This window comes from Mucilaginibacter segetis (genome assembly GCF_016522075.1).
GTDB lineage: Bacteria > Bacteroidota > Bacteroidia > Sphingobacteriales > Sphingobacteriaceae > Mucilaginibacter > Mucilaginibacter segetis.
This window is the reverse complement of record NZ_JAEHFW010000003.1, coordinates 173,015-288,357: the sequence shown is the minus strand read 5'-3', so window position 1 is coordinate 288,357 and position 115,343 is coordinate 173,015. Positions and strand designations below refer to the sequence as shown.

Here is a 115,343-nt window from a genome sequence, read left to right as displayed (position 1 = left end):
TCCGGAAAATATCATGAAACCATTCTTTCGGCTCGCTGCCATCTGGTATTGGGGTATCCCAGGCATAAATAGTATTGGTTTTACCCATTACAAAGCCCCAGTTAAGCGCTCCCACATTTTCCTTTTTCAGCATAGGCATAATATTGGCAAAACGGCTGTTACGCGGGCGGGCCATGTATTCGGTACATATCATTGGCTTGCCGTTGGTTTTTAACAGTTGTATGGTTTTAAGGTGCGAATTTTCGTCGGTATAATCATGATAGGTCAGCACGTCGGAGTTTGCGGCCTGGTAAGTGTTCAGATTTTCTAAATTCCAGGCCCATAATCCTGCAGATACCGGCTGCGAGGGATTAACCTCTCTTGCCCAGCCAAAGGTTTTACTTAACAAAGCCATTGATGCATCACCTTTACCGGAGTTGCCCGGTTCGTTGTACAGGTCCCATAACAGAATACGCTTATCATCTTTAAAGGTGGTCATTACATCCTTTACGTAAGCTTCCAGATCGGTATAAATACCTGCATCATTTAGCCTGTTACCCGGGTCCTGCAGCCAACCTGAGTTATGTATGCCCGGTTTTGGTGCCGGTTGTTTACCAATTTTCGCATCGGCGTTCCAGCAATCATCAAAAAAAACAAACATGGTTTGTATGTGGTGCTTATTTGCAATGGTAAGGTATTCATCTACCCGTTTTTTGAAACCCGCATTATCTTCTTTCCAGGCCAGGCTGTATAAAAACACGCGCATGGTGTTAAAGCCTATACCCTCGGCGTAACCCAGTTCACGGTCAATAGTAGCCGGATCAAAAGTATCGGCCTGCCACATTTCTAACTGGTTAATGGCAGTGCTGGGGATAAAATCACTACCGCTTATCCATTTATGCTGTGCATACCAGGTATTGGCCTTTGCTTTAGACCAAACCCTGCCATGTGCCTGCTTTTGGGCATAAACATTCAGACTGATAACGGTAGCAATTAGTAAACAACTTAAGGTGGTAAAAGGGTATGCTTTCATAACAGGTATAATTGTTAGGGTAAACTTATCAATTTAACACTAAACTTCTATAAACTGGTAGCATGTTTTTAATACTTTGTCCTTATTTTACCGAAATAGCCGCTTTAAAAGTTGCGAAAATTAAATTTCTGGTAACAGATCAGGAATCCATCATTACGCTGCGTAAACGCGGTTTTGATATTTAAACAATAAAAAAAAATAGATTTTTTTTACTGCTCAAACGCCTTACAGTAGTAATAAATTTTTCGTTTTTACGCCTCAACGAGGTTTTAGCGGTAATAAATTCCGGGGGTTATTTTGCTGATATTTCGCCACATATACCATACTATAAATATACGAAAAATGGGCGGCATTCCAGTGTTTTTATTCACCTTCTTACCGCCCATCCGTGGTATAGTTTATTTATTTTTAAGTGTTATAAAACCTTTTTAAATGTTATCCCGCCATGCATATCCACACTTATAGCATCTATTTTTCCGTCTTTACGTAAAAACTCCACACTTACCTGGGGGCCAACTACAAAAAATTTGTCCTTAGCCTGTGCTGCCAGTTCGGCTGTATCGCCACCGGGCGCCAGCACATACAACTTACCATCCTTTACGGATACCACCATCTTTTGGCCATCGGTTTCAAATGTGCCTGTGTATTGTGCTAATTCATCAGTACTCAGTTTTATCTCCTTTTTATCGGTCTCAAGGCTATAAGGTTCATTAAAAACAATAGCGATAAGTGCCCGCTCAATATGCATATCAACCGGTGGTAATAAATTACACAGAAAAATAATAGTGATATCCTCTTTAGGGTAGTGTACAAAATCGGCCATAAAGCCCTCAATGGAACCTGTATGCCCTATACGCAACCGATCGCTATCGTTATTAACTATCCAGCCTAAACCGTAACCCGGTTGCACAGGCGTAATGGCAGTTTCATAGCTTTTAACAGACAATACCTTATGCTCATCTATTGCTTTTGCCCATTTTAACAGATCGTTTACGGTAGTATATAATGCCCCTGCGCCAGAAGCCGCCGATACATTAGCGGTCTCTATCCGTTCAGTCTGTCCGGTTTCGCGGTTAAGGGTGTAGCCCAAAGCCGCATCGGTACTTTTCCGGCCCGGATAATCGATACCGGTATGTATCATTCCAGCCTTATTAAATACCCGCTGTTTAACCAACTGCGGATAGGATACGCCTGTAATTTTTTGAGCAATATATGCCAGCAGTATATAGTTAAAATTATTGTATTCAAAACGCTCGCCCGGGTTAAATGCAAGGGGTTCGCTTTTAAATGTTTTAACCAGATCTGCCGCATTATCAGCATCGGGGCTGGTTGTGCCCAGTATGCCGGAGGTATGGCTCAGCAGGTTTTTAATAGTTATTTTATCACCATAGGGAAAGCCGGGCACATATTTACTCACCTTATCTGTTAAGGCGATCTTTCTGGCTTCAACCAGTTGCATAATAAGGGTGGAAGTAAACATTTTAGTTAATGAACCCGCCCTGAATTCAGTTTGGAGGTTATTTAACCTGTTGTTTTCCTTATCGGCATACCCGTAAGCTTTTTCAAAAACTATTTCTCCTTTAATGGCTATCAGCACATTGCCGCTAAAGCGGTTTTGCTGAGCATAAGTTGTTAGCAGCCCGTCGGCCTTTTCGGCAATACTCTGAGCCATTGTTACCACCGGCACCGCCAGTAATAACAGTAATGTTAACCGTTTCATTTTTTTTAGATGTTTGTGATATTGATTATGTAATACCGCAGTTTTTGATGATCTGGCTTAACGTTTTTTGCAGTTGCTGTATATCACTATGGCTAATATCCATTAGCGCATGTTTCCTGTTATTTTCAATTACCGGCTGCATGGCCTTTAATACCTGATGTGCACTATCGGTTAAGGTTAAATTAAACCTGCGCCTGTCGTGCTGATGCATGGTACGCTCCAGATATTTCTTTTTTACAAGCAATTCTATTATCCGCGTAAGCGATGCATAATCCTTAAAGGTCATCTCAGCTATCTGGTGTTGTGAATAATCCGGATTTTCGCCTATTGATCTTAACACAAGCCATTGGTCAACCGTTACATCAAACCCGTGCGCGCTGAGTTGCTGATGTGCAAATTGCCGGTAGCTGCGTATAGCTTTATCCAAACTGTAAAACACTATTTCATTCAAATTTTCCAAAACTACATATTTTATTGATGCAAATATAATTGATATATCAATAATTAAAAATATATTTTATATTTTTTTAAAAACCAACACTAAATTGATGCAATTATGTTTCGATAAATATTTAACCTTTACAGGCTGATAAAAACCAATGTTAGACCAAAAAAATAAGCGACCTCCTTTTGATCATACCGCCTATCGTGATTTTTTGGATGATGGTGTTATTGGCGCAGCTGCAATTGATGATAAGGGAATTATAGTTTATGCCAACCAGGCCGAACTGCAATTAACAGGCTATAGCAGCGAAGAGTATATAGGCAAGCCGTTATCGGCCTTTTACAGTTCTGAAAAAGGGAATATCATAAAACTTTTACAGGAGCAGCAGGAAACAAATAACCTGGAGGTATGCGTTATTTGCAAAAACAATATTGACCGATGGGCAATTTTAACTACCCGCCATTTTACAGATGCCGATAACCTTACGTGTACCTATATTTTTAACCGCGACGTTACGCAATATAAAAAAAACGAGGACCTGCTCTGGTACCTTAATACAGCTGTTGAAGAACTGGCACAGGCACGCGATACGCATACCGCGCTGCAAAAAATATCAAAACTTATTGTACCTAAATTTGCCAACTGGTTTACCATCGATGTTTTAAATAACAACGGAACTGATTTACTGATATTGGCCCATGAGGATCCGGAGGCGGTAAATTGGGCACACTCCTACCGTAAAAATAACCCGATAGACCTTAACAGTGACCGCGGAGCGGGCGGGGTAATTAAAACCGGCAAACCATCGTTTGTGCCGGTAATAACGGATGAAATGATAAAATCTGCCATTAGTGATCCGGAGAAGCTAAAGGAGATCGAAAAAATAGGGCTGCAGTCGGTAATAACGGTACCCATGTTCAGTAAAAATGTTATTAAAGGCGTAATTACCTTTATATCCAGTATACCCGGCAAGTATTATGATGAAACCGATCTGCGCTTTGCACAAAACCTCGCCAACCATATAGCGCTGGCGCTTGATAACGCGCGTTTAAATGAAGCCGCCATTGCTGAGATACAAAATCGCAGACAAATTGAGGAAACACTTAAGTTAACTCAGGCCCAGTTACGGTCGGCATTATCATCCGGACTGGTAGGCACCTGGACACTGGATACCCAAAAAAATACACTTTATTTTGATGAGAGCATATCAAAAATGTTTGGTGTGCCCTATTCACCTGAAGGTTGCGACCCTGTACTGTTACGACAATTGGTAAATGTGGATGACATGAATGTGGCCGACCGCCTCAGAAATAAAGCCATAGCAGAACAAGGTGTTTATGAAACGGAATACCGTATTACCGTGAACGGTATTAATAAGTGGTTTTTTGTACGCGGCAAAACGGAATTAAGCAACCAAAACAACGAAAAATTACTGACCGGGGTTGTAGTTGATATAACTGATCGCAAAAGAGCCGAGGAAGCCTTAAAACAAAGCGAAGATGTATTTAAACTGATTGCTGAAACTATACCGCAGAAGCTTTTTGTAACGGACAAAACAGGACAGATAAATTATTACAATCCGCAATGGGAGGAGTTTACCGGTTACAGTATCGATAAAATAAAAGAACTAACATTAACTCATTTTATCCATCCGGATGATTTGCAGAATAATCTTGAAGCATGGTTTGCTGTTGTGGAAAACGGCGATGATTTTCAGTATGAGCACCGTCTCAGGCAAAAGGATGGTGAATACCGCTGGCACCTTACCCGGGCACTATCATTAAAAGATGACCAGGGCAGGGTAGTAAAATGGATAGGCTCTATCACCGATATACACGACCAAAAATTAAAAGAGCAGAAGAAGGATGAATTTATTAGTATTGCCAGCCACGAATTACGCACGCCTTTAACAACGGTTAAGGCATTTTTTCAGCTAGCTAAAAAACTAATTGATACTACCGACCGCTCTTTTATTTTTATTGATAAAGCCGGTAAACAACTGGACCGGTTAGAAAAGTTGATAGCCGACCTGCTTGACGTATCGAAAATTAATGCCGGTAAAATGGTTTACAACACCGAGGCATTTAACTTTGATGAGGCACTTGCAGAAGCTGTAGAGAGTGTGCAACATATAACCGATGATCACAGGATAATTGTACATGCCAATGCCAACGTCAGCTTTAAAGGCGATAAATTACGTGTGGAGCAGGTGATCAATAACTTTTTAACCAATGCCATTAAATATTCACCTGATGCTGATCAAATAATAATCAGATCTTTTGTTCAGGAAAACAACATCATTGTTTCCGTACAGGATTTCGGCATAGGCATAGCAGGCGAAAACCTCAACGATCTGTTTGAGAGGTTTTACCGGGTTGATAATACAGCAATGCGGTTTCAGGGTTTGGGCCTTGGGCTTTTTATTGCTGCTGAAATCATCAAAAGACATAATGGTAGTTTTTGGATAGAGAGCAAACCCGGCGAAGGCTCCACCTTTTACTTTTTGTTGCCTATAAACGGTAAACAGGATTTTTTAGATATAGATACCGACAATAAAACCTATTATAAAGGCAATTTTGTATCGATTAGCTATAATAAACATACTAAATGGCTGGATGTTGACTGGAAAGGTTATCAGAACCTGGAATCGGTTAAAAAAGGTTGCTTAATAATGCTCGATCTGCTGAGAAAAAACCAATGCAAAAAAGTACTTAATGATAATACGCATGTATTGGGTAATTGGTCGGAAGCGGTTGACTGGGGCAGTAGCGTGTGGTTCCCTGAAATGGAAAAGGCCGGGCTTGAATATTTTGCCTGGGTGTATTCGCCCAGTACGTTTAGCCGTATGGCCGCTGAAAAAAGCGTAGATATCAACATGGGTAAAATAACTGCGCAATTTTTTGTGGATACAAAAGAAGCCGCAGTTTGGCTCAAAAACAAGTAGGCGCCTCCCCTTCTTTATTACTTTCCTTAAATTATATAATATGATCCAAATATTATAAATAATATTTATCCTCCTATACATATATATTTATACAGCAATTTCATGTTAAACCTAAAAACCTGTTAATTAAACATTTAAACAAAATTAATTGCTTAATAATTTAAAATTCATGTTATATTCGCGCCGGATTGATAGAAGTTTTAATTTATAAACTATAACATCTATTTAGCTATATTTTTTAAGCAAATGTATTTTTGGCGCACTATTAGCATTAAAGCCTCAAATAATAAATAAATAGTGGACAGGCATTAAAAATGAGTTTTTCTGAGGATAATAAGTTTCCGGGCCTAAGTATAACTCATATTGCACATATTTTTAATAATATGAATGCCGGTATATGGGAGTATAATACCGTTACAGGCAACGCAAAATGGTCTGCCGGGTTTTATCACATGCTGGGTTATCACCCCGATGAGATAGCTTGCTCTTATAAATCCTTTTTTGAGAATTTACTTTACTATCATGATAAGGAAGTTTTTTTAAAAGCCATAAACCGCCCCGGCCAAACCAATGTACCACCCGCTCACATAAGGCTGTTAACCCGTGAAAACGGATATCAATGGTTTGAGAGCACAAGCTACCTGTATACTGTCGACAATGAACCTGTTATATACGGTATACTCAAAAACATCAATAGATATAAGTTAGCAGAGTTTAGGCTGGATCAAAAATATTTTGAGTGTTCAGAAATGGGACGTATTGCTAAAATAGGTTCCTGGGAGATAGATGCCGCTACCACGAAGCTTAAGCTAACCCGCGAAATTTATAATATTTATGAACTGCAAACCCCGGTTGAGCTTAGTGTAGATGAAGTTATAAGTTTTTTTGAGCCTAAGTATCGCCCATTAATAACACAGGCTATTAATGATGCTGTTAAATATTGCAAACCTTTTGACCAGGAAGTGCTGTTAAGAACCGCCCGCAATAATGTGATTTGGGTGCGAACAAAGGGTGTACCTGTTATTAATGATTATGGCCACTGTATTGCAGTGAGGGGAGTTTTTCAGGATATTGACGTCATTAAAAAACGCGGCCTCAGCATGCAGTCGTCTATCAATCTGTTAGATGACCAGAACAAGCGGTTGCAAAACTTCGCGTACATTGTATCGCACAACCTACGCTCGCACGCGGGCAACCTTAAATTCATGGTTAACCTGTTCGAAGAAACAAATGAAGAAGATGATCAGGCAGAGATTTTTGCACATATAAAAACAATAAGCGAAAGCTTTATGGCTACTATGGGTCATTTAGAAGAAATTGTTAAGATACAGTCAGAAATAAGCAAGGGCCGCAAAACAGTAAACTTCGAAGCTATTTTTAATAATGTATTATCGGCGCTTAAAGCTGATATAAAAACAACCGGAGCTACCATACATAATGATTTTAGCAACTGCCCGCAAATAGATTACATACCGGCATATCTGGAGAGCATATTCCAGAATTTTATTACCAATGCCTTAAAATACAAACACGCGGAGAGGCCCCCTGTTATTAACTGCCATACCCAAAAAATTGACGAGCACATTTACCTTTTGTTTGAAGATAACGGCATAGGGATAGACCTGGAAAAATACGGCGACCAGCTTTTTGGCCTATATAAAACATTCCATCAAAACCAGGATGCCAAAGGCATTGGTTTATTTATGACCCGAAACCAGGTAGAAGCCCTCGGCGGATCGATACATGTAGACAGCACCGTAAATGTTGGCACAAAATTTACAATAAGGTTAGTGTAGATTAACCTTAAAAAATGAGCGTAGCCAAAGTTCCTGTAATTGTTTGTGTAATTGATGACGACCACATTTTTACTTACGGCTTAAAAAAACTATTAGAAATTAAGGGATTTTATACGAAAACGATAGATTTCGGTAACGGAAAAGATGCTATTGACTATTTAACGAATCCTGATTATGTTAACAATTTGCCTGATATCATACTTTGTGATATTAATATGCCGGTTATGGATGGATGGGAGTTTATCCAAAATTTTGAGGAAATAAAATCCCAAACGGGCAAAAAAATCGCACTATATGTTATAAGTTCTTCTGCTGATGCGGTTGATATTGAAAGAGCAAAAAATAATCCGCACATAACGGATTATTTGCTGAAACCCCTTGATGAAAATTACCTTACAGAAATATTTAAATTACTTCAGCATACTAAACAGGCACAATCGGCCTGATGATGTTTATCCTGAATTATTCTATAAAGCTTTCGAGGATCTTAAACCCTGAAGTGGTTTTCAGTTCCACCTTATCAATTGTTTTTGGCAGCAAAATACACTCGCCCATCTTTACCTTATAGGCATTGCCATTATGTTCAATCGTATATTCGCCAGCCACACATACCTGTATCACAAAAGAATCTAAACCGGAGTAATCTTTAGTAGTGTTATGGGTAAAATCCATTACATTGGTAGTAAAATACGGGCATTTTACCAGCTTAACAGTTTCATTCTTTTCGGGCTCGTATTGGGTTTTATATTCCGGGTAATGCTTATAATCTATGGCTGCCAATGCTTCCCGGGTATGCAATTCGCGTTTATTGCCCTTATCATCCACACGGTCAAAATCATAAATACGATAGGTAATATCAGATGTTTGCTGTATCTCGGCTATTAATAAGCCTTTACCAATAGTGTGTACCCGGCCTGCCGGTAAAAAGAAAACATCGCCCGCTGCAACATCCTCGCGGTTAAGTATATCCATAATATGGCCGCTGTTTAAAGCGTCAACATATTCCTTTTCGGTCATTTCACGGTTAAAGCCCGCTATCAGGCTCGAACCCGGGTCTGCTTCTATCACATACCACATTTCGGTTTTACCGAATGAGTTATGGCGCTTTTTTGCCAGCTCATCATTTGGATGCACCTGTACCGATAGATCATCATTGGCATCAATAAACTTAACTAACAGAGGGAATATATTCCCGAAGTGGTCATAAACCTTTTTGCCCACCAGTTCCTCTTTATACTGCTCCAGCAATACCGCTAAGGATTGTCCATCCAATTCGCCGCCATCTACTACAGAAACATCCGACTTTACGCCTGATATTTCCCAGGTTTCGCCGCAATTAGGCAGGCCGCCGATATCTTTATGCAGGTAGGTCTCAATTTTGTGGCCACCCCAAATTTTATCTTTATAAATGGTTTTGAACTTTAACGGATATAATGCTGCAGACATGGAAAAATGTTTTTTTGGCTAAGTTATGGATTTTGCAGAAGCCTGAAACAAGGTTTTTGCAAAAAGTATAACAATTACCGCCATTAAGCCCGTATGCAGGTAAACTAAAGCGGGTACTCCTAATAACCAGCGCTGATTTAAAACCCCTGATTTAAGTACGCTGCCCAGCAGCATGAATTCATAAGGCATCATTATAAGCAGCGGCGCTATACAAAATACTATTGTTATTAAAAATCCGCGCTTATTAGCTATCCTTTTATATACCATGTATAACGGCGGAAAAGTAAGGGCAGATACTAACACAAACCCCGATAATTTAATTAACCACAGGGGTTGCTCTGTAAATAGCACTTTTAGCACCGTAGTTTCATCACCCTTACCCATTGATGCCGTAAACAGGCGAGCAAATGCCAGGTTGCCCATAATAAGTACGAAAGCCACCGGCCAGCGTTCTTTGTTTGATGAGCAGAGCATAAAATAACCTGCCCAAATGAGCAGATAGCTAAAAACAGGCCCAAAAACTGTTGGTAACCAGGAGTCAGGCTGCAAGTTGCAACCGTCGCAAAGAGTCCATAAGTTAAAATCCACTTGTGTTCCGGGATGACCACAAACCACATAGGCAGCTATAAGATGCGCCAACTCGTGCAGTTGCCCGGCTACAAAAACAAAGGCCATAAATGCAAGGAAATATTGCCAGCTAAGTTTAATTTTCATGGCGGGTATGACGCCGTCTGTTAAAGCAAGGTTACTAAAAGTCCCAATAACAAAAAAGTCCGCACATAAATTGTGCGGACTTCAATTATAATTAACGAATTAAAATTATTTACCCAGTTTAGCTTTCAGATTTTCGTCAATAGCGGCCAAAAATTCTTCGGTGTATAAGTAATCGGTACCGTGCTCTACTTTGTGTTTAATGGTAAGGGCAAGGTCCTTGGTCATTTTACCGCTTTCCACCGTTTCAATACATACCTGCTCTAACGTTTTGCAAAAATTGATCAGCTCCTGGTTGTTATCCAGCATACCGCGGAACTCTAAACCACGTGTCCACGCGAATATGGAGGCAATGGGGTTAGTTGAAGTTGGGCGACCCGCCTGATGCTCACGATAATGACGGGTTACCGTGCCATGCGCAGCTTCGGCTTCCATAACGGTACCATCGGGGGTAACCAGTGTTGAGGTCATTAACCCTAACGAGCCAAAGCCCTGTGCAACGGTATCGCTTTGTACGTCGCCGTCGTAGTTTTTACAGGCCCATACAAAGTTACCATGCCATTTAAGCGCTGATGCCACCATATCATCAATAAGGCGATGTTCGTAGGTTAACTGGTTGGCTTCAAAATCAAGCTTAAATTCATTATCATATATCTCCTGAAAGATATCTTTAAAACGGCCATCGTATTTTTTAAGAATGGTGTTTTTGGTTGACAGATATAAAGGCCACTTTTTCATGAGGGCCTGGTTAAAGCACGCACGCGCGAAACCCTTTATAGATTCATCAGTGTTGTACATGGCCAACGCTACGCCATCACCTTTAAAATTATACACCTCGAATGATTGCTCTTCGCCGCCATCTTCGGGAGTAAATGTAATGGTTAATTTACCTTTCCCTTTGGTTAAAAAGTCGGTAGCGCGATACTGATCGCCAAAAGCATGGCGGCCAATGCAGATAGGCGCTGTCCAGTTAGGTACCAAACGCGGCACGTTTGCCATAACAATAGGCTCGCGGAAAACCGTGCCATCCAATATATTACGGATGGTTCCGTTAGGAGACCTCCACATTTGTTTCAGTTTAAACTCCTCTACACGTTGCTCATCTGGGGTAATGGTTGCGCATTTAATACCCACACCATATTTTTTTATAGCGTTTGCGGCATCAATAGTTACCTGGTCATCTGTTTCATCGCGATATTCGATACCCAGATCATAATATTTTATATCCAGATCAAGGTATGGAATGATCAGTTTATCCTTTATAAATTTCCAGATAATCCGGGTCATTTCATCACCATCCAGTTCAACTACGGGGTTTTCTACTTTAATTTTTGACATACCTTGTTATAGTTTTTAGATTTTAACGGCTTCAAACTTACATAAAATTTTACTTGAAAAATTTTATAGCCGTCATATTAAATTAAAAAAAGCCGCACATCATTATTAAATATTATTAAAAAATATTGCCTTATTGTACTAAATTTGAGAACGTCCTAATTAAAAAATCAGAAAAAAGCACTTAAATTAACATGGTTAGTGTTGGTTTTTAAAACTTTGGTGCTATTTTTATAAAATTAATCATCTGCTATTATACCTGTAGCATTGCTATTATATTATGATAAAGCTGCTCTTTAAAACAATATTATTTACATTGTTATTAGCCTCAACTACATTAGTTACCAAAGCACAAATAGGATACGACTATGCGCAGTATGGTTTTGCCCTGGGTGTAAATGCTAATAAAGTATATGGCGATGCAGAATCGGTTAAAACAACCCCGTCGGGTTTTGTAAACTTTACCTATAACCAAACTCCCTTTATTAACTATATTGTTGAGGCACAGGCCGGACAGTTAGAAGGTGGCAGTGTTGATTCAAAATCGGGCAGGTACTTTAAAAATAATTATGCCGCAGTAGTTTTCAGAGGGCAATTACAAGCCGGCGAACTTATAGATTATTCGCAAAGCAGGTTTTTTAACGCGTTAAAAAACTTGTATCTGTCGGCAGGTATCGGGTATCTTATTAATGATATACGATCTATCAACCGCACATCATATGTTATTAACGACTATACAACCGGCGGTGAGGATAAAAGCAACGAGCTTTTTATACCTGCACGTGTAGGTTACGAATTAAAATTCTTTAATAAATATAATCAGCCATCATTTAAAGTTGATCTGGGTGTACAGTACAACCTTGACCTGAACGATAATATGGACGGTTTTACAGCGGGTGTAAATAAGGATAAACTATTACAATATTCTATCGGCTTTAAATTTGCCCTGGGCGGGGTTATCTCCTATCGCAAACAGATACATTATTAACCCATTTTATTTTGGCGGCAGGGTATTTTGGCAGGATTTTAGTATATAGTTTAAGTATAAAATTAAAAACCTATGGCAACTGATAAAAAAAATCCTGAATTTAATAATGACGCTGACGACAGGGACAGGACTCTGAAAGACAGTTTAGGCGAAACAGTTGATAACGAAGATCTGAATTATAACGAGGAAGAGAATAGTTACGAATATGACGTAAAAGGAGAGGATGAAGACTATGACCATCCCGACCCTTACGATACCGCAGCCAAAAACGGGGAAGATTACAACTCCACTTATGACGAAGCAAACCACTATGATGTGGAAGGCGAATATGACTCCAAACGCTCAATTGAAACCGATGTGGACAAATTGGGTATGCATATAGACAATGGCAAAGATGTGCGCGTTAAACCTTTAGATGAAAAGCTGGCCCACACCCCTGAAGACGACCGCGACGATCTGGATGAAGAGGGCTATCCCAAGAATGACAAAAAGTAAAATTGAAACAATATCATATAAAAAGGACGGTCTAAACCGTCCTTTTTTTGTTCGTAATACTTGAAATAAAAGTTCACGAAATACACCTCTGAATTAATATTCCTTCCCCGCTAAATGCATTAATATAAAACAACCTGATCAATCAAAATCAAGATTAAAGCGGTTTTTCAGTTCAATTAAACTGGGATTTTTATTAGCCATGTACTGGAACTTTTCCGTAGCGGTATATGGCCGTTTTACTATAGATTGTTCATCAACCCGGGCCTCCACCTCAATACTAAAATTCCTTAAAGTGGTTCTCAGGTAATTGAGCAGATAAGGGCGCTCATCACGAAACGCGGTTTCCTGTACGCGGTTGGCCAGTACAATTTCGTAATGCTCGGGCTGCAGCATTACCGGTGCGTTCACAGTAAAAATGGTAAACAGACTCATGGGTTTGCCCTGACCTTTTATTTTAGCGGCATAGTTACTCCAGCATTGCAGAAACTCGTCGTTGGTAAACGGTTCTTTATCCTCGCCTTTAAGGTAGGGGTCTTCCTCTTCGGCTGCGGCTTCCTCCACCTGCTTACCCAGTTCCTTTAAACTCGGTATTTTTACCGAAGTAGCACTGGTATGTACATTAGGGATAAAAACCTTTGGCTTGGTTGTTTCCACAACCTCTTCGGCAACGACCGGTTTGGTGGCTTGCTGCCCCGGGGCCTTATTATATGCCAGAGGTTCTTCAGTCACCATGGATACCTGCGGCTCTTCAGCTTTTTGCTGCGCCGCTGGTTGGCTTGTTACTGCGGTATCAGGTTTTTTTTTTACCTCTCCTTGCGGAGCGGCGGCGGATGCGGCAGGTAAAGCGACTAAATTAAACACCGCCTTTAAATGACACATTTTGAGCAGTGCCAGTTCTACCTGTAAGCGTTGATTTTTACTCAGCTTGTAGCTGATATCGCACTGGTTGGCAATATTCATAGCCGATAGCAGGAACGATGTTGACGATGCCTTAGACTGCCCCAGATACCGGGCCTTTATGGTTTCGCTAACTTCCAACAGCTTTACGGTTGCTTCGTCTTTGGCTACCAGCAGGTTACGGAAATGATCGGAAAGGCCCGCTATAAAGTGAGCACCGTCAAATCCTTTAGCCAGTATCTCATCAAACAGCAGCAGGGTGCCCGCAGTATCCTCGGCTAACAGCTTATCCGTTATACTGAAATAGTAGTCGTAATCTAAAACGTTAAGGTTATCAATTACTGAGCGATAGGTAACGTTGCCGCCCGAGAAACTGACGATCTGATCGAACATGGAAAGCGCGTCGCGCAAGCCGCCATCCGCTTTTTGGGCGATGATGTGCAGTCCATCGTTCTCGTAGCTTATATTTTCTTTATCAGCGATACCGGCCAGATGGGTGGCCATATCATCAACCTTAATGCGGTTAAAATCAAATATCTGGCACCGCGAAAGTATGGTTGGCAGTATTTTGTGTTTTTCGGTAGTGGCCAGTATAAATATGGCATAATTAGGTGGCTCTTCCAGTGTTTTTAAAAACGCGTTGAACGCCGCCTGCGACAGCATGTGCACCTCATCAATAATATAAACCTTGTAACGTGCCGATTGGGGAGGAATACGCACCTGCTCAATTAAACTGCGTATATCATCAACTGAATTATTGGATGCCGCATCAAGCTCATGTACGTTAAATGAATTTCCGTTTTGAAACGCTTTGCATGATTCGCATTCTCCGCAAGCCTCGCCATTAGGTTGTAAATTGGTACAGTTAATGGTTTTTGCCAGTATGCGCGCACAGGTAGTTTTACCTACGCCACGTGGCCCGCAGAACAAAAATGCCTGCGCCAGCTGATTATTTTTAATGGCATTTTTTAATGTGTTGGTAATATGTTGCTGACCAACAACGGTATCAAAAGTAGCCGGACGATATTTGCGTGCTGAAACAATAAAATTATCCACAGCTACGAAGTTAACAAGAAAATGCTTTACCCGAAAGCATCAAAAAAGATTGTGCATAAATAGGTGATGGTGTAACTCACCCCGACTGCTCTACGCTGGTCTACCTCTCTGCTTACGCAAAGAGGGCGGGAAAACCTGAAAATTTAAACTTACAAAAAAATCTAAATACCTTCTGTCCGCATTTAGAGAGAGGGTGGTCGGGTTATAGCCGCGACAGGGTGAGTCAAATATTGGCTAAAGTGCAATATTCATTGAATTCCCATTTATTGGGAACAAAAAAACGTCTTTAAGATATTAGTTTTTTTATTTAAGCCTTATTGCAGGTCATCATCAGGCAGATGGTCGTCCTCCTCCGGGTTGGGTTCATGCACATCATCACCAACTCTTATCTCATGCAGGTCGTTACGGTCAGCTGCTTCATCATCAAACTCTTCGTCCGCCTCGTCTTCTACATCCCAGTCATTATCGGCTGTTTCTTGTTCATCTTCGTCCCATTCCTGTTCCGCTACATCCTCATTCCTACCCTGGGCCTGAAAAAATAATCTGTCGAACATAAAACTTGCACCGCGCTCGTTTTGTGTATAATCATTTATAAACTCCATAGCTAAGATTTTTAATATAGATATGACAGTTTAGCCCTGTAATATGTTTTAAAATTTTAGCAATTTACTGTGTATCAGCTGCTGTAATTTCTTTTACTTTATAGTAACCTTTTGCCTGTGGAAGATACACTTCCATCTCCTGCCAGGTAATAGTTAACTTTTTACCTGTAAGTGCGGTTGGTGCTATAAACTTTTCGGAACCGGGGAACTGCCGCAGCCATAAGAATGACTTCTCATTACCATTGGAATCTGTTAATACTATATAATTAAAGCCCTTATTGTCTATTCGCTTAAAAGTACCTGTAGTGGTTAGTGCAACCGGCGTATCACCTTTTTTAGCCAGTATGGCGGCTAATTTTAAAAAGGCGCCGCACTTTTGTTTCATCAGTTCCTTACCTATTAATTCACCAACTTTTTCCCCGGCCGCATCATCCGTGAAATTCAATCCTAACTCTTCAGCAACATCAGTAAGCAAATCAGCATAATTCAGGAAACAGGACATAAAAGCATCATTGGCCTGTTCGGGCGTAGTTATCTTCGACAGATCAAGCCGGTTCATGCTGTTACACAGCGAATCTAAAAGTTTTTGCTCGGCCGGGCCGGGTTTATCCTGGGCTTTTAAGTGGGAAATAAATACAAAAGGCAATACCAGCAGTAGTAGAAGTTTCTTCATTTTTAGTGATTGATATGGTTTAGGTTGTTTTAAGCTCTAAAATACAACATAAAATGGTTTTTTAAATTAATTTTTTATCACTACATTTGCAGCCCCGTAATAGCGGGTAATTAATTAAAAATCAAAGTATAATAATGCAACAGTACGAAATCGTGATCGTTCTAACCCCGTTGTTATCAGATGAGGTTGCTAAAGAGGCTAATGCCAAATTCAGCAAAATATTAACTGATAACGGAGCCGAAATTGTCCAGGAGGATAATTGGGGTTTGAGAAAATTAGCGTATCCTATTCAAAAGAAAACAACAGGGTACTATCACTTAACTGAATTTAAGGCTCCGGGTGATGTAATTAACAAATTGGAGGTTGAGTTAAGGCGCGATGAGCGTGTTTTGCGTTTCCTAACCATTGCTTTGGACAAACACGCCATTGCTTACAATGAGAAAAAACGCAGTGGTGCTTTCAACCAAAAGAAACCAGCAAAAGTGGAGGATTCTAAATAATGGCAGATCAGATCAGATACGTTACCGCTCCTAAGGTGGAGGATAACCGTAAAAAATATTGCCGTTTCAAAAAGAACGGCATCAAGTACATTGATTATAAAGACGCGAACTTTTTATTAAAGTTTGTGAACGATCAGGGTAAAGTATTACCACGTCGTTTAACCGGTACTTCATTAAAATTTCAGCGTAAAGTTGCTCAGGCTGTTAAGCGTGCGCGCCACATTGGTTTATTGCCTTACGTTACGGACTCATTAAAATAATCAGGAGGTTTACAAAATGGAAGTTATTTTAAAACAAGATGTAAAAAACCTGGGAGATAAAGACGACGTAGTAAACGTTAAACCAGGTTATGGCCGTAATTTCCTTATTCCTAAGGGTTATGCCATATTAGCCACAGAATCTGCACGTAAAGTATTAGCAGAGAACCTGAAACAGGCTCAATTTAAACAAGATAAGATACGCAAAGATGCTGACGATATTGCTGCACGTTTGGAAGGTGTAAAACTTACCATTGGTGCTAAAGCTGGCGAAAGCGGCAAGATCTTCGGTGCTATCAATACCATCCAGGTTGCTGATGCCCTTAAAAAAGAAGGTTTTGAAGTTGACCGTCGTCGTATCACTTTTGACCAGGAGCCAAAATTTGTTGGCGAATACGTTGCTAACGTAAACCTGCACAAAGAAGTTAAAGTTCAGGTACCTTTTGAAGTAGTAGCTGAGTAATTTATAATTCCGTATTTTTATCGGGATAATAAAATTTAAAAGGTGTTTAGCTTAGCTAAGCACCTTTTTTGGTTAATATAAATGGCAAAGAGATCGACCCCGAAAAAGAAAGGCATTTTCAGAAACAGCATAGTTAAACTTATACTACGCGTACTTAAACTGGCAGCAATTGCTTTTGTAGCCGCCAGCCTGTTTGGGGTTATTTTGTACCGCTTTGTTAATCCACCGTTTACGTGGTTAATGATACAACGTGGTTTTGAACGAAAGGCCGACGGCAAGACATGGAAAATTGATAAGACCTGGGTGGATTTTGATGATATTGCCGACCCCATGAAACGCGCCGCCGTAGCTGCCGAAGACCAAACCTTTTTAGAGAACCATGGCTTTGATTTTAACGCCATTGAAAAGGCCATCAAAAAAAACCAGAAAAGTAAAAAACTGATAGGCGGCAGTACTATAAGCCAGCAAACTGCCAAAAACGTTTTTCTGTGGCCGGGGCGCAACATTATCCGTAAGGGGTTTGAAGCCTACTTTACCATGCTGATAGAGGTTTTTTGGAGCAAAAAGCGCATTATGGAGGTTTACCTTAACGAAATTGAAATGGGCGACGGCATATACGGCATTGAAGCGGCATCACAAGCTTACTTTCATAAACCGGCATCGCAACTTACCAGCAGGCAGGCGGCGGCCATAGCGGTAATATTCCCCAATCCGCGCAAATGGTCGGCAACCAAGCCAACACGTTATTTAAGGCGAAGGCAATCCCTCATCCTTAAAAATATGCGTCGCCTGGGGCCGCTGGAATTTTAATATTTTTTTTTATACCCTTTCCCCGGCGTCAGGTATTTTACTACGCTAATTATGTAGGCAGATTTGTTACTTTAGCATCAGCAAACCATCTCGTTTATGCCTAAAACCAAACTCACAAATCAGGGACAAGTTGGCCAACATATTGAAAAACTGGATGCCACTATACAGGACGCTGTACAATTGTTAAGACAGATCATCCTGAACAGTGATGATAAAATTGGCGAACACATTAAATGGAACAACCCTGCGTTTTACTATACGGGTGAAATGGAAGAGTTTGATGCTAAACAATACAAGCGTGATATTGTGGTAATGAACCTGCATAAAAACCGACTGATGTTGGTTTTTCCTACCGGAGTAAAAGTGAATGATACAACCGGGTTTTTAGAAGGCAATTATCCCGACGGAAGGCGTGTGGTAAGTTTTAAAGATATTAACCATATAAAGGCTAATGCACACCACTTAAGTAACGTAATTAAACAATGGATTTTGCTGGTAAAATAGCTGCAGGGTTTGCATATATTTAATTTGCCATCAGTACAATGAATCAGTTTATTGATATTACCGACAGAGCCGCCTTATTAAATTTACTATCCCGCTTAAAACCCGATACCCTACCGCTTTGGGGTAAAATGACACCACAGCAAATGGTAGAACACATGATAAGGCAGGTACGTTTTACCAATGGTAAGTTAAAATCAACACTTGACGTGCCTTTAGCCGAAGCTGCAAAAAGTAAACAGTTGTGGATATATACCGATGCGCAAATACCTCGCAACGTGGTGTTGGGTACGCTGCCCCCGCAATATGAATACGCGGATATCTGCGATGCCATAAATCAGCTTATGCAGGAACTAGATGCGTTTAACACTTATTTTAAAACGCCGGACGCTACCGCTATACATGGAGGTTTTGGCGCACTTACGCATGATGAGTGGCTGGTATGGCATAACAAACACTTTACCCACCATTTAAAACAGTTCGGCCTTATATGAGCCGGTCATGGTTTACTTATACTTCCAGTGGCGGGTTTTGCCCTCACTCATCCAGCTAATGCCTTCTGCTAAACGTTTATCGCGGGTGGCTTCGGTTTTGGCTTCTTCAAACCAGCTTACATATTCCTTTTTTTGCGAGGGACTGAATTTCTCAAAATGTTCTTTGGCTGCCGGATTATCTGCCAGCAGAGTGGTCAAATAATCGGGGATCACCAATTCCGTCGTTTTTGCGGCAGCCTTTTTGGGCGCGGGTTTAGTTGCTACCGGCATGTTCTTTAACTCCATAGCCTGCCTGATGTACCAGATAAGGATATCATCCTGGGGTAAATCATCCAACGTAGTCAATTTACCAATATTACCCGCATTACCGTCGGCTTGTATCAAACCATGCGGATCGGGCAGGGTATCGGCTTTCCAAAAGCCAAAGCCTGCGTGCTGTTTAAAGGCCATCATAAAGCAAAGTACACCCTTGTATTCAAAAAAAGGCGCGCTCCATTTCATGGTCTCGGTAATCTCCGGCGAGGCAAGGTGTACCAACTCACGCAAATGGGTTAATATAGGTTTGGCAAAATCGGCTGACTTTTCGATATAGGCATCAACCCGGCTATCGTACTGTTCCATAGCACTAATTTAAATACAAAAATCAATTCAGCAAAGCCTTCAGATCAGGGTGATATTGCGAGGTTAAAAACTCCGTGATGGTGAATTCAGCAAGTTTGTGCTGATAGAAAGGATCTTCGGATATGATCTTCTCCATTATTTCTTTGGATTCGGCCCTGCCTATAATTATTCCGCCCGTGCGTGGTACTTTGCGGCCGCTCATTAAAAACACACCGGCCTTGTAATATTTTTTCAAATACTTTACATGCTCGGCCATGTGCGTGTCCAGCTCATCCAGCGGAACGATATAATGCAGGTTAATTATGAACATAATTAGCTAACAACCAAATCGCCAAATAGTTGCATGTGCCAGCTATCTTTAAACGGAATTTCCCAGCGGGTTTGCAGTTCAGTTACATCCTTTACCAAATTATTAAACACAATAGTGTCGGCGGTAATTTGGCCCTGTTTCAGCAGCTCTTCAAACTCGTCGCGGTTTGCCGATAGTATCTCCTCCCCTTCGCGGTAAGCCAGGTTAAACCTGTCGAACAAGTTTATGCCGAATTGCTGCTCCAGTTGTTTCATAAAATTAACCGACTTATCAATAGAGCAACCGCTGGCACCTGCCTGGCTCTCGTCAACTATCAATATCAAAAAACGGTTATATCTTATTTGAGCCGCGGCCTTTAACTGGTTATTATGGGCCGTCCACCCGGTGGTGAAGTTATCCAGCAAAACCTGTATCTGCATCGCTTCGGCATCCGATAATTCATGATCAGCCTGATATATCCAAACTCTTGAGTGTGACGAAAATTCCATACCGCAAATTTAACCATTTTAGGTTGATAATTACCGGCTGATAACCCGCAGAAAATTATTTTACGCTGATACGACGGGAAGATGCTTCAGCGCCAAGATGTCCCGCATACGGCATCATCAGTAATAACGGTATACATTACCGTAATTGGTGTAACATCAGGATAAAAAACAAGCCCCACCTTTGTAGTGTTATATTTGATAACCTGTAAAACAGCATAACATGAAAAAAAGAACATTAGGTAACGGCGGATTAGAAGTATCCGCATTGGGATTAGGATGCATGGGATTGAGTCATGGTTACGGACCGGCTACTGCTACTAAGGACGCAATAAAACTATTACATGCTGCTATAGAGCGCGGTGTAACATTTTTTGATTCGGCAGAGGCTTACGGTCCTTTTAAGAACGAGGAACTACTGGGTGAAGCGCTTGCCCCTTACCGCGATAAGGTGGTAATAGCTACCAAATTCGGCTTTAAGGATGGAATGCCCTCAAATGGTGTGGACAGCCGCCCCGAACGTATACGCCGTGTTGCCGAGGAATCATTAAAGAGATTAAAAACAGACCGCATAGATCTATTTTATCAGCACCGTGTTGACCCCAACATACCTATAGAGGAGGTAGCCGGAACAGTTAAAGATCTGATAAAGGAAGGAAAGGTAAAACACTTCGGCATGTCTGAAGCGGGAGCAGAAAGCATCCGAAAGGCACACGCTGTACAGCCCTTAGCTGCCTTGCAAAGCGAATATTCGTTGTGGTGGCGCGAGCCGGAACAAGATATCATCCCGACACTGGAAGAACTGGGTATAGGCTTTGTTCCTTTTAGTCCGTTGGGCAGGGGGTTTTTAACCGGGGCCATTAATGAGAATACCAAATTTGATGAAACGGATATACGTAACATTGTTCCTCGTTTTTCTACAGATGCCCGAAAAGCTAACCAGGCTGTGGTTGAACTGCTTACCCGCATAGCAAACGAAAAGCAGGCTACTCCCGCTCAAATTGCTTTGGCATGGTTACTTGCCCAAAAACCGTGGATAGTGCCGATACCTGGTACAACCAAGCTGCACCGTTTAGAAGAAAATCTTGCCTCGGTGGATATTGAACTGAGCCAAAAAGAACTGGCGCAGATAGAAGAAGCGGCATCAGAAATAAAGATTGAGGGAAACCGCTATCCGGAACAAATGCAAAAAATGATCAACAGGTAAACTGACAGCAACAGTTTGGGTGGCGGCTCTTAGGAATTAGGGGTCGCTTATTTATTTGGGAGGAATTGGCTAATATTTCTATTTATATACTTTTAATTTTAAGCTCTACAATTTCATTATTAGAACTCCTTAAAATAAACACGCGGTTAAAAGGTGTTTCAATTTCAATGGGATGCTGATCTTCAAAATTAAAGTAAGATGTGATATTCATTGAATTCTCTACAATCAATAGCCATATCTCCGCATAATCTTGTTTATAATTACTAGGCTTTTTATTTTTCTTTTCTAAAATTGCTTTAAATTCAACGCTTTGATATATTCTCGGTATGGTACCACCCTGACCCGCATACCAACAAGACGTTGGCGAATGAGTGATGGTAATTGAGTCTATTTTCTTACCTCCTCCTACATCAAACGCATCATATTGAAATATCTGATACTTATCAGCTATCTGTAAATTAAGAACTTCACCAAAAACAAAATCAGCTATAAATTCACTTAAATACTGTTTATCTTCTTTTTTTAGTTGAACTGGATTTTTAGCAACCAAACCATAATCACATTTAAAATCTACATGTACAGATAAGGGCATTGAGCTTTTTTTGTTAAACAATTCCTCAGCCATAACCATAATCTCATCTGCAAATTTACTATGTGCCATGATATTAATTTTATTTACATCCTTTTCACGTATTAATCGGGTATGTTCAATACCAATTAACTTGCCGTCTATTTTTGTATAAAAATCGGGTTCAGGAGGTTTCTGAGATATACATTGTTTATCCTCTCCTAATAGAATTTTCAGAAACTGATTTACGTGATATTTTTCTATTATTATATCTGGCATTCTTCAATCATAAGTATAATAGACATTCGGTTGCGCCTAAACTTATTTAAAATTTAGCACAATATGCTATCACAGATTTATCGAACCATACATATACTGGCGTAGGCCATTTCACCTATCCTTCGACAAGCTCAGGATGACCCAAGCAATAACAAGGGCGCGTCATGATGGCTTGTCGAAACATAACGGGGCATGCCTTAACGCACATTCTTTGATAAACTCAGGATAACACGCTGAACTTAATTCTATTCATCATTTGCCTCCTCCGTTAAATGGCGCAGGTATAAAGCAGGGTTATTCAGAAAGGTTTTGGTGAGAAAATAGTGTTCGGTGTCCTCATACCGGGTTTGGTGCAGACCCGTGTCATCAACCTGATAGATGGTTGCGCCCGGATAGCATACCAGCATAGGCGAATGCGTGGCTATCAGGAACTGGGCACGTCCGCTTTTCTCAAGCTGGCTGATAGTCGATATAAAGGCCAGTATCCTTGACGGGGACAGGGCAGCTTCCGGCTCATCCAGTATATAAATACCCGACTCGAACTGATTATTAAACAAAGCCAGAAAAGATTCGCCATGCGATTGCTTATGCAGCGATTTACCGCCGTAGGCCTTTAAAATGGCCTTATCCTCAGCGGCCAATTCGTCAATATAGGAAGCAAAATTGAAAAAGCTTTCGGCCCGCATAAAAAACCCGTTGCTTATGCGGCGGGGTGTCCACCCCAGTTTTAAATGTGCCGCAAGTGGTGATTGATAACCCTGGAAGTTAACCCCGGTATTGAAGTTGTGGTTGCGGTTCCCCCCTCTTAAACTAAATCCGCATTGTTCGGCAATAGCTTCCAGGAGGGTTGATTTTCCGGAACCGTTCTCTCCTACAAAAAAGGTTACATTGCTTTTTAAAGTAAGCTCCAATCCACGGCACAAGCCCGGGATCTGCTGCAGGTAACTACCATCCTGCAAAGGTGGAAACGATATGTTGGATAAAAACGGCAAATACTTACTGTTGTTCAGCTCAAACTTACCATTCCTGTTTTACTTGTGGAAGGGTTAAGTGCAAAAGCTGAGCCTAGCCTCTCGCACATCTTTCGATAACCTCAGGATGACCCAAGAACTCTGAAACCATGTAATTTTTTTATAATCCGTTAGCCCGTACCGTAATTTCAGCGATATCCAATACCTGTATTTCCTGCTCTTTTTCGGTGTGTTTTACACCATCGCTCAGCATGGTCATGCAAAACGGACAGCCCGACGCTACAACCTGGGCGTTAGCTTCCAGCACATCGTTCATGCGTTCCATATTAATATCCTTTTTACCCGGTTCGGGTTCTTTGAACATTTGCGCGCCACCCGCGCCGCAGCACAGCCCGTTGCTTTTGCAGCGTTTCATCTCCACAAGATCGGCGTCCAGTACCTCTAAAGCAGCCCTCGGGGCCTCGTAGACATTATTGCCCCTGCCCAGGTAACAAGGATCGTGAAAAGTAATGCGACGGCCCTTAAAACTTTCGCCCCCCTCGGCCTTTAGGTTGCCCTCATTTATCAATTGCTGTATCAGCTGGCTGTGGTGTACTACCTCGTAATTGCCGCCTAAACCGGGATATTCGTTAGCAATGGTATTAAAACAATGCGGACAGCCGGTTACTATTTTTTTTATGTTATAGCCATCCAGCACCTGTATGTTAGCCATGGCCTGCATCTGGAACAGAAATTCGTTACCTGCTCGTTTGGCCGGGTCGCCCGTGCAGCTTTCTTCGGTACCCAATACCGCGAAGCTGATGCCCACGTGCTGCAGTATCTTGCAAATATCGCGGGTTATTTTTTGCGCGCGCTCGTCAAAACTTCCTGCGCAACCCACCCAAAACAGGATATCCGGCTGTTTGCCTTCGGCTGCCATCTGCGCCATGGTAGGCACGATAATTTCGTTGTTTAAAGTATCGCTCATACTATCTGTCATCCCTGTTAATCATTCTTAAATTACACCTATCTGCACATCCGCACATTTACTTATTCCAGTTAAATCGGTCGGCCTGGCTGTATTTCCATGGCGCGCCATTGTTTTCCATATTGCCGAACATATTGTTGAGGCTGGACGGGGCCTGTGATTCCTCCATCACCACGTATTGCCGCATTTGCATAATAATATTCAGCGGATCGATATTTACCGGACAGGCCTGTACGCAGGCATTACAGGTGGTACAGGCCCACAACTCCTCGCGGGTAATGTAATTATCCAATAAACTTTTATCGTCGGTATGGTCCTTGCCATTTTTATCCAGGTTATTGCCTACTTCGGTTAGTCTGTCGCGCGTGTCCATCATGATCTTGCGCGGCGAAAGCAGCTTGCCTGTAATATTGGCCGGACATACCGATGTGCACCTGCCGCACTCGGTACAGGTGTAGGCATCCATCAGGTTTTTCCAGGTAAGGTCGGTGACGTCCTTAGCGCCAAAGCGGCTGATATCCGCAGCGGGCGGTACAAAAGCAGGATCGAGCATGGCCTTTACCTCGTTAGTAACCGATGACATATTACTGAACTGGCCCTTAGGCTCCAGTTTGGAGTAATAAGTATTCGGGAAAGCCAGCAGGATATGAAAGTGCTTGGAATAAGGCAAATAATTTAAAAAGGCCAGTATACCAATAATATGGAACCACCAGCAGCTCCGCTCAATGATAACCAGCGTTCCGGCTTTTGCAGACAGCAACGGCGCTAAAAAGGTACTTACCGGAAAATTGCCCGCTTTGATATAATGCCCGAAATGCAATACCTGTAATTTATAGTCGGCGGCGTTCATGGTTAAAAAAGCCGTCATGAGCAGTATTTCAATGATGAGGATATAGTTAGCGTCAGACTTTGGCCAGGCGGTCATCTCGCGGCCCGAAAAGCGTTTTAAACGGATAATATTTCGCCTGATAAGAAACACTACGCAGGAAAGCAGCACCAAAAGGGCCAGCACCTCGAACCCGCCGATGAGCAGACCGTATAAACTACCCAGCGGAGCAGCAAATATCCGGTGCGACCCAAAAATACCGTCGATAAGAATTTCGAGCACCTCGATATTGATAATTACAAAACCCGCATATACCAAAATATGTAACACGCCCGCTATTGGGCGCCGCACCATTTTACTTTGCCCCAGAGCCACGCGGGCCATAGTGCGCCAGCGCTCGCCGGGATTATCCGACCGGTTTACCGGGCGACCTAATAATATATTGCGCCTTATTTTAGCTACGTTTTTACCGAAAAGGTAAGCCGCACCCAATAAAATAATTATAAATATTACCTGACCAATCATTATGCGTGCATAGTATTTAAAGCTAAAGTAGGGATTTGTTTTTTAATGTTTGGGCTTATACGCTTTGATTATTATAATTAAAAAGCGCACGGTTTGTTTTCCCGGTTGCTTTCATAAATCAACAGACATGTTGATGTGGCTATTAATATGCTGAAAATGAAGCGAACACATACGTACGCTGTTAAGCGTATTAAATATTGCGTGCTAAAAATGAAAAAAAACTTTACAGAAATAAAAAAAACGCTACATTTGCAAACCTTAAACGGTCGGTATCATAGCTCAGTCGGTAGAGCAAAGGACTGAAAATCCTTGTGTCGCTGGTTCGATCCCAGCTGATACCACTAAAAGACCACCTGGTCAATTTATTTAAAAAGTTTTATAAAGCCTTCAGGAATTTTCTGAGGGCTTTTTTAGTTTTAGATAAATATTTCAATTACATCATGTCATGTAGCACTCGGCTTTCGCTTGATTTTCTGTTCTGCCAAGTTTATCATAAAGTAACTTTAAATTAGTTTCAAAGGGAGGATAGACAATGTCTCCTTCCCAATTACCAGATATTATTGGAAAGTTCTCAATAAGCTTTTTATTAAATTGATACCATCCTGGTATATCCTCGGTTAATTTAATACAATTGTTATCAGACGTAAAGATGTCAAGGCAAATTTCATCGGTAGTAATCCAGTCTTCTTTATAACAAAATACGGTATTGATGTCTATCCAATTGTAATGCACCGCGCCATTTTGCTCGTCAAAATAAAAACCTGTTGCATCATAAGTGAAGAATCCGAATTCTTCTTTTCGCGTTTTGATTTGCTCAGCAAGAATTATCCTCCCAAGTTCTGAACTATGTGTAACAAAAAGATTTTTGGAATTTAGTAAACGAATCAACGTAAAAATCCCTCCGCCACCAAAAAGAATTATTATAACCAGAAAGCTGAAAGATGAATATTTCTCTGTAGTCAAAAGTGCTATTGCCACAAATGCAAAAGAAATTACAATGAGTGCAATTTGCTTCGCTCTGCTTTCCCAGGTTACTCTTTTATTGTTAAAGATTTGTTGTGTCATAAGAGATAGAACTTTATTCAATAGTTTAAGTTGATATAAATTTACACAGTTAAAAAAGATATTTCAAGCAATCCAAGTTTATACATTAAGCTACGCTTAGTAATAGAGCGATTTCAAGCAAAGTAGACCAAAATCAATTCAGGTCTTAATCCGCTATTCTTTTTAAATCATTGAAGAAATTGTGTGTTATTAATAATTCTGCACCACAAAAAAAATTCAAAAGCCTTCGGATAAAGTTCGGAGGCTTTTTGTTTTATTTCTACTATTCTTGCATGCCCTTGCATCTGTCAAGAGCTACATACATAAATTTACACAGCTATCTTTTATTTTGTATTATCATTCCATCTTATTAGTTTCAGGGCAAATTTATTCAGCTTAAATAATTAATATATGGGCGCTTGGGGTTATGGACACTTTGAAGATGATGCCGCTTTTGACTTTATGGCAGAAGTTGAAGAATCTGACAATCCAAAAGGGTTACTCAAAAATACTTTTAAGACAGCGATTGATACTGATTACTTAGATGCTGATGCAGCCAATGCTGTAATAGTTGCAGCAACCTACGTTGACAGGCAAACACATGGAACAAAGTTTTCTGCGGTTGATGACGACGATCCCTACGATGTAGACACATTTCCTGACAGACACCCTGAGATAGATCTATCCTCACTTAAAGGAGATGCCGTACAGGCCCTACAAATAGTTTTAGGCGAAATATCTGAACTAAACGAGCTTTGGTCGGAAAATGACGAACTCTACCCTGCTTGGCGACAAGGAATAGAAAAACTTATTGATCGATTACGAGAATAAAGACCGTAAAATCAAAGATTAAGTGCAATCATCTTATCTAATTAACCACTTTAAATTCAGGTTTAAATCTTCTAATCCCTTCAAATCATAAAAGAAACGGTGTATTGTGATTAAATTTTGCACCAAAAGAAAAATTAAAAAGCCCTCCAAAAAAGTCTTCGAAGGGCTCAATATTAAATTCTGTAAAGTTTGTTTTACTTCACGGGTACAAAGCGGAATTTACTTTTTTCAAAACCGATAGGTGTTGCCGGATCAAAATAATTACGGCCCAAGTAATTAAGCACGCGGCCATAACCCATTATCAGTGTGTCGCCTTTATGCAAAAAAGCAACGGGGTTAACATATTTATTTTGCCCGGAAGGGCCGCTGCTGAATGAATAGTCGGCTCTTAAGGTATCGCCCTTAAACTCGGCCTTCATTAAAGTGCCGTCGGTAGCTTGCCTTTCAACCGTACTGGTATCACTATATTTTACACTCATTTGGCCGGATATTTTTCCGTAAGTGCCAATATCAAGCGTAAGTTTGGCGCTATCCTTTTCAAAAACGGCCAGATAGTTATGCTTACCCGGTTTAAGGTGGTTTGTAAGTTCGTCCAAATTAGCTTCAGCATGTTTAGTGCCGTGGTTGCAGCCAAATAAAATCAGCGCAAATACCGAAAGGAAAAGTAATGGTTTCATGATATAAAAATGAGTTTATAGTTTTATAAATCCTAACGCTTATTTATAATTTTGCATAACTAAATAATGTATAAAATACCCTGATATTAGCTTAACATTTTAAACGATCATCCGGTAATAATGTTTAAACTTACCATACATATGGTTCAAGCATTGATGGGTACATCGCAAAAATAGACAATAGGTGTTTCATGGTTTGAAATAGCCGACCATTATGATAAGGGAATAAGTGTTACCGAACAGGAAGTAAAAGATTTTCTAAAAACTATTGATGGTTACCTAATGGGTTCACGCACTTATGAACAAGCCCTGGAGCTTTCAAAAACACATTGATGGGTTTACGGGGATGTGCCTACTATTGTGTTAACTAACCGGAAACTACCTGTTTACAGATTAATATTGAAACTTACTCCGGCGATCTGGAAACGTTGGTAAATGAACGGCTTAAACCAAATTACAATAACGTTTGGCTGGCAGGCGGTGCTGAACTTGCCAGTGCCTTTATGCGCCTGAACTTAGCGGATGAAATAAGGCAATCAGTTTTGCCCATAATTTTAGGCGACGGAATACTTTTTTTGAAAATACCGTAAAAGAACACGCATTACATCTGAAAGATGTACGGGCTTATAAAAGCGGAATGGTTGAATTGTTACGAAATAAAAAAATAATAGCCTCGGGAAATCCCGGAACTTTAATATTCTATTATCTAAAGCGTATAATTTTCCCTAAACTTTCTATAAGCCAAACTTTACATTTAAAAATCCAATTAAGTAAATTATAAAATAATGAAATTAATTTAATTATAAGTAGAAACATTAGACATTCTTTTTAGTTGTATTAATAAGCACGATCCTCAATTTTCAAAGCGAAGTCCCTAACAGTTATTTATTAATCTTCTAAAAACAATTTACTATGTTTCATCACGTAAAAGACCTACAATTTAATGCCAGGGTATCCCGCCCTGACCCACGCTTCGCCAACCTGTTACTTGAACAATTTGGTGGCGAAAACGGCGAACTTGCCGCTGCAATGCAGTATTTTACCCAAGCATTTGGCGCAAAGATGCCGCATCCCGACAAGTATGATATGTTGATGGATATCGCTACCGAAGAATTCAGTCACCTGGAGATCGTTGGTGCTACTATCCAAATGCTGCTTACCGGTGTTAACGGCGAACTTAAGGATGCTGCAGATAATTCCGAAATTATGCAGGTAATGAATGGCAAAGCCGCTAAGGAGAACATTATTCACGCGGCGTTAACTGCTAATCCTCAGTTTGCAATTATTACAGGTGGTGGTCCCACACCACGGAACAGCCAGGGCATTCCATGGTGCGCATCGTATATCGCATCTAACGGCGACCTTACCGTGGACCTGCGAAGTAACCTTGCTTCCGAATCAAGAGCTAAACTGGTGTATGAACACCTTATGAAATTTACAGACGACCCGTACATTCATGAAACACTATCCTTTTTAATGACGCGCGAAGTAGCCCATTATAAAATGTTTGAAGCCGCTTTAGAGAGCATTCAACCTAATTTTCCACCGGCTGTTTTAGCTGCTGATCCGCGTTACCTGCAACAGGCATATAATTTATCCGAAGGTACGGTCCGTGGTCCGTGGAACGAAGGGGAGATCAAAGGCATGGGTAAGGAGTTTGATTATATAGAAAACCCTGTTGCTTATGTACGCGAAACCGAAGGGCAAACCAAATTACCGAAAGGTGCCGACAAGGATCTTAAGGCAATGGAAAAAAAGAACACTGAAATGAGTGAGCTTAAAAGCAGCGAAGTAAAGAAAACGGATCCGCAAGGCGTTGCCCAATGGAGCGATTATAAAAACTAATACACATAAACCTATGGAAATCTCTGAAAAATCAATAGAAGTGATCAACGATCTGATCGAGATCAATAACGATCGCGTAAAAGGCTTTGAAAAAGCTGTAAGCGAACTACAGGAACAGAACAATACTGCCCTGAATTTTTTATTTAACAAACTCGCGGGCGAGAGCCGCGATAACGCCATCGAGCTAAGCAGCCTTGTACAGCAAAGCGGCTATGAACCGGCGGACGGAACAAGTGCATCCGGTACCCTGCACCGCGCCTGGATAGATATTAAAAACACTTTTACCGGAAGCGATCTGGAAGCTATTTTAAATGAGTGCGAACGCGGCGAGGACGCTATAAAGTCGGCTTACCGTACCGCACTTGACCCTGAGAATGGTTTAAGCCCGGATATAGTGCAGGTACTACAAACCCAGCAGATGAGTATAAACGAAGGGCACGATCTTATCAAATCTCTGCGCGACCAGATAGCATCTTTTGATGATGAGGAGAATGACATTGTAGATGAAGATTCATCCTACGACGAACCATTAAATGAATACGATAGTGAGGATGAATATGAGACTGAGGGCTTTGATGAAGAAGAGGCATGGCAAGATGAACCATCAACCGGCACAGGCAATTCCAAGTTAATGGAATTTTTTGTGAATGAACTAAAAGACCTGCTTTGGGCCGAAAAGGAGTTAGTAGACACACTACCCGATATGGCTGAAGCAGCAACTACCGTCGAATTAAAAAACGCATTTAACAACCATTTAGCGGAAACAGAAAACCATGTGACCCGGTTGGAGCAAATCTTTAGTATTTTAGGGTTGGAGCCTGACACCACAAAATGTGATGCTATGGCAGGCATAGTTGACGAAGGCGACGAGATCATTAGTGATACAGAAGAAGGTACAGCTCAACGGGATGTAGGCCTTATATTTGCCGGTCAAAAAGCGGAGCATTACGAAATTGCCTCGTATGGCGGTATGGTGAGCCTTGCTAAAACCCTGGGTTATTATGATGTTGCTGAAATACTAAATGAAACACTGGAAGAGGAAAAAACGGCGGATGCGCTGTTAACCGAGATTGCAGAAAATCATGTAAACTACGACGCCAGTACCGAACCATTGGAAGACTAACATAATAATAATAATTAAAGCTGCCCCAAAAAGGCGGCTTTAATTATTTGGAACAATGGCGAAAACCCATTCTTCCTTATTATATGTAATAGCCACAATTCATCTGAAAGCCGGATACTTTAAATTAATCTTATTTATGCTGCCGGCATCGCTATAAAAAAAGTGGTGCCTTTACCTTCTTCGCTTTCCAGCCATATACGGCCGTGGTTGGCCTTAATAAAATCTTTTGTAAGTAAAAGGCCCAAACCACTACCTTGTTCCTTTTTTGTGCCATAGTTTACCTTAATGTTGCTGGTGAGGAAAACTGCCTGTTGCTCTTTACTGATGCCTACCCCCTTATCCCTTACTGAAAAAATCACTTCCTGTGCATCAGGAGTTTGAGCAGCAACCTCTATTTCTCCTCCCTCGTAACTGAACTTAATAGCATTTGAAAGCAAATTCCGAACAATAAATTCAAAATGATCGGCATCGGCGTGTATCATTAACTTAGATGGCAATTGGGTATTAAGCCGGATATTCTTTTGCGCCGCCTGCTGACTTAGCAAATGGATGCTGCGTTCTACAATGGGCCGAACCTGAAAATCTGATGGATTTACCTTAACCCCCTGCAATTGTGATTTTCCCCATTCAAATAGTGCCTTCAATAATTCGAGCGAAGCACTTGTTTGTATGCGCAGTTCGGCTATCATACTTTTCATCTCTTCAGGGGTAAATTCTTCTGTCTCCATCATCTCGAATAACTGAGCGGCACTGCCTGCCGGCCCTTTCAGATCATGCCCTACTACCGAGAACAAAGTATCTTTCACCCGGTTAGAGTTGATCAGTTCTTCATTCAATTTTTTAAGTTCCCCATTCAATCGTTTTACCTTGCGCAGGTACAGCCAAAGTATTACTAAAAATACAATAACAACAAAAGCCAATATCAGCACCAAATGTAGTTCCGCCCTTTCCACCCTATTTACCTGCTCCAGGTTTTTTGTTTTTTCGCGCGAACGTTCTAACACGTAACTGCTATCCAGCGCAGCAATCTCCTTAACAGTATCAGCATCCAGCAAACTATCAATCAAACTGTGTTCTTCGGTAAGGGCGCTCATAGCCTCTTTATAGTTTTTTTGCTGTTGATAAATACCGGCAAGGGCTTCATAAATGCGCGCCTCCAGTTTAGGCTCATGCAGGGTACGGGCAATTTTCAGCGCCTGCTCCAAATCCTGTATACTGGTGCCGGCATCTTGCTTTTTAAGTACGCCTGCAATACCTATCAATGCCTCCGCCTGTTCGTTAGGCTGATTATATCGCTTAGCTTCGCTCAAAGCCTGCTTATATACTTCCAAAGCCTTAACCATTTGCCGGTCATCTGCTAAAACATGTCCTTCATCGTTGAGTAAACGCACCCCCCCTGATGGTTCTCCTTGCTTTTTACCTTTCCGTATACCCGTTTCCAGGTAATGCAGCGCGGTGGAACTGTCACCTTTTTCCTGGTAAAGCTTACTTATTTTTTCGAGCAGTACAAAATAGGCTTCGGGCTCGTGGTGGCGATGTTCATACTGGGTAAGGGCGCGCAGATACCAACTTAGTGCTTTTTCGCGCTCACCATTTTCTTCGGCAGTTTTACCCATGCCCTCATAAGTTTCAATTAGCCCGCTGCTATCATGGCTATCCTGATAATATTTTAGAGCCTTGTTAAAATTTTGCGTGCTTCCGTCCAATATGCCTAATTGGTCGTAGGTGTGTGCAACTCCCGCGGCATCTTGCAGCCTGCGATACAGGCCCAGTGCTTCGTTATAAAAACTACGTGCAAGTTCGGTATGGTGGTGCAGCGCGTTGATATTACCCAGTGTTACCATCAACGAAGCTTGACCCTGACGGTCATTACGCTGCTCGGCAAGGCGCATGCCTTCGTTAGCAAAATGAACGGCAGAATCAGGTTCTGTAGCAGCGTATCCCTGCGCTATGGTGCGATATAGTGCTACCTTTTCATTATCCGGTGCTGTTTTAAGACTGGCCAATGCTGAGGCTTGTTGTTGTGCAAAAGCCGGTAACGAAAAAAAACAAATAAGAACAAATAAATAGCGCATAAAACAGGGGGTTTAAAACATTTTTACGTAAAACGCCTGAATAAGTTTTTAAAACCATCCCCGAAGCCGCCTAAAATCCGCTACCTATTTACATTCCCTAAAGTTGTATTGCCCTATTTTCATAACTGCAACACTATATCACCAATGAATTTGCACCTGCTTTAAGTGAATACGTTTTCCCCTTCCAGATGAATATGCCTGTTGTACTTTGTGGCAGACTGATGCTGATGTTCCATTTACCTTTGCTTAACAGGTAGCTCACCGCAACTTTACCATCAGGGTGAGGTATCTCTCCGCTAACTTTAGTTATTGTTCCCAAATGAGGCTCAATCTTTATTTTACTGAACCCCGGAGCATAACTATCTATCCCTAATACTGTTCTGAAAAATTCAATATTAGGACTTGCACCCCAGGCATGGCAATCAGACCGGGTGGTCTCCAGGTCGGAGTATTCGGCCCAGGTGGTAAGACCCATTTTGATGTTATCGCGCCAGATACCCAACCAATTCATATAATCGTTGCCTAAACCTGCCTTTACCAGTGCCTGATGCAGGTAATATTTAAAGTATACGGTACATTGCGTTAAAGTGGTGTCCGTAAGCATATTGTGTGCTACGGCAGCCATATCGGCATCGTTTACTACACCGGTGAGTATAGCCAATGAATTGGCGTGTTGGGAATATCCCTTTTTCTCTTCGGTATCAGCATAAAGCTTTTTAGCCGGATCCCAATATTTACGTTTGATGGTGGCCTTTAACTGCGCAGCCTTTTGGTTATACAGATCAGCATAAACCTGCAAACCAATTTTCGCTTCCATTTGTGCAGCCCACTCGTATGCCCAAAGTAACTGCAAATCGTAAATAGCCGCGCTGCCATCTTTACCTTTAGGTCCCCAGCCCATATCTCCCGCCCAGTCAACAAATGTCCAGTAGGGCAGGTTTTTCAGGGAACCGTCTGCTTGCTGAAATTTACTGAAGAATTCTAATACGGCCCGCTCCCCGGTTAGTTTGCTTTTTATAAAATCGTTATCATTCCGGTACATCCAGTAATCGTGCAGCATACCTATATACCACAGCGAAAATGTAGATATGATCTGTGTGCTATGCGTAGGATAACGACTAAGTGTAACCCCCTCGGTTAAGCGGGAGTGATCCATCAGGTTAATAGCATTACGCGCCAGCCGGTCGTCGCCACTGTAGTAGTATGATATCATGGCCTGTATACGGGTATCTCCAATGTATTGCAATTGCTCGTAATAAGGGCAATCGGTATAGGTTTCCCAGGCATTTAACCGTGCGGTGCGCCAGCCAATATCCAGCATCTTTGTTATTTCGGTATCATCGGTGTTAAAAACCGCGGTTTGCTTAAAAGGATACGCGGTAAACGTACCGTATATATCATTAATTACTAACGGATCGTTTTGGGTATGCACAATAAGGCGTATGTAACGATAAGTACGGAAGTTAAGGGTAGTATATGACTGTTCTTCACTTCCATCGGCCAGCAGGCTGTCTATCCGCCCAACAAACACTTTTCCATCCACCTCATTACGATTGCCTTTGCGTGTACCGTTACTGCCCTTTTCGTAAAGCGACTCGGCGTAGCCTATTGAAATACCCGCACCTTTGCCGCCGCTAAAATTTAAAGTTACGTAGGCGTTTGTTTCATAAGTTTGATCGAGCAGTAAAGTAACTGTGGTATTTGCGGGAACTGTAACAGCTACCTTTTTTGCAGGAAAATCTGCCGGAACCGACATGCCGGTTGCTATACGTAGTTTAGGGATACGCTGATATTTAAGTTCCATAGGCGGAATAGATGAAGGCACCAGTTCCCACGCTAAACCGTCAGACATGCCCTTAAGCTTACCATCAAATAACACTGCGGCCTTTTGCCATGCGCTGTCATTAAAATTGGCGGCTTTCCAATCGCCCTTAATAGTACGGTCCATTACTACCATTTCGCCTTTGGTGGCTGCAAAAAAGAAACCCGGCACGGGTACATGCCCATAATCGCGGATAGATTTCCACGTGTTGTTGGTATTTAATATTTCTTCGGCCGGGGAATCTCCCTGTAAAATAAAAGCGGTTCGCACGGTGATCTGCGCTTCGGGACGGTACTGCGCCTCGTTCCAAACTAATGCCGATATCAAATTGTTGCCGGCTGTTAAATACGGCGCAAGATCAACCGTTTCATAGTTCCAGTAATAGGTATCGCCACGTGCGGGCCCTAAGGAAACCAGCGCACCATTAACATACAATTTGTACCTGTTATCTGCCGATACATGAACAATGAACGAAGTAGGTTTTTTTGCCAGTTCTACACTTTTGCGGAAATAAAAAATGCCGTAGTTAGTACCCGTATCACTCTGCGTAGTTATCCACTGGGCGTTCCACGGCCTTTCATTATTTGGCGCACTATAGGATTGTGCGTAACCTGTATTACTGATCCCTAAACAGGAAATTACAAAAAAAATAAAAAGATGTCTCATACTAATTGGTCAGGTAAATTGGCAGAAGTTACCTCCGGCATATAAACAGGATAAAGATAATTTCTTAAGAGACTAAAATAAGAGTTTAGACCTTATCAACTGTTATGCACTGTGCCTATAGTGGTATAGATGGCTTGTTTCCTATTATTGAATTTATCCGCACGGATATTAGGCTAATGTTGATGATTCTCCCGTCCTCGTCTATCGCGTTTTATAAACCGCTGGTTTATGTTTTATTGGGGTATATGCCATAATGTTATACCCTTTTTACAAACAATTAAGCAATATGAATGTCTTTATAATATAATTATATATACGCATATCAATGCTTAATTCTAATTACCTTATAATAAAATGCTTCAATTAAAAATCACAAGATCAATACTTTGTACGCTGTTCATATTATTTACGCTTACTTCATGCTCTAAAAAAATAACTTTTCAAAAGTCTACAGTAGTACCTGCTGCCGAAGGGCGGGTAAAAATAGATAAGGATGATAACGGCAATTACTCGGTTAATGTAAAGGTGAATAACTTGGCAAAACCTTCGCGCTTACAACCCGAACGTAAATTATACGTTGTTTGGATGGAGACAGAAAATAACGGCATTAAAAATCTGGGCAGGTTAAAAAGCAGCAGTGGTTTTTTCTCTGATGATCTGGAAGGTTCGTTATCTACCATTTCTCCTTTTAAGGCTAAACGGGTTTTTATAACCGCGGAAAATGAATCGAACCTGCAATATCCGGGTAGTATAGTGGTGTTATCTACTTCTGATTTTAATTAGGTACTGCACAGTATGATAAAAAAAATGATATCTTCATGGTATAAACGCCTGCTTTAACCGGCTATTTACTATGAAAATTATCCGATCTTTTATACTCACATTTATATTATTTATCACTGCATTGTGTTCGGTTAAAGCCCGTACTACCGATAGCCTGGAAACAGAACTTGCCCGCAAATGGGCAAACAGTAAGGCTTATGCATTAAAAATGGCAGAATTAATGCCCGAAAAAGATTACGATTTTAAACCCGTTGCCGAGGAAATGAGTTTTAAAGAACAGCTTTTGCATATTGCTGATAATATGAAATGGCTGGTATCATCATACCTTAAGGTTGATGTGCCCAAAGCAAAGCCTGATGCCGTTAAATTAAATAAAGCCGATGTAATTAAAATAATTGCGGATGCTTATGATTACGGCTTAAAAGCACATTACACGCTTTCGCCTGCCCAGCTCAACGAAAAAGTATCGTTTTTTGCCGGACCGCTTACCCGCAGGCAAATACTTATATTAATGCATGACCATCAAACCCACCATTTAGGACAGCTAATTGTTTACCTGCGTTTAAAAGGTATTAAGCCCCCGGATTATGTGGGCTGGTAATAAGTGGTAGTTACGATGCCAGCTTTTGCACATCGTTCACCAGCTGATCCAGATCAAATGGTTTGGCAATAAACCCATTAGCCCCCGCTTCATCCGCAATATGTTTACCTTCCCTGCTGGCAGAGATTATTATTACCGGTAGTTTATCAGTTTCCGGATTTTTACGCAATGTACGTAACACCTGATCGCCTGATAATACGGGCATCCATAGATCAAGCAATACCAGATCGGGCTTTTGTTTATCAATAGCCTCGTATATCTTAAGGCTGTTGCTAACAACTATAACATGGTAACCGGCATCTTCCAAAACAATCTCCAACATATCCAGTATACCTTCATCATCATCACAAACAAGTATTGTTTTATTCAGCATTACCCACCCTTTCATTAAGCGGTAATGTAAAGCTAAAGGTAGAACCTTTGCCCGGTTCGCTCTCTACCCACAATGAGCCGCCGTGGTTTTTTATCACCTGTTCACAAACGTACAAGCCAATCCCCATTCCCGGAAATTGCTGCTGTATCTCCCCTACACGATAAAACCGCTCAAAGATCCTCTTCTGATTCTCCATACTAATACCCATTCCGAAGTCTGTAACCGAAAGTTTAAGGTAATCACTCACTTTTGAAAGATAAACTACCACCTCTTTTTCATCAGGTGAATATTTTATTGCGTTAGATAACAGGTTGTTTACCACCTGTATAATGTTTGACTCATCGCCCGAAAAACTATTGGTAGCACTGCCTTTTACTACAATCTGATGCGTTTTTGTTGCAGATTGAATGTGCTCCACTGTTTCATGTACCATTTTATCAAAATCAAATACCTCTTTATGCAGCTCAATATTTCCGGTCTGAATTTTTGATACATCAAGCAGTTCTGCAATAAGGTGGTTAAGCCGCTCAATATAAACACTTGTTTTATTCAGTAACGATCTGAATTTCTCCTCAGCATCCTTAGGTATTATACGCTGCATCATTTGCACATACCCTTTTATGGTAGTAAGCGGTGTTTTCAGTTCGTGACTGGCAATCGACAGAAAATCATCCTTACGTCTTTCTATTTCGCGCCTGTCGGTAATATCTTCAATAGCTAACAATATACGGTCTTTAAACTGCCCTTCAAGCTCTATCCGATGGGCATTCAGCAACATTAATTTTTTGCCTATATGTGGGAAATCATGCTCAACCTCAAACTCCTCAACCGGATTATTGGTAGGCAATATATTTTCGAGCAGTTCCCTTAATAAAGGAATATCCCATTGGCGGTTACCCAGGTCGTAAAGCATTTTACCTTCGGTTTCTTCCTTATTAACTTTAAAAACCTTTAAAAAATGTTCATTTACACTTAATACTCTAAAATCTTTATCCAGTACAATAAGGCTTTCGCGAACAGTTTGCACAATACTGGCCAGGTAGTCTTCACTCTCTTTAAGGCTTTGCGTACGTTCTTCTATACGCCTTTCCATTAATTCGTTATTACTGCGCAGCTCCAGTTCAGCTTTTTTTCTGCGTGTAATATCGTTCTGTACACCAATAAAATAGTTGACATTGCCTTTTTCATCCTTTATGGGCGACATATACAATTCATTCCAGAAAAGCGTACCGTCCTTTTTATAATTACGTATCTCCACCACACAAGAAATTCCCTTTTCAATGGCTTCCCTTAGTTGCAAACGTTGCCTTTGGTTACGGTCATCTTTCTGCAAAAACCGACAATTATGTCCTATAATATCACGGCGTTTGTAGCCCGATATTTTTTCAAATGCACTGTTACAGTAAATAATAGGATTGTCCGGCTGGCGGTTATCAGTTAAAATAATGCCTGAAATTGAGGCGTTTAGCGCCCTAACTAAAAGATTAAGGTCTTGTTCTATAGTCCCTTCCGAAAATGAGAATTCGCCTTTATTAAAATTGTCCAATGTTGTACTAAAATTTTTTTTAAGATATAAAATAATTTTCATGCCAAATTGTTTTGTTCACTTTGTTATAGCTTTAACAATACTCTATATTTGATACGGCGGCCCAATGGATGCGCCTGCTTATTTGCCTTAAAAATGAATAACCTAACGCCCCAACAACTAAAGGCCATACCTGCTCTGAAAGATGTACCTATTGATCAGTTACAATGGTTTATTAATGAAGGTGTTGTAATTGAACTGGAAGAAGGCGAAAGGCTTTTTAACACCGGCGACCCGATTAATAATACCTTTATTATTTTGGAAGGACGAATACGCATGTGCGCTGTACAAAACGGCAAATTGCGCGAGATAACCGTTGTGGATAAGGATGGCATATCCGGCTATCTTCCTTTTTCAAGGGCCAACAAGGCTATTGGCTATGGCGAATGTGTAAAAAAAGCAAGGATATTTAAGTGCGCTGCCGATAAAGTAAACGCCGGAATAAAATTACATTATGAGCTTACGGAAGCATTAGTGCATATTATGACCAGCCGCGTACGCGATTTTACCTCCCTGCAACAACAAAACGAAAAAATGTTTGCCCTGGGTAAGCTATCTGCCGGGCTGGCACATGAACTGAATAACCCTGCGGCGGCCATTAACCGGGGCGCCTCGGCTTTAAAAGACAGGATACAACGTATGCCCGATATGTTTAAAGCCACAGCCGGGCTTAACATTCTTCCCGAAAAAATTGACAGGATACACCATATTTTGCAACATAAACTTACTGATACTAATCAGCCGGTTTTAAGTATGCTGCAAATGGCCGACCGGGAAGACGAACTTACCGACTGGCTGCTTGACCACGATATCAGCGAGTTGGATATGGCTGAGAATTTTGCGGGTTTCGGCTTTACCCCCGCGGATATGGAGCATTTAAGCAGTTGCACGCCCGCCCCACAGTTAAACGTGGTACTTAAATGGATGAACAATTATCTGCTTGCCGAAAAATTGGTAGCAGATATTACCCAATCGTCGCATCAGATATCGGAACTGGTAAGCTCTGTTAAAACCTTTACCCATATGGATAAGGCTACAGATAAACAATTACTGGATATACATGCCGGTATACGCAACAGCCTTACTATGCTCAATTATAAGTTAAAAAAGAACAGCATTACTATAAAAGAGGAGTTTGACCTTACCCTGCCTGAAGTAAAGGCATTGGCGGGTGAAATGAACCAGGTATGGACCAATATTATTGATAATGCCATGGATGCCATGGAAACAAATGGTAAGGGCATCTTGGAAATTACTACCCGGCTGGATGGTGAATTTGTTTGTGTTTACATTAAAGATAACGGCCCGGGTATCCCTGCGGATATACAATCAAAAATATTTGATCCGTTTTTTACCACAAAGGATATGGGCAAAGGAACAGGACTGGGGCTTGATGTTGTTACCAGGATAATACGCCAGCATAACGGAACGGTTAGGGTAACGTCAGAACCGGGGAATACGGTATTTACGGTGTGTTTCCCGCTAACGGATAATTAATATACAAATTTATCATTTACAAAAAGATAATGAATCTACCTATCATATTTGCCATTGATGATGACCTGCAGGTACTTAGGGCGATAAGTCGGGACCTGAAAACACATTACCGGCAGCATTACCGTGTATTAAGCACCTCATCTGTACAGGAAGCTTTAAGCAGTTTGTTAGAATTAAAAAATAAAGGCGAAACGGTGGCGCTATTTATATCGGACCAGCGTATGCCCGAAATGGAAGGCGTAGATTTTCTGTGTAAAACCACTCAGTATTTCCCGAATGCCAAGCGCGTATTACTTACCGCTTACGCCGATACCGATGCTGCTATAAAGGCCATTAATGATGTTAAGCTGGATTATTATTTAACCAAACCCTGGGACCCGCCCGAAGAAAAACTATTCCCGGTTATTACCGATCTGCTGGAAGACTGGCAGGGTAACTACCGGCCGGATTTTAAGGGGATAAAAGTAATTGGGTATCAGTTTTCTCCAAAATCGCATTACATTAAGGAATTCTTGTCGGGTAACCTGGTGCCCTATTTATGGATGGATGCCAATACCGATGAAGCCAAAAAAGTGATTCAGCTAAATAACGTGGAAGTAAAGGATCTGCCGGTTATTATCTTCGACGACGGAACCCTGCTTAAAACCCCGGCAGTTATTGATATTGCCGGAAGGATAGGCCTTAACCCATCGGTAAAAAACGAACTGTACGACGTGGTTATTATAGGCGCAGGCCCGGCTGGCCTTGCCGCTTCGGTATACGGCTCATCCGAAGGATTAAAAACCCTGCTGATAGAAAGAAAGGCCCCCGGAGGGCAGGCAGGAACCAGTTCAAGGATAGAGAACTACCTTGGGTTCCCGGCCGGGTTGAGCGGTGCGGATCTTACGCGGCGCGCTATTACCCAGTCCACCCGGTTTGGCACCGAATTTCTATCACCGCAATCGGTAAAGCAGATCAAGCTTAAAGACAGCTATAAAATAGTGGTATTGGATAATGATACCGAGATAGTTACCCGGGCTATAGTAATTACTACGGGGGTTGATTACCGGCAGCTTACTATTCCCGGCGTTGAGAAATTTACGGGCGCAGGTATTTATTACGGAGCCGCAATGACGGAAGCCGCCTCCTGTAAAGACCGTACGGTTTATATTGTAGGCGGGGGTAACTCCGCAGGGCAGGCAGCTATGTACCTTTCCAAATTCGCTAAGGAGATTTTTATATTGATTAGGAAGCCTAATCTTGCGGAAACCATGTCGTCCTACCTTATTGACCAGATAGGCGGTGTCAGCAATATAACCCTTATGCCATGCAGCGAAATAACCGAAGCCACTGGCGAAACCTCACTGGAGCAATTAAAGATCATGGATCTGAAAAGCGGAGAAACACGTATTGTTAACGCCGATGCCCTGTATATTTTTATAGGCGCCAAACCCTATACCGAATGGCTGGGGAAAGAAATTATTAAAAACAATAAAGGTTTTGTAGAAACCGGCAGGGATTTAAATACCTGCGAGGATTTTACCAGGATATGGAAAACCAATCGCGATCCGTATTTACTGGAAACCAGTTGCCCCGGTATTTTTGCAGCGGGTGATGTACGCGCAGGCGCCATGAACAGGGTAGCATCAGCAGTGGGCGAGGGTTCAATGGCCATTAGCTTTGTACATAAATACCTGAACGAGGTTTAGCATAGCATTAGCTAATAAATCAAATAACACTTAATTTAAAAAGCCTGAACTATAATAGTACAGGCTTTTTACTTTTTTAAACCGGGAATTAATAAATTAAAGAAAGCCCTCCGCCAAAACCATACTGGTTATCATAACTGGCAGACAGCGCAAAGTTTTTAGCCAGTATGTAAGATGTACCGAACTGATATTCGTTGTCGGTATTGTAGGAAAGCCCCAGTCTTACCCTTGAGGTGACCGGGATATCCTGCCGACCTATCATAAAGCGCACCCGGCCTTTATGGCTTATCCGCAGATCGGTCTGTAAAAACAATGGCAGTAAATAACGCAGCCCTACAACCCCTATCTGTTCACCATCCTTACCTGTAGGATTCCCTTTTACATCGTCACTAAAATCGCCACCCACATAGGCCGCTAAATATTGGCGATGATCCAGATAGCGTTGAAAACGTGGCTCAAACTCATACCGTCCGTCATAGCTTACGCGGAAATCGATATTGGACTCGTAGCGGGTGTTGGAATAGAACCAATCGCCGGTTATTACCTGCGACTGCAAAGCAGCCTCGCCCCATAAAAACCAATGCCGGTCATCGTTTATCAAAGGATTTGACGGCTGATATTGCGCTACCTCCTCATTACTTGGCGTATCAGCGTAACGTACTACGCGTGCCATACCGCCCATCATGTGGTAAAGCACATGGCAATGGAAAAACCAATCATGCGCGGCATCGGCTTCAAATTCTATCACCTGCGTTTTCATGGGCTCCACGCTAACGGTATGTTTTAATGGCGAATAATCGCCCTGTGCATTCAACACCCTGAAAAAATGACCGTGAAGGTGCATAGGATGTTCCATCATAGTGGTATTGTGTATAACAAACCTAACCCTGTCACCTTTTTTCACCAGTAAACGGTCCGCTTCGGACAGTACCTGATTATTTATAGACCAAACGTACCGCAGCATATTACCGGTAAGGTAAAGCTGGTAGGTACGCACCGGATGGGTATCATCAATAACGGTAGCCTTGTTTGCCTTCAGCATATCATAAGTAAGTATTTTACCTTCGCCACCCATGCTCAGCATCATGGAGCCGCCATGCCCTATTTTTACCCCCTTACCGTCATCCGGCATTTTCATATCCTGCATGTCCATGCCATCCATATCATCTTTGGCAATATCCATTTTCATGTTATCCATTTTATGCATATCATGTTTCATGGCAGAGGTATCCGCTTTCATTTTCATATCGCCCATATTCATTCCACCCATATCCATACCTTCCATTTTTGAGGGTGCCCCTAATTGCAATCCGTCGTTCTTTACCTTATCGGATGATACGGCACCCATCATCATCCCGCTCATCATGCTCATTTGTTTGTTCATGGTATGCATCATTTTAAAATAGGGCACTTTCGGAATATCAGACGCATTAAAGGTTTGCCCGGATCCAACATACGCCGACACCTTCCCCGATACATCCTGTGCGGTAGCCCTGAATTCGTAGCGGCCGGTTTCAGGAATAGTGATAAGCACATCATAGGTTTCGGCAATGCCGATAAGTAGTTTATCAACTACCACAGGTTTCACCGCCAGTCCGTCGGCCGCCACCACGGTCATTTTCCCGCCGGCAAACTGCATCCAAAAATAGGTGGATGATGAGCCGTCTATCAGCCTCAGCTTAACAGTTTGCCCGGGTTTAAATTTAGACAGATCGACACCCGTTGTACCGTTCACCAAAAAGCGGTCGTATTTTACATCAGAAATATCCATAGCGGGCATACGCATCCATTCCTGTTTCAGCTTATCCGAAAAGTAACCTTTGGATGCCGCCTCGCCATAACTTTGCACCGAGCCTTTTTGTATAGCGAACCAGTCGGTTTCGCGTTTAAGCATGCGCAGTACCTCATGCGGTTTAGTATTTGTCCAATCAGAAAAAAGCATCACCTGCTCCGGGTAATCCGTTGCTTTAGTTTGCGGCTGAATAACGATAGGGCCATAAAGCCCGGATTGTTCTTCTAAACCCGAATGGCTGTGATACCAGTAAGTACCCGTTTGCCGTAGCGGAAATATAAAAACATGGTCGGTATTGGCTTTTATAGGCGCGGTAGTTAAATATGGCACCCCATCATATTTATTAGGGATTATTATACCGTGCCAGTGTAAGGAAGCATCAACCTTCATGCGGTTATGTACGGTAATGTAAGCGGTATCGCCTTCGGTAAAGCGTAATACCGGTCCGGGAATTTGGCCGTTTATAGCCATAGCATGCGCAGGCTTCCCCGCATAATTTACTGTTGTATCGGTAATGTACAGGTCATATACCACCCGTTTGCCGGGCTTTATTTCATGATCGTTTAAGGTAGAGGTGCTGCTTTTAATAACGCCGTTTTGCGCGCGCAAACCCGCAAAAGCGCATGTTAAAATTACAATGGAGAGTATCTTTTTCATTGAGGGAGAGATATAAATAGTTAGCGTATACAAATAGCTATACACAAGCCAAAAGCATGCGGATAGCATAATAAATGTTGTTGCCTTAATTGACAACCTTACTACTAAAATTTATATCAATAACGAATGCGACTGAAGGGCAATGAGCTTACCGGCTTTGCCCGGAGGTGCTTTATCGCTTTTAAGAACCGAATATGATAAGCGTATTACATGTCTGTCTAAAAAAGAGGGGATTATAACGGGCAGGTCGGCAACTATATTTAAAGCATCGAACTGGAAACCCGTTTTTATATTTTGTTTGATCTGGAAACTGCCATGAGTTTTGCAGCAGTCGGGTTTGGTTTGCTTTCCAGCATGCATGCCCATAGCATGTGCCATATGCATTGCCGGTTGTTTAGAAAATCCCCAGGCTGCGCAATGAACAAGGCACACAAACATACCTGTACTAAGTACAAGGTAAAATGCTGCCATGCTTAAAGCTCCGAGTTTCTTCATTTATTTACCTGTGCCAAATTTACAGAAAAGGGTATTCAGAATAATTATTTGATATGCCTTTTTACAATAGCCACAAGATCCGAAAGATCAAACGGCTTTTTAAGGTATGCATCCGCAAGACCTGCCTCGGCTATTTCTTTAACATTGCTTACTGCCGAAATAATAATAATGGGAATATGTTTTGTTTCTGCATTTGATTTAAGTTCGCGGCTCAATTGCTGCCCGCTGGCATCGCTGGCCCAGTCTGTCAGCCAGTTATCAAGCAATATCAGATCCGGATTGTGCTTATCAAGCGCCTTTAATATCCTGGAATTTTCAGAAGATATTACTTCATATCCCTCCTGCTCCAGGGCATAGGTCATGGTGTCCCGGATATCCTTATCATCTTCAATAACTAAAATTTTTTTGCCCATAACATCATACCCTGATAATTACCATCCGCATACATAAATATGCTGACGGAATGACTATAATAATATAACAGCCAATGCTAAATAATTGTTTAACTGATGACTGTTAAAATTTTAACCTTATACCAATCTGGTGAGTATTTTAACCTTTGCAGGTTTATCTAATAACACCGGCGATATATGCACAAAATATTTATAATGCGGGGTTTCCATATGAGCACTAAGGGAGTCCTCATTGTTCCACTCCTCTTTTATCACATAGTTTACAGGATCATCCTTATACTGGTAAAGCTCGTACGCCACACACCCCGGTTCCTTTACAGAGGCTTCCACCAGTTTTTTCAATTCGGTATCAAACGCTCCTTCCGCATCCTTTTTACAGCAGAGGGAGGCAAGCAGGCAAACACTCATGATATTATTTTATCAGTTAACTACTAATAACTGATGATTGTTTAACACCTTTTGTAAAATTACTGTTATTATTCAGCTTTTAAAACAGTTTCTGCAGCGCGGCTCGTAGCTTTCCTTTTCGCCCAGTAATATTTTACTTTCATCGGGTACTAAACGGTAGGAGTACATGGCTGCACTTCCGCATTTAACACATACGGCATGTAACTTGGTAACCGACTCGGCTATAGACATAATCTGTGGCATAGAGCCAAACGGACGACCTTTAAAGTCCATATCAAGCCCGGCTACTATAACACGCACGCCATTATTGGCAAGAGCGGTACAAACTGCCGGTAATTCATCATCAAAAAACTGAGCCTCGTCAATACCTACAACCTGTATATCATCAGCCAGGGGCAGTATAGATGCGGCGTTATCAACAGCTTTAGAGGGGATAGAATTAAGATTATGCGATACCAGGGCGCTTTTATCATAACGTGTATCGGCCACGGGACTAAATATCTCTACATGTAATTTGGCTATACGCGCACGGTTTATCCGGCGTATCAGTTCTTCGGTCTTACCCGAAAACATCGATCCGCAAATCACCTCAATACTTCCGCCAATCTCACTTTTTCTTTTAAAAACTTCCTCGTTATACAATATCTCAAACTTTTGTGAACGGCTAATATCAGAATTTTATGCTATTTTTGATAAGCAATTTTTCTAACATCTATAAGCCATGAAGCAGCCGGAAGTATTTAAAAAGATAGGCGGAATAATACAAGAACTTAACGAACAATATGAGTATCTGCAATCTACAGTTGAAAACCTTAACGATCTGGAACTGGAATTATTTGTTGCCAACACACATTTTTTAAAAGATCACGCTGAAATTTTAAGAAAATTAAATTTGCAAAAAAGCGAAACGCCGCTGGCTTTGCCGAAACATACCGAAGAAAAACCAATAGAAGCGGAAAAACCGGCGGAAACTGAACCTAAATATTTTGAACCATTAGTACAGCAGGCCAAACCTGTTGAAAGCCGTGCGCCCTTTAAAACACCGGAGCCACAAGATAAAGAACATGTAAAATTTGAAACAGAGCCGCAGCCCCCGGCCGAAGAGCGGCTCACACTGCAGGAGCAGCTTGCTGATAAGAGAATTGATAATACGAACGATGATAACACACGCCGTGGTATAGATATATCAGGAGAAGACCGGCAGGATGATGGTTACGGCTATATTAGGGAACAACCCGATACCATAAGGCATGAGTTAGTTTTGGACGAGGCAGATACCTGGGATGATGATGACGATGAACCGATACAGGATGAGGAGCTTTTGAAAGAACTGGATGATGATGATGACGTGTATGCGGCACCTGTAAAAACCCCTGAACTTGCAAGAGAACCCGAAGCTGTAAAAGAAGCGGAATCGGATGAAGTGCCGGAGCCCCCTAAAGTGGAAACACCTGTTACCCGCACTACGCCAGCCTCTTCAGAACCTGTGAAACAAGGAACGCCGTTAACACTGAATCAAAAGATATCAGCTCAATTAAGTGAACAGAAAGTTACAAAACCTGAGCAAAGCGCGCCGCCTATAGCTAATATTAAAGAGGCGATAAATTTAAATGATAAAATGCTTTTTGTGAAGGACCTGTTTAATGGTTATTCTTTGGCTTACAGCGAGGCTATTGAAATTGTTAACCGCTTTGGCAGCTTTGAAGAAGCAGACCGTTTCCTGAAAACCAATTATGTAGAAAAAAATAATTGGGAAAGCAAAAAAGCCACAGCCGATAAATTTTACGCGCTACTTAAACGCCGTTACGCGTAAATAACCCCCATACGGTTCGAGTCGAGCTTAAGCAGGATAAACAGCAAAGTAGTAAAACTGATAAGGGATGACCCCCCATAGCTTATAAACGGCAATGGGATACCTATTACCGGCATAAGTCCTATGGTCATGGCTATGTTAATAGCTACGTGGAAAAACAAAATAGATGCTACACCATAGGCGTAAATGCGCGAGAACGGTGCACGCTGTCTTTCTGCTATCCTTATTATCCGCAGAAGTAAAAACAGGAATAACCCTAATACAACCACTGAACCTGCAAAACCCCACTCCTCGCCTATTGTACAAAAAATAAAGTCAGTGCTTTGTGCCGGTACAAATGAATATTTGGTTTGTGTCCCCTGCAAATAACCCTTCCCCCACATTTGCCCGCTTCCTATAGCAATTTTTGATTGGTTAACGTTATACCCTGCACCACGCGGATCGCTCCTCAGGCCCAGCATTTCATCAATACGTACCCTTTGATGTGGTTTTAAAGCATGGGTATATAATGGCTTTACGGCAAATACAAAACCTACCGATACGGCAAAAGCGATCACCAATTTTAACGCGAATCCCCTTTTGCGGCGTGTGAGCAACAGCAAAATGGCTGTTACCGCAACCATAGCTAAAATTATATAAGTAATGTTAAATACCAGTGCCGAAATAAAAAGGGTTATTAACAAACCAATAATGATAAGAAAATATGGCGAAAGACCCTCGCGGTAAAGTACAAATATCAGTGAACAGAAAACCAGGGTCGATCCGTCATCCGGCTGTAGTTTGATCAGCATCATGGGCAATAATATAATGGCCCCTGCCACCAAAAATGATTTCAGATCGGTTATTTTAACGTTTGTAGAGCTAAGATAACGGGCGAGTAACAAACACGTGGCAAACTTAGCAAATTCAGACGGCTGCAGCCTGAACCCCCCGCCCAGCGATATCCATGCCTGATTACCCCCTACATTACGGCCCACAACAAGTACCACAATAAGCAGTAAAATGGTTACCCCATAAAATGCGGGAGCTAGGGCCGACAGGAAACGACTCTCGAGCAACAGTATTACCGTTGCTACCATTAACGATATAATAATAAACATAAACTGTTTACCATATTCGGTTGAAAGATCTACAATACTTGCATGATCCTCATCAAAAACAGCGGCATGTATATTGAACCACCCAATTATGCACAGGGAAAGGTAGATAAGTACGGTTATCCAATCAACATTCGAAAAAAAGCTGCGCTGGTTATTCATCTTCTTTTATAATTGGCAACATTGCCGTCAACTTTTCAACTCTTTTCTTTTTATCCGGATGCGTTGACGCGCTTTTTAAATTTGACCTCTTTACGGAATCGGCATCCGCCTTTTTTAATATAACAGCCGCCGGTTTGGCAGGTGTTTTTACTTTTAGCGGCGGCAGCAAATTGGCATCCATATAATATTGGGGGAATATTCCCGAAGGGCGTTTGGTAATACTATCGCGCAGATATTTCTCTATCATAAAGCTGGCAATAGGGGCCGCCCAACGCGCACCCTGGCCTGCATGTTCAACCACCACAGCAATGGCTATTTTTGGGTGGTCGCGCGGAGCAAAGGCAACAAACACCGAGTTATCCTCGCCATGTGCGGTTTGTGCTGTACCTGTTTTACCACACATAATAATACCCGGTATTTTTGAACCGGAGGCTGTGCCGTAATCAACTACGCTTTGCATACCATCAATAACCGGTTTAAAATATTGTGAATCTACCCCTACGTAATTGCGCACCTTATATTCATCCTTAATTATCTTTTTTTCGCCGATGGCTTTTATCAGGTGCGGTTTGTAATAAAAGCCGCGGTTAGCAATGGTAGCTTCAATATTAGCCAATTGTAACGGGGTGGCATCCAGTTCGCCCTGCCCTATAGCTACAGATATGATGGTGCTTGAGCGCCAGCCTCCCTTATGATATTTTTTGTCGTAATATTTAGCCGTAGGTAAATTGCCGCTTGCTTCGGCAGGCATATCAATATCAAGGCGTTCACCTAAGCCGAATTGCTGTACTTTTTGGCGCCAGTCGGTAAAGGATGGCGCGGTGTTTTTGGCCCCGTGCGCATTCATCAGCTTATCAAATACCATAAAAAAGTAACCGTTACATGATTCTGCCACGGCCTTACTCAGATCAACCAAGCCATGCTGCTCCCCGTGGAAACAGGCAATACGGCGGTTACCGGATACATAATACCCCGGACAGTAATAAGTAGTTTGCGGTGTAATAACTCCCTCCTGCAAGGCCACCAGTGCGCTAAGCGGTTTAAAAGATGAGCCGGGGGGATAATAAGCCTGCAGCGGACGTATAAAAAAAGGCTTATAAGGATCTTTATATAGCCGGTTATAATTGGCGCTGCGCTCGCGGCCCACCAGCATATTAGGATCATAGGTAGGGCTGCTTACAAAGCAGAGTATTTCCCCGGTTGATGGTTCAATGGCTACAATACTGCCCACCTTGTTCTGCATCAGTTTTTCGCCCAGCTTTTGAATGCGCATATCCAGCGATGATACCAAACGTTCGCCGGCCACTGCTACTGTGTCATATTCACCATCGGCATACAAACCCTGCCTTACATTGCGCGAATTTACCATAAAGTTTTTTACACCCCGCTGGCCGCGTAATTCCTTTTCATACGCTTTCTCTACCCCGGTTATACCAATGTAGTCGCCCGGACTATAATAACCGTTGGAGCGCTCAATGGCACGGTCGGATACCTCACCTATATACCCCAGGAATTGTGCTGCTGAAGAATCGGGATAGGTACGTATGGGTCTTTGCTGCGGATAAAACCCCTGAAACTCAGATAGCCTTTCCTGAAACGATGCATATAATTGTGCGGAAAGCTGTTTCTCAAAAACGGATGCGCGGTAAGGCGAATATCTTTTTGCCTTGGCAAATCGTTTATCAAAGCCTTCTTTATCAATACCCAGTAATTTGCAAAACTCCACAGTATCAAAAGGTTTTACCTGTTTGGGTATTACCATAATATCGTATACCGGTTCGTTTTGAACCATAATTTCGCCATTACGATCAAGTATCGGGCCGCGTGCGGGGTATTGTATTACCTTACGGATAACGTTATTGTTAGCATATAACAGATAGCGCCCGTCAACCACCTGTATATAATACAGCCTGCCCAGCAGTATAAGAATGATAGTGATGAAGATGCCGGCTATAACATATCGCCTCTCAAAAAAATTATTCATTTACGCTCTTTCTTCCTGAAAAATAACAAGCCCGATAGTATAATCAAAAATACTGTAAATATTGAACTGAATAAAAAGCGGCTTAGTGTGTATTGTATTTCAGAAAATCGGAAAACTTCAAGATTGAATAAAAAAAAGTGATGAAATAAGGTAAGTGTAAAAGCATAGGTAAAAAACCAACGGAATCCCATAATGCTTAATGTTGGTTCGGGTTCGTTATCAAATCCTTCTTTTTGTACGGTTATACTAATAAACAGTACGCGTACAAAAGCGAGCAACACACAAGCCGCTGCATGCAGGCCGGGCGTATCATAAAATGCATCAATGGTGAGGCCCAGTATAAATGCCAGCGCAAACAGCAACAGATTAGGCGTTTCAAATGGGAGCAATAATATAAATAAGATGTAAAGAAACGGCGTAGATACGTTATAAAGAGATATATTTTTAAGCAAAAAAACCTGCAAAAAAACCAGAATGATAAACCGTATAAAATTAATTATCAATACCCTACTCATCTTTTTCCTCCTTTGCCTCTAAAGCCGCCTGCTCCTGCGCAAAGCGATTATCAATTACATAAACGTATTGCAGCTTACTAAAATCAACTGCAAGCTTTACCTCCAGATTCAGAAAAAAGCCACCAACCTTAGGTTTAAGATTACTTACCCTGCCCAACGGTATACCCGCCGGGAACAATGAAAGATCTGACGATACCACCAGTTCGCCCAGTTTGGGTTGCGCGTTATTAGAAACATCAACCAGCAAAGCTTTATCCGGATCCATGCTATCGCCCCATTCCAGGTAACCTATCTCCTTATTATCGGCCAGCATGGCACTAAAGCGGGAATCTTTATGCAGCAGGGATTGTATAATAGCCATGTGCTTACCTACAAAAACCACTTTACCAACTATACCTTTATCGCTTATTACACCCATACCTTTGGCTATGCCGTTATCGCTGCCCCGGCTTATGGTCAAATAATTATTACGCTTGTTTACCGAATTATTAATAACCTTGGCTACAATATATTCATACTGCTGTTTGTAAACAGTATCCGTAACCTGTTTTTTTGTAACAGTATCAGCATACTGCGATGAGCGGAGCTGATTGCGCAACCTTGCATTGGCTTGCGCAAGGCTATCATTAACTTCTTTTAAGGTTAGGTAGCTTTTAAGTTCATCGGCACGGGCATATAAATTCCCGGTTACCTCATTGGTGCTGTTAATAAAACTTGCTTTTTGAAAAGAGTTATATTTAACGTAGATGATGAGTGAGCTAATCTCGAAAATAAGAAACAGGAAGAATGCGTTGTACTTGGTGATGAATATCAGTAGGTTACGCATTGGCTTATAAATGGTTGATAAGGTGAGTGGTGAATGGCGCCCCTGCAGGTTTAACTACTCACCGCTCCCTCCAATTATTGCATTAAAAATTTAAAGTTTCCAATATTTTTAAGGGCAATACCTGTTCCCCTTACCACGGCTCGCAGCGGATCTTCGGCCACGTGTACCGGCAGTTTGGTTTTTGCAGCCACGCGTTTATCTAATCCGCGTAATAACGCGCCGCCACCTGTAAGGTATATACCGGTCTGATAAATATCCGCTGAAAGCTCCGGCGGTGTAATTTCAAGCGCCTTTAAAATCGCCTCTTCTATTTTGGAAATTGATTTATCTAAACAATGGGCTATTTCGGTGTATGATACGGTAATCTGTTTAGGTACGCCGGTCATCAGATCGCGGCCCTGTACGGCAAAATCCGCAGGCGGTTCTGAAAGCTCAGGCAAGGCTGCACCTACCTCAATCTTTATTTTTTCGGCTGTACGGTCGCCAATCATAATATTATGCTGGCGGCGTATGTACTGTACAATATCCGAGTCGAAATTATCACCCGCAACCCTTATGGATTGGTCGCATACGATACCTGAGAGGGCAATAACTGCAATTTCGGTAGTACCACCACCAATATCAATGATCATGTTACCCATTGGCTCTTCCACATCAATACCAATACCAACGGCAGCGGCCATTGGTTCGTATATCAGGTAAACCTCTTTAGCGCCCGCAATTTCGGCGCTGTCGCGTACGGCACGCTTCTCTACCTCAGTAATACCTGATGGTATACAAATAACCATACGTAACGACGGAAAGAACCATCCCTTACCCTGATTGATCATTTTTATCATACCGCGTATCATTAACTCGGCGGCGTTAAAGTCGGCAATTACACCATCCTTTAGCGGCCTTACGGTACGTATATTATCATGGGTTTTACCTTCCATTTGCATGGCCTGGCGCCCAATGGCAATCACCTTGTTGGTTGCACGGTCAAACGCCACTATCGAGGGTTCGTCAACTACAACTTTATCATTATGTATAATAAGGGTATTTGCGGTACCCAAATCGATAGCTATTTCCTGTGTAAAAAAATTAAATAAACCCATGTGGCGTATATTTCAAATAATCTGCAAAGTTTGTAAAAAATTGCTTAATAACACTAAGCAATTGTTATTTAAAGCGTTAAAATATTGTGTTTATTATAAACATTAAAATTAATGTTTAAAGTGACGCACACCGGTTGTAACCATGGCTATATTCTTTTGATCGCACATGGCAATGGAATCCTTATCTTTAATTGACCCGCCGGGTTGTAATACCGCAGTAATGCCTGCATCCGCAGCAATTTCCACACAATCCGGGAACGGGAAGAACGCGTCAGACGCCATAACTGCCCCGTTCAGATCAAAACCAAAGCTTTCTGCTTTTACTATTGCCTGCTTTAAAGCATCAACCCTGGAGGTTTGCCCGACGCCGCTGGCCATTAACTGGTTGTTTTTGGCAAACACAATAGTATTTGATTTGGTATGCTTAACTATTTTATTAGCAAAAAACAGGTCCTTTAATTCTTCGGTGCCTGGTTTTTTACTGGTAACAGCGGTCATTTGATCTGTACCTTCAACTACCAGATCCTTATCCTGCTCTATTACACCGTTCAGCAAAGTTTTAAATTGCTTAAGCGGCAATTCTACCGGCTGGCGTATCAGCACAATACGGTTCTTTTTTGCCTGTAAAACTTGCAGTGCCTCATCGGTATAAGCTGGTGCTATCAGCACTTCATAAAATATCTTATCAATTTCGGTAGCGGTTTCGGCATTAATTTCATCATTGGCTATAATAACGCCACCAAAGGCAGATACCGGATCGCAGGCCAAAGCATCAACCCATGCCTCCTTAATAAAGTTACGGGTAGCCACACCGCAGGCATTGGTATGTTTTAATATGGCAATGGTAGGCTCGGTAAACTCATCTATCAGCGCTACTGCCGCATCTACGTCTACCAGGTTGTTGTATGATAGTTCCTTACCGTTCAGCTTGGTGAACATGGCATCAAAATTACCATAGAAAGTACCTTTCTGGTGCGGATTTTCGCCGTAACGTAATACCTGACTTGTTTGTATGCTTTGTTTAAAAACAGGCATCGGTTCGGCATGATCAAAGTACTGGAATATGGCGGTATCGTAATTGGATGAAATATTAAATGCTTTTTGGGCGAAACGGCGACGCTGATCAATAGTGGTTTCGCCGTTTTGAGTTCTCAGGATATTTTCCATATCGCTGTAATCATCTTTTGATGCGATGATCACCACATCTTTAAAGTTTTTAGCGGCGGCACGTATTAGTGAGATACCGCCTATATCAATTTTTTCTATGATATCTTCCTGACTTGCGCCGGAGTTAACCGTTTCCTCAAAGGGGTACAGATCAACAATTACCAGATCTATTTCGGGTATTTGGTATTGTGCCAGTTGCTGCTCATCACTGTCAAAACTTCTGCGGGCTAAAATGCCTCCGAATACTTTGGGATGCAATGTTTTTACACGACCGCCCAATATAGACGGATAAGAGGTAAGGTCCTCAACAGCAATTACATCAACACCAAGGTCGCGGATAAAAGTTTCTGTGCCACCGGTTGAGTAAATTTTTACACCGAGGCGGTTAAGTTCATGAATTATAGGCTCAAGATTATCTTTGTAATAAACAGAAATAAGGGCATTTTTTATTTGAACAGGATGGCTCATTTGTACACGGAATTTTGAGCCGCAAAGGTAGTGATTACAGTTTAGAGATATTGGATTAAGCAGGAGTTTTTTTCAGATTTTTAACATGTGTTAAATATTATTAATTAAGCACATAGCAGCGTATGTTAAAAAAATCGCCAATACTGTAACTTATCTATATTAACCTGCGTAATGATTAAAAGCGCAAGAGCATGAAACCACTAACCAGAATTTTTACCGCGATGCTGATAACTATTGCTGTTATGACATCCTGCCAAAAAGATAAGCTTAAAACCACCGGCGTATCTGTAAATAATACATCATTAACAGGTAGGTGGCGCGTTACCGGGCAGATGATAAGTTCAGGAGGCCCGATGTATTGGGTGCCTGCAACAAATAATAATGAATTCCTGCAACTTATGGAAAACGGTGCTATGACCTGGACGAGCACTCCCGATTATACGATGTATATGCTAAAGGACAGTACAACCCTTACAATGACGAACGCAGCCAATACCAAGTATGAGAATTACATTTATAAAATAAAAGGTGACACACTATCTTTAGGGGCGGCAGGTCCGGTTATTTGTATCGAAGGATGCTCAATACAATTTGTTAAGGTGAAATAGTTACTATTGCCTGAATAAAACCAGTAGATAATAACCCTCCTTCAGCTAACCTTTCATTTTTTTCAACAGGCTCTCAATTACTTTCGGGAAGTTGTTATGCTCCAGCTGCTGACCTTTAAATTTTACCATTTCCAGATTATCCCCGGGTTCAATCTTAAAGCGTGATTGGTGAATGATCTCACCCTCATCAAACTCCTTATTTACAAAATGAATTGTGATACCCGATTCTTCTTCGCCGGCCTCCAGTATGGCATGGTGCACCCTGTCGCCATACATTCCCTTACCACCGTATTTTGGTAATAATGCCGGGTGCAGGTTAATGATCTTATTAGGAAAAGCATTCAGCAATCTTTCGGGTACCAGCCATAAAAAACCGGCAAGTACAATCAGATCAACCTGCAGGTTTTTCAGCAGGTTAATCACATCATCTGTTTCGTAAAACTCGTAGCGGTCAAAAATATGCGAGGGGACCTCAAAGTTATCGGCTCGTTGTAAAACGTAGGCCTGCGGATTGTTAGTAAGGATCAGAACTACTTCGGCATCGGCATGGCGTTTAAAATGCTCCATAATTTTCTGGGCATTTGATCCGGATCCTGAAGCAAAAATGGCTATTCTCTTTTTCAAAATGGCTGGTAACTTTTGTATTGCAAAATATAAAAAATATCTAAACTATTAGTTATTAACTGTTTTTTGCCGTATAAACCCATAGCGGGTTATGGTTCTGGGCTGTGTTGATGAATAATAATTTTCGATATCTCCGGTTTGCAGCACTAAAGAAAAATCGCCCAGGTTTACTATCTGCGCGTTGGCAAACGGCGTTGAACTGCCTGCCGCTGTGGTATCCTGGCAAACTATATCTGAGTTCAGATAAAGTTTAGTTGATGACAATTGCCACGTACCGTGCGCAGTAGGCTGCGGCAAACAATCAAAGTTAGTATAAGTGCAGGTGTTGTCATCATTAAAGGTAAATATCTGTGTGGTATCGCAGGCGGTATTAAGCGTATCGGTAGATATTTTGGAATCGCCTTTATAATGGTTAACCTGTAAGGTAGCCAGTTGCCAAACGCCGGTAGTAAGCAAATGCTGTATGGTGCTCTGTTTATCCTTTTTACAGGAGTTTGTTAACATGCATACGCCGAGTAAAGCAAAAAGTAAAAATGATCTAATATATTTTTTCATGGCATCAGTTAAGCAAAAATATAAATTCTGCATAGCAAAGCTACAGAAGCTGCTGATATAACTGGTTTAGCCGCTTATTATTTTAACGCGTAGCTAATGGTTATCTTAAAAAATGGTTTTTACCTTACAATTGCATTTTTCTATAACTATATATTTGTTCAACATTAAACTATAAACATTTATGATTCCAGCTAAAGGATATGCTGCCCCAAAGGCAAACGTAAAATTAGAACCCTTTAAATTCGAACGCCGCGAAGTTGGCCCAAATGACATACAGATTGAAATATTATACTGCGGTGTTTGCCACTCAGATATTCACCAGGCACGTGATGAATGGGGTGGATCTATTTTCCCGATGGTTCCAGGACACGAGATTGTAGGCAAAATCACTAAAGTTGGTAGCTCGGTTACCAAATTTAAAGTAGGCGAAATGGCAGGTGTAGGTTGTTTTGTAGACTCATGCGGCCATTGCCCCAGTTGCAAGGAAGGCTTAGAACAATATTGCGATGTTGGTATGATAGCCACTTATAACGGTCGCGAAAAGGATGGCAGCCCCACCTATGGCGGGTACTCTAACCAAATTGTAGTAAATGAGGATTACACCCTGCACATCCCCGAAAATTTACCTTTAGAAGGTGTTGCCCCCTTACTTTGCGCGGGCATCACTACCTACTCGCCGCTGATGCAGTGGAAAATAGGTAAGGGTCATAAAGTTGCCGTATTGGGCTTAGGTGGCTTAGGCCACATGGCGGTTAAACTGGCAGCATCATTAGGTGCCGAGGTTACTGTATTAAGCACCTCACCAAACAAAAAAGCCGATGCCGAAAAATTAGGCGCTCACCATTTTGTGGTTACTAAGGATGAAGAACAGGTTAAGGCTGTTGCCAACACTTTTGATTTTATTATCAACACCATATCTGCACAGCACGAGTATAATTTTTACCTGCAAATGCTGGCACTTGATGGCACCATGATATTATTAGGTGTACCACCGGAAGCGCCGCAGCTGGCCGCTTTTAACCTGATAGGACGTCGCAGAAGAATTGCCGGATCATTAATTGGCGGTATACTGGAAACCCAGCAGATGCTTGATTACTGCTCGGCACATAACATTACCTCGGATGTAGAAGTGATCAATATTGATTACATTAATGAGGCTTACGAGCGCATGATAAAAGGCGACGTACGTTACCGTTTTGTGATTGATATGGGCAGTTTATAATATTCCTTTTAAAAAACAGACAGAAAAGTCTTAAAGCAAGGGTTTGTAAGTTATTTTTTACGACCTTGTTTTAAGACTTTTTTTATTAAATCACTGATGCGAGTTCCTTACCATCAACTTAAAGCTGAATTTAAACGGGTTTTGCTTTCGCATAAATTTACGGAAAGCAGCGCTGATGAATGTGCCGGAATATTTGCCGACAACAGCCGCGACGGTGTTCACAGTCATGGTTTAAACCGCTTTACTGAATTTGTTGACCATATAAAAATGGGATTGGTTTATCCGGATGCCGAACCATCAATGGTTAATGCAATGGGGGCTTTGGAGCAATGGGATGGCAACCAGGCACCCGGCATGCTGAATGCCCGTAAGAGCATGGCAAGGGCAATTGAACTTGCTAAGCAAAACGGCATTGGTTGTATTGCTATAAAAAACACTAACCATTGGATGCGCGGCGGAACTTATGGCTGGCAAGCTGCCGATGCAGGCTGCATTGTCATTTGTTTTACCAATACCATTGCCAATATGCCCCCCTGGGGCAGTACACAACCCGGTATAGGCAACAATCCGCTGGTTATTGCGGTACCGCGCAAGGGCGGGCACGTGGTGCTGGATATGGCCATGTCGCAATATGCTATTGGCAAACTTAAACAGCATGAACAAAATAACGAGCCTTTACCCCAGGCCGGAGGATATGATAAGGATGGCAACCTGAGCACTGATGCTGCTATGATACTGGAATCAAAAAGATTACTGCCCGCCGGATTCTGGAAAGGATCGGGCCTGGCTATGCTGTTGGATATGCTTGCCACAGTTCTTAGCGGCGGTAATTCTACCGCCGCAATTACCCAGGCAGACAAAAGGGAAACAAAGGTATCTCAGGTGTTTATTTGCATTAAGGCTGATCATAATAATAATGACAGTCTTATAGAAGAGATCATCAGCTATACCAAAACCGGTGCTACAGAGCACGGTTCAGAAATACTTTATCCGGGCGAGAACACTTTACGTAACCGCGAGCGTAGTTTAGCCGAAGGTGTTTGGGTAGATGATGAGATATGGAAAACTGTATTATGGATGTAACACAACCAATTATTAATTATATTTGATCAACAAAATTTAATTATCATGGCAATTTTTGTAGCCCCTATACTGGCTGTTTTGTTTATAGGATGGGTTTTATACCATGCACTTTTAGCTAAAGACCTTAAAAAATATAAAACAGAAGCTTTTTATGGTTTCGCTTTTATAGGGGTTTGGGCAATAATTTATCTGGTTTTTATCAATATAGCTTAGTTAAGCTACCTGTTACTTTACCAGCCCCTCAAACTTTTCCCAAAAGCCATCCTTCGGTAATGGGGCCACTATAACAATCGGTTCATTTTTTACCGGATGTAAAAACTGCAGACGCCGGGCATGCAGGCAAATACTTTTGCGTAAACTGCCTCGCGGATAGCCGTACTTATTATCCCCCACAATGGGGCAGCCCAGCGTTGACAATTGCACCCTTATCTGGTGCGGGCGACCTGTTATCGGGTCAACTTCAATTAAATAATACCCGTTCAGTTCGGCAACCAGTTTATAATTCAATTCAGAGCGCAGACTGCCATTCACTTCATGATTGTGCGCTTTAGTTACATTTTTTTGCGGATTTTTAACCAGCCAGTGCACCAGGTTACCCGTTTCGGGCTGCGGGCGATTACGCACAACCGCATAATAGGTTTTATGCATATCGCGGCTCTTAAACATTTTGTTTATCCTATCTAACGCCTTGCTGGTTTTAGCAAATAGTATTACACCACTTACGGGTCTGTCCAGCCGGTGTACAACACCTAAAAAAGCGCCATTGGGTTTGTTATATTTTTTGGCGATGTATTTTTTCACCTTTTCGTCAAGCGGCTCATCACCTGTATCATCCACCTGCACAATGTCGCCTGCGCGCTTATTAACCGCTATGAGGTGATTATCCTCGTAAAGCACATCTTTATCAGTAATATCGTAACTGGTGTATATATGTTCGGGGCGCGCCATAATTTAATTCAATCCTTTAATAGTATAATCATCTGCGTATTTGCGAACCTCATTAATATTCTTCCTTATTGTTAGGGAAGTTTTTGGCTTTCACGTCATCAACGTAATGCGTTACCGCCTCATTCATAACATCGTACAGGCTGGCATACTGGCGTAAAAAGCGGGGTTTAAATTCTTTGTTTATGCCCAGCATATCATGTATCACTAAAACCTGCCCGTCGCAATGCTGCCCTGCTCCTATGCCTATGGTAGGTATACTCAGGCTTTCGCTCACTTCTTTGGCCAGTTTTGAGGGTATCTTCTCCAAAACTATACTAAAACAGCCCAGTTCCTGTAATTTCAATGCATCCTCGCGCAGTTTATCGGCTTCTGCCTCCTCTTTGGCCCTTACGGTATAGGTGCCGAATTTATATATAGATTGCGGTGTTAAACCCAGGTGCCCCATTACGGGTATGCCTGCGGTAAGTATGCGGCTTATGGATTCGGCTATCTCTACGCCACCTTCCATTTTCACCGCGTGTGCCCCCGCCTCTTTCATAATACGTATAGCAGATGACAACGCCTCCTTAGAATTGCCCTGATACGAACCGAAAGGAAGATCGACAACCACAAGCGAGCGTTTAGCCGCCCGCACAACTGACGAAGCGTGATAGATCATCTGATCGAGTGTGATGGGCAGGGTGGTTTCATGTCCGGCCATTACATTGGATGCCGAATCGCCTACCAGTATAATATCCATACCGGCATTATCTACAATGGCAGCCATTGAAAAATCATAGGCGGTAAGCATGGCTATTTTTTCACCACGATTTTTCATCTCCTGCAAAATGTGCGTAGTAATACGTTTTACTTCTTTATTTACCGACATGGTACATTGCTTTTGTTTAACGCAAAGTTAGAAACTCATCCGGTATTTCACATCTGCAAAAACTGTGCTTGCCAGTTGTGAGTATTTAAAATTTTTATTAATATTTTTAACACGCCAAATATAACCTGACCCTGAATTAATTTTATGGACCAAGAAATACACCACTGCTACTACTGCAACAAACCTCTTAATTATACCGACAGGGTATCCCGTGGATTTTACCAGCGTAAATTATTTTTCTTTTTACCATTAAGGCCCTACTGGTGTACCCATTGCCTGCGTACCACACAGGTTTGGGGGAAAAGTAGCAAGAAAAAATAAACAGTTTCATACAACTGCTTGCTGGCATATAATTACCGATGTAACAATTCGGTGGTAATAACAATCAAACCAACACTACGGGAAAAGTTACAATAAAGACGGATTATGATACCTGAAAAAAAAACAGCAAGACTAGCAGGCGCAGTTTATTTAGTTATAATAGTTAGCGGGATCTTTATTTTGGGGTACGTGCCCGATAAATTAATAAACTGGAAAAGCCCATCCGTTACTTACAATAACATTGTTACCCACCAAATACTTTACAGATTAAGCATCTTAGGCGACGTTATTTGTTATACAGCATTTTTAATACTTCCCTTAGTTTTATACCGGTTACTAAAGCAGGTAAATAAAACTATGGCCTTGCTTATGGTTATTTTAGCAGCTGTTAGTATTCCCATATCATTCGTTAATATCCTTAATAAATTCGCAGTGCTGTCGTTTACCGGCGGGGCTAATTATCTAAACGTTTTTGATACAGAAAAACTACAGGCACAAACTTTATTATATCTGCACTTTTATAACGATGGCAACCAGATCGCTTCGGTATTTTGGGGACTTTGGCTATTCCCATTTGGCTACTTAATGTACCGGTCAGGCTTTGTGCCCAAAATTTTAGGCGTATTAATAATGGCAGGATGCTTTGGCTATTTAATTGCTTTTACCGGATGGTTATTTTATCCGCACTATAATCAATTGGCTATATCATCCTATATTTCGTTGCCTGCCAGTGCGGGCGAAATATGCACGTGCTTATGGCTGCTAATTTTTGGTGTAAAAAGTAAATATATATCAGCTACCAATCCGTCAGTATAAAATGAAAACTAACTCCACAAACCTGCTGGATATAAAAGTGAACATCAAAATTAAACTTGCTGCTTTATGGGCCGCGCTGATGTTTTGCTACATCTATGGTGACTTTTTTACACTGTTTGTACCCGGTCGTATTAAAGGGCTGATGGAAGGGCACTCGGGTGCGGGCGATACAACCCCCGGTAACATTGTTAATGTATGCCCTATTGCTTTCTCTTCCTGCATTTATGACCTTCCTATCGGTTTTGTTGGAAGCCAGATTAAACCGCATACTTAACATTATAATGGGCTTATTTTTCACACTTGTAATGCTATTGGTAATAGCTGCTTCTATTGACAGGTGGATGATATTTTATATTTATTTAGGCGCTGCCGAAGTTATTATCACTTCATTAATTACCGTATATGCCTGGCAATGGCCAAAAACTGAAGAATAAAATTGAGTAGAAACATTAATCAGCCATACTGCAGTATCCAGATATTACATTCAGGTTAAAATAAATAAAAAATTATACTACTGTGGTATTCCTGTTTTATAAATAAAACTGTACTTTTGCGGCGTGAATAAAGAGGTATCTTACTTCAGCCTTCCGGTTTGTTTTCACGGAGCTTCGAGCCAGAAAATCCGAATCAATAACCCTTTCAATTTTTTTGCTAAATGAATCATTTCACCAAGTTACCCGCAGTATTGTTATTAGCCGACGGCACCGTTTTTTATGGTAAGGCCGCAGGTAAAATTGGCACTACTACAGGCGAAATTTGCTTTAACACCGGCATGACCGGTTACCAGGAAATTTTTACCGACCCATCCTACTTCGGGCAAATTATGGTAGCAACCAATGCTCATATAGGTAATTATGGTATCAATACCGATGAAGTGGAATCCGGAAACATACAAATTGCCGGGCTGGTTTGTAAGAACTACAATATACTATATAGCCGCAAACAGGCTAATGAGTCTATCCAGGATTATTTTCAGCAGCAAAATATTGTGGGGATATCTGATGTTGATACCCGCCAGCTGGTACGCCATATACGCGACAAAGGCGCCATGAACGCCATCATATCTTCAGAGATACTGGATATTGAACAACTGAAAGAAAAACTTAAGGAAGTACCCTCAATGGACGGACTTGAGCTTTCGTCACAGGTATCTACTAAAGAAACCTATACCTTTGGCAGTAAAGACGCCAAATACCGCGTAGCTGTGCTTGATCTGGGTGTTAAAAAGAACATTCTTCGTAATTTTGATAACCGCGACGTTTACGCTAAGGTTTTTCCGGCAAAAACATCCTATGCTGAAATGGAGAAGGATTTTGCCCCTACGGGATATTTTATATCAAACGGCCCCGGTGACCCGGCTGCTATGCCTTATGCTATTGATACCGTTAAAGAGATATTGAACGCCGATAAACCTCTGTTCGGTATTTGCCTTGGCCATCAGTTACTGGCACTAGCTAACGATATCCCTACCCGTAAAATGTTCAACGGCCACCGCGGATTAAACCACCCGGTAAAAAATATTATAATTGACCATTGCGAGGTAACCTCGCAAAACCACGGTTTTGGTGTAGTACAGGATGCCGTGAGGGCGAGCGATAAGGTGGAGATAACACATGTTAACCTAAACGATCAATCGATTGAGGGTATCCGTGTAAAAAACAAGAAAGCATTTTCGGTACAATATCACCCGGAATCATCTCCCGGCCCGCATGACAGCCGCTATCTGTTTGATGATTTTATCGGGCTGATGAAATAATAAATTCATACCCTGTTAATAAAAACCTTTCAGCATTAATAACTGAAAGGTTTTTTTCTGATATAATGTTTTTACTTCAGATAGTTACTACCAGTCGCTTTCCATCCGGCACGTCAAGGTTCCAGAGTTCGGCAATATCAGCCAGCTTAACCTCAACAACTTTCACCTTAAGTTTACCTTTAACGGCAAGTTCAAATGCTTCAGGCAATATATTACTGAACAATTGGCCTACCTGTTGTTTTGACCATGCACCCAGGCCCGAACCTGTAATTTGCAGATCAACACTCCTGAGGTTAGCTGCAGATAGCTGTATAATATCCCCAGCCATACTACCAACAGATACATATCTCACCCTGTTGGTAAATGATCCGTTGCCTTTTAAACAGGCCAGTATCATTTCGGCTGTATGTCCCCATAGGTAATCTATAACAACATCAATAGGTGTTGCGGCGTTAATTGCGGAAAGCTGTGACTTAAAACTTTCATCATCCTGTAAAATTGAAACCACCTCATCGGCACCAATCGATAAAAGGTAATTTAAGGATCGCGGATTTCTGCCTGTTACAACCACTTTTTTTGCGCCATAATATTTAGCAAGTTGTACTGCCACACGGCCGGTAAAACCCGTAGCGCCATTTATGAGCACTACATCGTCTGGCTTTATTTCCGCTTTAAATTTAAGTGCCATAGCAGCACCTGTTACCGCATTTGGCAAAGCCGCGGCGGTGGCATCATCAAGTCCATCGGGGATTTTCACTATGCGGCTTTTGTAGATCGTTGCTTTTTCGGCAAGTGTGCCGCTTATGCCAATGCCATATACCCTGGTGCCGTTATTAAGCAGGCAAACCGCATCACCGCCAATTACTTTTCCATCAATTGGCTGTGCCTCGCTCGAGTAGTGGTTTCCGGCCGCCCTTCCCTTATCCAAATGCTTTATGGCTACTGCCTTTACGGTAACTAAAACTTGGTCGTCGCCTTTAACTGCAGGTTCCGCGAAATCCACATACCGGGGCAAACCTCCTTTTTGATACATTACTGCTGCTTTCATTTCTCTTTATTTTTCTTTCAGACAAAATTAGAGGTACAGGCAGCCCTGTGACGATAACATATGTTATTAAGTTTAAAAATGGGGGCTACCTTTAGTCAGCTTACTTTTTATCCGGCTAAGATGCACGGTACTTACGCCAAGGTACGAAGCGATATAGTGTTGCGGCACCCGTTGAACTATATGGGGTCTTTTATCTAACAGGTTTTGATAACGCCGTTCAGGAGTATCGCGGATAAAAGAAAAAAATTCTTCCATATAATGTGTTTGCCGCTGCGCAAACATCCTCAGCATCATTTGCACAAATTCCGGCTCCCGGCTCAACTCCTCCGTTAGTTGTAGTACATAGGGTTTGGGCAGCAGGTATACAACCGATGGCTCCAATGTTTCAACAGTGAGCATGCTCGGGACATTATTTACAAAACTATCAAACGAAGTAAGGCCCTCGTTCTCGAAAAAAAACTGCACGGTTTTATCATCGCCATTATTGTTAAAAAATGCCCTTACACAACCCTTCTCAATAAAGATATAATTTTTAGATACGGCACCCTCGTTCAGTAAAATAGTTTTTGCAGGCACTTGCAGCCTTTGCTGAAACGGAAGGTATTTATCCCAAAAGGCCTGTAATTGAGGAAATTTATCTCTGAAATGAAATATCATGATTTAACAAATGTCGCATAAAAGTTAAAATAAGGCACTTAATAAAAAGATACCGTGTTTTAACGGGTTGCATTTAGGTGTTTTGAACCTGTTGAATTATACAGCAAGCAGGTAACTTTAATTCATTAAACTAAACCCCTGTATCATGAAACTTAAACTAATAACCTTTTTGCTGCTCTTCTTCAGTATTTGCAGCTACGCCCAAACAGTAGATAAAACTATCTACGATAACAGGTACAGCTTTTTAACCTCACAAAGCTTACTACAATGCAGTGGCTCGGGTGTTGATAAGGCTGGTACATTAACCGATATACCTGCCCACGTGGATTTTAAAGTAACCAAAATACTGGAAGATGGCAATTTTGTGATCCAGTTTTTGGTGTGGGAACCTAATAATGATAGCGATGCAGATATAACAGCCAAAGCCCAGTTAAATAAAAAATTTGTAAGCACCACTACTGATTTAAAAACCGGTAAACCCGGTGCAAGAGACTTATTCTTTAAGCTTCCTTTAAAGGAATTTGTAAATGGCAGCGAAAAGCGATTAACCCACCATAGCTTTACACTTGGGGCATTAGTGCTTCCCATTAAATTACGTTTTGGCGGCGATAGCCAAACACCCAACCATAAGCGCGATTTTACCTTTACAAGTGACGTAAGCATAGGCCTATCCATAGGATATAAATACTCGCCGAGTAAAAAGTATTCACATAACTTTTTAACGGGTATTTCCCTTACATCTGTAGGGGTTACGCCTGACAATACTAACAATACCGTAACAGCCGAAACCAACCTCGCGGCAATTACATGGCACGCGGGTTACCTGTTCCAGATAGATAACTTCCAGATCGGTGCATTTACAGGTATTGATTACCTGGCAGGTAACGTTGGCCGTAACTGGGATTATCGTAACAAGCCCTGGTTTGGTATTGGACTGGGCTATTCTATATTCAAATCAAAGAGCACATCAGACACGCAATTATAAGATCAGTACCCTCCTTCTACCTTCCGGATGTCTGTCAACCTAAACCACACAGACACACCCCTGCTTCGCAAAATGCGTAGCGGGGGTTTTTTATTCATCGGTGAAATATCACTTCATTCCTTTCATTCCGCCTAAAATTCCATTCACCGACATTTTTTATCCGTTCGCCTAAAAACCCTGTTCCACATGAGTGCTGCTTCACATTTTTGTAGTGTAAAACAAATCAAAAACATCATGACAGCATTACTTACACTACCCGCAATTACAACTATTGTTATTTTACTGGTAAACGCAATTATCCTGGTTCGCCTGTTAGGTAAACTGGTTTGCTAAGGCGCATAAGCTAATTTATGGCAGGCATATTGCTATAAAAACACTATGAAAAAAGGAGATACTGTACACTGGAACTGGGGCAAAGGCGAGGCCGAAGGAAAGATTGAAAAAAAATATACTAAGCCTGTTGAAAAAACCATTAAAGGCGCTACCGTAAAACGCAATGCTTCGGCAGATGAGCCCGCCTACGAGATCAAAACCAAAGACGGCGGCAAGGTGCTTAAATCCGCCAGCGAAATAAAAAAATAATACCAAAACAGTGTCACTACATTAATTATAAAAAATCCATATTTTTTTTAATTATACTTCTTCTATTAAATTTTAATTTTTCTTTTTTTATCTACCTCAACATCAGCAGCAGGATAAGCATCAACATGAGCATGAGCTTTGGCATCAAATTTTGAGGATGATGCTTTTTTTAAAGACGTAAGTAAAAGCAGAGTTAAAATTCATTTACCGTAAATTTTACGCTACTTACCGACATACCTATTGATTTTTAATAAATACATCCCATATTTACATTATGGCGAAACAACCTATTATTACAGTAAAAGATCTGGTAAAAAACTACGGCGATTTTGCTGCCGTAAAGGGTGTAAGTTTTGAAGTTTATGAGGGCGAAATATTTGGTCTGCTCGGCCCCAACGGCGCCGGCAAAACTACCACGCTGGAGATCATAGAAACCTTGCGGGATAAAACATCGGGCGAAGTTACCGTTGATGGCTTTTCGATAGACCGCGATGCCGACGATATTAAAAAACGCATAGGCGTACAATTACAGGCTGCGGGCTACTACCCTAACCTTAACCTTGCCGAACTCATCAGCTTATTTTGCGGCTTATACGGCATTAACAAATCCCCTATGGAAATGCTGGAGAAAGTAGCCCTTACCGATAAGGCGAAATCTAAATACAAGGAACTTTCAGGCGGGCAAAAACAACGATTCTCAATTGCTACTACATTAATAAACAATCCGCGTATCATATTTTTGGATGAACCTACTACCGGGCTCGATCCGCAGGCGCGGCGTAACCTTTGGGACCTGATACGCGAGATACGCGACAGCGGAACCACCATTGTTATTACCACTCATTATATGGATGAGGCCGAAGTACTGTGCGACCGTGTGGCCTTTGTAGATGGCGGACACATTATTGGCATTGATACACCCGACCATTTTATTGACGAACTGGTATCATCGGGTTTTGAGCGCAAAAAACAGGTAAAGAGCGCTAACCTGGAAGATGTTTTTATTAACCTTACCGGTAAGGAATGGCGCGAGGGGTAACCCCTGCTCTGATCCTTAAAAAGAGGAGGATTAAACTGATGCCCGCTTTTTAAAAGAGTTTATGGTTAAAATGACTTGATGAACCCTAATTGATTTAATGACATTTAAATAATGACAAAAGATAATAAACCTTACAGTAATATTGGTGCAACACTGGCCATTGCCAAAGCAAGTTTTCGTTCTATCATCCGCAGTCCCTCGGCGGTGGTATTCAGTTTAGCCTTCCCCATGATATTTATTATTGTGTTTGCTAATATTGGCGGGGGCGGCGTAAAGGTAGATGTAGGTGTGGCTAAGGGTTGTGATACCATTAACCCTGTTTATAGAGCACTTAAAAAAACAGGCATTGTAAATTTAGTGACAGACCAGTCTGCCGAGGCCATGAACAAAAACCTGGCAAAGGGCAGTATTGATGCTATTATAGATGTAAAACCCTTTGTGCCGATGACGCCGCTTAGCGTGGACGTGCAATATAGTGAAGCATCTGCCGATAAGAGCGGTATTCTTAAATCGGTGCTCAATAATGTGTTCTATAATATGCAATCCGAGCAGTTAAAAAAGATACAGTCTTATTCCGGCATTAAAATACCCCCTGCGGTCGATCTGAAAGAAACCACTATAAGCGGCCGGGCGTACAAATACATCGACTTTATACTGCCGGGGCAATTAGGCTTTTCGCTGTTAAGCAGCGGGGTTTTCGGTACGGCGTTCGTATTTATCAGCCTGCGGCTAACTTTGGTTATTAAACGTTTTTTTGCTACCCCGGTAAAACGCTACAGCATTGTACTGGGCGAGGCTTTGGCACGTATCGTTTTCTCGTTACTGGGTGCCTTGTTCATTATACTGATAGGTCATTACGCTTTCGGCTTTACGCTGATTCATGGAGTCGTCACGGTGCTTAACATGCTGGTATTATCGGCTATCGGGCTTATCATATTTATGGGTTTCGGGTTTACGGTATCGGGCATAGCTAAAAACGAGAGTACCGTACCACCATTATCCAATATTATTACCTTACCGCAGTTTCTGCTATCGGGCACTTTCTTTTCGGTAACGGCTTTTCCTAAATGGCTGCAGCACATCAGTAATGTATTACCGCTTACCCACCTTAACGATGCTATGCGTAAAGTAGCCTTTGAAGGCGCGGGGTTGGGTGATGTGAGCCATCAGCTATTTATATTATTGGTATGGGGTATAGGTGTTTACGCCGTTGCGGTTAAAACATTTAAGTGGGAATAATCTTACATATCACTAAAAAATATATTTTAAAACGCATATTAAATTAATATTACCAAAACATATATTTGGCATTAGTTAACAATAAATTAACAATGCACAAATATTTGTTTGCCGCACTAATTTTAGTGCTGTTTAGCACTGCAGCTAATGCGCAAAACTCCAAATTAGGTACTTGGGGAATTGTAACACTTGTTTTACCCGGCGACAGCACGCATAAATGGGGTGGTTATACTGAGTTTCAGGGGCGCAGCAACGGTGCCTTCAGCCAGTTTCAATATTACGAGGCAAAAATTGGCGTAAGCTACGATATCGATAAAAATTTTATAGCCCTGTTGGGTACGGGCACCTACCATACTTATGATTACACCGACTTGAGCAAAGGCCCCATTACTAATGAAACACGCTTTTGGGAGCAAATGGTGATCAATCAATACTTATCAAGACTTAAATTCGAACATCGTTACCGGGCAGAGCAACGCTGGGTAAATGGTGATTACCGCAATCGTTTCAGGTACAGGTTAAATATGTTCATTCCGTTCAATCATAATAAAATTGTAGCCAAAACATATTTCCTATCAGTTTTTGACGAGATCTTCCTGAATAACAAAACTCCGAACTTTGAGCGCAACCGTGTATCGGCTGCGTTGGGCTATCAGTTTGATAAAGCATGGATAGTACAGGCCGGCTGGGTAAACCAGTATAATTATACTACCGCCCAAACCAACGATAAAAATAACATCCTGTTAATGCTGATGTATCGCTTTCATCATAAAAATGCCAGTCCGCGTGAGCATTTACCTACCACTACTGATTAATAATCGCTATAAATACAAAATTGTAATTGCGATTTCCTGTTTTTGCGCTTAACTTAGCCACCCAAATCAGAAAAGTAACATTTCATAAATACGAAAATTAACTATGAGCTTAATAATTGATGTACATGCCCGCCAGATATTAGATTCGCGCGGTAACCCAACCATTGAGGTAGATGTAATTACAGACAGCGGCATACTTGGCCGCGCCGCAGTACCGTCAGGTGCATCTACGGGCGTACACGAAGCGGTTGAGCTACGTGATAATGATAAAAGTGTATATATGGGTAAAGGCGTATTAAAAGCCGTTGCCAACGTAAACGAAAAAATTGCTGCCGAGCTAAAAGGTGTTGATGTGTTTGAACAAAACGCTATAGACAGCATTATGATTGCGCTTGATGGTTCTGAAAATAAAGGCAATCTGGGTGCAAACGCTATATTAGGCGTTTCGTTAGCTTGCGCAAAAGCTGCCGCGCAGGAAAGCAGCCAGCCATTATACCGCTACATCGGTGGTGTAAACGCCAATACCCTTCCCATCCCGATGATGAACATTGTTAACGGTGGCTCGCACTCTGATGCGCCTATCGCTTTCCAGGAATTCATGATCATGCCGGTTGGCGCTTCATCTTTCTCTGAAGCTATCCGTTGGGGAACTGAAGTTTTCCATAACCTTAAAAAAATATTACATGACCGTGGTTTATCAACCGCTGTTGGCGATGAAGGTGGTTTTGCTCCTACTTTTGATGGCACCGAAGATGGTGTTGAAACCATTTTAAAAGCTATTGAAAAAGCAGGTTACAAACCGGGAGAAGATATTTGCCTGGCGTTTGACTGTGCCGCATCTGAATTTTATGTAGATGGTAAATATGACTACACTAAATTTGAAGGCGAAAAAGGCGCTATACGTACCAGTGCTGAGCAGGTAGAATATCTGGCACAACTGGCAGAGAAATACCCTATCATCTCTATTGAAGATGGTATGCACGAGGATGACTGGGATGGCTGGAAACTATTAACAGACAGAATTGGCGATAAGATACAGTTAGTGGGTGACGATTTATTTGTAACCAACACCAAACGTTTGCAAAGAGGTATTGATACCGATGTAGCTAACTCTATACTGGTAAAAGTAAACCAGATAGGATCATTAACCGAAACTATTAACGCGGTTACTTTAGCACAAACCAATGGTTATACTTCCGTAATGAGCCACCGCTCCGGCGAAACCGAGGATGTTACCATTGCGGATTTAGCCGTTGCCTTAAACTGCGGACAAATAAAAACAGGTTCGGCTTCACGTAGCGACAGGATCGCGAAATACAATCAGTTATTACGTATAGAAGAAGAATTAGGCGATGCCGCCCGTTTTATTGGTAAGGATTTTAAATTTTACAAAAAATAAAAAATTGCACCTGCGGGTGCCGATTTTATGAGAGCAAAGCCGGTTAACCAACCGGCTTTTTTTGTGGGTTGCCCCTTCTGCTTGGGAAACAAGGTAAATATTTAAAATCTCCATCTGGAATTCTATTTATATATTTAGATGTCGCTTTAAACAAAATCAGTGAAACAAACTATAGGTACAATACTCGGGCTTATATTAATGACTTCGACTTCCTGTGCACAACAAACTATGGATATACCACCTAACGCAACAAATAATCTAAAGAAATTTAAATTAAAAGAGAAATTTGTTGAAGACTCTACCATTTTCTATCCGGGAATTGGAGACCCAAAATTACGACCAATATTAACGCAAAAGATAAATGCAGCAGCTGACGACTTTGAGAAAGTAACGAAAAAAGATAAAACAACTGCAAAAGATTTTCAGCAAAAAATAAAGACAGGACTGGAGAGATTCAGCGATATTAATCTTGACACCGAAGACCGGGAGCGAATTTGCTTTTACTTTGAAGAATTAATGGATATTGTAGGTCTCCAAAGTTCAGATGGCCTCTTAAATACGTTCATGTATGGCTTTGACCCTGAAAAAGCAAAGCAGAAGGAATAGTTGTGTATTCAATCACCTCTTTCCGCCTGCGGAGAGAGGGTGATTCATAAAGAATATCTCAATTTTACTACCTTAGCATCGATGAAAGTAAAAGGCATTTACCGGGCTGTAATTATCCTGTTTATACTGGCAGTTAATGTGGGCTGCGATCAGGTTTCCAAAAAAATTGTACGCGCCCGGCTTGATGTTTATGATCATTACAGCTTCCTGGATCATCATTTTAACCTCATGAAGGTAGAGAACCCCGGAGCGTTCCTTAGCCTGGGCGATAAACTGGTAAACCCTTATCGCTTTATTTTGCTCACGCTTATACCGGTATTGGCCCTGCTGGGTGCTGTGGTATACATCCTTGTTAAAAACAACTTCTCTAAAACAAGGCTGGCAGGTATTATTTGTGTGATAGGCGGTGGTATAGGCAATATTTACGACAGGGTAGTACACGGTTCCGTAACCGATTTTATGCACATACAGTTCGGTTCGTTACAAACGGGAATATTCAATGTGGCCGATGTTTCTATTATGGTTGGTATGGGCCTCATCATTCTGGATACCTTTTTACGTTCCAAAAACGATGTACATCCGCAGCAGGAGTTTACCACCGAACCGGAATAAGTTTAATTAAGGGGACGTCACCATACCATCATATTAACTGCCCTAAAACACCTGTTAACTTACTTCGTAATAAATTCCGTATCTTTGTAAAAAAATAATTGCCCGTTCGCTTACGGTTTTGATTTATCAGACGACTCTTCAGATCCGCTTATGCATTCGCGTTAGCACACATACATTACAATCCAATACATGTCATTCGAAAATTTAAATTTAATTGAGCCTATACTCAGGGCTTTAAAAACTGAGGGATATACCAACCCAACACCCATACAAGCACAAGCTATACCCCATATATTACAACGGCGCGACCTGTTGGGCTGCGCCCAAACAGGCACTGGCAAAACGGCAGCTTTTGCTATTCCTATTCTGCAACTTTTACACCAGGACAGGATACAGCATAAGGAGCAGAAAACCATTAAGGCCCTTATATTAACCCCTACACGTGAACTGGCCATACAAATTGCCGAAAGCTTTAATGCTTACGGCAGGCACACTGGCTTAAAAAACCTGGTAATATTTGGCGGGGTATCGCAAAACCCGCAAACAGATGCTTTGCGCCGCGGGGTTGATATTTTAATAGCTACACCCGGCCGTTTGCTTGACCTGATGAACCAGCGCTTTGTGCATCTGGACCATATAAAAATGCTGGTACTTGACGAGGCCGACCGTATGCTGGATATGGGCTTTGTACACGACGTTAAAAAAATTATTGCCAAAGTGCCAGCAAAACGGCAAACGCTTTTCTTTTCGGCCACAATGCCAAAAGAGATACAGCACCTGGCCGATAGCATATTAAATAATCCTGCAAAGGTAGAAGTTGCGCCGGTATCATCTACTGCTGATACCATCCAGCAATCTGTTTTCCATGTTGATAAGGCGGATAAAAGGGCTTTATTACAACATGTTTTAAAAGATAAAAATATTAAAACCGCGTTGGTATTTACGCGTACCAAGCATGGTGCTGATAAGGTAGTTAAAGATCTTACCCGCGCAGGCATCACTGCCGAAGCCATACATGGTAACAAATCGCAAAATGCCAGGCAACGTGCTTTAACCAACTTTAAAAACCGTACCACCCGCGTGTTAATAGCAACTGATATTGCCGCCCGTGGTATTGATATTGACGAACTTACCCACGTAATTAATTACGAATTGCCTAACATTCCCGAAACCTATGTACACCGTATTGGCCGTACCGGGCGGGCAGGCGCAAGCGGTATTGCATTATCTTTTTGCGACAGCGAGGACGAGCCACAATACCTGAAAGATATACATAAACTAATAGCCAAGGAAATCCCGGTGGAAGAAGGGCATCCTTACCCCATGAAACAAAAAAGCATGGCCGAAAAACATCAGGAGTTATTAAAAAAACAGGGTGGCGGTAACAAACGCCCCAATGCCGGTCACCGCAATGGTAAAAAAAGATTTGGCAGTAACAGCAGGCCGGATGATAACCGCACAGGCGGCAAAAGCGGTTTTAGCGGCGCACGCCGAGGATAACCTTTAAAACATTTTAAGGCCGTTAGTATTTAATATTAACGGCCTTTTTTATGCTAAAAAAATAAAAAATGCCATATTGATACTGTTATTTAACTGCGGATAAATAAATTTGCACTACTCAAAATAAATAGATAGTTTTATACTGAAAATCTACTCCATAAAAATGGCACGCCTTATCAACCTCTTCAAGAACAAATTTTTTCTGGCAACGCTGGCTTTTTTAATATGGATGATATTTTTTGACCGCAACGATCTTATCTCGCAATACGAATACCACCAGCAACTTACGGAGTTAGAGCAAAAGCGCGATTTTTACCAAACCCAAACGGCTAAAGTAAACGAGGAATTGGATGAGTTATCATCTGACAAAGCTAAACTCGAAAAATTTGCCCGCGAAAAATACCTCATGAAAAAAGATAACGAAGATGTGTTTGTTATCGTTCACAAAAAGGACGAATAAGCATTACTTATCTTATTCTCATTTTTTATAAATCACCCTTACTACCCAGGGTATAATCAATATTGCCACAAAAAACAGCCATACCGCTTTATGGGCAAAGTTAAACGTATAACCTAATCCAAAGCGTTTACCTACTAAAAATGCAGGGTCATCAGGATTGTAATAAATAAATCCCAGTTTCCAGTATCGAGGATCGCTTCTATCTGTCGGTTCCATGGTAAAATAACTAACGCTTAAGCATATATGATATTTTTATTATCAGCCTAATTTTTTGTATCTATCTGCTCGGTTTTCAGCATAGCTTCTTTTATATACTTCACCGGGGCGCTGCCATAGCTTAAAAACTTCTCGTTAAATTCTTTCAATTTGTATTTGTCGCCCTGTTTCTTTTTCCAGGCTGTGCGCAGTTCCATTATCTCTTTATAGCCAGTGTAATAGCTTGTAAGCTGCACACTGCTTACGCTTACCCTTGTCCATTTATTATCGGCTTCGGCTTTTTGCTGAAAGGCCTCCCGGGTGAGCAGTTTAATAGCCTGCTCTTTAGTCATGCTACCGGCATGTACGCTGTAATCCAATATAGTATTGCATACCGACCGCAGGTGCCATTTATACCACATCAGGCGCATCTCGGGAGAGTCGCCGCCAAAACCCGCGTCAAGCATCATTTCTTCGCTGTAAACAGCCCAGCCCTCTACCATCGCCCCGTTGCCCAATATCGATTTAATAATACTCGGCGATTGGTTAGCATATACCAATTGGGTGTAATGGCCGGGTATGGCTTCGTGTATGCACAATATCTGTAAAATATACTGATTGTATTCGCGCAGGTAACTTTCCGCACGTGCAGCCGGCCAGCCCGCAAGGCTCCCCACATTAAAATAAGTATTACCCTGCTTGTCATAAGGGCCGGGAGAGCTTACCGATGCACCTGCTACGCCTGCCATATAACCCGGTTCTTTGCGCACTACCAGTGGTTTCGACGGATCAAGCGTAAGCAAATTTTTTGCTTTAACGAATGCGGTAAGCTTAGGTATCTCCTGCTCAATAGCTGTTTGAAAATCACCCGGAGCCACATGGCTTGCTGATAACGTGTCAATCATCATGCTGATCAACTCCAGCGAATCGGCAGGCATAGTTTTACCGCCAAAATATTTTGGCCAAAGCTGTTTGCTTAATTTAGTCATTTGCGCATGTACATATTTTTTACGCTCCACCGCTGCGTTATAGGTTTGTTGCGCGGTGCCATCGGCTTGTATGTCATACTTAAACTTCGCCTCATATAACTCCTTTCCCAATCTAAAACTTCGTGGCTTAGGGTTAGGTAACGCTTTTAACCAGGCCGCGTAATCCTTTATGGCCTGTGCCGATAATTGCGCACGCTGCAACATTTCCTTTTGTTCTGCAGCGGGTATGCGTGATTTTTTCAGCGAATCGGCAAAGTCCTTTTCTATTACACTCACCCCTCCCAGGTTTTGCTCAACAGCAAGGTTGGTAAGCTCCGTTACCGGATTTTTAATCTGCTTTTCGGCCTCTTTATAATAGTCGGGTATAAACTCCATACGCTGATAAAAACTGCGCAGGCGCTTATCCAACGGTTCATAACTTTCGTTTAAAATATAAGCGAAAGTACCAACTACATTGTACGATGCGGGATTCCACTGGTAAGCCTTTAGCTGCTCTATTTCCCATTGGGTAGCTTCCATTTGATTTTGCATCAGGTGGTAATCTATCTTATTAGCATCCGACAGGCTGTTCACATCAAACCGGCTCAATGAGTCCATTTGCACCTTAGTAAAGCTGATCATCTTTTTGCGGCTTTTATCATCAGGTACTACCAGCAGGCTATCATACTTATGATACCCCACACTTGTGGCCCATCCCGGGTTCAGCTTCCACAGGTCATCCAAAAAATTCGCCTCGTAGGCAGTAAAGGCGGCATCGTCTTTAGCAGATATCGGGCCCGACTGTCCTTCCTTTTTGCAGGCAGAAAACGCGGTAACATACAGGGCAAGTAATAATATTTTTTTTATCACGATGGAGAGTGTTTGCTTTGGTGCATAAACTTAAAACATTTGAAATATAAATCAAACCCGAAGTTATTTTGTTAACTATAAAAACCTGCTTTTTATGAACGATGAACACAAAATTTTAATAAACGAACTGGTAAAACTACTGGAAGGCGGCGGTGCACATGCAAGTTTGGATGATGCACTAAACGGCTTACCGGCAAATTTAAGGGGAGCTAAGCCTAACGATTTGCCTTACAGCATTTGGCAGCTTGCCGAACATATCCGCATTGCACAATGGGATATGCTGGAATTCTGTCGCGACAGTGGTCACGTATCGCCTAACTGGCCTGATGATTACTGGCCAAAACACAGCGACCCTGATAATGAGGAAGTATGGAATAAAACCCTTGAACAAATAAAACGCGACCGTAATGAGTTTATACGGTTATTAAAAAGCGGCGATATCTACAAAAGTATTAACCACGGCAGTGGTCAGAATATTTTACGCGAAGCGCTGCAAATAGCCGACCATACCGCCTACCACACTGCGGAAATCATTGTGATACGCCGATTGCTCAATGCCTGGCATTAAACTGAACTTATTTTATACCCTTAATAAAATTTACAATATCATCTACTAATTCGGGCGCCAATGGTAGTTCGGGCTTGCTATAGGTGGCTATATTTTCTTCGCGGTTCTGGGGAGCCTCCTTTAGTATATGGTTCATCCCTTTTATTATAGCTAATGTAGCGTCTGATTTTGCTTTCTTCAGTTTTTCGGCGTCTTCCACAGGAACCTGTATATCACTGGTTCCCTGAATAATAAGTATCGGCATCTTCAGCTTTTTTATTACACGGGTAGGATCATACCTGAACCATGACATTAAATAAGGTTGTATGCTGGGCCGTGCTATAGGGTAAAGTGCCGGGTCTATATCATCGGTAATTTTCCCTCTTTTTAAACTATCCAGCATCTTATTAAAATTATCCACCAAAAATTTTGGTTGTGATTTTATTTGCTCGGTAACAATTTTATCAGCGGGCCGGCCGGCACCTGCAACAGATATAAAGCCCTTAACCGGCTGATCACGTGAGGCCAACATACCAACCAGCGATCCTTCGCTATGCCCCAGCACAATTATTCCTGAAAAACGCTCATCATTATTCAACATGTTTATCAGGCCCACGGCATCATCAACATAATCCTCAAAACGCAATTCGTTCTCCTTGGTTGAGCTGGCGCTGAGACCGATCATGCGTTTATCATACCGTAATACCGCTATGTTATTTTTGCCTAATGCATTAGCCAGCATTTTATAGGTATTACCGTTAAGGCCCAGTTTAGGGCTGTTACCATCCCTGTCGGTTGGCCCCGAGCCCGCAATTATTAATACCACAGGCACCTTTCCGGTTGGATTTTTAGGCATGGTTAAACTGCCGGATATGCTACCGGTAAAGGTTTTTAATAAAACAGGTGTTTCAACTACAGATGCATCCAAAGGCACAGTTGCGGCTTCCTCTTTGTAGGGGCTTAAAAGCAATCCGGTTAATTGGTTATCATCGTTTAGTGATAAGTTAAGCAGGAAAACCGCCTTTTCAAACGTAGCCTTGTATACGGCAAGCGGCTTATTGAATTTCAAAAAATCGGTTTCAGATAAGTTCCCGAGCTGTGCCTTCAACTGGGTTGTAGTAAGTGTAAATTTATCAAGCGGAAGTGCTTTTTTCATTTCGGCACTAAACATGTTAAAAATGCTGTCTGGCTTATCGGCATTATAAAATTGCCTGAATTTGTTTACCGCAGTAAAATAGGCAGGTGGTTGTATTTGGGCAAAAGAGGTAAAGCTTAAACAAAACAGTAATAATGATAATGCTGATTTCTTCATGTTTATACAGAATAATATAAATATACAATTGGCTAAATTAATAAAATAACAAAGTATATTACTTTAATAAATCATAAAGTTGCGGTAACATTTATCACTAAATTTCGTAAAAAATACTTGTTAAATATTCCTGTATGTAATAATCTTGTTATATTTAACACTTCCTTAAAAAGAAATTTATCGAAAAAAAATCTACTTGTTTTATTAATGAAGGTTAGTATCGGGTGCTTATTTATAGTATTGGTTTCAGGTATATTTAATTTTAGTTACGCCCAAAATCAATCTTCAGTTATAAGAGGGAATGTGTTAATGCAAAATAACCAGCCGGCAGATGCCGCCACTGTTATTTTACTGAATGCGCCCGACTCTTCCATTGTGCTCTCCGCCCTGGTCAACGAACAGGGATCATATGAATTTCCGGAAGTTAAAGCCGGCAGTTATTTATTGCTTGCAACACGGTTGGGATATCAAAAAACCTATTCCACTGTTTTTAGTATTGGCAATAATCAAACTGTTACTATACCGGCTATATTACTAACTGCCGATAAAACCCAGCTTAAAGAAGTGGCTATTGTTGCCCGCAAACCTTTTATTGAGGTTCGCCCGGGTAAACTTATTATTAACCCGGGGGCGAGTATTATTGCTGATGGTAAATCAGCTTTGGATATTTTAAGCCAATCGCCAGGTGTGCGGGTTGATAATAACGATAATATAAGCATCAGCGCACGCCAAAATGCCCTTATTTTAGTAGATGGCAAAACCACCAACCTTAGCGGACCCGATCTGGCATCGTTGCTAAAAAGCATGCCCGGCAATAATATTGAGCGCATTGAGGTAATTAAAAGCGCAACAGCAAAATACGATGCAGCAGCCGGTGGTATTATAAACATCGTATTAAAAAAAGGAAAAAATATTGGCACCAATGGCACATTTAATACCACCACGGGTTATGGTCGTTATTATAAACTGGGCAGTGGCATTACCTTTAATAACCGCACTAAAAACATAAATATTTTTGGTAACTATAATATTGATAATAGGAAAAATTACCACGATCTGGATAACGACCGCATAATTACCTATGCTGGCAGTAATGCCGAGTATAATTCAATGTACACAAGTATACAAAAAAGCATTAGTCATAACTTTGGTTTAGGAGCCGATTTTACGCTGGATAAAAATAATACTATTGGCTTTATTATTAACGGTTTGGTTAACGATAATGATTTTTCTAAGGACAATAAATTAACCATTACCAATAACGGCATATTGGATTCATCGGTACTGGCGACTTCAACCATTAACCGCGATTTCAATTACGTTAATTACAACATTAATTATTCCGGGAAATTAGATACGAGTGGTAAAACTTTAGCTTTTAACTTAACTTATTCCCCAAATAAACGTATATCTGCTGAGTATATTAATAATACCTTTTTAAACGCCGCGGGCCATACCTACCGCAATCCGTTATTATTACAAAACCTTTCACCGTCTGACAGGCACAACTGGACTGCCCTGCTGCAATATTCGAACCCACTACCAGGTAATTCAAAAATTGAAGCGGGTTTAAAATACAGCGCAACAGAAAGTGATAACGACCAAATATTCGGCCCGCTTGTTAATGGGAAATATATATCTGATCCTAATTTTACCAACCGCTTTATTTATAAACAAAAAATAAGCGCAGCTTATATCAATTACAGCTTAACATTAGGAAAATTTGATATAGAGGCCGGCCTACGTGCAGAACACACCCAATCTACCGGGAACTCATTATCATTAAATTCAATTACTGCTGATAATTACACTAATCTTTTTCCCAGTTTTATTACTACTTACAGAAAAAATGATAAGAACGAATTTTCGCTAACATTTAGCCGTGGTATTGAAAGGCCGGCTTATGAAAGTCTTAATCCATTTTTATATTATATAGATCTGTACAGATATAATTCGGGCAATCCTTATCTTAAACCCTCATACAGTAACAATATTCATTTGTCGCATACCTATGATCAGATATTCACCACCGACCTGTATGTTACACTTTATAATAATGCGATGTTCCCCTTTTATGAACAAAATGATAGCACAAAAGTAAATGTGGCAACCAGCCGTAATTTAGGCAAAGTGGGCAATTATGGTGTAAATTTTAACGGTTCGTTTGATTTCTTCGCCTGGTGGAACGGTTATTTTGATGCCGATCTTTCATATCAGCATTATAAAGCCTACCCTCAAAACGGAAATTTAAATAAAGGAACAGGTGACCTTATTTTATCAACATCACAAACATTTAAGTTATTACCAAAGCTATCAGCAAATATCTCCGGAGATTATGAAACTGCTACCTTTTACGGCATTAACCACTTTAAACCTGCATATGGTATCAATACAGGTGTCAGTACACAGTTATTTAAAAAAGCAGGTAAACTAAGTTTGATACTAAATGATGTATTTAACACCCGACGGGACAGGGCATATACCACTTATCTGAATCTGGATCAGCATATTAAGGATAAAAAGGAAACCAGAATTATAACCTTAAATTTCAGCTACCGGTTCGGAAAAACATCTGTAAAAGGTGCAAGCAGGCACTCAACAGGAAATGAGGTAGAACAAAGCAGAATGAATGCAAGCAGTAATTAATTTCTCTTAGCAAATTCAAAAAAATTCCCTATAAAAAAACCTTTTTTCATTACAACGAAAAGATTCTCTTATAGGGAATGGAGCGTAATATAAAAATTAATATATTAACCTATTTTAGTTGTTTTTGCTGTTAAAGTTAAAGGATCTTTTTCTTTCTTTTTGCAGGTACCGAACATGGTTTCTTCAGAAATATCAGCGCAATATTCATCAGCTTTGCAAGTAATGTTTGAAGAACAATGACGGCTGTTTTCCACTAACCCTCCCAAAACAGATTTCATTTCATTACGGGTCAATTGATTTTTTTCGAATTTTTTCATTTTAGTTTATATTAATAGTTGTAGATTTTTCGTTTACAAAGATACACCTTTTTAAGTAAAAAGAAATACATTTTTTTGTTAAACTACTTATAATTGAGTAAATTAATAATAAATTATTAACCTTTACTTTATTTTATTTTCATCAAATACACCTTTTACTTTATTGACAAAAAAGCTGCCTAATGATTCACTTTCCATCATCTTTTTATAAACGGCGGGCTTTACATTTAAGTATTGCCATACATCTCCGCTTTCCCTGAATTCCAACTCCAGCACATGCTTTTCAGCATCATAACCGATGCTCTTTAAGGCAGTTGATTCCACTGTTTTACGATGCATTATATATAACGATATATGCACAAAAAAAGTTTCAAAAAATTAACCGGCGTGGCCGCTTAACATGCTGCTAAAGATAATGAGCAGCACTACTATGGTAATAACTGTATAAAGGTGATCTTTTTCCAGTATAAAGCCAATTGCCGAAAATATAACCCTTATAACCGGGGTAGCAATGAGCAGTATAATGCCGGCCTGAATAATAGCCCTCCCCCTGAACATGAAAATACCGTTTATTATACCGGGTATACTGTGTACAAAATCGGGAACGCCATTAAAATCCCTATAATTGGCCGTTGCGCTGCCGTGGCGGTAAAGATACACTACGCCGCCAAAAAACACTATTGCAATAGATATCAGGACGCCTGCACGTAATATCCATCCAATAATGGTTTGCATATCCTTTTCCTTAAATTCACTCATAACTGAACAATTTAATGCGCATCGTCAAAACTACAGGTTAAAAAACAAGCATACAACAATAATCAATAATAGTACTGGCATACAAATACTACCTATTAAATCAACATTATCACGCTATCACTAATCCATTTTTATTAATTTCGCAACCTCACAGGCGAAAATATACACATGGACTATCAATTTAAGGATATAGAGAAAAAGTGGCAGCAGTTTTGGGCGGATAATAACACCTTTAAAGCCGAAAACAACAGCAACAAACCCAAATATTATGTGCTGGATATGTTTCCGTACCCATCCGGCGCGGGTTTGCATGTAGGGCACCCGCTGGGTTATATCGCTTCCGATATTTTTTCGAGATACAAACGTTTAAAAGGTTTTAACGTACTGCACCCAATGGGGTACGATAGTTTTGGCCTGCCTGCGGAGCAATACGCCATACAAACCGGCCAGCACCCTTCTGTAACTACCGAGGCTAATATTGCCACCTATCGCCGCCAGTTGGATCAGATAGGTTTCTCTTTTGATTGGAGCCGCGAGGTACGTACCAGTTCGCCAGGGTACTATAAGTGGACACAGTGGATATTTATGCAGTTGTTTAACAGCTGGTATAATAAAGATGCTGACAAGGCCGAAAGTATTGATAATTTGATAGCGCATTTCGAAAAAAATGGCTCAGCAGGTATCAATGCAGTGTGCGATGAGGAGATATTAACCTTTAGTGCCGATGAATGGAGCGCCTTTACCGAATACCAGCAACAAGCAGAATTACTAAAATACCGCCTTACCTATCTGCGCGAAAGTACCGTTAACTGGTGCCCGGCCTTAGGCACCGTATTAGCGAACGATGAGGTAAAGGATGGCTTTAGCGAACGCGGCGGTTACCCTGTGGAGCAGAAAAAAATGATGCAATGGAGCATGCGCATTACCGCCTATGCGGAACGCTTATTGCAAGGGCTGGATACCATTGACTGGCCCGAACCGCTTAAAGAAATGCAGCGCAACTGGATAGGCAAAAGCGTGGGAGCAAGTGTAAAATTTAGCATTACCCCAACTCTCTCCTTTGGAGAGGACTTAGGTGGGGCTAACTACATTGAGGTTTTTACCACCCGGGTTGATACCATTTTTGGTGTTACCTTTTTAGTGATTGCACCCGAACATGAATTGGTACAGGCATTAACCACGCCAGAACAACAGGCAGAGATTGAGGCTTACATCACCCAAACCAAAAAGAAAAGCGAGCTTGACCGTATGGCAGATACCAAAACCGTATCCGGTGCTTTTACGGGCAGTTATGTAACCAATCCGCTTAACGGCGAACAGATACCCGTTTGGATAGCCGACTACGTTTTGGCAGGATATGGTACAGGCGCGGTTATGGCGGTGCCATCAGGCGATCAGCGCGATTATCTTTTTGCCAAACATTTTAATTTACCGATAGTGCCTATCATTGATATTCAAAACATCGAGACCGAGGCCGACCCAACCAAAGACGGTAAATACATTAACTCCGGTTTCATAAACGGCATGGCTTACAAAGAGGCCACAGCCGCGGTAATTACCAAACTGGAAGAACTGGGCGCCGGTAAGGCTAAAGTGAACTTCAGGATGCGCGATGCCATATTTGGCCGCCAGCGTTACTGGGGCGAACCGGTACCCGTGTATTTTAAAGATGGCTTACCTTACCTTATAGATGAAAAGGAACTGCCATTGGTATTGCCCGAAATTGATAAATACCTACCCACCGAAAGCGGCGAGCCGCCATTAGGGAGAGCAACGGACTGGAAGCATCCCGAAGGGGAATACGAATTAAGCACCATGCCCGGTTGGGCAGGCAGCAGCTGGTATTGGTACCGCTACATGGATGCTCAAAACAACCGGGAATTTGCCGGTAAAGAGGCTATTGAATATTGGAAAGCGGTAGACCTTTACATTGGCGGTAGTGAACACGCTACAGGCCACCTGCTGTACAGCCGTTTCTGGAATAAGTTTTTAAAAGATATGAACCTGGTTGTGGAGGAAGAGCCTTTTAAAAAACTGATCAACCAGGGGATGATACAGGGGCGTAGTAATTTTATACATAAGATTAATTATCAAGTAGTACAAAAAACAAGTAATCCGGACGGTATTAATACAAAGTTAGGCGGTGATGATATCGTTATTGTTTATCTTTCATATGACCTTGAAAAACAGTTTTTGAATGACAAAATAAGAGTTAAAAAATTAGAAGATGATCTAAATCTTAAATATAAAGAAGATCTTGATGGAAGAGGTCTACAGATATCCCTTGTGAATGCAACTGTAACAGCTTGGCATGTAGATGTAAATATTGTAAATAATGATATTTTAGATATCGCCAAGTTTCTTGAAAACTTTCCCAAAAGTAAAGACTATAATACTGAATTTATTATGGAAGATAATAAGTTTACTTGTAGTTCAGAGGTCGAAAAGATGTCGAAATCTAAATTCAACGTGGTTAATCCGGATGATCTGATAGAACGTTACGGTGCCGACACCTTGCGTATGTACGAGATGTTCTTAGGTCCGTTGGAGCAAAGTAAACCCTGGAACACTAACGGTATCGAGGGCGTGTTTAAATTCCTGCGCAAATTCTGGCGATTATTCCATGATGCCGACTGGAATTTTAACGTTAGCGATGCCGAACCAACAAAAGCGGAATTAAAATCGCTGCATAAGATCATCCGCAAGGTGGAAGAAGATATCGAGCGTTTCTCGTTCAACACCTCGGTTTCCAGCTTTATGATAGCCGTTAATGAACTTACGGATCTTAAATGCGACAAACGCGCTGTTTTGCAGGATATGGTGATCATTCTTTCCCCATACGCGCCACACATCTGCGAGGAGCTTTGGGTATTGCTGGGTAATACTGCGGGTACGCTGTCCTATGCGCCGTATCCTAAATTTAATCCGGATTATTTGGTGGAAGATGAATTCAGCTATCCTGTTTCTATTAACGGTAAAATGAAAACTAACGTTAATCTTTCTTTGAGCTTAGATACAAAAGAGATTGAGGAAATGATATTAACTAATGCCGACGTGCAAAAATACCTTGATGGCAAAACACCTAAAAAAGTAATAGTGGTAAAAGGTAGAATAGTAAACCTTGTAGTGTAGTTTAAAAAACTGACTTAGTGTAACATATACATTACAGTTAGCACTATTTTACATAAATAAGATTTTTGCCTGTAACATTTTAGCCATTTTCGCCTCCAATTACGAAAATGAACTGAAATGAAAAGAATATTTACACTAATAGCAATCTTCTGTGTTTCCCTATCTGCTAAGGCCCAGTTTGGCATAGGCGGTGGCGGCTCAAGCGTGGTTGGTAAAATATCAGGTACGGTGATCGATTCTATCACTAAAAAGCCTGTTGATTACGCAACCATCAGCCTTTTCCGCAGTGGCAGTAAAACACCGATGAACGGCGTGCTGACCGACGACAAGGGGCACTTCCAGTTAGATAACATTAAAGCAGGCAAATACAAGATCAACGTATCCTTTTTAGGCTATCCAACCAAAACATATGACCCGGTTGAAACTACGGCCTCAAAACCGGATAATGATATGGGCGAATTACTGATAGCACCAAGTGCCAAAGCTTTAAAAGAGGTATCGGTTGTTGGGCAAGCCCCGCTTATTGAAAATCGGATAGATAAAATTGTTTATAACGCCGAAAAAGATCTTACCGCACAGGGTGGTAATGCTACCGATGTATTGCAGAAAGTACCATTGGTATCTGTAGATATGAATGGCAATGTGGCTATCCGCGGCGATGGCAATGTTAGGGTATTAATTAACGGCAAACCATCGGGCGCAACAGCTGCAAGTTTATCAGATGTGTTAAAAACTATCCCTGCCGATCAGATCAAAAGCATTGAAGTGGTTACTTCACCTTCAGCTAAATATGATGCCGAAGGTTCTGCAGGTATCATCAATATCATCACAAAAACCAAAAATGCATCAGGCATAAGCGGTTCAGTAAGTGGTGGTGTGGGTACCCGCCAAAATAACGGTAACATTAATTTAAACTATAATAAAAACCGTTTCAATTTCTCTGCCAATTTAGGTGGTAACCTTACCTGGCCGCAAACCATGACCACCGTGTTTGATCAAACCATACAAACAGCCAGCATCAATCAGCATAACTTAAATAACACCAGTAACGAAACTAAACGTCATGGTGCAAGAGGCACATTATCCGCCGGTTATGAGTTTAATGGTTTTAATAGCATTAACAGTACACTTGCTTTAAGTGATGGCGGTTTTAACACAAATGGTAATGGTGATTACAGCATACAGGATTTTAATGACCCGGCAAAAAGCATTGATTATATTGGGAAGAGTACAAATCACAATAAATTCAGCGGTTTTGACTGGAATTTAGATTATACCCATAAGTTTAAAAAGGAAGGGCATGAACTTACCGTGTCCGGCCAGTGGAGCCATAGCATAATCAAAACAGATTATACCAATTTATTTACCGCTAAGCAACCCAGCCAAATGGGAAATAATAACGGTGAAAACAATGAATATACCGCACAAACAGATTATAGTTTGCCTATTAATAAAAAGCTGAAATTTGAAGCAGGAGGTAAAACCATACAAAGGCGCATAAACAGCGATTACAACATTTTCTCGGTAGATACTGACGGCAGTAACCCGATATTGGATACCGAGAATTCCAACCTGTATGATTATAACCAAAACGTATACGCAGGTTATAGCGTGTTTACCATCACATTGCCCAAAAATTACTCGGTATTGGCAGGTTTTAGGTATGAGAATACACAGATAAAAGGCGACCCTAAAACACCTTATGCAAGTGGCTCCAACCAACAGCAATTATCGCCTTTTACCGCCAGTTATAATACCTATGTACCCAGCTTAACTATACAAAAAGTAATGGGCACAAATACTTTTAAGCTATCATACAGCAAACGTATACAAAGGCCGTCTTTACAGGTGCTTAACCCGTTCATTAACAGAACCAACATACAATCGCAATCGGTAGGTAACCCTAACCTGGCTCCTGAAGTATCGCAAACTGTTGAGTTAAACTATAATACCTTTATTAAATCATCAGTATTAAACTTTTCAGTGTATTACAAAAACACCAGTAATTTAATTGAAGGTATTGCAGTGCCAATTTCAGAGACCGTAAACGGAGAAACAGTTATTGGTACACGTACAGTTCAGAATAACGTAGCCGAAAACAACTCATGGGGTGCAAGTTTCTTCGGGTCCGTTAATCCTATTAAACCTTTAACCATTCGCGGTAGTGTAAACGCATTTACCTATCATCCAAGCGTATATGCACCTTATGTAGGTTCAATTAACGCTGATGCGCTTAAAACACGCCTACAGTACACCATGTTTGGTAGTGCATCGGTAAATTTACCTAAGGATATTATTTTCGAAGCGTTTGGTTTTGTTAACTCACCACGCCGTACCATACAAGGTTCAAGCCCTTCATTCGGCATTTATGTGTTTGGTATCAAAAAACAGTTTGACGATAAAAAAGCAAGCATTGGCTTTAACACCGTACAACCATTTGCGGTTAACAAAAGCTTTAACCAAAACATATCAAGCCCCGGCTTCAGCCAGATCAGCCGTACGCAGTTTCCGTTCCAATCATTTGGTATAACATTCAGCTACAGCTTTGGTAAAATTAAATTCAATCAACAACCTAAAAAGAACATTAATAATGATGATCAGATAGGCGGCGATCAAAATGGTGGCATTGGCGGCGCACCGGCAGGTGGCGCTCCAACAGGAACACGCCCTAAATAATCAAAATAATATATAATCCATCTACCTAAAAAGCTCCTCATAATTGTGAGGAGCTTTTTTTTGAGTGTTGCCGGATAATCAGTTCAAACAGTTTAATTGCTACTCCTCCTCCTCTACATTTATCCCTATCTGTTTCAGCAACAGTGATGCGTTAAAGGTTTTACACTCTCCGTGCTTAATTTTATAATCGAACAGCATTTCGCCGTTTTGCACCTGTATATCAAAATAAAAGTTACGCACATAAGCAGGGTACTTATCTTCTAAGCGGGCAATCTGCAGATCGTGTGTGGCTACCATGCCTACTCCCCTTTTACTTATCAGCTGCTCAATTACCGCTTTGGAGCCAAGGTATTTATCTACGGAATTAGTACCCCGCAGCATCTCATCAATCAAAAAGAAAACACGGCTATCCTTACTTACGGCAGCAAGCAGCATTTGCAGCCTGTCGAGTTCGGCTTTAAAGGTTGAGGTACTCTCTTTAAGCGAATCTTTAATACGCATATAGCTTACAATAGTAATAACCGACACCTGCATGTGCGACGCGCAAACAGGCGCACCCGCCAGCGCAAGCACGGTATTAATCCCAACGGTACGCAGGAAGGTGCTTTTCCCCGCCATATTTGACCCGGTGATGATGTCGATATGATAAGCATCCTCCAACTCGTAATTATTAGCTACACGGTTTGCAGAGCGGATAAGCGGATGAGCGATATTTTTAGCCGTTAAGGTATAACCCTCTGTATCGGCGATCAGCGGAAATGTCCACTCCGGATAATTAATGGCAGGTACCGCGATACTGATCAGCGCCTCAAATTCAGCGATCACATCAAAGGCTTCTTCCAGGTTAGTGTGGTTATCACGTTTCCAGTTCTCGATATTTATAATTTGCTTTAACGCCCATAAAAAAAACACATTCAGCACAAAGCCAACTATCATAATAAGGCTATAGCCAAGCTTGTTAATGAATTTGGATAATTCTTCTATATTTTTTGAAGTTTTGTTTTTTTGAAGTTTTCCGTTCAGCTCCAGGCACCGTTTAGATTGCCATTCGTTATTTTCAATCGCTTTAAATACAACAGCATAATTTGCCAGCACAGCCCCAATTTTATCGGCAACTGCACCCGCTTTTAAAATATAACTGCCTTTTGATACCAATATAAACATGTTGAAAAATGCTATCGCGGTAGCAACTAATGTAAAAACAGGATAAAATGCACTAACGATCAATACACCGAACAACAAATACGGCGCTATTTTAATATATATACTTAACCATTTTTCGCCGGGTAAATTTAACGGCATGCTTAAATAAATAAACAGGCGTTTCATTTGGTCGGTATCTTCCTTATTTGCAAATAGCAGCTTGGTTTGCGTATTTACCTTCCAGTCGTTTTTAGCGGATATTTCTTCTACGGCTTCCTGGCGTAACAAAATCGTGTCCTTGTCAGCAGGTGCATTTAGCCATGCCGCCAGTTTGTCATTCCCGGCAGACGTAGCTGCACGGTTTATTAAATGAAACAGCGAGTTGTTACCAAAAACGTCCAGATCTGAAGTGTAAAAGTGCTTATCGTTACTATAGTCCTGACCATTATCATACAGATTTCCTCCATTAGTTAGTCCGGCTATTTCGTTCTCATTTATCTTTTGCAGATCAAGATAATAATCGCGTTGGCTTTCGTATCCGCTTTGACGGGAAACCAGCCAGGCAAAACCAAATAGCAGAACAACAAATGCAACAGCCATAATGGTAAAAGTATCCCGGGTTATAGTAAGGTATATAGCGAATATCATCAGGCCGAAAATCCCTAACCTTAACAAAGAATAGGTATTGGCAAGTTTTTTATATTTCTCAGCCTCATTAGCTGCCGCTTCCGCCGCCTGTTTATAGTTGTTTAAAATATCCTGTTCCATTTATTTGGGGTATCGTTTTTATTTTAGATAGTTTTACAAGTTTTCAATTTTACAACAAATACATAACATTTCGGCCCTGTATATGAAGATCACTTTTATAACCGTTGGCAAAACCGAAGATGCTTACCTTAAAGATGGCATTGAAAAATATGTAAAACGCATTAAGCATTATACCAAACTGGATATTATTGAACTGGCCGAACTAAAGAACACCAAGGCTTTAACCGAAGAGCAGCAAAAAACAAAAGAAGCCGAACTGATACTTAAAAAAGTATCGCCGCAAGATAATTTGATATTACTTGACGAGGGCGGGCAGGAATTTACCTCGGTACAATTTGCCAATTATCTAAATAAACGGGCCGTAAATTCAGTAAGCAGTTTGGTATTTGTAGTAGGCGGCCCCTACGGGTTTGATGAATCGGTATATCAGCGAGCAAATGATAAATTATCGCTAAGCCGCATGACTTTTTCACACCAAATGGTGCGCCTGTTTTTTGTGGAACAGCTTTACCGGGCTTTCACCATCATTAAAGGCGAACCCTATCATCACCAATAAACGTGCGGAAATGCTGGCATGAAAATGGGTTGCACATTTTCAATAAGGTAATTTATCTGCACATCTGAAATTTGCACATCTTTAATTAACTTTACCGTATGGCTCACGATCATTCCGGACATCACCATCACGACCACACCCCGAAGCTTGACCACCTGAACACGGCCTTTATTGTAGGTATAGTGCTCAATTCGGCCTTTGTGCTTATCGAGGTAATTGCGGGCATACTCAGCGGTTCGTTATCGTTGTTAACAGATGCCGGTCATAATCTTAGCGATGTGGCATCGCTGGCGCTGGCATTACTGGCTTTTAAGCTATCTAAAGCAAGCGCAAACAGCAAGTACACCTATGGGTATAAACGGTCAACCATTATGGTGTCGTTTTTCAACGCGGTAATTTTGTTTGCCGCTGTGGGCTTCATCGTTTACGAGGCGGTTATGCGGTTTATGCAGCCAGCAAACGTAGCGGGTAGCACAGTTGCCTGGGTAGCCTTTGCAGGAATTGCCATAAACGCCTTTACAGCATGGCTTTTTGTGAAAAACAAAGATACCGACCTGAATGTTAAAGGCGCTTATCTGCACATGGCGGTTGATGCCATAGTATCATTAGGGGTGGTAATATCGGGCATTATTATATACTTTACCCATTGGTTTTGGGTAGATAGCGCCGTGAGTATTATTATAGCTGTAGTGATACTAAGCGGAACATGGAGCCTGCTTACCGATAGCCTGCGACTGGAAATGGACGGCGTGCCAAAAGACATCGACCTTGAAAAAATAAAAGCCGAACTAATGAAGGCTAAAGGCGTAGTTGATGTGCACCACATGCACGTTTGGGCGCTAAGTACTACCGAGAACGCGCTTACCGCCCACCTGGTGGTAGACCCTGAGGATATGCAAATTTTTGACGACATAAAACAAGACCTGCGTCACCGGCTGGAGCACCTGTCCATAAGTCACAGTACCTTTGAACCCGAATTTGCAGATGAAGAATGCGGGCAGCCGGAATGTTAGATAACAATATAACAAAACTTTTATATACCTAATATGAGCACCACCCGAAGAAATTTTATAGCAACAGCCGCTACGGTAGCCGCAGGCACCGCCGTTGCTGCTGCATCACCAATAATACATATGGAAAAAAGTAAATATCCCGTAGTACACCACGTATTCTTCTGGCTTAAAAACCCCGGCTCAACCGAGGATCGCGATAAGATCATAGCCGGACTAAAAACCTTGCGACAAATTGATGTTATTAAAGACCTGCGCATTGGCGTAGTAGCCAGTACCGAGAAACGCGACGTAGTTGATAACAGCTGGGCCGTATCCGAATTAATGTTTTTCAGCGATCTGGAAGGGCAGGCAAGCTACCAAAGCCACCCCATACATCAGGAATTTATAAAAAACTGCAGCCACCTTTGGGAAAAGGTTATCGTATATGATGCGGTAGACGCGGAGTAACAGCACCCATTTAAAACAAAGCCCCGATAGTATAAACTACCGGGGCTTCCTATATTTATCAAATTTGCTTAAGCTTTTTTAGCCGGCGCCTTTTTTGCTTTTGCTTTAGGGGCGGCTTTAGCAGCGGGCTCCTCAGCAGATGTTTCTTCTTTCACAGGTTCTTCAGCAGCGGGTGCTTCTTCAGCAACCGGGGCGGCGGCGGGATCGGCCTCGTTAAACAAAGGCAGATCTTTTAACAGCAGGTACCAGTTAATGATCTTCTTCATATCGCTGGCGTAAACCCTTTCCTCATCATGGTCGGGTGCAACCTCGCGGAAAAAGTCGCGCATTTTTTTCGCGTCATCTTTAACAGAAGGCACACTGTCCGAAGTTTTCATACGTTCAAAAACATCCGATAGTTTAATATCATCTTCCAAACCAAAAATGGTGATCTCATTTAAAGCCGCCAGTTTAGCGGTCGACAGGTTTGCTACCAGTTTTATTTTTTGCGCGTCCAAACTCTCCAGCACATAGCCCGTTTTGTTTTGTGCCAGCGCTTTCCACAAACCGGGTTTGCCTGATACCGCTACTATTCCGTGTAAATTCATATTATTTAGTTGCGAGTAAATTCATCGGGAAGCACTAAAAAATGCTGCTCCGCTGCTTACTATTTATTCCTCAATTATATCTATTCCTAAAATTTTATCACCTGCACGTATGTCATCAACCACATCAACGTTTTCAACCACCTTACCAAAGCAAGTGTGGTTACGGTCAAGGTGAGCCGTATTATCGCGGCTGTGGCAGATAAAAAATTGTGAGCTGCCGGTATTACGGCCTGCGTGTGCCATTGATAAAACACCACGATCGTGGTATTGGTTATCACCGGTTAATTCGCAGTCGATGCGTTTACCTGAACCGCCTGCGCCTGTACCTGTTGGGTCGCCGCCTTGTATCACAAAGTTCGGGATAACACGGTGAAAGGTAACGTTATTATAAAAACCTGATTTAGCCAGATCTAAAAAGTTAGCTACAGTGTTAGGGGCATCCTTGTCGTAGAACTGAACGGTCATGTCGCCCTTTTCGGTTTTAATTATTGCTTTGCTCATTTGTTTTATTTTTAAACAGTTGGCAAAGGTAAGTATTTGAGCGGAAAGGTGAAAGAGCGATTGGAGAATGGTGAGTAGTGTATACTGAAAAGTTAAATAATGGACGGTGTATTAGCCATATTAGCCACAATCTTTCTTCATTATACTATTATAGCTTGTATATAATACCATTTCTAATTAATCGTTACATTTGGTAACAGCAGATGAATAATTTATATAAACGGCGCTCAATTTCCTCGATCTCCCTTTCTCCTAAAAGTTTCTTGCTTTTAGCTTTTGTGCTTTTGCCTTTCTGCTTAAAAGCTTCTTCTATCCTCATCCCTATGGATGAGGATCAAAAAGATCACCTAAAATCTTACGGCATTGCCTTTTGGACGCTGAAGAACGGTGAGGAGGTGGATTGGCTGCTGAATTACCGTGGCGGCAGCTTTATGATGAAGTACGACCAAAAAGTGGAGCAAGAGTGCAAGATACGCGGCGTAAGCTACGAGGTTATACCTGATGCCAAAGTTACCCAGATATTGACCGAGGTGAGCGATCCATCGGTTAATATGGATATTGTTAAACTGCAAAAAGCACCCAAAATGGCAGTTTATTCCCCAAAAAGCAAACTCCCCTGGGATGATGCCGTAACTATGGTTTTAAAATATGCCGAGATACCCTATGATGTGGTTTATGATGAAGAAGTAATAAACGGCGACCTGCCCAAATATGATTGGCTGCACCTGCACCACGAGGATTTTACGGGGCAATTCAGCAAATTCTATTCGGTTTATAAATACGCCCAATGGTATAATGATGATGTAAAGGCACAGCAGGCTATGGCCAAAAAGCTCGGTTTCCAAAAAGTATCGAAAATGAAACTGGCGGTGGCGCAGCATATCCGCGATTTTTGCGCGGGTGGTGGTTTCCTGTTTGCCATGTGCAGCGGTACCGATACTTTCGACATTGCCTTAGCTGCCGCCAACACTGATATTTGCGGGCCAATGTTTGATGGTGATGCCGCAGACCCTGATGCGCAGTCGAAACTTGATTTTACGCAGACCTTTGCTTTCCAGAACTTTACGCTGGATATGAATCCCGATTCGCACCAGTTTAGTAATATTGATGCCGGGCCCTACCGGGATATTGACCAAAGCCGTGATTTTTTCACCTTGTTTGATTTCTCTGCCAAATGGGACGTGGTACCCAGTATGCTTACGCAAAATCATGATAAAGTAATAAAGGGATTTATGGGCCTTACCACCGCCTTTAATAAAGATAAGCTAAAGCCGGGCGTAATAATTATGGGAGAAACCAAAACAGCTAACGAGGCGAGGTACATACATGGCGAATATGGCAAGGGCCAATGGACATTTTATGGAGGCCATGACCCGGAGGATTACCGCCATGCCGTAGGCGACCCGCCAACCGATCTGAAATTGCACCCAAACTCACCCGGCTACAGGCTGATATTAAACAACGTACTCTTTCCCGCTGCCAACAAAAAGAAACAAAAAACATGACAGAAAACAAAAACTGAAGTCTTCCTTTTCGGGATAGATTTAGAGGAGTTAATTATAAAACGTCCAGGCTACACCAAACTTAAGCGACCGATCCATTTGCGGGTAACGGTTCACCGTATAAAATCCGTTGCTTAAAAGGCCCTGGTTTACATAATCATACTTAACAAAAATATTGGTTCGTTGTAAAGTAGCCTTAAAAAATATGCTCGCTACGGGATACGAGGAAAAAGTAACATCAGGCCCGTTATAAAACTGCCCTATGCTTAACGCGTACGATGGTGCCAAATATTCCGTATTAAAACGGACATTTACTCCCATTTGCGATTTCAGCACACTAAATAAGGTGGTGCCAAAATATAAACTGCTGAAAGTATACACCTCGGGCGTACGCAAAATATCATGCTGGTCAGTTTTTTGGTAAACCACATAATTATCAAAATGCAGTTTGCGCCACTGTATATTTTTACCCAAACTTATCTTCAGCAAATTAATATTGCTTGCAGCCTGTTTGGGGCTGGCATCAATACCACCCGGCTGCGATGCAAAATACAGGTAATCGGTCAGCAAAAAGTATTCGGCTTTCAGGTCAACATCCAGCAGATCGTTAATATAATTAAAAGAGAGATTGGTTGTTTTTTGGTTGGCAAAGCTGTTGTTAAAAAAATAATGGTTAGATATCCAGTTAGTATACACCATTGCCGGTGAACTGCTTTGCAGATACGCCCCTAAAACAATTCTGCCAGCTTTTTTACCGCCGGCAAGCGTCAGTTTGGCATCATATAACAGATCACCAAAACTATGGCCCTGCACTATCTGGCGCAGATCGCCCTCCAGGTTCACCTTATCACTAAACCGGTAACCTAATTTCGCTTTCAGGGTAATATTCTGGAACGATTGGTTTTGCATCCTGCTTTGTCCCAGTTCCTTTCTGCCGTACACATTTATCAGCGTGTCATTTACAAACTGGCTTATCTTATAATAATCCTGTGTAATACCCAGGTCAAGCTTCAGTTCGTTTTTTATGATAGATGTAGACTTACCCCTCAGGTAAAAGCTATAGGAAAAATCGTTTTGCAAATGCAGCACATTCAGCGAATCACGTGACCGCCCTGCGCTGAAATAATAATCCGGAAACACATTGTAGGTATCCATATCATTTTGCAGGTAGTTATATTTGCGCTGGTTAAAATAAAAAGTGTAGGCAACCTTTTGAGTAGGTAAAACACTGTTTACTTCTTTCCCGTTCTTTAGGCTATCAATATGGCCTATGTAATAAAACTGCTTAAGGTAAAGCCCGGTATTTTTCCAGTTTTCGTAACTGCTGGGCAACTTTACACGCTCTGTAGTTTTATCAAAAACCGTTTGGCTATTGCTAAAAATATCCTCCTTTTGCAGTCCTCCGGTCTCCGGCGCTTTAAGGTTATTAAACAAAATATTACCTAATAAATTATACCGCTGATTTACGGAGTGATACCAGGTAAACACACCTGCATTAAAATCGCTCACATTTTGCTTTAAAACATTATTAGTGCTGTAATACCCTTTTGATCCGTTAAAGTTAAGCAGAAAGCCTACGTTCCAGTTAGGTTTTACATTTTGAGTGTGCAAGGCTTTAAAGTATTGGTCGCCGCTGCCCAGCAAAGTGGTGTATAATGATAATAAGGTGTAAGGCACCCTTGCGTTATAATAATTAATATCCTGCGGGGTAACCAGGTAGGCGTCAAGTGCATGCTGGCCTTCATCAAACCCAATGGTTTTACGCGGGTCAAACAATAGGCTGCGTTGTGCAACACCCAAATACCCAAGGCTTATTTTAGGGCTTCGGGGCTGTTCAAGCACACTGTAGTTTTCGAAATTAGTAAGGGTAGTATCCAGAGGAAACAACCGTATGCTGTCGGAAAGCAAACTTTCATTGGTTACCCTTATAAATTTAGAATTAAATTCAATGGAATCCTTCCGGTTCTCTTCAAGTTTACGCAGTGAATCAAGGCTCACCACGCCGCCACCGGGCCTCACATTACTGCTTGTATCTCGGCTGTAAACCGGGTCGGTATTTTTCTGGCCCGGGAATGTGGGCCTGCCTGATATTTGGCCAAAAACTGATTGCACGGCAGCACATATCAATAAAACAAGTATGTATTTAAGCTTATTAGCCATTAAAGCCCTGCTATTAGTTCTTTTAGTATCAACGTTAACTTTGGTTCCGCTTCGTGTGCAACGGCCAGTATATCCTCAACCGATACCGGTTTCAAATCTTCAGGAAAACCCTCATCTGTTAAAACAGATATGGCAAATACCGGCAAACCCATATGGTTGGCTACAATTACCTCAGGTGCGGTACTCATACCAACAGCATCTCCGCCTATTATCCGTAAGTATCTGTACTCGGCACGTGTTTCCAGGTTAGGGCCGGTAACCGCTACATAAACTCCCTTATGGCAATTTATATTGTTGGCACCGGCTATTTTAAGTGCTTTGCTGATCAGGTCGCGTTTATACGGTTCGCTCATATCCGGAAAACGCGGCCCCAATTCTGCATTATTACGTCCAACTAACGGGTTTAATGGCTGCAGGTTAATATGGTCTTCTATAACCATCAGGTCGCCCTTTTTAAAATCGGGGTTTAATGATCCGCTGGCGTTGGATACAAAAAGCGTTTTTATGCCCAGCATCTTTAATATCCTTACCGGAAATGTAATTTGCTGCATGGTATAGCCTTCATAATAATGTAAACGCCCCTGCATGGCCACCACTTTTTTACCGGACAGCGTACCAAATATCAGCTTTCCGGAATGAAACTCCAGGGTTGACATCGGAAAATCAGGAATGTTAGAATACATTAACGATTTTTCAACCTCAATTTCGTTAACCAAACCACCTAATCCGGTGCCTAAAATAATACCTGCTTCGGGTTCAAAATCGCCTATGCGGCCTTTTATATAATTAACAGTATACTCAATTCTTTCTAACATAATTTAATATTAACTGGTCAAACTCAGGCTGTGCGCCGCCTAATACCTCAACACCTATGGGCAATACAAATACCGGAAGCCCCTTAAGTGCCTTCCGGTGTATCAGTAAACGCTGTGCATCCTTTTCTGTTGTAACAATAAATTTATTTTGCGCTTTACAGGCATTAAACTCACGGGCAAGTTTAGTGATATTTTTTAAGCTAAACTGATGATGATCCGGATATTTATGATGGATAACCGCAGGTGTATGTTCTTTAATATGTTGCACCAAAGGGTTTGAATTGGCGATGCCGGTAAGTAAAAAAACCGTGTCTTCATTGTTAATAACCTTGTTTACCATATTTCCGTGCAAATCCTGCAGGGGCATATATTTAATAGCGGTAAAAAATACAGGCTGCCAGTTCAAAGGATCAATACGATAGTAAGCTCTTGTTTTTTCTTCATCGGTAATAGTTGGGGGGCATTTAGTTACTACCATAATATCAGCCCGCCATCTGCCGCTGAACGGCTCGCGCAGGTTTCCTGCCGGCAGCAGCACATGTATATGATCTATCCGGCTGTAATCAAATAGTAAAATACTCAGGCCCGGCTTAACCGCCCGGTGCTGAAAGGCATCATCCAGTAAAATCACCTCATGATCTTCTTCAAGCAATTCAATACCCCTTACCCTATCCTCGCAAACGGCAACCGTTAACTCGGGGAATTTATGCTTGAATTGGGCCGGCTCATCGCCTATCTGTTTTGCCGTAGCACTCGTGTCAGCTAAAATAAAGCCGCGGGTATCGCGTCCATAACCCCTGCTTAGTATAGCTATAGCATTATCAGCTTTTAAAATTCTTATCAGATACTCCGTCATCGGACTTTTACCGGCCCCGCCTACATCAAGGTTACCAACAGAGATAACCGGCAGATCGAACTCACGGATTTTAAATATCCGGGTATCATACAACCAGTTACGGATAAGCATCACCAATCCGTATATGATAGAAAATGGCAGCAGCAGCCAGCGCAGGTATCTCATATAAGGCAACAAAAATAGTTTTTATTAAAAGCAATTCGCAATTTAAGCGCTTATCTATAACTTTATTAATGTGTTAAACAATCTGTCATGAAATATTTATTGCTGCTGCTTTCTTTTTTATTTAGTATAAACGCATCTGCCCAAACTGATAGTAAGTTAATGGACAAACTGCATCAGGCCATAAAAGGCTTTAACGGACAGGTAGGCATTTATGTACACCATTTAAAAACCGGGCAAACTGCATCCATAAGCGCCGATCTGCCTTTCCCGACAGCCAGCATGATAAAAGTGAGCATATTAAGCGGCCTGATGGATAAAATAGAAAAAGGCGAACTGCAGTATAACCAAAAACTGGTTTACCGCGATTCGCTTTTATACCCCGGTGAGGATATATTAGGCTCATTTAAGGATGGCGACACCATACAGTTAAGCAAGGTGGCCCTGCTGATGATCACCATGAGCGATAATACGGCCAGCCTTTGGCTGCAAAAATTGGTTGATGGGGCTTACATTAACAGCTGGCTGGCAGCTAATGGCTTTAAAACCATGCGGATTAATTCGCGGGTTGACGGACGCGAAGGCATACGTGCCCAATATGGATGGGGCGTAACTACCCCTTATGAAATGTGCCGCCTGTTCATCATGATAAGGGAGGGTAAGGCAATAAGCCCGGCCGCCAGCCAACGCATGTACCGTATATTAAGCCGTATTTATTGGGATGATACTGCATTATCGCAGATTCCGCCGTACGTGCAGGCAGTATCCAAACAGGGCGCGGTTGATGAATCCCGGTCAGAAACGGTAATGGTAAACGCGCCTCACGGTGATTATGTATTTTCCATTATCACCAACCATAATACCGATCAAAGCTGGACACCTGAAAACGAGGCTGATGTGCTTATCAAAAAGGTATCGGCCCTGCTATGGCATTATTTTGAACCGGAAAGCAAATGGAAACCCGCACCCGGCATAGCTAAATATATGCTGAATGAATAGCTTAATTTAATTCGCTCAGTAAATCTTCTACATCAAGGCGGCGGGTGTACATCATTAAATTACCCTGCTCATCAAGCGGCCAGTTATCACGCGGCCTGTCCCGGTAAAGCTCAACGCCATTACCATCCGGGTCATCCAGATAAATAGCTTCTGATACGCCGTGATCTGATGCCCCTGTTAAGGGATACTTCGCGTCAATCAATCTTTTTAAAATAGCCGCCAGATCTTTACGTTCCGGGTATAATATTGCAGTATGGTATAAACCCGGTGCATACTCCGGCGCGGGTGAAGCGCCTTTGCTGTGCCAGGTATTTAAGCCGATGTGGTGGTGATACCCCCCTGCCGAAATAAACGCCGCCTGATCGCCGTAAGTGGCCATTATCTCAAATCCAAGCAAGTCGCAATAAAACGCTATTGACCGTTGCAGATCGCTTACTTTTAAATGTACATGGCCAATACGCGTGTTGGCGGGTATCTTATAATCGTTCATTTATTTATAAATTTATTAGTAAAGTTAGCATGCCTTAACAAATTAATTGTGACCTAAAAGTAAAAATAAATGTTTAAACATTTATTTTTAGCGTGAAAACCTTTGCAGGTTGCTCCTATAGCAGGTGCAACATTAAAATAAACCTTATCTTTGCAGAATGATCATCAAATCTGCCGACTTTATTTGCAGCAATACTCAAATATCACGTTTGCCCATTCCCATAAAACCTGAGTATGCTTTTATTGGCCGCTCTAATGTGGGTAAATCATCGCTGATAAATATGCTTGCTCAAAAAAAGGGGTTAGCTAAAACATCGCAAACACCAGGTAAAACCCAGCTGATCAATCATTTTCTGATAAACGAGAACTGGTATATTGTTGATTTACCGGGGTATGGATACGCGCGGATATCCAAATCAAAAAAAGAGGACTGGAATAAGTTTATCCGCTCCTATCTTGATAAACGCGAAAGCCTGCAATGTGTAATGGTATTGATAGATAGCAGGCTGGAGCCTCAAAAGATAGACCTGGAATTTTGTAACTGGCTTGGCGAAAAAGGGTTGCCATTTATATTGATATTTACCAAGGCAGATAAGCAGTCGAACATTAAAACCGATCAGAATATTGCAAAATTCCGGAAAGCGCTGCTTACCACATTTGAAGAAGCACCGCAATATTTTGTTACCTCTGCCGAAACTTTGCTCGGCCGTGATGAAGTACTGGGTTTTATTGACGGCATAAACAAAAACTTTGATGCCCCGGTTTTTAATGAGGATTTTTATAAACAGTAAATACACACCCCTAACCCCCTCTCAAGAGGGGAATTATTGAATACACTTTGGGGCATTTATTATAAGGATGAAAAAATATTTATCATTAGTAACTTTTTCGCATACCATATTTGCTATGCCTTTTGCCTTTATAGGCTTTTTTTTGGCAGTAACCACCACCCACCACGTTTTTGAATGGCAGCAACTGGTTATGATGCTGTTGTGTATGGTATTTGCGCGTAACTCGGCCATGGCGTTTAACCGCTACCTCGACAGGGATATCGATGCTAAAAACCCACGTACTAAACTTAGGGACATACCGGCTGGCCGTATTAGTCCGGCGGCAGCTTTAACTTTTACCATTACTAACTGCCTGCTGTTTATTTTCACTACCTGGTTCATTAACCCCCTATGCTTTTACCTTTCACCAGTGGCTTTATTAGTAGTATTAGGCTACAGTGCCACTAAACGCTTCACCGCTTTGTGCCATTTGGTATTGGGGCTGGGCTTATCTTTAGCCCCGATAGGCGCTTATTTGGTGGTTACCGGGGCATTCGCTTTAACTCCATTATTTTTCTCGCTCTCGGTTTTATGCTGGGTAAGCGGTTTCGATATTATTTACGCATTGCAGGATGAGGACTTTGATCGCGACGAACACCTGCATTCTATACCCGCCTATTTAGGTAAGGTGAACGCTTTATGGCTATCAACAGGGTTACATATATTGTCTGCTATATTTATTGCAATGCCGGTATTTTACACCCATGTAGGCTTGCTGTATTACGCGGGTATCGTATTCTTTTGCGCCATGCTGATTTATCAACACCTGTTGGTAAAACCTAATGATCTTAGCCGCGTAAACCGGGCGTTTATGACCACCAACGGCATAGCAAGCGTGGTGTTTGCCGCCTTATTTTTGTTGGACAGGGTTTGGATGAGGTAATCACTTTTTATTACTACACTTTAAACTTTTTCAGCGCATTAACCTATACGCATTTTCACACTTGCGCGTTATTCCGCATATTTGCACATACACATCTAATAAACCATGATACATAAAAAAACACGCACCTATATACCTGCCGATCTGGAAATTAATTGGGAAACCCTGGAACCTATTTATCAGGAATTGCTTAACCGCCCCATTAATTCTGTTGAGGAACTGGAGCAATGGTTAAAAGACGGCAGCGAACTGCAGGCAGCTTTAGAGGAGGATTTTGCATGGCGCTACATCCGCATGACCTGCGATACCATGAACCCCGATCTGCTGGAAAGTTTTCAATACTTTGCTACCGAAATAGAGCCTAAAACCGCTCCCTATAATAACGACCTCAATAAAAAGCTGGTAGAGAGCGAATATGTAGATGAACTGGAAGATAAGAAATATTACATTATGCTGCGCGCGGTTAAAAAATCTCTGGAGCTTTTCCGGGAAGAGAACATTCCGCTGCAAACACAGATACAGGTAGAACAGCAAAAATATCAATCCATAACCGGTTCCATGTCGGTACAAATTGGTGATAAGGAATTCACCCTGGAACAGGCCTCCGTATTTTTAAAAGATACCGACCGTACTAAACGTCAGGAAGTTTGGGAAAAGATAACCACCCGCCGTTTAGCCGATAAAGAGAAACTGGATACCTTATTTGATCATCTGCGTGCCCTAAGGCATAAAGTAGCCCTTAACGCGGGTTTCGAAAACTTCCGCGACTATATGTTTCAGGCACTGGGTCGTTTTGATTATACCCCCCAGGATTGCTACGCTTTCCACGCCGCTATTGAAACCGAAATAGTACCTATCTTACGCGAACAGGCCGAAAAACGAAAAGAGGCATTAGGAGTTGCTATACTTAAACCCTGGGATATGGATGTTGACCCATCCGGTAAGCCTGCCTTAAAGCCATTTAGCAGCGGCGAGGAACTGGTAGAAAAATCTATACAATGCTTCAGCAACATTAACCGTTACCTGGGCGAACGGCTGGAAATCATGAAAGATAATGATCTGTTTGATGTAGAGAGCCGTAAAGGCAAAGCGCCGGGTGGTTATAACTATCCGCTTTCCGAAACAGGAGCGCCTTTCATCTTCATGAATTCCGCCAATACCTTCCGCGATCTCACTACGATGGTACACGAGGGCGGCCATGCGGTACACACCTTTTTAACTGCCGACCTGGAACTGAACGATTTTAAACATTGCCCGAGTGAGGTTGCCGAGCTGGCTTCCATGTCAATGGAATTAATATCTATGGATAACTGGGATGTTTATTTCGATAACGAGGAAGATCTGAAACGAGCCAAGCGCGATCAATTATTCGATGTACTGAAAACACTGCCATGGGTAGCCGTGGTAGATCAGTTTCAGCACTGGATATATACCAATCCCGACCATACGGATGCCGAGCGTACAGAAGCATGGTTGAAAATATACGAGCCATTTGGCGCAGGGTTCGCCGACTGGAGCGGTAACGAACTGGCCGAACAAAATTTGTGGCAAAAGCAATTACACATTTTCGAGGTTCCGTTTTATTACATTGAATACGGCATGGCGCAATTAGGCGCTATAGCCGTATGGAAAAATTATAAAGAGAATCCCGAAAAAGGCTTACAGCAATATCTGGATGCGCTTAAACTGGGTTACACCAAAACCATTACCGAGATATACGAAACCGCGGGCATTAAATTCGATTTCAGCGCCGGTTATGTAAAAGAACTCGCGGAATTTGTAAAAAGCGAAATGGATAAAATATAAGCATGACCGCACGGGAAAATATCAACCAGGCTGTAAACGCTTTTTGGACCATCCTGTGTTTTATTCCCGTGTTATGGTGCTGGTATGATGATTTTTCGCCTATACTGCTCAGCCTGTTCCTGGCGCTCAGTGTTTTGGGGCAGGCGCTTCCACTGCGTAAGTTTCAAATAAGCACCCGCCCCGCTTTTTACGAAAAGCTTGGTGCCAAAACAGTACGTAAAATGGTGCAAAACGGCGATTATGTTAACCGGTATTTGCGCAGCTCTGAACGTGCCGGCCCCATTATTAATAACCGGGAACGCGCCGCGCAGTACATAAACAGCGTTGCAGTATACCAGCGCTATCATTTAATATGCCTGTTTTTCTTTTTGTTTACGGCGGGTTACGCACTTTGGCTGCAAAGGTATGGCTTGTGCGCAGCGGTGCTAATAAGCAACGTAATTTACAATGTAATGCCTGTTATATTACAGCAGTATAATCGTGCGCGTATAGCCAAAATTACTAACTCACGGTCATTTTAAAACAATAAAGAGTAAAGGTGTAAAACTTAAATGCTTTTTATAGGTTAAAGCATCTATGAAAAAGCTAACCATAATTCTTTGCATTACCCTGTTTGGAATAAACAGCTTTGCGCAAACATTAAAACCGGTAAAAATAGATAGCCTTGTTACCGTGTCATTACCGGAGGATTATCAAAAGAAAGATACACTTGGTCAACAAATATATTCTGCCAATAGCGCTTACGGTTATATGGTGGTTATCCGTGCGGAAAACGCGAAAGGCAATACCGCATTAAAAAAGGAAAAGGACCTCAATAAGGTATTAAAAGATTATATAAAAGGCATTAAGGGTCAGGCTGAAGGCAGTGCCCAAAACGTTCGTGATACCACTATAGGCCACTTAAAAGCCAAAACATTTACCCTGCAAACAGACCAAGGTGAAGGAATAAAACTGCGTAACTTCATTATTATTTACACACAGGAGGTTACTTATACCTTTGAATATTTTTATGAAGAGATGCGGAAAGATCTCGTGAACGATGAGTATAAGGCATTTTCCAGTTCCATTAAACTATCACCACAATTACAGCGTAACGACCAGTACCTTACTGATGCAAAGGGCCTATCTACCGGCGCAAAGGTGGCCATATTTGGCGGCGGACCAATTATTATACTGGTTATTATTATTGCCATGGTACGCAGAAAGAAAAGGAAACAAGAAGAAGAAGCATAAATTTAATTGCTTTTTTACCAGTTATTATATTTGCACATATCAGAAAAGGTGTTCCGCAAGCAAAACAGCGGAACACCCTTTTTATTCATTAAAACGCTGATAATAAGTAATTTATAATTTAATACATTTATAAAAATATAAAACATTCTATTGTAAAAAACTGATAAGCAGAGTGTTCCGCTTGTTCCGTTTTTGTATACACACCAGCGGAACAGAACAAGAAAATAGTTTCAGTGCTATAATTTTCTTCGCGATAAAAGTCCGCGATTCCATCGGGACGTTTGTAAAAATGGTCTGCGATCTATCCAGCTTAGCCACAAAACAGTTACCACCGTACCAATTACCGATCCTGCCAAAACATCCTCAAAAAAATGCTGGCTCAGGTATATCCTTGAAAACCCAACCAATACAGCGATCACCAAAAACAATGCGCCCCATAATTTATTTTTAACCAGATAGGTTAACACCATACCTGCCGAAAAAGCAGTAACCGTATGGCCCGATGGAAAACTATGAGTACTTAAAATATACATATCCTTTACAAAATGGATCTGATCCAGCTTGGCCGAAAAATAAACCTTGGGGCGGGGCATGTCAAAGCTGTATTTTAATATCTGCGCCACTACTGAGGTAATAATGTAACCGGTTATCAGCAAAAAAGAAGATCGGTAGCTATAGAAAAGCAAAACAATGGCTATAATTATAATAGCAATACCATCGCCAATATAGGTTACATAAGGCATGACGATATCTGCCCAGTTACTGTACCGGGCATTAACCGCAAAAAAGATGGTTTCGCGGGTGTAAAGTACCTTTATAATAATACAGGCACATAAAATAATAAGGTATGGTAAAAAAAAATACCTGTTACGGTATAAAACATCTTTAGCGCCAGTATTCATTCCTCACAAAGTAACGTATATACTTTATCAATGCAAAAAAATGGTTATGTTTGGTAGTTAACTGAAAAAACTGATCTAATAATGTCGAAAAGCCTATTCCGCAGAAAATCTGTTGAAAAAATTTTGGCCGATGTAGCTTCCGGCTTCAGCGATGCCGAACATCCCGGAACCGCTTCCCATCTTAAAAAGGAACTGAACGTAAAAGACCTTACCCTTATGGGTATAGCAGCAGTTGTTGGCGCAGGTATTTTCTCAACTATTGGCGAGGCGGCATTCAACGGCGGCCCCGGAGTAACCTTTTTATTTATTATTACAGCCATTACCTGCGGATTTTCGGCCATGTGTTATGCTGAATTTGCGTCGCGTATACCTGTGGCGGGCAGTGCTTATACTTATGCCTATGCCTCATTCGGCGAACTGATAGCCTGGATAATAGGCTGGGACCTGCTGATGGAGTATGCTATAGGTAATATTGCCGTAGCTATATCATGGAGCGAATATTTCGTAAACCTGCTGGAAGGCTTTCATATTCACATGCCGGGCTACCTAACTATGGATTATTTTTCGGCCTTTACCGCGCATGAAAAAATACAGCAGCTTACCACCAGCGGCAATTTAGCCGAAATAACCGACAGGCTAAAAGTAGCCGCAGCAGCCTGGGCAAACGCTCCTGGCATCGGCAATTTTAAGTTGATAGCCAACATACCTGCGTTAGGTATTGTATTTATTATTACTTATCTGGTTTATGTAGGTATACGCGAAACCAAACGCGCCACAAACGCCATGGTGTATCTTAAAATAGCCATCGTTATTGCGGTTATCGCAATTGGATTTTTTTATGTAACGCCGGCTAACTGGCACCCGTTTTTACCAAACGGCTTTGGCGGGGTAATGAAAGGGGTATCGGGTGTGTTTTTTGCGTATATAGGGTTTGATGCCATATCAACCACCGCTGAAGAATGCGAAAACCCGCAACGCGACCTGCCGCGCGGTATGATCTACTCGCTGATTATTTGTACTGTGCTATATATACTGATATCATTGGTATTGACCGGCATGGTTAATTATAAAAATTTACAGGTAGGCGATCCGCTGGCCTATGTATTTGCTAAAGTTGGCTTAAAGAACATCAGCTATATAATATCTATAAGTGCCGTTATAGCAACAGCAAGTGTACTGCTAATTTTCCAATTAGGACAACCGCGCATATGGATGAGCATGAGCCGCGATGGTTTATTACCAAAGGCCTTTTCACGTATTCATCCAAAATTCCATACCCCTTCATTTGCTACAGTAGTTACAGGCTTTGTGGTAGCTATACCTGCTCTCTTTTTAAACCTAACCGAGGTAACTAACTTAACCAGTATAGGTACATTGTTTGCCTTTGTGCTGGTATGCGGGGGCGTACTATTACTCCCCCGTGAGGAAGCAGTTAAAGGAAAATTTCATTTACCTTATATCAACTCGCAATGGATAGTACCTGTTTTATTTATAGCAGGTGTTATATTTTTTAATGATAAGATCTTGAATCTGTTTAACGGTACAAACGCGCATGAACGTTTTCCTTATTTCCTGTTCATACTGTTATCTGCTACTTTAACGGTATTATCATTTATAAAAAAGCTATCCTTAATACCCGTATTAGGCTTATTAAGCTGCTTTTACCTGATGTCGGAATTGGAGTATGAAAGCTGGATCAGGTTTTTAGCGTGGCTGGTAATCGGGTTAGTTATTTATTTCACTTACGGCTATAAGCATAGCGTTATCGCTAAAGAAAATAAAGCCGCCGTTAAATAACCGGTGGCTTTACATATTTTCAGGAAAACAATGCTTATTTTATCTTATACGGTGCAACTCTACGCTATCCGGCGATGTGATCATTAACGGTACTTTCTCAATGGTTACAAAACTAAGGTCGAGACCAAAGTTGCGTTCTTCGGATAAGCTTACCTTTTTGAGGTGAACGTAGATGAACATAATAAAACGTTCATACAATGACAGTTTATGTGAACGTGACACGATCTTCTCAATCACTACAAAACGGAAATCGCCCACAATTTTATGCTTATTTAATGATTTGTAAGTGCTGGTAATATCTATTTCGCCGTTTTTAACCAAATCCTCAACCACTTTCCTGAATAGAAGGTTTATTTGCTGTTCCACCCTGAAACCAAGTTTAAAATCAATCCGAACCAGTTTACCCGGCACCAAAAAGTCTACCTCATAATCGCGGCGGTACGGCTCGTCAACAACATCAACGTGTACCAGCCAGTAAACATCAGCACGTTTAGGCTGCTTTTGTAATATGGAGTAAATGATCTTCGACTCTATTTCAGAGTTAAAGTTAGCGCTGGTCAGATATACCAGCTGTGACGCGTATTTTGAAACAGTTTCGTCGTCGCTTAGCTCCTTAAGTATATTAAAATAATCTTCTATCTCAATAAATTTAACGTAGCGGTTTTTTATTTTACGGGCAATGTACCATGTCCACATCACAATAAACAGGATAAGCCCCATACTAAGGGTAAACCAACCACCATGTATGAATTTTACCAGGTTACCCATTAAAAAGGTACCTTCAATAAATAAATAAACCGTTAAAAATGCACCTATAACATATGCAGGCAGCTTTTTACGTTGCAAGAATTTAGATACCAGTATAGTGGTCATCAGCATGGCTACGGTAATACTTAAACCATAAGCAGCCTCCATATTGGCGGAATGCTGAAACAACAATACCACTCCTATACAGCCAACGCAAAGTATCCAGTTTATACTGGGCACATACAATTGGCCTTTTTGCTCCGAAGGGTAATTGATACGTACCTTAGGCCATAGGTTCAGCCTTACGGCTTCAGCTATTAGTGTAAATGAGCCGGAAATAAGCGCCTGGCTGGCTATAATAGCCGCTACGGTTGCGATGCCTATACCATATATTAAAAACCACTGGGGCATTATTTTAAAGAATGGGTTTTGCATATTCAGATCAAGCACTTGACCATTACGGTGAAGTAACCATACCGCCTGCCCCAGATAGTTTAATATAAGGCACGATTTTACGTATATCCAGCTTATACGGATATTATCACGACCACAATGTCCGAGATCGGAGTAAAGGGCTTCGGCCCCTGTGGTACATAAGAACACCGCACCTAAAATTATAAATGCATTATAATTAGAAGTAAGTAATTCATAAGCGTAATAAGGATTAAGCGCCTTTAACACTACCGGCATTTGTACAAGGTAACTTACACCTAAAACACCCATCATGGTAAACCAAATGAACATAATAGGCCCAAACGCCTTACCTACTAATGAGGTGCCAAACTGCTGTATAATAAATAATGCTGCTATGATGCCAATAACAATTTGCACCGTAGGCAAATGCGGGTAGTAGGTTTCTAACCCCTCAATAGCTGATGATATGGTAATAGGCGGCGTAATTATACCATCTGCAAGTAAAGCGCAGCCACCTACCACTGCAGGTACTATAAGCCATTTAGCCTTCCGCCTTACTAACGAGAATAACGAAAATATACCACCCTCACCTTTGTTATCAGCCCTTAATGTAATTACAACGTACTTAAGAGTTGTTTGAAGCGTAAGCGTCCAGAAGATGAGGGAAACTCCTCCAAGTATTAATGTTTCTGAAATTCGGCTCGAGCCTACTATGGCCTTAAAAACGTATAAAGGGGATGTACCTATATCGCCGTATATAATTCCTAAACTGATAAGCAGCCCCGCGGCTGATAGTTTTTGAAGATCTTTATGATTTGACACTATGTTCTAAAAAGTTTACAAAAATATTAAAAAAATCCATTACAACTTAAACTATCGGCAATCGTATAAGTCAATAATAATTAAACAACTAACAAAACAGTATTTTGTTAAAAATTGTTAAAACTAATCATTAATTTGTAAGAGTATGGATTGATGAGCACAATATTTATATTTTTGCATACAATATAAGCTATGGGCATAAAGTTTACTAAAATTAATTCCTGGGTTACTGTAATTGTGATGGCAATAGCCGTTAACGTTGCGCTTGCGAGGGGAGTTAATGCCCAAAAAAGTGACACTTCATACTTACGCAGCATAAAAGCCAAGCCAAAAAAGCAATCATTTTTAAAAAATATGCTTCATTTGGCCCTACCACCGCTCAAACCTGCAGTGGTATCAAATACTAAAATTAATGTGTACAAACCTGATGATAAGCTACTGACCAATATTCAGGTTTATCCTAATCCAATTACCGATCAGGTTTTTAATATAAAGTATACTGTTACACGGGGAGCATTTGTAAACGTTAAAATTATGGACGTACTTGGTAACGATGTTATTACCGTACAGTCGCAACGGGTTGAAGTTGGTGATCAAACCATCAGCTATAATTTAAACAACAGACTTTCCCGGGGCTTTTATTTTTTACGCATAGCAGCCGGGACTGAAACCGTGAACCAACGCATATCCATCTGGTAATACAGGCTGCTTAATTCCATTTTAGCTTTTTGTAAGGATATATAATTTATAGCTTTGGCGTTATTATATTTACTATGAAGATAATAGCTATAGGCCGCAACTACGCCGAACACGCCAAAGAACTTAATAACCGCGTACCAACCGCTCCGGTTATTTTCATGAAACCGGATACCGCCTTGTTAAAAGATAATAAACCCTTTTATTATCCCGATTTCTCCAAAGATATCCATCACGAAATTGAGATAGTTTTAAAAGTAAGTAAAGAGGGAAAACATATCAGCGAAAAATTCGCTGGAAATTATTTTGAAGAAATAGCCCTTGGGGTAGACTTTACCGCACGCGACATACAGCAAAAACATAAAGAAAAAGGATTGCCCTGGGAACTCGCTAAAGCGTTTGACGGCTCGGCACCAATTAGCCACTTTGTACCAAAATCAAACTTTAAAGATCTTTACAGTTTAGATTTTCACTTGAATATAAATGGTGAAACCCGGCAAACGGGCAACACAAAAGACCTGCTTTTTTCGTTTGAAAGCATAATTGCTTTTGTTTCGCAATATATTACACTTAAAAAAGGCGATCTGATATTTACAGGAACGCCGCAGGGTGTGGGTAAAGTGAGCATAGGCGATCGTCTGGAGGGTTATCTGGGCGATGAAAAGCTGCTTGATTTTTACATCAAGTAGTATTCGTTCATTAAAAATAAAATTTCATCTGTTTACATGCTGCTTTCACCAAAAAAGAAAAATCCTGAACGTAATAATTCACCGCAATTCCTGCCATCAAAAAAGTTTCTTGCCACTGCATTTTTGGTAATTGCAGGTTTTTTTAGTTCCTATTCGCAGGATATCATTCAAAGTAAAATATACCCGCAAAATTATTTCCGTTATCCCCTTGACCTGGCACCAAGCACAGCCGGCTCTTTCGGCGAATTAAGGGCTTCACATTTTCACTCCGGGCTCGATTTTAAAACCAATCAGCGTACAGGGTACCCGGTACATGCCGTGGCAGATGGTTACATCTCCCGCCTAAAAATACAATATGGTGGTTTTGGGCAGGCTATATATATCACCCACCCCAACGGCTATACATCCGTTTACGGGCATATTGAAAGTTTTACGCCGGAAGTTGCCGACTACATTCGTAAGTATCAATACGATAATAAAACCTATGAATCGGACATTGAGGTGCCGCCTGCCATGTTCCCGGTTACAAAAGGCGATGTAATTGCCCACTCGGGTAACGAAGGGGCATCGGCAGGACCGCACCTGCATTTTGAACTGCGCGACACCAAAACCGAAGAAACCATTAATCCTCAGCTTTTTGGCTTAACTATACCCGATAAAATACCACCATCTATTACCGGTATAGGTATTTATCACCTGGATGGCAACCCTTTCAGCGAAAAAACACCACATGAATTTTTAACGGTAAGCGGCTCAGCCGGAAGTTATCATTTACAAAAACCTCAGGTACTGCATTTAAGCGGAAACACCGGCTTTGCCATTGCAGTAACGGATGTAAACAGTGCATCGCCTAATCATAATGGCATCTATTCATTAGAGCTTAAACTAGACGGCAATACGGTATATACTTTTACGGTTGAGCGTTTCGCATTCGATCAAACACATGCCATAAACGCCTATGTCGATTATCCAACCTATCTTAAAACAAGGCGATGGATGCAAAAGTGCTTTATTTTACCGGGCAGTCGCATTACGCTGTACCCGCAATCTGTTAACAGGGGTATTATGGCCTTTAATGATGATTTGGTACACGATGTGCAGTATGTGGTGAAGGATATTGCCGGAAATACATCTACCCTGAAACTAAAGGTACAATCAAGCCGCAAAGAGGGTATTAACACACCTGATAAACCTGAGGGAACTTTTTTCCATTACAATACCATAAATGAATTTAGTACCGACAGGGTAAAAGTGCGGATAGAACCCGGCAATTTATATGATGACCTGGATTTTGTATATTCCACATCACCGGCCAAGCCCGGCGCGCTTTCGGCAACCCACAGCATACATAATAAATATACACCCGTGCATGACGGCTACGACCTTTGGATAAAACCGGATACTGACCCCGGCAGATATGCCGATAAAGCACTTATAGTGGGTACAGGAATAGGCAGTATAGGCGGCAACTATCAGGATGGTTATGTAAAAGCCACCGCACATGCCTTTGGCGATTATTATATTAAGCTGGACACCGTTCCGCCTGTTATACGGCCATTAAATATAAAAGATGGCAGTAACATGCATGCCGTTAGAGCTATAAAATTCAGGATGAGTGATAACCTTTCGGGTATTAAAAGCTACGAAGGTAAAATTGATGGTAAATGGGTACTGATGGAACTGGGTTATAAAACTAAAATATTAAGTTATACCTTTAACAACGACATTGCACCCGGAAACCATACGTTTGAGTTAACCGTAACTGATTATAAGGATAACGTTTCTACTTTCAGGGCAGCATTTAGTAAATAATATAATTATGGCAGCATTAGCACCGGGCGAAAAGGCCCCCGATTTTACATCGAAAAACCAAAACGGAGAAACTATTTCTTTAAAGGATTTCACCGGGAAAAACGTTATCCTTTATTTTTACCCTAAGGATGACACCCCCGGATGCACCGCAGAAGCGTGTGATTTCAGGGATAATTACCAGGCACTTACCGGTAAGGGTTTTGAAGTTATTGGCGTAAGTGCCGACGACGAAAAATCACACAAAAAGTTTGAGACTAAATATACCCTGCCATTTAACCTTATAGCTGATACCGACAAAAAGATAGTAGAAAAATACGGTGTTTGGGTAGAGAAAAATATGTATGGCAAAAAATATATGGGTATTGCACGCACCACCTTTGTAATAAACACGGAAGGTATAATTGAACATGTTATTAATAAAGTTGATACCAAAAACTCAACGCAACAGGTGTTGGACCTACTGGCTTAAAGCCACTTACGTATACCAGGCAAACAAAAGCGCCTTATTTTTATTTAAAGAGAATAAAATTTAATAAATGTCCACTCAGGTAGAAGACGAAGAAATACTAAGCAAGTTCCGGGAGGAAAAAACGCGGAACGAGGCTTTTAACCTGCTGCTTAAAAAGTATCAGCAAAAAATTTACTGGCATGTGCGCCGTATGGTTATTGACCATGATGACGCCGACGACCTGGTACAGGATGTTTTTATTAAAGTATGGAAAAACTTATCCGGCTTTCGTAATGATGCACAATTGTATACCTGGATGTACCGCATTGCTACCAACGAGTGCATTACTTTTTTAAACAAGAAAAAGCAGAAGAATAATATATCGTTGGATGATGTAAATCATGAATTGGCTAACACGCTGGAGGGTTCATCGTATTTTAATGGTGAACAGGCACAAAAAAAATTGCAGCAGGCCATTTTAACCCTGCCGGATAAGCAACGGCTGGTGTTTAACATGAAATATTTTGATGATATGAAATACGAGGAAATGTCTGATGTTTTGGGTACAAGTGTGGGTGCGCTTAAAGCTTCTTTTCACCTGGCAGTTAAAAAGATAGAGAGTTTTTTACTATCCACTGATTAATTTTTAAATTAGCATTAAACCTTTTGAATTTTTATTCATCTATAACAGAGTATGAAAAGCGATATGGAGAATAAAGAGTGGGCGGACGAATATATGTCACTTAAACAGGTTAACTCAAAAAACCCGTTTACAGTGCCCGCAGGCTACTTTGAAGTGGCCGGAGATCGTATTTTGTCGCTCGTGAAATTACAAAAATTCAAAAAAGAAGATGCAGACGGGTTCAGCGTTCCGCAAAATTACTTTGATACTTTACAGCAAAACATACTAAGCAGAGTAAATATTGAACATACCGCTCCTTCAGATGGCACTAATTTTAATATTCCTGCCAATTACTTTGAAGAACTTACTGATAAAATTCAAAGCAGGATAAATATTGAACAAGCGGTAAATAATAGCCGTGCAGATTTTGAAGTTCCTGAAAATTATTTTGACCAACTGGCCGGTAACATTCAAAGCAGAATAAACATCAGTGAGTTTGCAGAAGACGAGGGATTTACTGTTCCTGAAAATTATTTCAACGATTTACACCAGCAGGTAACTGCACGTATTGCTGTTGATGAACTTATACAAACCAATACAGAAACCTTTACCGTACCTGCAAATTATTTTGAACAGCTTAATAAGAATATTGTAAATAAAACTATTAAGCATGATGATGTATTGCGTAAAACAATTGTGCGCAAACTGTTTGCTTCAAATACTTTTAAATATGCTACTGCAGCCTGCCTTGCATTGGTTTTAGGCGCAGGGTACTACTTAAATAAAAATAACGCGCAGGTAATTACCCACGACCAAAGTTACCTGCATCAACAGTTATCAGAAGTTCCTGTTGATGAAATAAAAAATTATCTTGAACTTCATATTGATGCCACCGATACACATGGCATGATGGATAATAATACCCAAATTAATACCGACGCCCTGGATCAAGACCTCCGGGATTATGTTGATATTAATTAATACTATGTTTCATGAATAAGCTGCTCAAATATATTTTTATATTATCTGTATTTCTTTTCACTATTAGTGATGCTTCGGCCCAGGTACGTA

117 protein-coding genes and 1 tRNA gene (2 of these 118 running past the window's edge) are annotated in these 115,343 nt (G+C 41.3%); 63 read left to right on the top strand and 55 right to left on the bottom strand.

Annotated elements, in window-relative coordinates; all coding sequences use genetic code 11:
* Nucleotides 1-1,012 carry the 5' portion of a glycoside hydrolase 5 family protein gene (locus I5M19_RS15010; protein WP_200067175.1) on the bottom strand. The gene continues 62 nt to the left of window position 1, outside the view, so the window shows 1,012 of its 1,074 coding nt (coding positions 1-1,012); its start codon is at nt 1,010-1,012; its stop codon lies beyond the left edge, outside the window.
* Between the two features lie 62 nt (nt 1,013-1,074).
* On the opposite strand from I5M19_RS15010, the gene I5M19_RS18755 reads away from it, so the two are divergent.
* Nucleotides 1,075-1,197, top strand: a complete 123-nt coding sequence (locus I5M19_RS18755; protein ID WP_262895516.1) for a hypothetical protein — start codon at nt 1,075-1,077, stop codon at nt 1,195-1,197.
* A 230-nt stretch (nt 1,198-1,427) separates the two neighbouring features.
* Here the strand turns inward: I5M19_RS18755 and I5M19_RS15005 are convergent, their stop codons facing one another.
* Both I5M19_RS15005 and I5M19_RS15000 read right to left on the bottom strand, forming a co-directional pair.
* Nucleotides 1,428-2,732: a serine hydrolase gene (locus tag I5M19_RS15005; protein WP_200067174.1), complete on the bottom strand. Its 1,305-nt coding sequence runs from the start codon at nt 2,730-2,732 to the stop codon at nt 1,428-1,430.
* A 25-nt stretch (nt 2,733-2,757) separates the two neighbouring features.
* Nucleotides 2,758-3,192 (bottom strand): MarR family winged helix-turn-helix transcriptional regulator, encoded by a 435-nt coding sequence (locus tag I5M19_RS15000; protein ID WP_200067173.1) that lies wholly within the window; start codon nt 3,190-3,192, stop codon nt 2,758-2,760.
* Nucleotides 3,193-3,331: 139 nt separating this feature from the next.
* Here I5M19_RS15000 and I5M19_RS14995 point away from each other — a divergent pair, with 139 nt between their 5' ends.
* From I5M19_RS14995 to I5M19_RS14985, 3 genes are all read left to right on the top strand, one after another.
* Complete coding sequence (locus I5M19_RS14995) at nt 3,332-6,121, top strand: PAS domain S-box protein (RefSeq protein ID WP_200067172.1); 2,790 nt, start codon at nt 3,332-3,334, stop codon at nt 6,119-6,121.
* Nucleotides 6,122-6,435: 314 nt separating this feature from the next.
* Nucleotides 6,436-7,917 carry a PAS domain-containing sensor histidine kinase gene (locus tag I5M19_RS14990; RefSeq protein WP_200067171.1) on the top strand — a complete coding sequence of 494 codons (1,482 nt, stop codon included), beginning with the start codon at nt 6,436-6,438 and terminating at the stop codon, nt 7,915-7,917.
* 14 nt (nt 7,918-7,931) lie between these two features.
* Nucleotides 7,932-8,363: a response regulator gene (locus I5M19_RS14985; protein WP_200067170.1), complete on the top strand. Its 432-nt coding sequence runs from the start codon at nt 7,932-7,934 to the stop codon at nt 8,361-8,363.
* 16 nt (nt 8,364-8,379) lie between these two features.
* Here I5M19_RS14985 and I5M19_RS14980 read toward each other — a convergent pair whose 3' ends face one another.
* From I5M19_RS14980 to I5M19_RS14970, 3 genes are all read right to left on the bottom strand, one after another.
* Entirely contained in the window at nt 8,380-9,363 is a 984-nt protein-coding gene (locus I5M19_RS14980) for a type I phosphomannose isomerase catalytic subunit (protein ID WP_200067169.1), read from the bottom strand.
* Nucleotides 9,364-9,381: 18 nt separating this feature from the next.
* Nucleotides 9,382-10,077 carry a hypothetical protein gene (locus I5M19_RS14975; RefSeq protein WP_200067168.1) on the bottom strand — a complete coding sequence of 232 codons (696 nt, stop codon included), beginning with the start codon at nt 10,075-10,077 and terminating at the stop codon, nt 9,382-9,384.
* A 105-nt stretch (nt 10,078-10,182) separates the two neighbouring features.
* Nucleotides 10,183-11,412: an NADP-dependent isocitrate dehydrogenase gene (locus tag I5M19_RS14970; RefSeq protein WP_200067167.1), complete on the bottom strand. Its 1,230-nt coding sequence runs from the start codon at nt 11,410-11,412 to the stop codon at nt 10,183-10,185.
* Nucleotides 11,413-11,689: 277 nt separating this feature from the next.
* On the opposite strand from I5M19_RS14970, the gene I5M19_RS14965 reads away from it, so the two are divergent.
* Entirely contained in the window at nt 11,690-12,397 is a 708-nt protein-coding gene (locus I5M19_RS14965) for a hypothetical protein (protein ID WP_200067166.1), read from the top strand.
* A 72-nt stretch (nt 12,398-12,469) separates the two neighbouring features.
* Nucleotides 12,470-12,892 (top strand): hypothetical protein, encoded by a 423-nt coding sequence (locus I5M19_RS14960; RefSeq protein WP_200067165.1) that lies wholly within the window; start codon nt 12,470-12,472, stop codon nt 12,890-12,892.
* A gap of 138 nt (nt 12,893-13,030) precedes the next feature.
* Here I5M19_RS14960 and I5M19_RS14955 read toward each other — a convergent pair whose 3' ends face one another.
* The 3 genes from I5M19_RS14955 to I5M19_RS14945 all read right to left on the bottom strand — a co-directional run bounded on the left by I5M19_RS14955 (nt 13,031) and on the right by I5M19_RS14945 (nt 16,120).
* On the bottom strand, nt 13,031-14,845 hold the full coding sequence (locus tag I5M19_RS14955; RefSeq protein WP_200067164.1) for a DNA polymerase III subunit gamma/tau: 1,815 nt from the start codon (nt 14,843-14,845) through the stop codon (nt 13,031-13,033).
* Between the two features lie 314 nt (nt 14,846-15,159).
* Nucleotides 15,160-15,447, bottom strand: a complete 288-nt coding sequence (locus tag I5M19_RS14950; RefSeq protein ID WP_200067163.1) for a hypothetical protein — start codon at nt 15,445-15,447, stop codon at nt 15,160-15,162.
* Between the two features lie 64 nt (nt 15,448-15,511).
* Nucleotides 15,512-16,120, bottom strand: coding sequence for a type 2 periplasmic-binding domain-containing protein (locus I5M19_RS14945; protein ID WP_200067162.1), 609 nt, complete (start codon nt 16,118-16,120; stop codon nt 15,512-15,514).
* A gap of 134 nt (nt 16,121-16,254) precedes the next feature.
* Here I5M19_RS14945 and rpsF point away from each other — a divergent pair, with 134 nt between their 5' ends.
* The 6 genes from rpsF to I5M19_RS14915 all read left to right on the top strand — a co-directional run bounded on the left by rpsF (nt 16,255) and on the right by I5M19_RS14915 (nt 19,145).
* Nucleotides 16,255-16,620: a 30S ribosomal protein S6 gene (rpsF, locus tag I5M19_RS14940; protein ID WP_200067161.1), complete on the top strand. Its 366-nt coding sequence runs from the start codon at nt 16,255-16,257 to the stop codon at nt 16,618-16,620.
* Nucleotides 16,620-16,880, top strand: a complete 261-nt coding sequence (gene rpsR, locus I5M19_RS14935) for a 30S ribosomal protein S18 (protein WP_200067160.1) — start codon at nt 16,620-16,622, stop codon at nt 16,878-16,880. Before rpsF ends, rpsR begins: the two co-directional genes overlap by 1 nt.
* Before the next feature lie 16 nt (nt 16,881-16,896).
* Complete coding sequence (rplI, locus tag I5M19_RS14930) at nt 16,897-17,340, top strand: 50S ribosomal protein L9 (protein ID WP_200067159.1); 444 nt, start codon at nt 16,897-16,899, stop codon at nt 17,338-17,340.
* Between the two features lie 81 nt (nt 17,341-17,421).
* On the top strand, nt 17,422-18,150 hold the full coding sequence (gene mtgA, locus I5M19_RS14925) for a monofunctional biosynthetic peptidoglycan transglycosylase (protein WP_200067158.1): 729 nt from the start codon (nt 17,422-17,424) through the stop codon (nt 18,148-18,150).
* A 96-nt stretch (nt 18,151-18,246) separates the two neighbouring features.
* Nucleotides 18,247-18,654, top strand: coding sequence for a DUF1801 domain-containing protein (locus I5M19_RS14920; RefSeq protein WP_200067157.1), 408 nt, complete (start codon nt 18,247-18,249; stop codon nt 18,652-18,654).
* 38 nt (nt 18,655-18,692) lie between these two features.
* Nucleotides 18,693-19,145: a DUF1569 domain-containing protein gene (locus I5M19_RS14915; RefSeq protein ID WP_200067156.1), complete on the top strand. Its 453-nt coding sequence runs from the start codon at nt 18,693-18,695 to the stop codon at nt 19,143-19,145.
* A 12-nt stretch (nt 19,146-19,157) separates the two neighbouring features.
* On the opposite strand, the gene I5M19_RS14910 is transcribed toward I5M19_RS14915, so the two are convergent.
* Genes I5M19_RS14910 through I5M19_RS14900 form a run of 3 tightly spaced genes read right to left on the bottom strand, consistent with a single transcriptional unit; the run spans nt 19,158 to nt 20,564 of the window.
* Nucleotides 19,158-19,766 carry a YdeI/OmpD-associated family protein gene (locus tag I5M19_RS14910; RefSeq protein ID WP_200067155.1) on the bottom strand — a complete coding sequence of 203 codons (609 nt, stop codon included), beginning with the start codon at nt 19,764-19,766 and terminating at the stop codon, nt 19,158-19,160.
* A 22-nt stretch (nt 19,767-19,788) separates the two neighbouring features.
* The gene (locus I5M19_RS14905) at nt 19,789-20,076 is read right to left on the bottom strand and encodes a YciI family protein (RefSeq protein ID WP_200067154.1); all 288 of its coding nucleotides are present in this window, start codon (nt 20,074-20,076) and stop codon (nt 19,789-19,791) included.
* Nucleotides 20,077-20,078: 2 nt separating this feature from the next.
* Nucleotides 20,079-20,564 carry an ABC transporter ATPase gene (locus I5M19_RS14900; protein ID WP_200067153.1) on the bottom strand — a complete coding sequence of 162 codons (486 nt, stop codon included), beginning with the start codon at nt 20,562-20,564 and terminating at the stop codon, nt 20,079-20,081.
* A 220-nt stretch (nt 20,565-20,784) separates the two neighbouring features.
* Here I5M19_RS14900 and I5M19_RS14895 point away from each other — a divergent pair, with 220 nt between their 5' ends.
* Entirely contained in the window at nt 20,785-21,768 is a 984-nt protein-coding gene (locus I5M19_RS14895) for an aldo/keto reductase (protein WP_200067152.1), read from the top strand.
* 82 nt (nt 21,769-21,850) lie between these two features.
* On the opposite strand, the gene I5M19_RS14890 is transcribed toward I5M19_RS14895, so the two are convergent.
* The 4 genes from I5M19_RS14890 to I5M19_RS14875 all read right to left on the bottom strand — a co-directional run bounded on the left by I5M19_RS14890 (nt 21,851) and on the right by I5M19_RS14875 (nt 25,904).
* Nucleotides 21,851-22,615 (bottom strand): hypothetical protein, encoded by a 765-nt coding sequence (locus I5M19_RS14890; RefSeq protein ID WP_200067151.1) that lies wholly within the window; start codon nt 22,613-22,615, stop codon nt 21,851-21,853.
* A 245-nt stretch (nt 22,616-22,860) separates the two neighbouring features.
* Nucleotides 22,861-23,607 (bottom strand): AAA family ATPase, encoded by a 747-nt coding sequence (locus I5M19_RS14885; RefSeq protein WP_200067150.1) that lies wholly within the window; start codon nt 23,605-23,607, stop codon nt 22,861-22,863.
* Nucleotides 23,608-23,746: 139 nt separating this feature from the next.
* Nucleotides 23,747-24,553, bottom strand: coding sequence for a (Fe-S)-binding protein (locus I5M19_RS14880; RefSeq protein ID WP_200067149.1), 807 nt, complete (start codon nt 24,551-24,553; stop codon nt 23,747-23,749).
* Nucleotides 24,554-24,611: 58 nt separating this feature from the next.
* Complete coding sequence (locus tag I5M19_RS14875; RefSeq protein WP_200067148.1) at nt 24,612-25,904, bottom strand: (Fe-S)-binding protein; 1,293 nt, start codon at nt 25,902-25,904, stop codon at nt 24,612-24,614.
* 268 nt (nt 25,905-26,172) lie between these two features.
* Here I5M19_RS14875 and I5M19_RS14870 point away from each other — a divergent pair.
* Nucleotides 26,173-26,245: transfer RNA gene (locus I5M19_RS14870), tRNA-Phe, on the top strand.
* A 97-nt stretch (nt 26,246-26,342) separates the two neighbouring features.
* Here the strand turns inward: I5M19_RS14870 and I5M19_RS14865 are convergent.
* Nucleotides 26,343-26,969 (bottom strand): hypothetical protein, encoded by a 627-nt coding sequence (locus tag I5M19_RS14865; RefSeq protein WP_200067147.1) that lies wholly within the window; start codon nt 26,967-26,969, stop codon nt 26,343-26,345.
* 390 nt (nt 26,970-27,359) lie between these two features.
* On the opposite strand from I5M19_RS14865, the gene I5M19_RS14860 reads away from it, so the two are divergent.
* Nucleotides 27,360-27,779, top strand: coding sequence for a DUF4259 domain-containing protein (locus I5M19_RS14860; protein ID WP_200067146.1), 420 nt, complete (start codon nt 27,360-27,362; stop codon nt 27,777-27,779).
* Nucleotides 27,780-27,973: 194 nt separating this feature from the next.
* Here I5M19_RS14860 and I5M19_RS14855 read toward each other — a convergent pair whose 3' ends face one another.
* Nucleotides 27,974-28,456 (bottom strand): hypothetical protein, encoded by a 483-nt coding sequence (locus I5M19_RS14855; protein ID WP_200067145.1) that lies wholly within the window; start codon nt 28,454-28,456, stop codon nt 27,974-27,976.
* A gap of 428 nt (nt 28,457-28,884) precedes the next feature.
* Here I5M19_RS14855 and I5M19_RS14850 point away from each other — a divergent pair, with 428 nt between their 5' ends.
* The 3 genes from I5M19_RS14850 (at nt 28,885) to I5M19_RS18630 (ending at nt 31,424) form a co-directional block, all read left to right on the top strand.
* Nucleotides 28,885-29,046, top strand: a complete 162-nt coding sequence (locus tag I5M19_RS14850) for a dihydrofolate reductase family protein (protein WP_200067144.1) — start codon at nt 28,885-28,887, stop codon at nt 29,044-29,046.
* A gap of 322 nt (nt 29,047-29,368) precedes the next feature.
* A complete protein-coding gene (locus I5M19_RS14845; protein WP_200067143.1) occupies nt 29,369-30,301 on the top strand; it encodes a manganese catalase family protein in 933 nt (310 codons plus the stop codon).
* A 13-nt stretch (nt 30,302-30,314) separates the two neighbouring features.
* Nucleotides 30,315-31,424 carry a DUF892 family protein gene (locus tag I5M19_RS18630; RefSeq protein WP_235985857.1) on the top strand — a complete coding sequence of 370 codons (1,110 nt, stop codon included), beginning with the start codon at nt 30,315-30,317 and terminating at the stop codon, nt 31,422-31,424.
* A 134-nt stretch (nt 31,425-31,558) separates the two neighbouring features.
* Here the strand turns inward: I5M19_RS18630 and I5M19_RS14830 are convergent, their stop codons facing one another.
* Entirely contained in the window at nt 31,559-33,499 is a 1,941-nt protein-coding gene (locus I5M19_RS14830; RefSeq protein WP_200067142.1) for an ATP-binding protein, read from the bottom strand.
* Nucleotides 33,500-33,632: 133 nt separating this feature from the next.
* Entirely contained in the window at nt 33,633-35,987 is a 2,355-nt protein-coding gene (locus tag I5M19_RS14825; RefSeq protein WP_200067141.1) for an alpha-L-rhamnosidase-related protein, read from the bottom strand.
* A 354-nt stretch (nt 35,988-36,341) separates the two neighbouring features.
* On the opposite strand from I5M19_RS14825, the gene I5M19_RS14820 reads away from it, so the two are divergent.
* Both I5M19_RS14820 and I5M19_RS14815 read left to right on the top strand, forming a co-directional pair.
* Nucleotides 36,342-36,770, top strand: coding sequence for a hypothetical protein (locus I5M19_RS14820; RefSeq protein WP_235985856.1), 429 nt, complete (start codon nt 36,342-36,344; stop codon nt 36,768-36,770).
* Nucleotides 36,771-36,840: 70 nt separating this feature from the next.
* Nucleotides 36,841-37,371 carry a DinB family protein gene (locus I5M19_RS14815; RefSeq protein WP_200067140.1) on the top strand — a complete coding sequence of 177 codons (531 nt, stop codon included), beginning with the start codon at nt 36,841-36,843 and terminating at the stop codon, nt 37,369-37,371.
* 10 nt (nt 37,372-37,381) lie between these two features.
* Here the strand turns inward: I5M19_RS14815 and I5M19_RS14810 are convergent, their stop codons facing one another.
* The gene (locus I5M19_RS14810) at nt 37,382-37,759 is read right to left on the bottom strand and encodes a response regulator (RefSeq protein ID WP_235985855.1); all 378 of its coding nucleotides are present in this window, start codon (nt 37,757-37,759) and stop codon (nt 37,382-37,384) included.
* Nucleotides 37,734-39,332, bottom strand: a complete 1,599-nt coding sequence (locus I5M19_RS14805) for a PAS domain-containing protein (RefSeq protein WP_200067139.1) — start codon at nt 39,330-39,332, stop codon at nt 37,734-37,736. The genes I5M19_RS14810 and I5M19_RS14805 overlap by 26 nt, the downstream gene beginning before the upstream one ends.
* Before the next feature lie 93 nt (nt 39,333-39,425).
* Here I5M19_RS14805 and I5M19_RS14800 point away from each other — a divergent pair, with 93 nt between their 5' ends.
* Together I5M19_RS14800 and I5M19_RS14795 are read left to right on the top strand one after the other, a co-directional pair.
* Complete coding sequence (locus I5M19_RS14800; protein ID WP_200067138.1) at nt 39,426-40,826, top strand: ATP-binding protein; 1,401 nt, start codon at nt 39,426-39,428, stop codon at nt 40,824-40,826.
* Between the two features lie 29 nt (nt 40,827-40,855).
* Complete coding sequence (locus I5M19_RS14795) at nt 40,856-42,514, top strand: FAD-dependent oxidoreductase (protein ID WP_200067137.1); 1,659 nt, start codon at nt 40,856-40,858, stop codon at nt 42,512-42,514.
* 88 nt (nt 42,515-42,602) lie between these two features.
* Here I5M19_RS14795 and I5M19_RS14790 read toward each other — a convergent pair whose 3' ends face one another.
* The 5 genes from I5M19_RS14790 to I5M19_RS14770 all read right to left on the bottom strand — a co-directional run bounded on the left by I5M19_RS14790 (nt 42,603) and on the right by I5M19_RS14770 (nt 46,921).
* On the bottom strand, nt 42,603-44,963 hold the full coding sequence (locus tag I5M19_RS14790; protein ID WP_200067136.1) for a multicopper oxidase domain-containing protein: 2,361 nt from the start codon (nt 44,961-44,963) through the stop codon (nt 42,603-42,605).
* Nucleotides 44,964-45,074: 111 nt separating this feature from the next.
* Nucleotides 45,075-45,458, bottom strand: coding sequence for a hypothetical protein (locus tag I5M19_RS14785; protein ID WP_200067135.1), 384 nt, complete (start codon nt 45,456-45,458; stop codon nt 45,075-45,077).
* Nucleotides 45,459-45,502: 44 nt separating this feature from the next.
* Nucleotides 45,503-45,871 (bottom strand): response regulator transcription factor, encoded by a 369-nt coding sequence (locus I5M19_RS14780; protein WP_200067134.1) that lies wholly within the window; start codon nt 45,869-45,871, stop codon nt 45,503-45,505.
* Between the two features lie 117 nt (nt 45,872-45,988).
* The gene (locus I5M19_RS14775; RefSeq protein ID WP_200067133.1) at nt 45,989-46,279 is read right to left on the bottom strand and encodes a putative quinol monooxygenase; all 291 of its coding nucleotides are present in this window, start codon (nt 46,277-46,279) and stop codon (nt 45,989-45,991) included.
* Between the two features lie 72 nt (nt 46,280-46,351).
* The gene (locus tag I5M19_RS14770; protein ID WP_214653070.1) at nt 46,352-46,921 is read right to left on the bottom strand and encodes a thymidine kinase; all 570 of its coding nucleotides are present in this window, start codon (nt 46,919-46,921) and stop codon (nt 46,352-46,354) included.
* Between the two features lie 79 nt (nt 46,922-47,000).
* Here I5M19_RS14770 and I5M19_RS14765 point away from each other — a divergent pair, with 79 nt between their 5' ends.
* Entirely contained in the window at nt 47,001-48,092 is a 1,092-nt protein-coding gene (locus tag I5M19_RS14765) for a hypothetical protein (RefSeq protein ID WP_200067132.1), read from the top strand.
* On the opposite strand, the gene rodA is transcribed toward I5M19_RS14765, so the two are convergent.
* The 6 genes from rodA to purH form a co-directional block, all read right to left on the bottom strand.
* Nucleotides 48,083-49,351 carry a rod shape-determining protein RodA gene (gene rodA / locus I5M19_RS14760; protein ID WP_200067131.1) on the bottom strand — a complete coding sequence of 423 codons (1,269 nt, stop codon included), beginning with the start codon at nt 49,349-49,351 and terminating at the stop codon, nt 48,083-48,085. The genes I5M19_RS14765 and rodA overlap by 10 nt on opposite strands.
* Entirely contained in the window at nt 49,344-51,335 is a 1,992-nt protein-coding gene (mrdA, locus tag I5M19_RS14755; protein WP_200067130.1) for a penicillin-binding protein 2, read from the bottom strand. Before mrdA ends, rodA begins: the two co-directional genes overlap by 8 nt.
* A complete protein-coding gene (mreD, locus tag I5M19_RS14750) occupies nt 51,332-51,850 on the bottom strand; it encodes a rod shape-determining protein MreD (protein ID WP_200067129.1) in 519 nt (172 codons plus the stop codon). The genes mrdA and mreD overlap by 4 nt, the downstream gene beginning before the upstream one ends.
* The gene (gene mreC, locus I5M19_RS14745; RefSeq protein ID WP_200067128.1) at nt 51,843-52,676 is read right to left on the bottom strand and encodes a rod shape-determining protein MreC; all 834 of its coding nucleotides are present in this window, start codon (nt 52,674-52,676) and stop codon (nt 51,843-51,845) included. Before mreC ends, mreD begins: the two co-directional genes overlap by 8 nt.
* 74 nt (nt 52,677-52,750) lie before the next feature.
* Complete coding sequence (locus tag I5M19_RS14740) at nt 52,751-53,773, bottom strand: rod shape-determining protein (RefSeq protein ID WP_200067127.1); 1,023 nt, start codon at nt 53,771-53,773, stop codon at nt 52,751-52,753.
* A gap of 108 nt (nt 53,774-53,881) precedes the next feature.
* Nucleotides 53,882-55,408: a bifunctional phosphoribosylaminoimidazolecarboxamide formyltransferase/IMP cyclohydrolase gene (gene purH / locus I5M19_RS14735; protein WP_200067126.1), complete on the bottom strand. Its 1,527-nt coding sequence runs from the start codon at nt 55,406-55,408 to the stop codon at nt 53,882-53,884.
* Between the two features lie 191 nt (nt 55,409-55,599).
* On the opposite strand from purH, the gene I5M19_RS14730 reads away from it, so the two are divergent.
* Nucleotides 55,600-56,016 carry a hypothetical protein gene (locus I5M19_RS14730; protein ID WP_200067125.1) on the top strand — a complete coding sequence of 139 codons (417 nt, stop codon included), beginning with the start codon at nt 55,600-55,602 and terminating at the stop codon, nt 56,014-56,016.
* 45 nt (nt 56,017-56,061) lie between these two features.
* On the opposite strand, the gene purN is transcribed toward I5M19_RS14730, so the two are convergent.
* Nucleotides 56,062-56,640 carry a phosphoribosylglycinamide formyltransferase gene (gene purN, locus I5M19_RS14725; RefSeq protein ID WP_200067124.1) on the bottom strand — a complete coding sequence of 193 codons (579 nt, stop codon included), beginning with the start codon at nt 56,638-56,640 and terminating at the stop codon, nt 56,062-56,064.
* Between the two features lie 48 nt (nt 56,641-56,688).
* Nucleotides 56,689-57,195 carry a DUF5004 domain-containing protein gene (locus tag I5M19_RS14720; protein ID WP_200067123.1) on the bottom strand — a complete coding sequence of 169 codons (507 nt, stop codon included), beginning with the start codon at nt 57,193-57,195 and terminating at the stop codon, nt 56,689-56,691.
* A gap of 181 nt (nt 57,196-57,376) precedes the next feature.
* Here I5M19_RS14720 and I5M19_RS14715 point away from each other — a divergent pair, with 181 nt between their 5' ends.
* The 3 genes from I5M19_RS14715 to I5M19_RS14705 all read left to right on the top strand — a co-directional run bounded on the left by I5M19_RS14715 (nt 57,377) and on the right by I5M19_RS14705 (nt 59,713).
* The gene (locus tag I5M19_RS14715) at nt 57,377-58,417 is read left to right on the top strand and encodes an NAD(P)-dependent alcohol dehydrogenase (protein ID WP_200067122.1); all 1,041 of its coding nucleotides are present in this window, start codon (nt 57,377-57,379) and stop codon (nt 58,415-58,417) included.
* A 96-nt stretch (nt 58,418-58,513) separates the two neighbouring features.
* Complete coding sequence (yiaK, locus tag I5M19_RS14710; RefSeq protein WP_200067121.1) at nt 58,514-59,500, top strand: 3-dehydro-L-gulonate 2-dehydrogenase; 987 nt, start codon at nt 58,514-58,516, stop codon at nt 59,498-59,500.
* A 45-nt stretch (nt 59,501-59,545) separates the two neighbouring features.
* The gene (locus I5M19_RS14705; protein WP_200067120.1) at nt 59,546-59,713 is read left to right on the top strand and encodes a hypothetical protein; all 168 of its coding nucleotides are present in this window, start codon (nt 59,546-59,548) and stop codon (nt 59,711-59,713) included.
* Between the two features lie 12 nt (nt 59,714-59,725).
* On the opposite strand, the gene I5M19_RS14700 is transcribed toward I5M19_RS14705, so the two are convergent.
* Together I5M19_RS14700 and panB are read right to left on the bottom strand one after the other, a co-directional pair.
* Nucleotides 59,726-60,448, bottom strand: a complete 723-nt coding sequence (locus tag I5M19_RS14700; protein ID WP_200067119.1) for an RluA family pseudouridine synthase — start codon at nt 60,446-60,448, stop codon at nt 59,726-59,728.
* A gap of 52 nt (nt 60,449-60,500) precedes the next feature.
* On the bottom strand, nt 60,501-61,316 hold the full coding sequence (panB, locus tag I5M19_RS14695) for a 3-methyl-2-oxobutanoate hydroxymethyltransferase (protein ID WP_200067118.1): 816 nt from the start codon (nt 61,314-61,316) through the stop codon (nt 60,501-60,503).
* 426 nt (nt 61,317-61,742) lie between these two features.
* Between panB and I5M19_RS14690 the strand changes: the two genes are divergently transcribed.
* From I5M19_RS14690 to carA, 4 genes are all read left to right on the top strand, one after another.
* A complete protein-coding gene (locus I5M19_RS14690) occupies nt 61,743-62,453 on the top strand; it encodes a DUF4386 domain-containing protein (protein ID WP_200067117.1) in 711 nt (236 codons plus the stop codon).
* Between the two features lies 1 nt (nt 62,454).
* Nucleotides 62,455-62,727, top strand: a complete 273-nt coding sequence (locus I5M19_RS14685) for a hypothetical protein (RefSeq protein WP_200067116.1) — start codon at nt 62,455-62,457, stop codon at nt 62,725-62,727.
* Complete coding sequence (locus tag I5M19_RS14680; protein WP_317193237.1) at nt 62,645-62,887, top strand: hypothetical protein; 243 nt, start codon at nt 62,645-62,647, stop codon at nt 62,885-62,887. The genes I5M19_RS14685 and I5M19_RS14680 overlap by 83 nt, the downstream gene beginning before the upstream one ends.
* 221 nt (nt 62,888-63,108) lie before the next feature.
* Nucleotides 63,109-64,209, top strand: a complete 1,101-nt coding sequence (carA, locus tag I5M19_RS14675) for a glutamine-hydrolyzing carbamoyl-phosphate synthase small subunit (RefSeq protein WP_200067114.1) — start codon at nt 63,109-63,111, stop codon at nt 64,207-64,209.
* Nucleotides 64,210-64,285: 76 nt separating this feature from the next.
* Here the strand turns inward: carA and I5M19_RS14670 are convergent, their stop codons facing one another.
* On the bottom strand, nt 64,286-65,257 hold the full coding sequence (locus I5M19_RS14670) for a quinone oxidoreductase family protein (RefSeq protein WP_200067113.1): 972 nt from the start codon (nt 65,255-65,257) through the stop codon (nt 64,286-64,288).
* A gap of 72 nt (nt 65,258-65,329) precedes the next feature.
* The gene (locus I5M19_RS14665; protein WP_200067112.1) at nt 65,330-65,914 is read right to left on the bottom strand and encodes a Crp/Fnr family transcriptional regulator; all 585 of its coding nucleotides are present in this window, start codon (nt 65,912-65,914) and stop codon (nt 65,330-65,332) included.
* 145 nt (nt 65,915-66,059) lie between these two features.
* On the opposite strand from I5M19_RS14665, the gene I5M19_RS14660 reads away from it, so the two are divergent.
* The 10 genes from I5M19_RS14660 (at nt 66,060) to I5M19_RS14615 (ending at nt 75,151) form a co-directional block, all read left to right on the top strand.
* Nucleotides 66,060-66,899 (top strand): hypothetical protein, encoded by an 840-nt coding sequence (locus tag I5M19_RS14660; protein ID WP_200067111.1) that lies wholly within the window; start codon nt 66,060-66,062, stop codon nt 66,897-66,899.
* Nucleotides 66,900-67,277: 378 nt separating this feature from the next.
* Nucleotides 67,278-67,481, top strand: coding sequence for a hypervirulence associated TUDOR domain-containing protein (locus tag I5M19_RS14655; protein WP_200067110.1), 204 nt, complete (start codon nt 67,278-67,280; stop codon nt 67,479-67,481).
* Nucleotides 67,482-67,755: 274 nt separating this feature from the next.
* Nucleotides 67,756-68,520: an ABC transporter ATP-binding protein gene (locus tag I5M19_RS14650; RefSeq protein WP_200067109.1), complete on the top strand. Its 765-nt coding sequence runs from the start codon at nt 67,756-67,758 to the stop codon at nt 68,518-68,520.
* Between the two features lie 111 nt (nt 68,521-68,631).
* Entirely contained in the window at nt 68,632-69,759 is a 1,128-nt protein-coding gene (locus tag I5M19_RS14645) for an ABC transporter permease (RefSeq protein WP_200067108.1), read from the top strand.
* Nucleotides 69,760-69,851: 92 nt separating this feature from the next.
* The gene (locus tag I5M19_RS14640; protein ID WP_200067107.1) at nt 69,852-70,574 is read left to right on the top strand and encodes a DUF2490 domain-containing protein; all 723 of its coding nucleotides are present in this window, start codon (nt 69,852-69,854) and stop codon (nt 70,572-70,574) included.
* A 103-nt stretch (nt 70,575-70,677) separates the two neighbouring features.
* Nucleotides 70,678-71,973, top strand: coding sequence for a phosphopyruvate hydratase (eno, locus tag I5M19_RS14635; RefSeq protein ID WP_200067106.1), 1,296 nt, complete (start codon nt 70,678-70,680; stop codon nt 71,971-71,973).
* 159 nt (nt 71,974-72,132) lie between these two features.
* Complete coding sequence (locus tag I5M19_RS14630; RefSeq protein WP_200067105.1) at nt 72,133-72,579, top strand: DUF4844 domain-containing protein; 447 nt, start codon at nt 72,133-72,135, stop codon at nt 72,577-72,579.
* Nucleotides 72,580-72,660: 81 nt separating this feature from the next.
* Nucleotides 72,661-73,191: a signal peptidase II gene (gene lspA / locus I5M19_RS14625; protein WP_200067104.1), complete on the top strand. Its 531-nt coding sequence runs from the start codon at nt 72,661-72,663 to the stop codon at nt 73,189-73,191.
* Between the two features lie 189 nt (nt 73,192-73,380).
* Complete coding sequence (locus I5M19_RS14620; protein WP_200067103.1) at nt 73,381-74,691, top strand: DEAD/DEAH box helicase; 1,311 nt, start codon at nt 73,381-73,383, stop codon at nt 74,689-74,691.
* A 163-nt stretch (nt 74,692-74,854) separates the two neighbouring features.
* The gene (locus I5M19_RS14615) at nt 74,855-75,151 is read left to right on the top strand and encodes an FtsB family cell division protein (RefSeq protein WP_200067102.1); all 297 of its coding nucleotides are present in this window, start codon (nt 74,855-74,857) and stop codon (nt 75,149-75,151) included.
* Nucleotides 75,152-75,169: 18 nt separating this feature from the next.
* Here I5M19_RS14615 and I5M19_RS14610 read toward each other — a convergent pair whose 3' ends face one another.
* Nucleotides 75,170-75,367, bottom strand: a complete 198-nt coding sequence (locus I5M19_RS14610; protein ID WP_200067101.1) for a DUF5808 domain-containing protein — start codon at nt 75,365-75,367, stop codon at nt 75,170-75,172.
* Nucleotides 75,368-75,414: 47 nt separating this feature from the next.
* A complete protein-coding gene (locus I5M19_RS14605) occupies nt 75,415-77,184 on the bottom strand; it encodes a DUF885 domain-containing protein (protein ID WP_317193235.1) in 1,770 nt (589 codons plus the stop codon).
* Between the two features lie 94 nt (nt 77,185-77,278).
* Between I5M19_RS14605 and I5M19_RS14600 the strand changes: the two genes are divergently transcribed.
* Nucleotides 77,279-77,752 carry a DinB family protein gene (locus I5M19_RS14600; RefSeq protein WP_200067100.1) on the top strand — a complete coding sequence of 158 codons (474 nt, stop codon included), beginning with the start codon at nt 77,279-77,281 and terminating at the stop codon, nt 77,750-77,752.
* 7 nt (nt 77,753-77,759) lie between these two features.
* On the opposite strand, the gene I5M19_RS14595 is transcribed toward I5M19_RS14600, so the two are convergent.
* Complete coding sequence (locus tag I5M19_RS14595; protein ID WP_200067099.1) at nt 77,760-79,043, bottom strand: serine aminopeptidase domain-containing protein; 1,284 nt, start codon at nt 79,041-79,043, stop codon at nt 77,760-77,762.
* 207 nt (nt 79,044-79,250) lie between these two features.
* On the opposite strand from I5M19_RS14595, the gene I5M19_RS14590 reads away from it, so the two are divergent.
* Complete coding sequence (locus tag I5M19_RS14590) at nt 79,251-81,689, top strand: outer membrane beta-barrel family protein (protein ID WP_200067098.1); 2,439 nt, start codon at nt 79,251-79,253, stop codon at nt 81,687-81,689.
* A gap of 104 nt (nt 81,690-81,793) precedes the next feature.
* On the opposite strand, the gene I5M19_RS14585 is transcribed toward I5M19_RS14590, so the two are convergent.
* The 3 genes from I5M19_RS14585 to I5M19_RS14575 all read right to left on the bottom strand — a co-directional run bounded on the left by I5M19_RS14585 (nt 81,794) and on the right by I5M19_RS14575 (nt 82,765).
* Entirely contained in the window at nt 81,794-82,006 is a 213-nt protein-coding gene (locus I5M19_RS14585; RefSeq protein ID WP_200067097.1) for a hypothetical protein, read from the bottom strand.
* Between the two features lie 123 nt (nt 82,007-82,129).
* Nucleotides 82,130-82,345: a KTSC domain-containing protein gene (locus tag I5M19_RS14580; RefSeq protein ID WP_200067096.1), complete on the bottom strand. Its 216-nt coding sequence runs from the start codon at nt 82,343-82,345 to the stop codon at nt 82,130-82,132.
* A gap of 39 nt (nt 82,346-82,384) precedes the next feature.
* On the bottom strand, nt 82,385-82,765 hold the full coding sequence (locus tag I5M19_RS14575; protein ID WP_200067095.1) for a DUF1634 domain-containing protein: 381 nt from the start codon (nt 82,763-82,765) through the stop codon (nt 82,385-82,387).
* Between the two features lie 168 nt (nt 82,766-82,933).
* Between I5M19_RS14575 and I5M19_RS14570 the strand changes: the two genes are divergently transcribed.
* Entirely contained in the window at nt 82,934-85,897 is a 2,964-nt protein-coding gene (locus I5M19_RS14570) for a leucine--tRNA ligase (protein WP_200067094.1), read from the top strand.
* Nucleotides 85,898-86,014: 117 nt separating this feature from the next.
* A complete protein-coding gene (locus tag I5M19_RS14565) occupies nt 86,015-88,573 on the top strand; it encodes an outer membrane beta-barrel family protein (RefSeq protein ID WP_200067093.1) in 2,559 nt (852 codons plus the stop codon).
* Nucleotides 88,574-88,672: 99 nt separating this feature from the next.
* Here I5M19_RS14565 and I5M19_RS14560 read toward each other — a convergent pair whose 3' ends face one another.
* Nucleotides 88,673-90,484, bottom strand: a complete 1,812-nt coding sequence (locus tag I5M19_RS14560) for a MutS-related protein (RefSeq protein WP_200067092.1) — start codon at nt 90,482-90,484, stop codon at nt 88,673-88,675.
* A gap of 82 nt (nt 90,485-90,566) precedes the next feature.
* Here I5M19_RS14560 and rlmH point away from each other — a divergent pair, with 82 nt between their 5' ends.
* The 3 genes from rlmH (at nt 90,567) to I5M19_RS14545 (ending at nt 92,500) form a co-directional block, all read left to right on the top strand.
* Nucleotides 90,567-91,040 carry a 23S rRNA (pseudouridine(1915)-N(3))-methyltransferase RlmH gene (gene rlmH / locus I5M19_RS14555; RefSeq protein ID WP_200067091.1) on the top strand — a complete coding sequence of 158 codons (474 nt, stop codon included), beginning with the start codon at nt 90,567-90,569 and terminating at the stop codon, nt 91,038-91,040.
* Between the two features lie 98 nt (nt 91,041-91,138).
* Nucleotides 91,139-92,053 carry a cation diffusion facilitator family transporter gene (locus I5M19_RS14550; RefSeq protein ID WP_200067090.1) on the top strand — a complete coding sequence of 305 codons (915 nt, stop codon included), beginning with the start codon at nt 91,139-91,141 and terminating at the stop codon, nt 92,051-92,053.
* 33 nt (nt 92,054-92,086) lie between these two features.
* Nucleotides 92,087-92,500, top strand: coding sequence for a Dabb family protein (locus I5M19_RS14545; RefSeq protein WP_200067687.1), 414 nt, complete (start codon nt 92,087-92,089; stop codon nt 92,498-92,500).
* A 68-nt stretch (nt 92,501-92,568) separates the two neighbouring features.
* Here the strand turns inward: I5M19_RS14545 and I5M19_RS14540 are convergent, their stop codons facing one another.
* The 3 genes from I5M19_RS14540 to I5M19_RS18750 form a co-directional block, all read right to left on the bottom strand.
* A complete protein-coding gene (locus I5M19_RS14540; protein WP_200067089.1) occupies nt 92,569-93,087 on the bottom strand; it encodes a DUF5606 family protein in 519 nt (172 codons plus the stop codon).
* 63 nt (nt 93,088-93,150) lie between these two features.
* The gene (locus tag I5M19_RS14535) at nt 93,151-93,588 is read right to left on the bottom strand and encodes a peptidylprolyl isomerase (RefSeq protein ID WP_200067088.1); all 438 of its coding nucleotides are present in this window, start codon (nt 93,586-93,588) and stop codon (nt 93,151-93,153) included.
* A gap of 184 nt (nt 93,589-93,772) precedes the next feature.
* Nucleotides 93,773-93,907, bottom strand: a complete 135-nt coding sequence (locus I5M19_RS18750; RefSeq protein WP_262895514.1) for a hypothetical protein — start codon at nt 93,905-93,907, stop codon at nt 93,773-93,775.
* Between the two features lie 4 nt (nt 93,908-93,911).
* On the opposite strand from I5M19_RS18750, the gene I5M19_RS14530 reads away from it, so the two are divergent.
* The gene (locus tag I5M19_RS14530) at nt 93,912-95,093 is read left to right on the top strand and encodes an asparagine synthetase B (RefSeq protein ID WP_200067087.1); all 1,182 of its coding nucleotides are present in this window, start codon (nt 93,912-93,914) and stop codon (nt 95,091-95,093) included.
* 48 nt (nt 95,094-95,141) lie between these two features.
* Here I5M19_RS14530 and I5M19_RS14525 read toward each other — a convergent pair whose 3' ends face one another.
* From I5M19_RS14525 to lpxK, 3 genes are read right to left on the bottom strand one after another with little or no spacing between them, the layout of a single operon-like run.
* The gene (locus tag I5M19_RS14525) at nt 95,142-97,250 is read right to left on the bottom strand and encodes a putative porin (RefSeq protein WP_200067086.1); all 2,109 of its coding nucleotides are present in this window, start codon (nt 97,248-97,250) and stop codon (nt 95,142-95,144) included.
* On the bottom strand, nt 97,250-98,065 hold the full coding sequence (locus I5M19_RS14520; RefSeq protein WP_200067085.1) for a purine-nucleoside phosphorylase: 816 nt from the start codon (nt 98,063-98,065) through the stop codon (nt 97,250-97,252). Before I5M19_RS14520 ends, I5M19_RS14525 begins: the two co-directional genes overlap by 1 nt.
* Entirely contained in the window at nt 98,049-99,086 is a 1,038-nt protein-coding gene (gene lpxK / locus I5M19_RS14515) for a tetraacyldisaccharide 4'-kinase (RefSeq protein WP_200067084.1), read from the bottom strand. Before lpxK ends, I5M19_RS14520 begins: the two co-directional genes overlap by 17 nt.
* An 87-nt stretch (nt 99,087-99,173) precedes the next feature.
* Between lpxK and I5M19_RS14510 the strand changes: the two genes are divergently transcribed.
* A complete protein-coding gene (locus I5M19_RS14510; RefSeq protein WP_200067083.1) occupies nt 99,174-100,082 on the top strand; it encodes a serine hydrolase in 909 nt (302 codons plus the stop codon).
* Between the two features lies 1 nt (nt 100,083).
* Here the strand turns inward: I5M19_RS14510 and I5M19_RS14505 are convergent, their stop codons facing one another.
* Nucleotides 100,084-100,572: a VOC family protein gene (locus tag I5M19_RS14505; protein WP_200067082.1), complete on the bottom strand. Its 489-nt coding sequence runs from the start codon at nt 100,570-100,572 to the stop codon at nt 100,084-100,086.
* Between the two features lie 157 nt (nt 100,573-100,729).
* On the opposite strand from I5M19_RS14505, the gene yihA reads away from it, so the two are divergent.
* The 5 genes from yihA (at nt 100,730) to I5M19_RS14480 (ending at nt 105,323) form a co-directional block, all read left to right on the top strand.
* Nucleotides 100,730-101,362, top strand: a complete 633-nt coding sequence (yihA, locus tag I5M19_RS14500) for a ribosome biogenesis GTP-binding protein YihA/YsxC (RefSeq protein ID WP_200067081.1) — start codon at nt 100,730-100,732, stop codon at nt 101,360-101,362.
* Nucleotides 101,363-101,429: 67 nt separating this feature from the next.
* The gene (locus I5M19_RS14495; RefSeq protein ID WP_200067080.1) at nt 101,430-102,284 is read left to right on the top strand and encodes a UbiA-like polyprenyltransferase; all 855 of its coding nucleotides are present in this window, start codon (nt 101,430-101,432) and stop codon (nt 102,282-102,284) included.
* 105 nt (nt 102,285-102,389) lie between these two features.
* On the top strand, nt 102,390-104,090 hold the full coding sequence (locus I5M19_RS14490) for a M3 family oligoendopeptidase (RefSeq protein ID WP_200067079.1): 1,701 nt from the start codon (nt 102,390-102,392) through the stop codon (nt 104,088-104,090).
* 2 nt (nt 104,091-104,092) lie between these two features.
* The gene (locus I5M19_RS14485; RefSeq protein WP_200067078.1) at nt 104,093-104,611 is read left to right on the top strand and encodes a glycosyl-4,4'-diaponeurosporenoate acyltransferase CrtO family protein; all 519 of its coding nucleotides are present in this window, start codon (nt 104,093-104,095) and stop codon (nt 104,609-104,611) included.
* A gap of 55 nt (nt 104,612-104,666) precedes the next feature.
* A complete protein-coding gene (locus I5M19_RS14480; RefSeq protein ID WP_200067077.1) occupies nt 104,667-105,323 on the top strand; it encodes a hypothetical protein in 657 nt (218 codons plus the stop codon).
* Between the two features lie 236 nt (nt 105,324-105,559).
* On the opposite strand, the gene I5M19_RS14475 is transcribed toward I5M19_RS14480, so the two are convergent.
* Nucleotides 105,560-106,225 (bottom strand): phosphatase PAP2 family protein, encoded by a 666-nt coding sequence (locus I5M19_RS14475; protein ID WP_200067076.1) that lies wholly within the window; start codon nt 106,223-106,225, stop codon nt 105,560-105,562.
* A gap of 81 nt (nt 106,226-106,306) precedes the next feature.
* On the opposite strand from I5M19_RS14475, the gene I5M19_RS14470 reads away from it, so the two are divergent.
* The gene (locus I5M19_RS14470; RefSeq protein ID WP_200067075.1) at nt 106,307-108,022 is read left to right on the top strand and encodes an APC family permease; all 1,716 of its coding nucleotides are present in this window, start codon (nt 106,307-106,309) and stop codon (nt 108,020-108,022) included.
* A 39-nt stretch (nt 108,023-108,061) separates the two neighbouring features.
* Here the strand turns inward: I5M19_RS14470 and I5M19_RS14465 are convergent, their stop codons facing one another.
* Nucleotides 108,062-110,005 (bottom strand): KUP/HAK/KT family potassium transporter, encoded by a 1,944-nt coding sequence (locus I5M19_RS14465; RefSeq protein WP_200067074.1) that lies wholly within the window; start codon nt 110,003-110,005, stop codon nt 108,062-108,064.
* 192 nt (nt 110,006-110,197) lie between these two features.
* Here I5M19_RS14465 and I5M19_RS14460 point away from each other — a divergent pair, with 192 nt between their 5' ends.
* The 7 genes from I5M19_RS14460 to I5M19_RS14430 form a co-directional block, all read left to right on the top strand.
* Entirely contained in the window at nt 110,198-110,704 is a 507-nt protein-coding gene (locus tag I5M19_RS14460; protein WP_200067073.1) for a T9SS type A sorting domain-containing protein, read from the top strand.
* Nucleotides 110,705-110,778: 74 nt separating this feature from the next.
* Nucleotides 110,779-111,390: a fumarylacetoacetate hydrolase family protein gene (locus tag I5M19_RS14455; protein ID WP_200067072.1), complete on the top strand. Its 612-nt coding sequence runs from the start codon at nt 110,779-110,781 to the stop codon at nt 111,388-111,390.
* Between the two features lie 36 nt (nt 111,391-111,426).
* Nucleotides 111,427-113,202, top strand: coding sequence for a M23 family metallopeptidase (locus tag I5M19_RS14450; protein ID WP_200067071.1), 1,776 nt, complete (start codon nt 111,427-111,429; stop codon nt 113,200-113,202).
* A 7-nt stretch (nt 113,203-113,209) separates the two neighbouring features.
* Nucleotides 113,210-113,671 (top strand): thioredoxin-dependent thiol peroxidase, encoded by a 462-nt coding sequence (gene bcp, locus I5M19_RS14445; protein ID WP_200067070.1) that lies wholly within the window; start codon nt 113,210-113,212, stop codon nt 113,669-113,671.
* 67 nt (nt 113,672-113,738) lie between these two features.
* The gene (locus I5M19_RS14440; RefSeq protein ID WP_200067069.1) at nt 113,739-114,293 is read left to right on the top strand and encodes an RNA polymerase sigma factor; all 555 of its coding nucleotides are present in this window, start codon (nt 113,739-113,741) and stop codon (nt 114,291-114,293) included.
* 51 nt (nt 114,294-114,344) lie between these two features.
* Entirely contained in the window at nt 114,345-115,253 is a 909-nt protein-coding gene (locus I5M19_RS14435; RefSeq protein WP_200067068.1) for a hypothetical protein, read from the top strand.
* An 11-nt stretch (nt 115,254-115,264) separates the two neighbouring features.
* Nucleotides 115,265-115,343 carry the 5' portion of a hypothetical protein gene (locus tag I5M19_RS14430; RefSeq protein WP_200067067.1) on the top strand. It continues 389 nt past the right edge of the window, so 79 of the gene's 468 nt are visible here — the first part of the coding sequence; it begins with the start codon at nt 115,265-115,267; the stop codon falls past the right edge of the window.

Bases quoted from the DNA above. Each gene is read 5' to 3' on its own strand.
- I5M19_RS18755 (WP_262895516.1), top strand. From the start codon at position 1,075: ATGTTTTTAATACTTTGTCCTTATTTTACCGAAATAGCCGCTTTAAAA.
- I5M19_RS15005 (WP_200067174.1), bottom strand. From the start codon at position 2,732: ATGAAACGGTTAACATTACTGTTATTACTGGCGGTGCCGGTGGTAACA.
- I5M19_RS14995 (WP_200067172.1), top strand. From the start codon at position 3,332: ATGTTAGACCAAAAAAATAAGCGACCTCCTTTTGATCATACCGCCTAT.
- I5M19_RS14990 (WP_200067171.1), top strand. From the start codon at position 6,436: ATGAGTTTTTCTGAGGATAATAAGTTTCCGGGCCTAAGTATAACTCAT.
- I5M19_RS14985 (WP_200067170.1), top strand. From the start codon at position 7,932: ATGAGCGTAGCCAAAGTTCCTGTAATTGTTTGTGTAATTGATGACGAC.
- I5M19_RS14980 (WP_200067169.1), bottom strand. From the start codon at position 9,363: ATGTCTGCAGCATTATATCCGTTAAAGTTCAAAACCATTTATAAAGAT.
- I5M19_RS14975 (WP_200067168.1), bottom strand. From the start codon at position 10,077: ATGAAAATTAAACTTAGCTGGCAATATTTCCTTGCATTTATGGCCTTT.
- I5M19_RS14970 (WP_200067167.1), bottom strand. From the start codon at position 11,412: ATGTCAAAAATTAAAGTAGAAAACCCCGTAGTTGAACTGGATGGTGAT.
- I5M19_RS14965 (WP_200067166.1), top strand. From the start codon at position 11,690: ATGATAAAGCTGCTCTTTAAAACAATATTATTTACATTGTTATTAGCC.
- I5M19_RS14960 (WP_200067165.1), top strand. From the start codon at position 12,470: ATGGCAACTGATAAAAAAAATCCTGAATTTAATAATGACGCTGACGAC.
- I5M19_RS14950 (WP_200067163.1), bottom strand. From the start codon at position 15,447: ATGGAGTTTATAAATGATTATACACAAAACGAGCGCGGTGCAAGTTTT.
- I5M19_RS14945 (WP_200067162.1), bottom strand. From the start codon at position 16,120: ATGAAGAAACTTCTACTACTGCTGGTATTGCCTTTTGTATTTATTTCC.
- rpsF (WP_200067161.1), top strand. From the start codon at position 16,255: ATGCAACAGTACGAAATCGTGATCGTTCTAACCCCGTTGTTATCAGAT.
- rpsR (WP_200067160.1), top strand. From the start codon at position 16,620: ATGGCAGATCAGATCAGATACGTTACCGCTCCTAAGGTGGAGGATAAC.
- rplI (WP_200067159.1), top strand. From the start codon at position 16,897: ATGGAAGTTATTTTAAAACAAGATGTAAAAAACCTGGGAGATAAAGAC.
- mtgA (WP_200067158.1), top strand. From the start codon at position 17,422: ATGGCAAAGAGATCGACCCCGAAAAAGAAAGGCATTTTCAGAAACAGC.
- I5M19_RS14920 (WP_200067157.1), top strand. From the start codon at position 18,247: ATGCCTAAAACCAAACTCACAAATCAGGGACAAGTTGGCCAACATATT.
- I5M19_RS14915 (WP_200067156.1), top strand. From the start codon at position 18,693: ATGAATCAGTTTATTGATATTACCGACAGAGCCGCCTTATTAAATTTA.
- I5M19_RS14910 (WP_200067155.1), bottom strand. From the start codon at position 19,766: ATGGAACAGTACGATAGCCGGGTTGATGCCTATATCGAAAAGTCAGCC.
- I5M19_RS14905 (WP_200067154.1), bottom strand. From the start codon at position 20,076: ATGTTCATAATTAACCTGCATTATATCGTTCCGCTGGATGAGCTGGAC.
- I5M19_RS14900 (WP_200067153.1), bottom strand. From the start codon at position 20,564: ATGGAATTTTCGTCACACTCAAGAGTTTGGATATATCAGGCTGATCAT.
- I5M19_RS14895 (WP_200067152.1), top strand. From the start codon at position 20,785: ATGAAAAAAAGAACATTAGGTAACGGCGGATTAGAAGTATCCGCATTG.
- I5M19_RS14890 (WP_200067151.1), bottom strand. From the start codon at position 22,615: ATGCCAGATATAATAATAGAAAAATATCACGTAAATCAGTTTCTGAAA.
- I5M19_RS14880 (WP_200067149.1), bottom strand. From the start codon at position 24,553: ATGAGCGATACTTTAAACAACGAAATTATCGTGCCTACCATGGCGCAG.
- I5M19_RS14875 (WP_200067148.1), bottom strand. From the start codon at position 25,904: ATGATTGGTCAGGTAATATTTATAATTATTTTATTGGGTGCGGCTTAC.
- I5M19_RS14865 (WP_200067147.1), bottom strand. From the start codon at position 26,969: ATGACACAACAAATCTTTAACAATAAAAGAGTAACCTGGGAAAGCAGA.
- I5M19_RS14860 (WP_200067146.1), top strand. From the start codon at position 27,360: ATGGGCGCTTGGGGTTATGGACACTTTGAAGATGATGCCGCTTTTGAC.
- I5M19_RS14855 (WP_200067145.1), bottom strand. From the start codon at position 28,456: ATGAAACCATTACTTTTCCTTTCGGTATTTGCGCTGATTTTATTTGGC.
- I5M19_RS14845 (WP_200067143.1), top strand. From the start codon at position 29,369: ATGTTTCATCACGTAAAAGACCTACAATTTAATGCCAGGGTATCCCGC.
- I5M19_RS18630 (WP_235985857.1), top strand. From the start codon at position 30,315: ATGGAAATCTCTGAAAAATCAATAGAAGTGATCAACGATCTGATCGAG.
- I5M19_RS14830 (WP_200067142.1), bottom strand. From the start codon at position 33,499: ATGCGCTATTTATTTGTTCTTATTTGTTTTTTTTCGTTACCGGCTTTT.
- I5M19_RS14825 (WP_200067141.1), bottom strand. From the start codon at position 35,987: ATGAGACATCTTTTTATTTTTTTTGTAATTTCCTGTTTAGGGATCAGT.
- I5M19_RS14820 (WP_235985856.1), top strand. From the start codon at position 36,342: ATGCTTCAATTAAAAATCACAAGATCAATACTTTGTACGCTGTTCATA.
- I5M19_RS14815 (WP_200067140.1), top strand. From the start codon at position 36,841: ATGAAAATTATCCGATCTTTTATACTCACATTTATATTATTTATCACT.
- I5M19_RS14810 (WP_235985855.1), bottom strand. From the start codon at position 37,759: ATGAAAGGGTGGGTAATGCTGAATAAAACAATACTTGTTTGTGATGAT.
- I5M19_RS14805 (WP_200067139.1), bottom strand. From the start codon at position 39,332: ATGAAAATTATTTTATATCTTAAAAAAAATTTTAGTACAACATTGGAC.
- I5M19_RS14800 (WP_200067138.1), top strand. From the start codon at position 39,426: ATGAATAACCTAACGCCCCAACAACTAAAGGCCATACCTGCTCTGAAA.
- I5M19_RS14795 (WP_200067137.1), top strand. From the start codon at position 40,856: ATGAATCTACCTATCATATTTGCCATTGATGATGACCTGCAGGTACTT.
- I5M19_RS14790 (WP_200067136.1), bottom strand. From the start codon at position 44,963: ATGAAAAAGATACTCTCCATTGTAATTTTAACATGCGCTTTTGCGGGT.
- I5M19_RS14785 (WP_200067135.1), bottom strand. From the start codon at position 45,458: ATGAAGAAACTCGGAGCTTTAAGCATGGCAGCATTTTACCTTGTACTT.
- I5M19_RS14780 (WP_200067134.1), bottom strand. From the start codon at position 45,871: ATGGGCAAAAAAATTTTAGTTATTGAAGATGATAAGGATATCCGGGAC.
- I5M19_RS14775 (WP_200067133.1), bottom strand. From the start codon at position 46,279: ATGAGTGTTTGCCTGCTTGCCTCCCTCTGCTGTAAAAAGGATGCGGAA.
- I5M19_RS14765 (WP_200067132.1), top strand. From the start codon at position 47,001: ATGAAGCAGCCGGAAGTATTTAAAAAGATAGGCGGAATAATACAAGAA.
- rodA (WP_200067131.1), bottom strand. From the start codon at position 49,351: ATGAATAACCAGCGCAGCTTTTTTTCGAATGTTGATTGGATAACCGTA.
- mrdA (WP_200067130.1), bottom strand. From the start codon at position 51,335: ATGAATAATTTTTTTGAGAGGCGATATGTTATAGCCGGCATCTTCATC.
- mreD (WP_200067129.1), bottom strand. From the start codon at position 51,850: ATGAGTAGGGTATTGATAATTAATTTTATACGGTTTATCATTCTGGTT.
- mreC (WP_200067128.1), bottom strand. From the start codon at position 52,676: ATGCGTAACCTACTGATATTCATCACCAAGTACAACGCATTCTTCCTG.
- I5M19_RS14740 (WP_200067127.1), bottom strand. From the start codon at position 53,773: ATGGGTTTATTTAATTTTTTTACACAGGAAATAGCTATCGATTTGGGT.
- purH (WP_200067126.1), bottom strand. From the start codon at position 55,408: ATGAGCCATCCTGTTCAAATAAAAAATGCCCTTATTTCTGTTTATTAC.
- I5M19_RS14730 (WP_200067125.1), top strand. From the start codon at position 55,600: ATGAAACCACTAACCAGAATTTTTACCGCGATGCTGATAACTATTGCT.
- I5M19_RS14720 (WP_200067123.1), bottom strand. From the start codon at position 57,195: ATGAAAAAATATATTAGATCATTTTTACTTTTTGCTTTACTCGGCGTA.
- I5M19_RS14715 (WP_200067122.1), top strand. From the start codon at position 57,377: ATGATTCCAGCTAAAGGATATGCTGCCCCAAAGGCAAACGTAAAATTA.
- yiaK (WP_200067121.1), top strand. From the start codon at position 58,514: ATGCGAGTTCCTTACCATCAACTTAAAGCTGAATTTAAACGGGTTTTG.
- I5M19_RS14705 (WP_200067120.1), top strand. From the start codon at position 59,546: ATGGCAATTTTTGTAGCCCCTATACTGGCTGTTTTGTTTATAGGATGG.
- I5M19_RS14700 (WP_200067119.1), bottom strand. From the start codon at position 60,448: ATGGCGCGCCCCGAACATATATACACCAGTTACGATATTACTGATAAA.
- panB (WP_200067118.1), bottom strand. From the start codon at position 61,316: ATGTCGGTAAATAAAGAAGTAAAACGTATTACTACGCACATTTTGCAG.
- I5M19_RS14690 (WP_200067117.1), top strand. From the start codon at position 61,743: ATGATACCTGAAAAAAAAACAGCAAGACTAGCAGGCGCAGTTTATTTA.
- I5M19_RS14685 (WP_200067116.1), top strand. From the start codon at position 62,455: ATGAAAACTAACTCCACAAACCTGCTGGATATAAAAGTGAACATCAAA.
- I5M19_RS14680 (WP_317193237.1), top strand. From the start codon at position 62,645: ATGTATGCCCTATTGCTTTCTCTTCCTGCATTTATGACCTTCCTATCG.
- carA (WP_200067114.1), top strand. From the start codon at position 63,109: ATGAATCATTTCACCAAGTTACCCGCAGTATTGTTATTAGCCGACGGC.
- I5M19_RS14670 (WP_200067113.1), bottom strand. From the start codon at position 65,257: ATGAAAGCAGCAGTAATGTATCAAAAAGGAGGTTTGCCCCGGTATGTG.
- I5M19_RS14665 (WP_200067112.1), bottom strand. From the start codon at position 65,914: ATGATATTTCATTTCAGAGATAAATTTCCTCAATTACAGGCCTTTTGG.
- I5M19_RS14660 (WP_200067111.1), top strand. From the start codon at position 66,060: ATGAAACTTAAACTAATAACCTTTTTGCTGCTCTTCTTCAGTATTTGC.
- I5M19_RS14655 (WP_200067110.1), top strand. From the start codon at position 67,278: ATGAAAAAAGGAGATACTGTACACTGGAACTGGGGCAAAGGCGAGGCC.
- I5M19_RS14650 (WP_200067109.1), top strand. From the start codon at position 67,756: ATGGCGAAACAACCTATTATTACAGTAAAAGATCTGGTAAAAAACTAC.
- I5M19_RS14645 (WP_200067108.1), top strand. From the start codon at position 68,632: ATGACAAAAGATAATAAACCTTACAGTAATATTGGTGCAACACTGGCC.
- I5M19_RS14640 (WP_200067107.1), top strand. From the start codon at position 69,852: ATGCACAAATATTTGTTTGCCGCACTAATTTTAGTGCTGTTTAGCACT.
- eno (WP_200067106.1), top strand. From the start codon at position 70,678: ATGAGCTTAATAATTGATGTACATGCCCGCCAGATATTAGATTCGCGC.
- lspA (WP_200067104.1), top strand. From the start codon at position 72,661: ATGAAAGTAAAAGGCATTTACCGGGCTGTAATTATCCTGTTTATACTG.
- I5M19_RS14620 (WP_200067103.1), top strand. From the start codon at position 73,381: ATGTCATTCGAAAATTTAAATTTAATTGAGCCTATACTCAGGGCTTTA.
- I5M19_RS14615 (WP_200067102.1), top strand. From the start codon at position 74,855: ATGGCACGCCTTATCAACCTCTTCAAGAACAAATTTTTTCTGGCAACG.
- I5M19_RS14610 (WP_200067101.1), bottom strand. From the start codon at position 75,367: ATGGAACCGACAGATAGAAGCGATCCTCGATACTGGAAACTGGGATTT.
- I5M19_RS14600 (WP_200067100.1), top strand. From the start codon at position 77,279: ATGAACGATGAACACAAAATTTTAATAAACGAACTGGTAAAACTACTG.
- I5M19_RS14595 (WP_200067099.1), bottom strand. From the start codon at position 79,043: ATGAAGAAATCAGCATTATCATTATTACTGTTTTGTTTAAGCTTTACC.
- I5M19_RS14590 (WP_200067098.1), top strand. From the start codon at position 79,251: ATGAAGGTTAGTATCGGGTGCTTATTTATAGTATTGGTTTCAGGTATA.
- I5M19_RS14585 (WP_200067097.1), bottom strand. From the start codon at position 82,006: ATGAAAAAATTCGAAAAAAATCAATTGACCCGTAATGAAATGAAATCT.
- I5M19_RS14580 (WP_200067096.1), bottom strand. From the start codon at position 82,345: ATGCATCGTAAAACAGTGGAATCAACTGCCTTAAAGAGCATCGGTTAT.
- I5M19_RS14575 (WP_200067095.1), bottom strand. From the start codon at position 82,765: ATGAGTGAATTTAAGGAAAAGGATATGCAAACCATTATTGGATGGATA.
- I5M19_RS14570 (WP_200067094.1), top strand. From the start codon at position 82,934: ATGGACTATCAATTTAAGGATATAGAGAAAAAGTGGCAGCAGTTTTGG.
- I5M19_RS14565 (WP_200067093.1), top strand. From the start codon at position 86,015: ATGAAAAGAATATTTACACTAATAGCAATCTTCTGTGTTTCCCTATCT.
- I5M19_RS14560 (WP_200067092.1), bottom strand. From the start codon at position 90,484: ATGGAACAGGATATTTTAAACAACTATAAACAGGCGGCGGAAGCGGCA.
- rlmH (WP_200067091.1), top strand. From the start codon at position 90,567: ATGAAGATCACTTTTATAACCGTTGGCAAAACCGAAGATGCTTACCTT.
- I5M19_RS14550 (WP_200067090.1), top strand. From the start codon at position 91,139: ATGGCTCACGATCATTCCGGACATCACCATCACGACCACACCCCGAAG.
- I5M19_RS14545 (WP_200067687.1), top strand. From the start codon at position 92,087: ATGAGCACCACCCGAAGAAATTTTATAGCAACAGCCGCTACGGTAGCC.
- I5M19_RS14540 (WP_200067089.1), bottom strand. From the start codon at position 93,087: ATGAATTTACACGGAATAGTAGCGGTATCAGGCAAACCCGGTTTGTGG.
- I5M19_RS14535 (WP_200067088.1), bottom strand. From the start codon at position 93,588: ATGAGCAAAGCAATAATTAAAACCGAAAAGGGCGACATGACCGTTCAG.
- I5M19_RS18750 (WP_262895514.1), bottom strand. From the start codon at position 93,907: ATGAGGATAGAAGAAGCTTTTAAGCAGAAAGGCAAAAGCACAAAAGCT.
- I5M19_RS14530 (WP_200067087.1), top strand. From the start codon at position 93,912: ATGGATGAGGATCAAAAAGATCACCTAAAATCTTACGGCATTGCCTTT.
- I5M19_RS14525 (WP_200067086.1), bottom strand. From the start codon at position 97,250: ATGGCTAATAAGCTTAAATACATACTTGTTTTATTGATATGTGCTGCC.
- I5M19_RS14520 (WP_200067085.1), bottom strand. From the start codon at position 98,065: ATGTTAGAAAGAATTGAGTATACTGTTAATTATATAAAAGGCCGCATA.
- lpxK (WP_200067084.1), bottom strand. From the start codon at position 99,086: ATGAGATACCTGCGCTGGCTGCTGCTGCCATTTTCTATCATATACGGA.
- I5M19_RS14510 (WP_200067083.1), top strand. From the start codon at position 99,174: ATGAAATATTTATTGCTGCTGCTTTCTTTTTTATTTAGTATAAACGCA.
- I5M19_RS14505 (WP_200067082.1), bottom strand. From the start codon at position 100,572: ATGAACGATTATAAGATACCCGCCAACACGCGTATTGGCCATGTACAT.
- yihA (WP_200067081.1), top strand. From the start codon at position 100,730: ATGATCATCAAATCTGCCGACTTTATTTGCAGCAATACTCAAATATCA.
- I5M19_RS14495 (WP_200067080.1), top strand. From the start codon at position 101,430: ATGAAAAAATATTTATCATTAGTAACTTTTTCGCATACCATATTTGCT.
- I5M19_RS14490 (WP_200067079.1), top strand. From the start codon at position 102,390: ATGATACATAAAAAAACACGCACCTATATACCTGCCGATCTGGAAATT.
- I5M19_RS14485 (WP_200067078.1), top strand. From the start codon at position 104,093: ATGACCGCACGGGAAAATATCAACCAGGCTGTAAACGCTTTTTGGACC.
- I5M19_RS14480 (WP_200067077.1), top strand. From the start codon at position 104,667: ATGAAAAAGCTAACCATAATTCTTTGCATTACCCTGTTTGGAATAAAC.
- I5M19_RS14475 (WP_200067076.1), bottom strand. From the start codon at position 106,225: ATGAATACTGGCGCTAAAGATGTTTTATACCGTAACAGGTATTTTTTT.
- I5M19_RS14470 (WP_200067075.1), top strand. From the start codon at position 106,307: ATGTCGAAAAGCCTATTCCGCAGAAAATCTGTTGAAAAAATTTTGGCC.
- I5M19_RS14460 (WP_200067073.1), top strand. From the start codon at position 110,198: ATGGGCATAAAGTTTACTAAAATTAATTCCTGGGTTACTGTAATTGTG.
- I5M19_RS14455 (WP_200067072.1), top strand. From the start codon at position 110,779: ATGAAGATAATAGCTATAGGCCGCAACTACGCCGAACACGCCAAAGAA.
- I5M19_RS14450 (WP_200067071.1), top strand. From the start codon at position 111,427: ATGCTGCTTTCACCAAAAAAGAAAAATCCTGAACGTAATAATTCACCG.
- bcp (WP_200067070.1), top strand. From the start codon at position 113,210: ATGGCAGCATTAGCACCGGGCGAAAAGGCCCCCGATTTTACATCGAAA.
- I5M19_RS14440 (WP_200067069.1), top strand. From the start codon at position 113,739: ATGTCCACTCAGGTAGAAGACGAAGAAATACTAAGCAAGTTCCGGGAG.
- I5M19_RS14435 (WP_200067068.1), top strand. From the start codon at position 114,345: ATGAAAAGCGATATGGAGAATAAAGAGTGGGCGGACGAATATATGTCA.